Source organism: Nevskia sp., assembly GCF_051860985.1.
Lineage (GTDB): Bacteria > Pseudomonadota > Gammaproteobacteria > Nevskiales > Nevskiaceae > Nevskia.
Window position 1 is genome coordinate 56,720 of the sequence record NZ_JBIMKV010000004.1, and the last position, 113,363, is coordinate 170,082.

96 protein-coding genes and 2 pseudogenes (2 of these 98 running past the window's edge) are annotated in these 113,363 nt (G+C 68.9%); 56 read left to right on the top strand and 42 right to left on the bottom strand.

Annotated features, from left to right (window positions below; translation table 11 throughout):
• A protein-coding gene (locus ACTIGJ_RS05230; RefSeq protein WP_439639230.1) for an MFS transporter crosses the window boundary here: on the top strand, positions 1 to 155 show its final stretch. 1,126 nt of this gene lie to the left of the window's left edge; 155 of the gene's 1,281 nt are visible here — the last part of the coding sequence; the start codon falls outside the window, past its left edge; the stop codon is at positions 153 to 155.
• Positions 156 to 159: 4 nt separating this feature from the next.
• Here ACTIGJ_RS05230 and ACTIGJ_RS05235 read toward each other — a convergent pair whose 3' ends face one another.
• Both ACTIGJ_RS05235 and ACTIGJ_RS05240 read right to left on the bottom strand, forming a co-directional pair.
• Positions 160 to 1,545 (bottom strand): ATP-binding protein, encoded by a 1,386-nt coding sequence (locus ACTIGJ_RS05235; protein ID WP_439639231.1) that lies wholly within the window; start codon positions 1,543 to 1,545, stop codon positions 160 to 162.
• A gap of 10 nt (positions 1,546 to 1,555) precedes the next feature.
• Positions 1,556 to 2,263, bottom strand: a complete 708-nt coding sequence (locus ACTIGJ_RS05240; RefSeq protein ID WP_439639232.1) for a winged helix-turn-helix domain-containing protein — start codon at positions 2,261 to 2,263, stop codon at positions 1,556 to 1,558.
• A gap of 329 nt (positions 2,264 to 2,592) precedes the next feature.
• Here ACTIGJ_RS05240 and ACTIGJ_RS05245 point away from each other — a divergent pair, with 329 nt between their 5' ends.
• The 5 genes from ACTIGJ_RS05245 (at position 2,593) to ACTIGJ_RS05265 (ending at position 9,857) form a co-directional block, all read left to right on the top strand.
• A complete protein-coding gene (locus ACTIGJ_RS05245; protein ID WP_439639233.1) occupies positions 2,593 to 3,801 on the top strand; it encodes a TolC family protein in 1,209 nt (402 codons plus the stop codon).
• Between the two features lie 29 nt (positions 3,802 to 3,830).
• Positions 3,831 to 4,895 (top strand): efflux RND transporter periplasmic adaptor subunit, encoded by a 1,065-nt coding sequence (locus ACTIGJ_RS05250; protein WP_439639234.1) that lies wholly within the window; start codon positions 3,831 to 3,833, stop codon positions 4,893 to 4,895.
• Entirely contained in the window at positions 4,892 to 7,975 is a 3,084-nt protein-coding gene (locus ACTIGJ_RS05255) for an efflux RND transporter permease subunit (RefSeq protein WP_439639235.1), read from the top strand. The genes ACTIGJ_RS05250 and ACTIGJ_RS05255 overlap by 4 nt, the downstream gene beginning before the upstream one ends.
• Entirely contained in the window at positions 7,972 to 8,277 is a 306-nt protein-coding gene (locus ACTIGJ_RS05260; RefSeq protein WP_439639236.1) for a DUF3240 family protein, read from the top strand. Before ACTIGJ_RS05255 ends, ACTIGJ_RS05260 begins: the two co-directional genes overlap by 4 nt.
• A 98-nt stretch (positions 8,278 to 8,375) precedes the next feature.
• Complete coding sequence (locus ACTIGJ_RS05265; RefSeq protein ID WP_439639237.1) at positions 8,376 to 9,857, top strand: DUF5666 domain-containing protein; 1,482 nt, start codon at positions 8,376 to 8,378, stop codon at positions 9,855 to 9,857.
• A 78-nt stretch (positions 9,858 to 9,935) separates the two neighbouring features.
• Here ACTIGJ_RS05265 and ACTIGJ_RS05270 read toward each other — a convergent pair whose 3' ends face one another.
• A complete protein-coding gene (locus ACTIGJ_RS05270) occupies positions 9,936 to 10,673 on the bottom strand; it encodes a DUF2461 domain-containing protein (protein WP_439639238.1) in 738 nt (245 codons plus the stop codon).
• A 378-nt stretch (positions 10,674 to 11,051) separates the two neighbouring features.
• Here ACTIGJ_RS05270 and ACTIGJ_RS05275 point away from each other — a divergent pair, with 378 nt between their 5' ends.
• The 4 genes from ACTIGJ_RS05275 to ACTIGJ_RS05290 all read left to right on the top strand — a co-directional run bounded on the left by ACTIGJ_RS05275 (position 11,052) and on the right by ACTIGJ_RS05290 (position 14,934).
• Positions 11,052 to 12,182 (top strand): pyridoxal-phosphate-dependent aminotransferase family protein, encoded by a 1,131-nt coding sequence (locus ACTIGJ_RS05275; RefSeq protein WP_439639420.1) that lies wholly within the window; start codon positions 11,052 to 11,054, stop codon positions 12,180 to 12,182.
• Positions 12,183 to 12,321: 139 nt separating this feature from the next.
• Positions 12,322 to 13,110, top strand: coding sequence for a class II aldolase/adducin family protein (locus tag ACTIGJ_RS05280; protein ID WP_439639239.1), 789 nt, complete (start codon positions 12,322 to 12,324; stop codon positions 13,108 to 13,110).
• On the top strand, positions 13,107 to 14,030 hold the full coding sequence (locus tag ACTIGJ_RS05285) for an alpha/beta fold hydrolase (RefSeq protein ID WP_439639240.1): 924 nt from the start codon (positions 13,107 to 13,109) through the stop codon (positions 14,028 to 14,030). Before ACTIGJ_RS05280 ends, ACTIGJ_RS05285 begins: the two co-directional genes overlap by 4 nt.
• 46 nt (positions 14,031 to 14,076) lie before the next feature.
• Positions 14,077 to 14,934 (top strand): 2-keto-4-pentenoate hydratase, encoded by an 858-nt coding sequence (locus tag ACTIGJ_RS05290; protein ID WP_439639241.1) that lies wholly within the window; start codon positions 14,077 to 14,079, stop codon positions 14,932 to 14,934.
• A gap of 34 nt (positions 14,935 to 14,968) precedes the next feature.
• Here ACTIGJ_RS05290 and ACTIGJ_RS05295 read toward each other — a convergent pair whose 3' ends face one another.
• Positions 14,969 to 16,030 (bottom strand): alcohol dehydrogenase, encoded by a 1,062-nt coding sequence (locus tag ACTIGJ_RS05295; RefSeq protein WP_439639242.1) that lies wholly within the window; start codon positions 16,028 to 16,030, stop codon positions 14,969 to 14,971.
• A 128-nt stretch (positions 16,031 to 16,158) separates the two neighbouring features.
• Positions 16,159 to 16,587 (bottom strand): organic hydroperoxide resistance protein, encoded by a 429-nt coding sequence (locus ACTIGJ_RS05300; protein ID WP_439639243.1) that lies wholly within the window; start codon positions 16,585 to 16,587, stop codon positions 16,159 to 16,161.
• Between the two features lie 123 nt (positions 16,588 to 16,710).
• Between ACTIGJ_RS05300 and ACTIGJ_RS05305 the strand changes: the two genes are divergently transcribed.
• On the top strand, positions 16,711 to 17,541 hold the full coding sequence (locus tag ACTIGJ_RS05305; RefSeq protein ID WP_439639244.1) for a cupin domain-containing protein: 831 nt from the start codon (positions 16,711 to 16,713) through the stop codon (positions 17,539 to 17,541).
• A 37-nt stretch (positions 17,542 to 17,578) separates the two neighbouring features.
• Here the strand turns inward: ACTIGJ_RS05305 and ACTIGJ_RS05310 are convergent, their stop codons facing one another.
• Together ACTIGJ_RS05310 and ACTIGJ_RS05315 are read right to left on the bottom strand one after the other, a co-directional pair.
• Positions 17,579 to 17,983, bottom strand: a complete 405-nt coding sequence (locus ACTIGJ_RS05310) for a GNAT family N-acetyltransferase (protein WP_439639421.1) — start codon at positions 17,981 to 17,983, stop codon at positions 17,579 to 17,581.
• A gap of 50 nt (positions 17,984 to 18,033) precedes the next feature.
• Positions 18,034 to 18,960, bottom strand: coding sequence for an AraC family transcriptional regulator N-terminal domain-containing protein (locus tag ACTIGJ_RS05315; protein ID WP_439639245.1), 927 nt, complete (start codon positions 18,958 to 18,960; stop codon positions 18,034 to 18,036).
• A gap of 210 nt (positions 18,961 to 19,170) precedes the next feature.
• Between ACTIGJ_RS05315 and ACTIGJ_RS05320 the strand changes: the two genes are divergently transcribed.
• The 5 genes from ACTIGJ_RS05320 to ACTIGJ_RS05340 all read left to right on the top strand — a co-directional run bounded on the left by ACTIGJ_RS05320 (position 19,171) and on the right by ACTIGJ_RS05340 (position 21,940).
• Entirely contained in the window at positions 19,171 to 19,932 is a 762-nt protein-coding gene (locus ACTIGJ_RS05320; RefSeq protein ID WP_439639246.1) for an SDR family NAD(P)-dependent oxidoreductase, read from the top strand.
• Positions 19,933 to 20,037: 105 nt separating this feature from the next.
• On the top strand, positions 20,038 to 20,463 hold the full coding sequence (gene trxC, locus ACTIGJ_RS05325; protein ID WP_439639247.1) for a thioredoxin TrxC: 426 nt from the start codon (positions 20,038 to 20,040) through the stop codon (positions 20,461 to 20,463).
• Between the two features lie 13 nt (positions 20,464 to 20,476).
• Positions 20,477 to 20,716, top strand: coding sequence for a hypothetical protein (locus ACTIGJ_RS05330; RefSeq protein WP_439639248.1), 240 nt, complete (start codon positions 20,477 to 20,479; stop codon positions 20,714 to 20,716).
• 53 nt (positions 20,717 to 20,769) lie between these two features.
• Positions 20,770 to 21,372 (top strand): RrF2 family transcriptional regulator, encoded by a 603-nt coding sequence (locus ACTIGJ_RS05335; RefSeq protein WP_439639249.1) that lies wholly within the window; start codon positions 20,770 to 20,772, stop codon positions 21,370 to 21,372.
• A gap of 94 nt (positions 21,373 to 21,466) precedes the next feature.
• Complete coding sequence (locus tag ACTIGJ_RS05340; RefSeq protein ID WP_439639250.1) at positions 21,467 to 21,940, top strand: hypothetical protein; 474 nt, start codon at positions 21,467 to 21,469, stop codon at positions 21,938 to 21,940.
• A 25-nt stretch (positions 21,941 to 21,965) separates the two neighbouring features.
• On the opposite strand, the gene ACTIGJ_RS05345 is transcribed toward ACTIGJ_RS05340, so the two are convergent.
• From ACTIGJ_RS05345 to ACTIGJ_RS05355, 3 genes are all read right to left on the bottom strand, one after another.
• Positions 21,966 to 23,129: a dihydrolipoamide acetyltransferase family protein gene (locus ACTIGJ_RS05345; RefSeq protein WP_439639251.1), complete on the bottom strand. Its 1,164-nt coding sequence runs from the start codon at positions 23,127 to 23,129 to the stop codon at positions 21,966 to 21,968.
• A gap of 47 nt (positions 23,130 to 23,176) precedes the next feature.
• Complete coding sequence (locus ACTIGJ_RS05350; protein ID WP_439639252.1) at positions 23,177 to 24,163, bottom strand: alpha-ketoacid dehydrogenase subunit beta; 987 nt, start codon at positions 24,161 to 24,163, stop codon at positions 23,177 to 23,179.
• A 63-nt stretch (positions 24,164 to 24,226) separates the two neighbouring features.
• Positions 24,227 to 25,342 (bottom strand): thiamine pyrophosphate-dependent dehydrogenase E1 component subunit alpha, encoded by a 1,116-nt coding sequence (locus ACTIGJ_RS05355; RefSeq protein WP_439639253.1) that lies wholly within the window; start codon positions 25,340 to 25,342, stop codon positions 24,227 to 24,229.
• Positions 25,343 to 25,812: 470 nt separating this feature from the next.
• Between ACTIGJ_RS05355 and ggpS the strand changes: the two are divergent.
• A pseudogene (ggpS, locus tag ACTIGJ_RS05360) lies at positions 25,813 to 27,934 on the top strand (glucosylglycerol-phosphate synthase).
• Between the two features lie 85 nt (positions 27,935 to 28,019).
• Here the strand turns inward: ggpS and gtfA are convergent.
• From gtfA to ACTIGJ_RS05375, 3 genes are all read right to left on the bottom strand, one after another.
• Positions 28,020 to 29,462 carry a sucrose phosphorylase gene (gene gtfA / locus ACTIGJ_RS05365; RefSeq protein WP_439639254.1) on the bottom strand — a complete coding sequence of 481 codons (1,443 nt, stop codon included), beginning with the start codon at positions 29,460 to 29,462 and terminating at the stop codon, positions 28,020 to 28,022.
• A gap of 32 nt (positions 29,463 to 29,494) precedes the next feature.
• A complete protein-coding gene (locus tag ACTIGJ_RS05370) occupies positions 29,495 to 30,445 on the bottom strand; it encodes a mechanosensitive ion channel family protein (RefSeq protein ID WP_439639255.1) in 951 nt (316 codons plus the stop codon).
• Positions 30,446 to 30,634: 189 nt separating this feature from the next.
• On the bottom strand, positions 30,635 to 32,149 hold the full coding sequence (locus ACTIGJ_RS05375) for a glycosyltransferase family 39 protein (protein WP_439639256.1): 1,515 nt from the start codon (positions 32,147 to 32,149) through the stop codon (positions 30,635 to 30,637).
• A 117-nt stretch (positions 32,150 to 32,266) separates the two neighbouring features.
• Here ACTIGJ_RS05375 and ACTIGJ_RS05380 point away from each other — a divergent pair, with 117 nt between their 5' ends.
• The 3 genes from ACTIGJ_RS05380 (at position 32,267) to ACTIGJ_RS05390 (ending at position 36,734) form a co-directional block, all read left to right on the top strand.
• Positions 32,267 to 33,526, top strand: coding sequence for a lipoprotein-releasing ABC transporter permease subunit (locus ACTIGJ_RS05380; protein WP_439639257.1), 1,260 nt, complete (start codon positions 32,267 to 32,269; stop codon positions 33,524 to 33,526).
• Positions 33,527 to 33,631: 105 nt separating this feature from the next.
• Positions 33,632 to 34,360 carry a lipoprotein-releasing ABC transporter ATP-binding protein LolD gene (gene lolD / locus ACTIGJ_RS05385; protein ID WP_439639258.1) on the top strand — a complete coding sequence of 243 codons (729 nt, stop codon included), beginning with the start codon at positions 33,632 to 33,634 and terminating at the stop codon, positions 34,358 to 34,360.
• Positions 34,344 to 36,734, top strand: a complete 2,391-nt coding sequence (locus ACTIGJ_RS05390) for a DNA internalization-related competence protein ComEC/Rec2 (RefSeq protein WP_439639259.1) — start codon at positions 34,344 to 34,346, stop codon at positions 36,732 to 36,734. The genes lolD and ACTIGJ_RS05390 overlap by 17 nt, the downstream gene beginning before the upstream one ends.
• Before the next feature lie 31 nt (positions 36,735 to 36,765).
• Here the strand turns inward: ACTIGJ_RS05390 and hisI are convergent, their stop codons facing one another.
• The 3 genes from hisI to ACTIGJ_RS05405 all read right to left on the bottom strand — a co-directional run bounded on the left by hisI (position 36,766) and on the right by ACTIGJ_RS05405 (position 38,984).
• Positions 36,766 to 37,251, bottom strand: a complete 486-nt coding sequence (gene hisI, locus ACTIGJ_RS05395; RefSeq protein ID WP_439639260.1) for a phosphoribosyl-AMP cyclohydrolase — start codon at positions 37,249 to 37,251, stop codon at positions 36,766 to 36,768.
• 90 nt (positions 37,252 to 37,341) lie between these two features.
• Positions 37,342 to 38,049 (bottom strand): hypothetical protein, encoded by a 708-nt coding sequence (locus tag ACTIGJ_RS05400; RefSeq protein ID WP_439639261.1) that lies wholly within the window; start codon positions 38,047 to 38,049, stop codon positions 37,342 to 37,344.
• 56 nt (positions 38,050 to 38,105) lie between these two features.
• Positions 38,106 to 38,984, bottom strand: a complete 879-nt coding sequence (locus ACTIGJ_RS05405) for a 6-carboxytetrahydropterin synthase (RefSeq protein WP_439639262.1) — start codon at positions 38,982 to 38,984, stop codon at positions 38,106 to 38,108.
• Positions 38,985 to 39,459: 475 nt separating this feature from the next.
• Here ACTIGJ_RS05405 and ACTIGJ_RS05410 point away from each other — a divergent pair, with 475 nt between their 5' ends.
• From ACTIGJ_RS05410 to ACTIGJ_RS05420, 3 genes are all read left to right on the top strand, one after another.
• Complete coding sequence (locus tag ACTIGJ_RS05410) at positions 39,460 to 39,660, top strand: hypothetical protein (protein ID WP_439639263.1); 201 nt, start codon at positions 39,460 to 39,462, stop codon at positions 39,658 to 39,660.
• A gap of 55 nt (positions 39,661 to 39,715) precedes the next feature.
• Positions 39,716 to 41,125 carry a glutamate--tRNA ligase gene (gene gltX / locus ACTIGJ_RS05415; protein ID WP_439639264.1) on the top strand — a complete coding sequence of 470 codons (1,410 nt, stop codon included), beginning with the start codon at positions 39,716 to 39,718 and terminating at the stop codon, positions 41,123 to 41,125.
• A 156-nt stretch (positions 41,126 to 41,281) separates the two neighbouring features.
• Entirely contained in the window at positions 41,282 to 45,490 is a 4,209-nt protein-coding gene (locus ACTIGJ_RS05420) for a hypothetical protein (RefSeq protein ID WP_439639265.1), read from the top strand.
• 57 nt (positions 45,491 to 45,547) lie between these two features.
• Here the strand turns inward: ACTIGJ_RS05420 and ACTIGJ_RS05425 are convergent, their stop codons facing one another.
• From ACTIGJ_RS05425 to ACTIGJ_RS05465, 9 genes are all read right to left on the bottom strand, one after another.
• Positions 45,548 to 45,967: a VOC family protein gene (locus ACTIGJ_RS05425; protein WP_439639266.1), complete on the bottom strand. Its 420-nt coding sequence runs from the start codon at positions 45,965 to 45,967 to the stop codon at positions 45,548 to 45,550.
• Entirely contained in the window at positions 45,964 to 46,638 is a 675-nt protein-coding gene (locus tag ACTIGJ_RS05430) for a hypothetical protein (RefSeq protein ID WP_439639267.1), read from the bottom strand. Before ACTIGJ_RS05430 ends, ACTIGJ_RS05425 begins: the two co-directional genes overlap by 4 nt.
• Positions 46,639 to 46,655: 17 nt before the next feature.
• Positions 46,656 to 47,840: an ABC transporter permease gene (locus tag ACTIGJ_RS05435; RefSeq protein WP_439639268.1), complete on the bottom strand. Its 1,185-nt coding sequence runs from the start codon at positions 47,838 to 47,840 to the stop codon at positions 46,656 to 46,658.
• A 3-nt stretch (positions 47,841 to 47,843) separates the two neighbouring features.
• Positions 47,844 to 49,001: an ABC transporter permease gene (locus tag ACTIGJ_RS05440; protein ID WP_439639269.1), complete on the bottom strand. Its 1,158-nt coding sequence runs from the start codon at positions 48,999 to 49,001 to the stop codon at positions 47,844 to 47,846.
• 145 nt (positions 49,002 to 49,146) lie between these two features.
• Entirely contained in the window at positions 49,147 to 49,830 is a 684-nt protein-coding gene (locus ACTIGJ_RS05445; RefSeq protein ID WP_439639270.1) for an ABC transporter ATP-binding protein, read from the bottom strand.
• Positions 49,831 to 49,872: 42 nt separating this feature from the next.
• Positions 49,873 to 50,826, bottom strand: a complete 954-nt coding sequence (locus ACTIGJ_RS05450) for a TlpA family protein disulfide reductase (protein WP_439639271.1) — start codon at positions 50,824 to 50,826, stop codon at positions 49,873 to 49,875.
• Between the two features lie 68 nt (positions 50,827 to 50,894).
• Entirely contained in the window at positions 50,895 to 52,142 is a 1,248-nt protein-coding gene (locus ACTIGJ_RS05455) for an efflux RND transporter periplasmic adaptor subunit (protein WP_439639272.1), read from the bottom strand.
• A gap of 65 nt (positions 52,143 to 52,207) precedes the next feature.
• Entirely contained in the window at positions 52,208 to 53,593 is a 1,386-nt protein-coding gene (locus ACTIGJ_RS05460; protein WP_439639422.1) for a cytochrome P450, read from the bottom strand.
• Between the two features lie 53 nt (positions 53,594 to 53,646).
• Positions 53,647 to 53,967 (bottom strand): 2Fe-2S iron-sulfur cluster-binding protein, encoded by a 321-nt coding sequence (locus ACTIGJ_RS05465; protein WP_439639273.1) that lies wholly within the window; start codon positions 53,965 to 53,967, stop codon positions 53,647 to 53,649.
• A 108-nt stretch (positions 53,968 to 54,075) separates the two neighbouring features.
• Between ACTIGJ_RS05465 and ACTIGJ_RS05470 the strand changes: the two genes are divergently transcribed.
• From ACTIGJ_RS05470 to ACTIGJ_RS05480, 3 genes are all read left to right on the top strand, one after another.
• Positions 54,076 to 55,125: a helix-turn-helix domain-containing protein gene (locus ACTIGJ_RS05470; RefSeq protein WP_439639274.1), complete on the top strand. Its 1,050-nt coding sequence runs from the start codon at positions 54,076 to 54,078 to the stop codon at positions 55,123 to 55,125.
• Between the two features lie 61 nt (positions 55,126 to 55,186).
• Positions 55,187 to 56,107, top strand: coding sequence for a UDP-2,3-diacylglucosamine diphosphatase (locus ACTIGJ_RS05475; RefSeq protein ID WP_439639275.1), 921 nt, complete (start codon positions 55,187 to 55,189; stop codon positions 56,105 to 56,107).
• 100 nt (positions 56,108 to 56,207) lie between these two features.
• Positions 56,208 to 56,498 (top strand): DUF1330 domain-containing protein, encoded by a 291-nt coding sequence (locus ACTIGJ_RS05480; protein WP_439639276.1) that lies wholly within the window; start codon positions 56,208 to 56,210, stop codon positions 56,496 to 56,498.
• A 37-nt stretch (positions 56,499 to 56,535) separates the two neighbouring features.
• On the opposite strand, the gene ACTIGJ_RS05485 is transcribed toward ACTIGJ_RS05480, so the two are convergent.
• The gene (locus tag ACTIGJ_RS05485; protein ID WP_439639277.1) at positions 56,536 to 57,453 is read right to left on the bottom strand and encodes a nitroreductase family protein; all 918 of its coding nucleotides are present in this window, start codon (positions 57,451 to 57,453) and stop codon (positions 56,536 to 56,538) included.
• A 168-nt stretch (positions 57,454 to 57,621) separates the two neighbouring features.
• Here ACTIGJ_RS05485 and ACTIGJ_RS05490 point away from each other — a divergent pair, with 168 nt between their 5' ends.
• Entirely contained in the window at positions 57,622 to 58,626 is a 1,005-nt protein-coding gene (locus tag ACTIGJ_RS05490) for a class 1 fructose-bisphosphatase (protein ID WP_439639278.1), read from the top strand.
• 127 nt (positions 58,627 to 58,753) lie between these two features.
• On the opposite strand, the gene ACTIGJ_RS05495 is transcribed toward ACTIGJ_RS05490, so the two are convergent.
• The 5 genes and pseudogenes from ACTIGJ_RS05495 to ACTIGJ_RS05515 form a co-directional block, all read right to left on the bottom strand.
• Positions 58,754 to 60,364, bottom strand: a complete 1,611-nt coding sequence (locus ACTIGJ_RS05495; protein WP_439639279.1) for a DUF2326 domain-containing protein — start codon at positions 60,362 to 60,364, stop codon at positions 58,754 to 58,756.
• On the bottom strand, positions 60,354 to 60,578 hold the full coding sequence (locus ACTIGJ_RS05500) for an ABC-three component system middle component 7 (protein WP_439639280.1): 225 nt from the start codon (positions 60,576 to 60,578) through the stop codon (positions 60,354 to 60,356). Before ACTIGJ_RS05500 ends, ACTIGJ_RS05495 begins: the two co-directional genes overlap by 11 nt.
• A complete protein-coding gene (locus ACTIGJ_RS05505) occupies positions 60,575 to 61,336 on the bottom strand; it encodes an ABC-three component system protein (RefSeq protein ID WP_439639281.1) in 762 nt (253 codons plus the stop codon). The genes ACTIGJ_RS05500 and ACTIGJ_RS05505 overlap by 4 nt, the downstream gene beginning before the upstream one ends.
• A 268-nt stretch (positions 61,337 to 61,604) precedes the next feature.
• Positions 61,605 to 62,696 (bottom strand): SDR family oxidoreductase, encoded by a 1,092-nt coding sequence (locus tag ACTIGJ_RS05510; protein WP_439639282.1) that lies wholly within the window; start codon positions 62,694 to 62,696, stop codon positions 61,605 to 61,607.
• Positions 62,697 to 62,729: 33 nt separating this feature from the next.
• Positions 62,730 to 64,398, bottom strand: a pseudogene (locus tag ACTIGJ_RS05515) (class I adenylate-forming enzyme family protein).
• 203 nt (positions 64,399 to 64,601) lie between these two features.
• Here ACTIGJ_RS05515 and ACTIGJ_RS05520 point away from each other — a divergent pair.
• Complete coding sequence (locus ACTIGJ_RS05520) at positions 64,602 to 64,994, top strand: YidH family protein (protein ID WP_439639283.1); 393 nt, start codon at positions 64,602 to 64,604, stop codon at positions 64,992 to 64,994.
• Positions 64,995 to 65,056: 62 nt separating this feature from the next.
• Here the strand turns inward: ACTIGJ_RS05520 and ACTIGJ_RS05525 are convergent, their stop codons facing one another.
• Together ACTIGJ_RS05525 and ACTIGJ_RS05530 are read right to left on the bottom strand one after the other, a co-directional pair.
• Positions 65,057 to 67,288 (bottom strand): NADP-dependent isocitrate dehydrogenase, encoded by a 2,232-nt coding sequence (locus ACTIGJ_RS05525; protein WP_439639284.1) that lies wholly within the window; start codon positions 67,286 to 67,288, stop codon positions 65,057 to 65,059.
• 240 nt (positions 67,289 to 67,528) lie between these two features.
• The gene (locus tag ACTIGJ_RS05530; protein ID WP_439639285.1) at positions 67,529 to 68,491 is read right to left on the bottom strand and encodes a cyclase family protein; all 963 of its coding nucleotides are present in this window, start codon (positions 68,489 to 68,491) and stop codon (positions 67,529 to 67,531) included.
• Positions 68,492 to 68,677: 186 nt separating this feature from the next.
• Here ACTIGJ_RS05530 and ACTIGJ_RS05535 point away from each other — a divergent pair, with 186 nt between their 5' ends.
• Entirely contained in the window at positions 68,678 to 71,074 is a 2,397-nt protein-coding gene (locus tag ACTIGJ_RS05535) for a protein kinase domain-containing protein (protein WP_439639286.1), read from the top strand.
• Positions 71,075 to 71,155: 81 nt separating this feature from the next.
• On the opposite strand, the gene ACTIGJ_RS05540 is transcribed toward ACTIGJ_RS05535, so the two are convergent.
• On the bottom strand, positions 71,156 to 71,716 hold the full coding sequence (locus ACTIGJ_RS05540; RefSeq protein ID WP_439639287.1) for an ECF-type sigma factor: 561 nt from the start codon (positions 71,714 to 71,716) through the stop codon (positions 71,156 to 71,158).
• A gap of 85 nt (positions 71,717 to 71,801) precedes the next feature.
• Between ACTIGJ_RS05540 and ACTIGJ_RS05545 the strand changes: the two genes are divergently transcribed.
• The 5 genes from ACTIGJ_RS05545 to ACTIGJ_RS05565 are packed head-to-tail and all read left to right on the top strand — an operon-like array spanning position 71,802 to position 77,880.
• Positions 71,802 to 72,731, top strand: a complete 930-nt coding sequence (locus ACTIGJ_RS05545) for a hypothetical protein (protein WP_439639288.1) — start codon at positions 71,802 to 71,804, stop codon at positions 72,729 to 72,731.
• A gap of 34 nt (positions 72,732 to 72,765) precedes the next feature.
• A complete protein-coding gene (locus ACTIGJ_RS05550; RefSeq protein WP_439639289.1) occupies positions 72,766 to 76,377 on the top strand; it encodes a choice-of-anchor U domain-containing protein in 3,612 nt (1,203 codons plus the stop codon).
• Complete coding sequence (locus ACTIGJ_RS05555; protein WP_439639290.1) at positions 76,374 to 76,838, top strand: hypothetical protein; 465 nt, start codon at positions 76,374 to 76,376, stop codon at positions 76,836 to 76,838. Before ACTIGJ_RS05550 ends, ACTIGJ_RS05555 begins: the two co-directional genes overlap by 4 nt.
• Positions 76,839 to 76,867: 29 nt before the next feature.
• Positions 76,868 to 77,344, top strand: a complete 477-nt coding sequence (locus tag ACTIGJ_RS05560) for a hypothetical protein (protein WP_439639291.1) — start codon at positions 76,868 to 76,870, stop codon at positions 77,342 to 77,344.
• Positions 77,341 to 77,880: a hypothetical protein gene (locus ACTIGJ_RS05565; RefSeq protein WP_439639292.1), complete on the top strand. Its 540-nt coding sequence runs from the start codon at positions 77,341 to 77,343 to the stop codon at positions 77,878 to 77,880. Before ACTIGJ_RS05560 ends, ACTIGJ_RS05565 begins: the two co-directional genes overlap by 4 nt.
• On the opposite strand, the gene opgC is transcribed toward ACTIGJ_RS05565, so the two are convergent.
• A complete protein-coding gene (gene opgC, locus ACTIGJ_RS05570; RefSeq protein WP_439639293.1) occupies positions 77,864 to 78,967 on the bottom strand; it encodes an OpgC domain-containing protein in 1,104 nt (367 codons plus the stop codon). The genes ACTIGJ_RS05565 and opgC overlap by 17 nt on opposite strands.
• Before the next feature lie 237 nt (positions 78,968 to 79,204).
• On the opposite strand from opgC, the gene ACTIGJ_RS05575 reads away from it, so the two are divergent.
• Positions 79,205 to 80,920: an AMP-binding protein gene (locus ACTIGJ_RS05575; RefSeq protein WP_439639294.1), complete on the top strand. Its 1,716-nt coding sequence runs from the start codon at positions 79,205 to 79,207 to the stop codon at positions 80,918 to 80,920.
• 55 nt (positions 80,921 to 80,975) lie between these two features.
• Here ACTIGJ_RS05575 and ACTIGJ_RS05580 read toward each other — a convergent pair whose 3' ends face one another.
• Positions 80,976 to 82,226, bottom strand: coding sequence for a hypothetical protein (locus ACTIGJ_RS05580; RefSeq protein WP_439639295.1), 1,251 nt, complete (start codon positions 82,224 to 82,226; stop codon positions 80,976 to 80,978).
• Positions 82,227 to 82,420: 194 nt separating this feature from the next.
• Here ACTIGJ_RS05580 and ACTIGJ_RS05585 point away from each other — a divergent pair, with 194 nt between their 5' ends.
• Positions 82,421 to 83,461 carry an alpha/beta fold hydrolase gene (locus tag ACTIGJ_RS05585; protein WP_439639296.1) on the top strand — a complete coding sequence of 347 codons (1,041 nt, stop codon included), beginning with the start codon at positions 82,421 to 82,423 and terminating at the stop codon, positions 83,459 to 83,461.
• A gap of 66 nt (positions 83,462 to 83,527) precedes the next feature.
• Here the strand turns inward: ACTIGJ_RS05585 and ACTIGJ_RS05590 are convergent, their stop codons facing one another.
• Both ACTIGJ_RS05590 and ACTIGJ_RS05595 read right to left on the bottom strand, forming a co-directional pair.
• Positions 83,528 to 84,979 carry an NAD-dependent succinate-semialdehyde dehydrogenase gene (locus ACTIGJ_RS05590; RefSeq protein ID WP_439639297.1) on the bottom strand — a complete coding sequence of 484 codons (1,452 nt, stop codon included), beginning with the start codon at positions 84,977 to 84,979 and terminating at the stop codon, positions 83,528 to 83,530.
• An 82-nt stretch (positions 84,980 to 85,061) separates the two neighbouring features.
• Positions 85,062 to 86,612, bottom strand: coding sequence for a long-chain-fatty-acid--CoA ligase (locus tag ACTIGJ_RS05595; RefSeq protein ID WP_439639298.1), 1,551 nt, complete (start codon positions 86,610 to 86,612; stop codon positions 85,062 to 85,064).
• Positions 86,613 to 86,835: 223 nt separating this feature from the next.
• Between ACTIGJ_RS05595 and ACTIGJ_RS05600 the strand changes: the two genes are divergently transcribed.
• Complete coding sequence (locus tag ACTIGJ_RS05600) at positions 86,836 to 88,068, top strand: acyl-CoA dehydrogenase family protein (RefSeq protein WP_439639299.1); 1,233 nt, start codon at positions 86,836 to 86,838, stop codon at positions 88,066 to 88,068.
• A 166-nt stretch (positions 88,069 to 88,234) separates the two neighbouring features.
• On the opposite strand, the gene ACTIGJ_RS05605 is transcribed toward ACTIGJ_RS05600, so the two are convergent.
• Positions 88,235 to 89,611 (bottom strand): short-chain fatty acyl-CoA regulator family protein, encoded by a 1,377-nt coding sequence (locus ACTIGJ_RS05605; RefSeq protein WP_439639300.1) that lies wholly within the window; start codon positions 89,609 to 89,611, stop codon positions 88,235 to 88,237.
• Positions 89,612 to 89,774: 163 nt separating this feature from the next.
• On the opposite strand from ACTIGJ_RS05605, the gene ACTIGJ_RS05610 reads away from it, so the two are divergent.
• From ACTIGJ_RS05610 to ACTIGJ_RS05660, 11 genes are all read left to right on the top strand, one after another.
• Positions 89,775 to 91,313, top strand: a complete 1,539-nt coding sequence (locus ACTIGJ_RS05610; protein WP_439639301.1) for a CoA-acylating methylmalonate-semialdehyde dehydrogenase — start codon at positions 89,775 to 89,777, stop codon at positions 91,311 to 91,313.
• Between the two features lie 34 nt (positions 91,314 to 91,347).
• Complete coding sequence (locus ACTIGJ_RS05615; RefSeq protein WP_439639302.1) at positions 91,348 to 92,508, top strand: acyl-CoA dehydrogenase family protein; 1,161 nt, start codon at positions 91,348 to 91,350, stop codon at positions 92,506 to 92,508.
• Positions 92,505 to 93,302 carry an enoyl-CoA hydratase gene (locus ACTIGJ_RS05620; protein ID WP_439639303.1) on the top strand — a complete coding sequence of 266 codons (798 nt, stop codon included), beginning with the start codon at positions 92,505 to 92,507 and terminating at the stop codon, positions 93,300 to 93,302. The genes ACTIGJ_RS05615 and ACTIGJ_RS05620 overlap by 4 nt, the downstream gene beginning before the upstream one ends.
• Positions 93,295 to 94,428 carry an enoyl-CoA hydratase/isomerase family protein gene (locus ACTIGJ_RS05625; protein ID WP_439639304.1) on the top strand — a complete coding sequence of 378 codons (1,134 nt, stop codon included), beginning with the start codon at positions 93,295 to 93,297 and terminating at the stop codon, positions 94,426 to 94,428. The genes ACTIGJ_RS05620 and ACTIGJ_RS05625 overlap by 8 nt, the downstream gene beginning before the upstream one ends.
• 23 nt (positions 94,429 to 94,451) lie before the next feature.
• A complete protein-coding gene (gene mmsB / locus ACTIGJ_RS05630; RefSeq protein ID WP_439639305.1) occupies positions 94,452 to 95,336 on the top strand; it encodes a 3-hydroxyisobutyrate dehydrogenase in 885 nt (294 codons plus the stop codon).
• A 103-nt stretch (positions 95,337 to 95,439) separates the two neighbouring features.
• Positions 95,440 to 98,187 carry a LuxR C-terminal-related transcriptional regulator gene (locus ACTIGJ_RS05635; protein ID WP_439639306.1) on the top strand — a complete coding sequence of 916 codons (2,748 nt, stop codon included), beginning with the start codon at positions 95,440 to 95,442 and terminating at the stop codon, positions 98,185 to 98,187.
• A gap of 91 nt (positions 98,188 to 98,278) precedes the next feature.
• Positions 98,279 to 99,451: a hypothetical protein gene (locus ACTIGJ_RS05640; RefSeq protein WP_439639307.1), complete on the top strand. Its 1,173-nt coding sequence runs from the start codon at positions 98,279 to 98,281 to the stop codon at positions 99,449 to 99,451.
• Between the two features lie 18 nt (positions 99,452 to 99,469).
• Positions 99,470 to 100,546, top strand: coding sequence for a 2Fe-2S iron-sulfur cluster-binding protein (locus ACTIGJ_RS05645; protein WP_439639308.1), 1,077 nt, complete (start codon positions 99,470 to 99,472; stop codon positions 100,544 to 100,546).
• A gap of 84 nt (positions 100,547 to 100,630) precedes the next feature.
• Positions 100,631 to 101,410 (top strand): tyrosine-protein phosphatase, encoded by a 780-nt coding sequence (locus tag ACTIGJ_RS05650; protein WP_439639309.1) that lies wholly within the window; start codon positions 100,631 to 100,633, stop codon positions 101,408 to 101,410.
• A 28-nt stretch (positions 101,411 to 101,438) separates the two neighbouring features.
• A complete protein-coding gene (locus ACTIGJ_RS05655; protein ID WP_439639310.1) occupies positions 101,439 to 102,233 on the top strand; it encodes an enoyl-CoA hydratase/isomerase family protein in 795 nt (264 codons plus the stop codon).
• A gap of 43 nt (positions 102,234 to 102,276) precedes the next feature.
• A complete protein-coding gene (locus ACTIGJ_RS05660; RefSeq protein ID WP_439639311.1) occupies positions 102,277 to 103,407 on the top strand; it encodes an acyl-CoA dehydrogenase family protein in 1,131 nt (376 codons plus the stop codon).
• Positions 103,408 to 103,564: 157 nt separating this feature from the next.
• On the opposite strand, the gene ACTIGJ_RS05665 is transcribed toward ACTIGJ_RS05660, so the two are convergent.
• The 3 genes from ACTIGJ_RS05665 to ACTIGJ_RS05675 form a co-directional block, all read right to left on the bottom strand.
• Positions 103,565 to 103,984 (bottom strand): HU family DNA-binding protein, encoded by a 420-nt coding sequence (locus ACTIGJ_RS05665; protein ID WP_439639312.1) that lies wholly within the window; start codon positions 103,982 to 103,984, stop codon positions 103,565 to 103,567.
• Positions 103,985 to 104,131: 147 nt separating this feature from the next.
• Positions 104,132 to 104,998 (bottom strand): metallophosphoesterase, encoded by an 867-nt coding sequence (locus ACTIGJ_RS05670; RefSeq protein WP_439639313.1) that lies wholly within the window; start codon positions 104,996 to 104,998, stop codon positions 104,132 to 104,134.
• A 193-nt stretch (positions 104,999 to 105,191) separates the two neighbouring features.
• The gene (locus ACTIGJ_RS05675) at positions 105,192 to 105,833 is read right to left on the bottom strand and encodes a TetR/AcrR family transcriptional regulator (protein WP_439639314.1); all 642 of its coding nucleotides are present in this window, start codon (positions 105,831 to 105,833) and stop codon (positions 105,192 to 105,194) included.
• A gap of 198 nt (positions 105,834 to 106,031) precedes the next feature.
• Here ACTIGJ_RS05675 and ACTIGJ_RS05680 point away from each other — a divergent pair, with 198 nt between their 5' ends.
• From ACTIGJ_RS05680 to ACTIGJ_RS05715, 8 genes are all read left to right on the top strand, one after another.
• Positions 106,032 to 107,228: a phosphotransferase family protein gene (locus tag ACTIGJ_RS05680; protein ID WP_439639315.1), complete on the top strand. Its 1,197-nt coding sequence runs from the start codon at positions 106,032 to 106,034 to the stop codon at positions 107,226 to 107,228.
• 1 nt (position 107,229) lies between these two features.
• On the top strand, positions 107,230 to 107,766 hold the full coding sequence (locus tag ACTIGJ_RS05685) for a hypothetical protein (RefSeq protein ID WP_439639316.1): 537 nt from the start codon (positions 107,230 to 107,232) through the stop codon (positions 107,764 to 107,766).
• A 36-nt stretch (positions 107,767 to 107,802) separates the two neighbouring features.
• Positions 107,803 to 108,738, top strand: coding sequence for a DUF7064 domain-containing protein (locus tag ACTIGJ_RS05690; RefSeq protein ID WP_439639317.1), 936 nt, complete (start codon positions 107,803 to 107,805; stop codon positions 108,736 to 108,738).
• Positions 108,739 to 108,859: 121 nt separating this feature from the next.
• Complete coding sequence (locus ACTIGJ_RS05695) at positions 108,860 to 109,828, top strand: DUF7064 domain-containing protein (protein WP_439639318.1); 969 nt, start codon at positions 108,860 to 108,862, stop codon at positions 109,826 to 109,828.
• A 54-nt stretch (positions 109,829 to 109,882) separates the two neighbouring features.
• The gene (locus tag ACTIGJ_RS05700) at positions 109,883 to 111,082 is read left to right on the top strand and encodes a phosphotransferase family protein (RefSeq protein WP_439639319.1); all 1,200 of its coding nucleotides are present in this window, start codon (positions 109,883 to 109,885) and stop codon (positions 111,080 to 111,082) included.
• Entirely contained in the window at positions 111,082 to 111,618 is a 537-nt protein-coding gene (locus ACTIGJ_RS05705; RefSeq protein WP_439639320.1) for a hypothetical protein, read from the top strand. The genes ACTIGJ_RS05700 and ACTIGJ_RS05705 overlap by 1 nt, the downstream gene beginning before the upstream one ends.
• Positions 111,619 to 111,721: 103 nt before the next feature.
• Positions 111,722 to 112,903 (top strand): acyl-CoA dehydrogenase family protein, encoded by a 1,182-nt coding sequence (locus tag ACTIGJ_RS05710; protein ID WP_439639321.1) that lies wholly within the window; start codon positions 111,722 to 111,724, stop codon positions 112,901 to 112,903.
• Positions 112,904 to 113,131: 228 nt separating this feature from the next.
• On the top strand, positions 113,132 to 113,363 hold the beginning of the coding sequence (locus tag ACTIGJ_RS05715) for a hypothetical protein (protein ID WP_439639322.1). It continues 284 nt past the right edge of the window; the window shows 232 of its 516 coding nt (coding positions 1-232); its start codon is at positions 113,132 to 113,134; the stop codon falls past the right edge of the window.

The following is a 113,363-nucleotide window of genomic DNA, read 5'->3' on the forward strand; positions in this document are numbered from 1 at the left end:
GCGCCTTCCAGGCCGGCACCTCGGCCGCCGTGTTCGGCGCCACCCGCTCGGTGCTGATCGGCAGCGGCCTGACCCTGGCGATCGTGGTCTGGGTCTGGCGCCGCTCGGGCGAACTGCTGCGGCTGCGGCTGGACCGCGACGCGCGCGACGGCTGAACGCTCAGGCGGCCGGCGGCAGGGTCAGCACGGCCAGCGTGCCCGGCGCGCCGTCGAACAGCCGGGCGTCGCCGCGATGCAGGCGGGCGATGCCGCGCACCAGGCTCAGGCCCAGGCCGTAGCCGGGGCTGTTGCGGCTGGTGTCGAGCCGTACCAGGCGATCGAACACGCGTTCGCGCTGCTCCGCTGGAACGCCCGGGCCCTGGTCGCGGACGGCGATCTGCAGCTGGCCCTGCACCTGCTCCAGCGTGACCGCGATCGCAGCGCCGTCCGGCGAGAATTTCACGGCGTTGTCGAGCAGATTGCAGACCGCCTGGAACAGCAGATCGCGATCGCCGTCGACGGCGCTGCCGTCGGTGGCCGGCAGGCCGATCGACAGCGACACGCTGATGTCGCGCTCGCTGGCCAGCGCCTCGTAGAGGCTCACCGCGTCATCGACCAGCGGCCGCAGGTCGATGCGCTGGAAGCCGCTGCGCAGCACACCCGATTCGATGGTCGCCAGCCGCAGCAGCGAGGCGAACACGGTCAGCACCCGATCGACTTCGCTGCACAGCTCGTCGAGCAGGTCCTGCTGGGCGGCCGGATCGATGGGCGCCGCCAGCCGCGCCATCTCGATGCGGTTGCGCATCCGCGCCAGCGGTGAGCGCAGGTCGTGGGCGATGCTGTCGGTGGCGTGCTTGACCGAGGCCATCAGCTCGCCGATCCGGTCGAGCATCTCGTTCAGCGTCGCGCTCAGGCGGTCGAACTCGTCGTTGCTGCCGCGCAGCGGCACGCGCTGGCCGAGATCGCCGTCGATGATCCGCACCGCCGTGTGGTTGATGATGTCGAGATTGCCGAGCGTCATCCGGCTCGACAGCGCGCCGGCCAGCAGGCCGAGCAGCACGGTCACCGCGAAGCCCAGGCTGGTCGCGCGCTGCAGCGCGTTCACGAAAGCGATGATCTCGTGGTTGTCGAAGCCGACTGCCAGCCGGCTGCCGTCGATCAGGCGGACGATGCGCAGCCGCAGCGTGGCGTCGGCGGCGCGGTGCAGGGTTGGCAGTTCGTACCAGCCGGCGCGCGAGGCCGCCTGCTTCGGCATGGCCGGCAGATTGCCGGCCAGCCACTGCCCGTCCTCGTTGACCAGCAGGTAGGCCTGGCGGCCGTCGGGGTTCTCGGTCAGCCGGCGGCTGATCAGCATCTGCACGCCACGTCGGCCGTCGACGCCGAACTCCGCTTCCAGGATGCGGATCTCATCGAGCACGGTGTCGTCGAGATGCTCCTGCATGAAGCCTTCGGCGAGCCAGCACAGCACCAGGATCATCAGCCCCGACAGACCGATGGTGATGCCGGTGTTGAGCAGCACCACGCGCGCCGACAGCGAACGCAACCACGACAGCCGGCGAGCGGTCATCCGGTGCGGCTCAGAGGATGTCTGCAACCGCTTCCGGCTCGCGCAGGCAGTAGCCGGCGCCGCGCACGGTGTGGATCAGCGGCTTGGCGTGATCGCGGTCGATCTTGGCACGCAGCCGCGATACGTGGACGTCGATGACATTGGTCTGGGGATCGAAGTGATAGTCCCAGACCGACTCCAGAATCATCGTCCGCGTCACCACCTGGCCGGCGTGGCGCATCAGGAATTCCAGCAGGCGGAACTCCTGCGGCTTCAGGTCGATCAGCTGGCCGGCACGGCGCACCTGGCGCGACAGCGGGTCCAGCTCCAGGTTGCTGACCCGCAACCGCGTCACGGTGACGGCGCCTTGGCTGTTGGGCTGCGCCCGGCGGACGATCGCTTCCAGCCGCGCCAGCAATTCCCGGAACACGAACGGCTTGACCAGGTAGTCGTCGCCGCCGGCGCGCAGGCCGCGGATGCGTTCGTCGACATCGTCGAGCGCCGACAGGATCATCACCGGCGTCTGCCGGCCGGTGGCGCGCAGCACGCCGATCACCGCCAGCCCGTCCATCAGCGGCAGCAGCCGGTCGACGATCAACGCGTCGTAGGTTTCGCTGGACGCCAGGAACAATCCGTCGCGGCCGGTGGCGGCGTGGTCGGCAACATGGCCGGCCTCGGCCAGCGCCTTGACCAGGTAGCCCGCCATCTGCAGGTCATCCTCGATCAGCAGAAAGCGCATGGCAGGGCTCGGTGAAGGCAGGGGGAAGGGATCAAACCGGACATCGCGGTGGACATCGGAATTCTCGGCAGCCTGAAGATTCGGCGCACTCTGCCGCGCGCCGGATGGCAACAAGCTGTCCGGTTCATTAACCGTAATTCATCTTGCGTCAACGCTGGGGTCAGGCGCGAGCCGGCAAGGTGCCGCTCCCTTTCCCAGGTCAAGGCGACATGCGCCCCCCCGGACTTTCCGCCGCAAACCTCACCGCTGCCGATCGGCGCCGCATCGGGCCGCTGTTGTGGTCCGTCATCTTCGCCGGCCTGCTGGCCACCATCACGCTCCCGCTCACGTTGGCCGCAGCCGAAGCCGTGGCCGAGGCCACACCGGCCGCTGCCGAATCCGCCGAGCTGAGCGCGGACGGCGGGCTCGACCTGCCGGCCGTGGTCGATGCGGCATTGGCCCGCGATCCGGCAGCGGCGGTGGTCGACGCGCGGCGCGAGGAAGCGCGGCTGCTGGAAGCCCGCGCCGGCAGCCTGCTGGCCGGCGATGTCGCGCTGGCCCTGCGCTGGCAGGACAGCGGCCCGCTCGGCCGCAGCGGCATCCGCGAAACCGAAGGCGGCGTCGAACTGCCGATCTGGCGCATCGGCCAGCGCGACGCGGCGGCGCGGCTGGCCGCCGGCAGCAAGGCCCAGCGCGATGCCGAGGGCCAGAGCCGCGAACTGCGTGTGGCTGGCGAGGTGCGCGAAGCGCTGTGGGCGGTGGCCATCGCCCGGGTCCGTGTCGCGGTTGCCGATGCGGCGCTGGACGCTGCGCGCCGCCTGGAAGCGGCGGTGCAGCGGCGCATCGCGGTGGGCGATCAGGCGGCCGCCGACGAGATTCCGGCCCGCGACTGGCGGCTGGATCGCGAGGCCCGGCGGCAGGAAGCGGACATCGTCCGCGTCCACGCCGAGCTGAATTACCGGCTGCTGACCGGGCTGGACCGGCTGCCGGCGGCGTTCACCGAAGCGGTCGGCCAGCCGCGCGCCGATGGCGGTCATCCGCTGCTGGCGCCGCTTGCCGCCCAGCTGGCCCGCGCCCGCGCCGAGACCGAGTTCGCGCGCCGCAGCCGGGGCGGAAATCCGCGACTGACGCTCGGCGCCCGCAACGAACTCGGCGGGCCGGACAACGGCAACGTCGCCAGCATCGGCGTCGGCATCAGCATTCCGCTCGGCATCACGGCCGCCTCGCGGGCGCCGGAAGCGGCGGCTGCCGTCGCTGCCGCGCAGGCGGAAAGCGAGCTGGCGCTGGCCGAGCGCCGCTACCAGTACCTGCACCACGAGGCCGAGCACGAATTCGAAGCCGCCACCGAGGCGCGCGACCGCCTGCGCCAGCGGGCGGCGCTGGCCGAGCGCGAGCTGGCCCACGCCGCCAAGGCCTTTGCGGTCGGCGAGATCGGGCTCGCCGAGCGGCTGCTGACCGAAACCCGCGCGCGCGGCGTGCTGGGCGATGCCGCCGCCGCTGAACTTGAACACGGGCGGGCCATCGCCCGCCTGAACCAGATCCTGGGAGTGATGCCGTGAAGTCCTGCCGTAACCGTCGAACACTGTGGTTGTCCCTGGCCTTGCTGCTGCCGCTGGCCGGCCATGCCGGTACGGATGAAGTGACGATCAGCGCTGCCCAGGTGGCCGCGCTCGGCGTGCGGCTGGTGGCGCCGCAGCCGGCGGCAGAGGCCGGTGGCCTGCGCTTTCCGGCCCGCGTCAGCCTGCCGGCGACAGCCGAGCGGGCGGTGGTGGCGCCGCTGGCCGGCACCATCGAGACGCTGCAGGTCGGCATCGGCGATGCGGTGCGTGCCGGCCAGCCGCTGGCGACGCTGTTCAGCGCCGACCTCGGCAGCCTCAAGGCCAGCCACCTGCAGCTGCAGGCGGCCGAGCGGCTGGCCCGCGCCGATCGCGACCGCGACGCCGCGCTGTTCGCCGACGGCATCATCGCCGCGCGGCGCATGGACGAGACCCGCAGCCGGCACGCGGTGGCCGCCGCGCAGCTGGCCGAGTCGTCTCAGCGCCTGAAGCTGGCCGGTGCCGCCGCTGGCGAAGGTGGCGTCGGCAGCGCCTTGACCCTGCGCGCGCCGCAGGACGGCGTGGTGCTGGCGCGCAGTGCCGGCATCGGCGAGCGGGTGGAGGCCGGCGCGCCGCTGTTCCGCATCGCCCGTCTCGACCGCCTGCTGCTCGAGGTGCAGGTGCCGGTCGATGCCGCCGCCGCGCTCGCGGTCGGCGATCGGCTGGCGGTGCAGGGCCGTGGCGCCACGGCGCAGGCCACGGCTCGGGTGATCGCGATCGGCGTCGATGCCGGCGCCGGCACCCAGAGCGTGCAGCTGCGCGCCGAACTGGAGGCCGCCGGCGGCGGGCTGCGGCCGGGCCAGATCGTCGAGGTGGAAGTGCGCCGCGCGGCGGCTGATGGCTGGTCGCTGCCGGCCTCCGCCGTGGTCGGCGAGGCCGGCGGCAGCCGCGTCTATCTGCGCACGGCGACCGGCTTCCGCGCGGTGCCGGTCACGGTCGACGGCCATGGCGACGGCCGTAGCATCGTGCACGGCGCGCTGCGCGCCAGCGACCAGGTGGCGGCCAGCGCAGTGATCGCGATCAAGGGCGCGTTCGCCGGCCACGGAGGCGGCGAATGAACCGGCTGATCGAATTCGCGCTGGTCCGGCCGCTGGCGGTGCTGCTGCTGGCGCTGGCGCTGGCCGCAGCCGGCGTGCTGGCCTGGCTGAGCCTGCCGGTCGATGCTTTCCCGGATGTCTCCAGCCCGCAGGTGAAGATCATCCTGAAGGCGCCGGGCATGACGCCGGAGGAGATCGAGGCGCGGATCACCGCGCCGATCGAGGTCGAGATGCTGGGCCTGCCGAAGCAGTCGATGCTGCGCTCGACCAGCAAGTACGGCCTAGCCGATATCACCGTCGATTTCCTTGAGGGCACCGACATCTACTGGGCGCGCAACCAGGTGGCCGAACGTCTGAACGGCGTGATGGCCGACCTGCCGGCCGGCGTCTCCGGCGGTGTCGCGCCGCTGACCACGCCGCTCGGCGAGATGTTCATGTTCACCATCGAAAGCGACACCGCCAGCCTCGCCGAACGCCGCCGGCTGCTCGACTGGACGATCCGCCCGGCGCTGCGCACGGTGCCCGGTGTGGCCGATGTCAACGCGCTTGGCGGCCACGTCGAAAGCTTCGAGGTGGTGCCATCGCCACAGGCCCTGGCGGCGCGCGGCCTCTCCTTCGAAAAGCTGCAGATGGCGCTGGCCGCGAACAACCGCAACGACGGCGCCGGGCGCATGAGCGAAGGCGAGGAAACGCTGCTGGTGCGCACCGAGGGCAGCCTGCGCACGCTCGATGACCTGCGCGCCGTGGTGCTGCGCAGCGAAGCGGAGGGCGGCGTGGTGCGGCTGGGCGAGGTCGCCGAGGTGCGCATCGGCAGCGTCACCCGCTACGGCGGCGTGACCCGCAACGGCAGCGGCGAGACGGTCGAAGGCCTGGTGCTCGGCCTGCGCGGCGCCAATGCCCGCGAAGTGGTGGCCGGCGTGCGCGCCAAGCTCGACGAACTGCGGCCGACCCTGCCCGAAGGCATCACCGTGCAGACCTTCTACGACCGTGGCGACCTGGTCAGCCGCGCGGTCGACACCGTGTCGAAATCGCTGATCGAGGCGGTGGTGCTGGTGCTGGCGCTGCTGGTGGCCTTCCTCGGCAATGTCCGTGCGGCGGTCGCGGTGGCGCTGATCCTGCCGCTGTCGGCACTTAGCACTTTCCTGCTGATGCGGCTGTTCGGCATCAGCGCCAACCTGATGAGCCTCGGCGGGCTGGCGATTGCCATCGGCATGCTGGTCGACGCGGCGGTGGTGGTGGTCGAGAACATCGTCGCCCGGCTGGCGGTGCCGGACCCGGCCCGGCCGCGCGATTTCCAGATCGCCCGCGCCGTGCGCGAGGTGGCCGGCCCGATCGCGGTCGGCATCGTCATCATCATCCTGGTGTTCCTGCCGCTGCTGACCCTGCAAGGGCTGGAAGGCAAGCTGTTCGCGCCGGTGGCGCTGACCATCGTGTTCGCGCTGGCGTCCTCGCTCTTGCTGTCGCTGACGGTGATTCCGGTGCTGGCCGCGCGGCTGCTGCACGACGGCGCGCACGCCGAGCCGTGGATCGTCCGCAAGCTCGCCGCGCTCTACGCACCGCTGCTGCTGCGGGCGCTGGCCCGGCCGCAAGCCGTGATCGCCACGGCGCTGATCGGCCTGCTGGCGGCGGGCATCGTCTACGCGCGCATCGGCAAGACCTTCCTGCCGACGATGGACGAGGGCAGCCTGATCGTGCAGCTGGAAAAGCTGCCGTCGGTGGGGCTGGATGCGTCGCTGGCGCTCGACAGCCGCTTCCAGCAGGCGCTGCTGGCGCGCGTGCCGGAAGTGGCGATGGTGGTGGCCCGCGCCGGCGCCGACGAGATCGGCCTTGACCCGATGGGCCTGAACCAGACCGACACCTTCCTGGCGCTGAAGCCGAGCAAGGAATGGCGCAACCCGGACAAGGACGTGCTGGCCGACGAGATCCGCAAGGTGCTCGCCGATTTCCCCGGCGTCGCCTACGCCTTCACGCAGCCGATCCAGATGCGGGTTTCGGAAATGATCCTTGGCGTCCGAGGCGATGTCGCAATCCGCCTGTTCGGGCCAGACCTCGGCCAGCTCAATGCCAAGGCCGAGGCAATCGCCGCCGAACTGCGCGGCCTGAACGGCGCCGAAGACGTCTACTACACCGCCAACAGCGGCGTGCAGTACCTGCGAATCGCGGTCGATCTGGCGGCGGCCGGCCGCCTCGGCCTGTCGGTCGATGCGCTGGAAGCGCTGCTGCGCGCGCAGATCGAAGGCACCCGGGTCGGTACCGTGCATCGCGACGGCCGCCGTCTGGCGCTGACGCTCAAAGGCCCGGAGACGCTGCGCGCCACGCCGTCGCTGCTCGACCAGCTGCCGATCGCGCTGGCCGATGGCAGAACCGTGCCGCTGTCGGCGGTCGCCCGGCTGGAGCGCGTCGAGGGCCCGGTGCAGGTCAACCGCGAACTCGGCAACCGCAATGTCGTGGTGATCGCCAACGTGCGAGGCCGCGATCTGGTCGGCTTCGTCGAGGAGGCCAAGGCCAAGGTCGCGGCGGCGGTGAAGCTCGATGCCGGCTACAGCTTGAGCTGGGGTGGGGAGTTCGAGAACCAGCAGCGCGCCGCGCGGCGGCTGTCGATCGTGGTGCCGATCGCCATCGGCCTGATCTTCCTGCTGCTGCTGTCGACCTTCGGCTCGCTGCGTCAGGCCGCGCTGGTGCTGCTGAACATCCCGTTCGCGATGATCGGCGGCGTGTTCGCGCTGGGCCTGTCCGGCGAATACCTGTCGGTGCCGGCCTCGGTCGGCTTCATCGCGCTGCTCGGCATCGCGGTGCTGAACGGCATCGTGCTGGTGACCTGTTTCAACCAGCTGCGCGCCGATGGCCTGAGCCTGCACGAGGCGGTGGTGCAGGGCGCGGCGCGCCGGCTGCGGCCGGTGGTGATGACGGCGGCGATCGCCGCGCTCGGCCTGGTGCCGCTGCTGTTCGCCACCGGGCCGGGCTCGGAGATCCAGCGGCCGCTGGCGATCGTGGTGATCGGCGGGCTGATCAGCTCGACCCTGCTGACCCTGATCCTGCTGCCGATCCTGTACCTGCGCCACGCCTTCGGCCGGGTCGCAACCACTGGAGTGCCGGCATGAACGCCGACGTGATGCTGCTGCTGATGGCCGAGCCGGAAAGCGCCGAGCGGCTGGCCGACCTGCTGGCCGGGCTGGGCCTGGCCGAGGGCTGGTACCAGACGCCGGTCGAACTGGCGGGCGGAACCGCGCCGTACCGCAACCGGCGCGAGCAGGTGCGCGGCCGGCGGCAGCGCCTGCGCTTCGAGCTGTTCGCCAGCCGAACCGACGCGGCGCGCATCGCCGCCGAGGTCGACCGCTGCTTCGCCGCCCATCCGGCGCTGGCGGCACCGCTGCAGCGAATCCTGCTGCTGGCCGGGGAATAAACGCCGGCGGTGGATCGTTCTTCGAGCAGGCCGCTGCGGCAGCCCGCCGCCGCCCACGCCGATAACACCTTCCATTCCGTTGTCACGAGGAGATTGCGATGAACCCGATTCCCCTGCGCCTGCCGTTTGCCAGCCTGGTGGCGATGACCCTGATCAGCGCCTGCGGCGGCGGTGGTGGCAGCACCGCCGAGGCCACGCTGGCGCCGGCTTCGGTGGCCGGCGTGGTGTCCGGCAGCCCCGGCGCCCTGAGCCTCGGCGGCGCGGCGATGACCGTCAGCGGCCCGGTCACCGTCAACGGCAAGAGCGGCTCGATCGCCGATGTCCAGCCCGGTGATGTGATCGTCGCCAGCACCCGCGGCCAGACCGCCGGGCTCAGCGCCTACACGGTCACCGCGACCGACGTCCGCATCGAAGTGGAAAGCGCCGTCAGCAGCATCGACCTGGCCGCCTCGACGCTGGTGGTAGCTGGCCAGACCGTGCAGGTCGACGCGCTGACGCAGCTGTACGACGACAACGCCGATGACAGCTATTCGAGCCTGACGCTCGCCGACTTCGCGGCCGGCGACTACGTCGAGGTGTCCGGCGCCCGGCAGGCATCGGGCGCGATTCTCGCGACCCGCATCGAGCGCAAGCGCCTGCGTGCCGGCCAGCCGGGCTATACCGGCATCGAGCTGTACGGCGACATCGCCGGCCTCGACAGCAGTGCGCGCCGCTTCGGCATCGGCAGTTTGCAGGTCGACTACGCCGGTGCCAGCGTCGAAGGCCTGCTTGCCGATGGCGTTCGCGTCGAGGTCAACGGCACGCTGGACGGCAGCCTGCTGACCGCCAGCCGCGTCGAGGTGAAGCGCGCCGAAGGCCAGCGCAGCGCCGAGGTGGAAGTGGAAGGCCCGGTGTCGGATCTCGATCCCGCTGCCCAGACTTTCCGGGCGCTCGGCTACCGCGTGTCCTACGCCGGTGCCCGGGTGCGCGGCACGCTGGTCGACGGCGCCCGGATCGAAGTCGAAGGCCGCTTCGATGCTGCCGACGCCAGCCTGATCCTTGCCCGCGACGTGAAGGTCAAGCAGCGGCGCGGTGGCGATGGCCGCGCCGACGGCGAAGTGAAGGGCGCGCTGTCGGCGGTTGATGCCGCCGCCGGTACCTTCGAACTGGGCGGCACCGGCTACTTCGTCGACAGCGCCACCGTCTTCGATCGCGACGACAGCGATGCCACGCTGGCTGACCTGCGGGTCGGCGACTACGTCGAAGTGAAGTTCCGCTCGACGCGCGTCGAAGCCGGCCGCCTGTACGCGACCAAGGTCGCCTTCGACGACCGCGCCGACGGCGACGGCCGGATCGGCGAATTCGAGATCGAAGGCGGCGTCAGTGCCTTCGTCGACGCGCCCGGCAGCCGCCAGATGAGCCTCAACGGCTATGTCGTCACCCCGTCCGACAGCGCCCGCTACTACGGCAGCCGCAACGACCACCCGCTTACCGCCGATCAGTTCTGGAACGGCCTGAGCGTCGGCCAGCGGCTGGAAGTGAAGGGCACGCTCGGCGCCGGCAACGCGGTCACCGGTCTGCGCTTCGAGCTTGAGGACTGAAGCCCTGCCTGCAGCAGTCGGCGGCTGGCCGCTGGTCGACCCCGCTTCGGCGGGGTCGTCTGGTCTGGCGCCGCCGGCTCAGTAGTCCAGATCCAGCGCCCCGCACAGCCAGTCGATCAGCGGGCCGACCTGCTCGTAGTGGCGGACGATGCGCTTCAGCAGGTCCGGGGCGAGCAGGGTGTCGTCGTCGAGCGCGACCGAGGCGATGTAGTCCTTGCGCTTGATGTCGTCGATCAGCTCGTGCGCCGGGTCGTAGCCGGCCGGCACCCGCTTGGCGCTGTCGCCGCCGAGGTCGCCGAAGGTCTTGCGGAACGCGGCCGAGCGGGTGGCGGCTTTCCAGCTGGCCGGGTTGTTGACCAGGTAGGTGCGGATGCGCTTCAGGGTTTCCGGCTGCGGATGCCAGATGCCGCCGCCGCAGAAGCTGTCGCCGGGCTTGATGTGCAGGTAGAAGCCGGGCGCGTCGAGCCGGCCCATGGTGCCCTGGTCGGCATCGCCGCCCCGGATCACCGCGCGCGTGGCCTGGTGATAGAAGCTGGCGCCGGCCCAGGGCTTGTACGGCGTCTTGTCGGCGGCAAAGCGGGTGTCGCGATGGATGCGGAACATCGAGCCGCCGACCGGCTTCGGATTGGCCACGTACTGGGCGCTGATCGCCTTCAGCGGCGCATCGAGATCGCCGATCAGGCGCAGGAACGGCAGCTTCACCTGCTGCTCGTAGTCGCGCTTGTGGGCGGTGAACCACTCGCGGCTGTTGTTGGCGGCCAGGTCGCGCAGGAACTGCAGCGTGGCGGGCGTGAAGTACGGCGTGGCTTTCGGCATGACCGGTCCGGGCGGGGAAGTGGATGGACGATGCCGCAATGACCCCGCCATTCCAAGCGGCATCGGCTGCGGAAAGCCGGAACCGCGCGGCTGCGCTGCGCGCACATGGCTTGACGTCGGCGCGCGGCAGGCATGTACTGCGCGGCCGCGACAGGCTCTAGTGGCTTGTTTCGGCTAATAAAAGCCTATTTGAAAGTCTGCCCGGACCGTCGAGTCGAGACGCGCGATGTGCCGGGTGCTGCCGCCGCTGCCTCGACCGCCCGCCACCGACGCTCACCGACAGGTCATCCAATGCCGACGCCCACCGCTCCCGCAACGCCACTTCTCAGCTCCGGTCTGGCCGGCATCGGCGGCTTCAGCGCCCCGAAGCGGGTGCTGATGGGGCCGGGCCCGTCGGATGTCCACCCGCGTGTGCTGGCAGCGGCCTCGCAGGGCACCATCGGCCATCTCGATCCCGAGTTCGTGCGCCTGATGGACGAGATCAAGCTGCTGCTGCGCGCGACCTTCCGTACCGAGAACGACCTGACCTTCGCGATTTCCGCGCCGGGCTCGATCGGCATGGAAACCAGCGTCGTCAATCTGGTCGAGCCAGGCGACACCATCATCGTCGCCGTCAACGGCGTGTTCGGCGGCCGCATCTGCGCGATGGCCGAGCGGGCCGGCGCCAGGGTCGTCAAGGTCGCCACGCCGTGGGGCCGGGCGGTCGATCCGGCTGATGTCGAGGCGGCGCTGAAGGCCAACCCGGGCGCCAAGGTGGTGGCCTTCGTGCAGGCGGAAACCTCCACCGGCGCATTGACCGACGCGAAAGCCATTGCCGCGATCGCCCGCGCCCATGGCGCGCTGTCGCTCTGCGATGCGGTGACGTCGCTGGCCGGCGTGCCGCTGGAAGTCGATGCCTGGGGCATCGACGCGGTGTACTCAGCGACCCAGAAGTGCCTGTCGGCGCCGCCGGGGCTGTCGCCGGTCAGCTATTCGGCGGCCGCCGTGGAACGGGTCAAGTCCCGCAAGGTGCCGGTGGTGTCGTGGTTCCAGGACCTGGCGCTGGTGATGAGCTACTGGGGCAGCGGCGGCAATGCCACGGCGCGCCGCACCTATCACCACACCGCGCCGGTCAACGCGCTGTTCGGCCTGCACGAAGCGCTGCGGATGCTGCACGAGGAAGGCCTGGAAGCCAGCTGGGCGCGCCATGCGCGCATCCATGCACTGCTGGCCGAAGGTCTCGAGGACCTCGGCTTCAAGTACGTGGTGCCGAAGGGCGAGCGGCTGCCGCAGCTGAACTCGGTGTGGATTCCGGACGGGGTCGACGACGCCGCCGGTCGTGGCCAGCTGCTCAACGACCATGGTGTGGAGATCGGCGCCGGCCTCGGCGATTTCGCTGGCAAGGTCTGGCGCATCGGCCTGATGGGCCAGAGCTGCACCGAACGCCATGTCGATCTGCTGCTGAACGCGCTGGCCAAGGTCAGCGGCCGCACGCGCTCGACGGTGCGGAAGGCCGAAGCGGCGGTCTGAGCGATCGCGCCGGGCGGCGGCAAGGCCCCGTGCGCAGACATCCGACGGGCAGTCCGGGGATGACCCGGCTGCCCGTTTCTCATGGGCTGTGGCATCGTCCCGGCCACGACGACACCGACACCGGACGCAGGAGACCGCCATGACCGCCCTCGAAAAGCTTGTGATTCCAGAAGTGCGCAGCAAGGTGTCGGCCGAGGAATGGCAGCTCAGGGTCGATCTCGCCGCCGCCTACCGGCTGGTCGCGATGTTCGGCTGGTCGGATCTCGTGTTCACCCACATCTCCGCCCGCGTGCCGGGGCCGGAGCACCATTTCCTGATCAACCCCTACGGCTTCCTGTTCGACGAGATCACCGCGTCGAGCCTGGTCAAGGTCGATCTCGAAGGCCGGCAGGTGCTGGAGTCGCCGTATCCGATCAATCCGGCCGGCTTCGTGATCCATTCGGCGGTGCACGCCGCGCGCGAGGATGCGAAGTGCGTGCTGCACGTGCATTCCGCCAATGGCGTGGCGGTGTCGGCGCGCAAGGAAGGCCTGCTGCCGATCAGCCAGCAGTCGATCTTCGTGATGTCGAACCTCGGCTATCACGACTACGAAGGCGTGGCGCTGCTGGAAGACGAAAAGCCGCGTCTGGTCCGCGATCTCGGCAGCAACAGCTACCTGATGCTGAAGAATCACGGCCTGCTGACGGTCGGCAGCTCGGTCGCCGAAGCCTGGGTGGCGATGTACATCTTCGAAAGCGCCTGCAACATCCAGGTGCGGGCCATGGGCGCCGGCGGCGCCAATGTCGACAACCTGCTGATGATTCCGCAGGACATCCTCGACGGCGGCATGCGCCAGTTGAAGGAAGCGACGCGCGGACAGGGCGCGAGCCTCGTCTGGCCCGGCCTGCTGCGCAAGCTCGACCGCGTCGACCCCAGTTACCGCACGTGAGCGGCATCGCCGCGCTGAGCCTCGCGGCGCTGGCGCAGTGGCGGGCGGCCGGCCAGCGCTTCGACCATCGCGGCCACGCCATCTTCGTCCGCGAAGCCGGGGCGGCGATCGACCAGTCCAGCTCGCTGCTGTGCCTGCACGGCTTCCCGACGGCCTCGTTCGACTGGTACCCGATCTGGGCCGGACTGACCCAGCGCTTCGGTCATCTGCTGGCCTTCGACATGCTCGGCTACGGCTTTTCGGCCAAGCCGGCCGGGCAGGATTACCCGATCAGCACCCAGGCCGACATCGCCGAAGCGCTGCTGCGCGATCGCGGCGTGCGCCGCGTGCACCTGCTGGCCCACGACGTCGGCGATACCGTCGCCCAGGAACTGCTGGCCCGCGACGCCGAACGTCGCGCGCTCGGCGATCGCTCGCTGGAAATCGTCTCCTGCGTGCTGCTCAACGGCGGGCTGTTTCCCGAGACCCACCGCGCCTCGCGCGCCCAGAAGCTGCTGCTGTCGCGGCTCGGGCCGCTGGTGGCGGCCACCATCAGCGAAAAGCGCTTCATGCCGAGCTTTTCGCTGGTATTCGGCCCGCGGACCAAGCCGTCGGCCGAGGAACTGACGGTGTTCTGGTCGCTGCTTGCGCACGACCACGGCCACCGGCGCCTGCACCGGCTGATCCGATACATCCTCGAACGGCGCGCCCACCGCGACCGCTGGGTCGGCGCGCTGCAGACCACTGCAGTGCCGCTGCACCTGATCGATGGCGCGCTCGATCCGATCTCGGGCGCCCACATGGTCGAGCGCTATCGGCAGCTGATCCCGAACCCGGACGTGACCCTGCTGCCCGATGTCGGCCACTACCCGCAGACCGAGGCGCCGGAGGCAGTGCTGGATGCGCTGCTGGCGTTCCACCAGCGGCTGTCGCGCGAGTAGCGCGCCTTCACGCCCGGGTTGTTCCGTGGCCGGATATCGAACCGTATTGCCGTCAGACCTGTCGATCGCCAAGACCGCGACCAGCCACGCCATGCCCCAGAACCCGGATGTGCCCGCCGATGATCCGCGTCGTGATGCGCTGCTGCAGCGGCTGGCGCACGAACTGGCGACGGCCGAGCGCGAGGGTCGGCGTATCCGCCTGCTGACCGAGCAGGTGCCGGATCTGAGCATCGCCGAGGCCTACACCATCACCCGGCTGCGCTTTGCTCATCTGGGTCGCGCCCGGGTCGGCTACAAGCTGGGCTACACCAGTCGGGCGATGCGTGAGCAGATGGGAATTGCCGAACCGAACTACGGCCTGCTGGGCGAAGGCATGGTGCTGGGACCCTCGCCGGTCACTATCGAGGCCGGGCAGCTGGTGCATCCGCGGGTGGAACCGGAGCTGACGCTGGAACTCGGCGCGCCGCTGCAGGGACCCGGTTGCACGGAAGCGGCGGCTTCAGCGGCGATCGCCAAGGTCTATCCGAGTCTGGAAGTGGTCGATACCCGATACCACGCCTACCAGTTCACGCTGCGCGACAACATCGCCGACAACAGCTCGTCGGCGCGTTGCGTGCTCGGCGCGCCGGTGGCGTTCACGCCGCAGCTCGACCTGAAGACCTGTGTCGTCGAGCTGCGCGGCAGCGATGGCGTGCTGGCGTTCGGCGTTGGCGCCGATGCGCTCGGCGATCCGGTGCGGGCCCTGGCCTGGCTCGCCAATGCGCTGGCGGTGCACGGCGAATCCCTGCGGCCCTGCGATCGGGTGATGACGGGCGGGCTGACGCGCGCCTTCCCGATCGCCGCCGGCGAACGGTTGACGGCATCGTTCGCCGGCATCGGCAGCGTCGAACTCCGGCTGCGCTGATCGGCAACGCGGCCGGCGCAGGCTCTGGGCCGGGTCAGGGCCGGATCAGCATCTTCATCGCACCGTCCTGCTTGTCGTGGAAGGTCCGGAACGCTTCGTCGATGCGGGACAGCGGGAAGCGGTGCGTGAAGTAGCTTTCCGGCTCGACGACGCCGGAGGCGATCAGCCGCAGCGCATCGGCCATGAACGGCTGCACCGAGGCGAAGCCGTTCATGTGCAGGCTGATGTTGCGCAGGAACACGTTGGCGAGATCGAGATTGAAGGTGGAATCGCAGAACACGCCGATCGCGGCCACGGTGCCGCCGGCGCGCACCAGGTCGAGACTCATCTGCAGCGATTCCGGCGAGCCGACCACTTCGATCACCTTGTCGAAGCCGCGCCCGCCGGTTTCCGCCAGCGCCCGGGTCTTCCAGTCCTCGTCGCCGATGTTGATGGCGATCGCGCCGCGCCGACGGGCGATGTCGAGCCGGTAATCCAGCCGGTCGAGCACCACCAGCCGGCCCGGACCGCGCTGCAGCGCGATGTCGAGGGTCATCAGGCCGGTCGGCCCGCAGCCGATCAGGGCCACGGTTTCGCCGACCTCGATCGCGGCGAGGCGGTTGGCGATGATCGCCGACGGCAGGTTGCAGGACAGGGTGACCGCCGCCTCGTCGGAAATGCCGTCCGGAATGCGCAGCGCGTGGCCTTCGGCATGCGGCAGCACCAGCGCCTCGGCGTGGGTGCCATTGATGTTGCCGAACGGCACGCCGAATCCGTAGACGGCGCTGTGGCTGGTTTCGCAATGCGCGGTCTGGCCCGCCGCACACATGAAGCAGTGCCCGCAGGACACCGAATAACCCATGCTGATCCGGTCCTTCGGCTTGAAGCGGGTGACCGAGCGGCCGACCTCCAGCACTTCGCCGATCAGCTCATGGCCGGTCTGCGACTTGCCCTTTTCCATGATCGCGTCGAGCGCGCCACGGTACAGGTGCAGATCCGAGCCGCAGATCGAGGTGCCGGTGACCCGGACCAGAAGCTCGTGATCCGCCTGCAGGCGGGCATCGTCGATGTCGGTGCAGCGGATGTCGCCCGCGCCGAAGTAAACCGCTGCCTTCATGTCTCGCTCTCCCCGTGGCCGGTGTTCTGTTGTGCTGGCATCGGCGGTGAACGCTAGACACTTCCCGGCAGCGCCGGAACCCGGCTTGGTGAATATTCCAATGCGGGCCGGCTTGGGGGCGGCGGCGCTCAGTCGACGATCACCAGCCGCACGTCGATGTTGCCGCGCGTCGCGTTCGAGTACGGGCAGACGATGTGCGCCTGGTCGACCAGCGTCTGCACCTGCTCGCGCGCCAGGCCGGGCACGTGGATGCGCAGTTCCGCCTCGATGCCGAAGCCGGTCGGGATCTGGCCGATGCCGACGCGGCCGGTGATCGTGGTGTCGGCCGGCAGCGCCACCTTGGCCTTGCCGGCGACGAACTTCAGCGCGCCGAGGAAGCACGCCGAGTAGCCGGCCGCGAACAACTGCTCCGGGTTGGTGCCGGGGCCGCCGGCGCCGCCGAGTTCGCGCGGCGTCGACAGCTGCACGTTCAGCACCTGGTCGGACGACACGGCGTGGCCTTCGCGGCCTCCGGTGGCGGTGGCTTCGGCGGTGTAGAGGACTTTGGCGATGGACATGGTGGATCTCCTTTCGTTGTGCCGGTGGGCTCGGGGTGAGTCCGGCGGGGCAGGGGTACTGTGCACCGGGTCCAAGTACGATAAGTTGCAATTCGTCTTCAATACTTGATCAATCGTCCTTCAATGACCGATCGCCTGGCCGCTTTGCTCGAACAGTTCCCGGTCAGCGCCCGCGTCTTCCAGACCGGCGTGCTGTGCGGCGTCACCGATCTGGACGGCAGCGGCAGCGCTGGCCAGCTGCACCTGATTCGCCGGGGACGGGTCGACGTACAGCACGGCGAAGGCCGTGCGCCGATCGCCATCCGCGAGCCGAGCCTGCTGCTCTATCCGCGGCCGCTGGCGCATCGCTTCGTCACCGATCCGGACAGCGGCGCCGACTTCACCTGCGCGGCACTGCAGTTCAGCGGTGGGGCCGGCAATCCGATGGCCCGCGCGCTGCCGGCCGTCAGCTGCCTGCCGCTGGCGGCGCTGCACGGCGGCGAGACCGTGCTGGCGCTGCTGTTCGACGAAGCCGCCCAGCAGCACTGCGGCCGCCAGGCCGTGCTCGATCGGCTGTTCGAGGTGCTGCTGATCCAGGTGCTGCGGCAGCTGATGGAACAGGGCCGGACCGAGGTCGGGATGATGGCTGGGCTGGCCCATCCCCGGCTGCGGCTGGCGCTGGTGGCGATGCACGAATCGCCGGCCCGGTCGTGGACGCTGGACACGCTGGCGGCAAGGGCCGGGATGTCGCGCAGCGCGTTCGCGCGCGCCTTTCACGAGGCGGTCGGCAGCACGCCGGGCGCCTACCTGCAGCAGTGGCGGCTGCGGCTGGCGCAGCAGGCGCTGCTGCGCGGCCGGCCGCTGAAGCAGGTGGCCGACGAGGTCGGCTACGGCAGCGAAGCGGCGCTGTCGCGGGTGTTCAAGACGCACGCCGGGCTGTCGCCCCGCCAGTGGCGGCAGCAACAGCAGGGCTGACGCCGCGATCCTCGACGCGGCCGCCGGACAGCTGCGTTCAGACGGCCCGGCCGAAGCGGCGGTGCACGATCAGCCGCTCCTCGCGGTCCGACGCGAACGCGCTGCAGCCGCGCTCGCGCGCCCAGCGTTCGCCGGCGCGCAGCAGCATCACCACCAGGCCCCGGTGCCGATGGGCCGGCTCGATGTACAGGCCCTCGACATAGCCGGTATTCCGGCCCGGCAGGCGGCGCAGGTTGCGGCGTACCGACAGCTCGATATGACCGACCGCCCTGCCATCCGGCGTACGCGCGATCAGTACCTCGTTCGGCTCGATCAACTTGCCGAGGAAGTAGCGCTCGATCTCGTACTCGTGGCCGTCTTCCTCGTCGTCCCAGAGCAGGTTGCGCAGCCGCTGCCAGTCCTCGCTGTCGACCGGCCGCACCGGGTGGATCCGGTACGGCAGGCTGCTGTTGCTGGCCTCGCGCGGCAGCCGCAGTTCGTCGCTGGCGGCCATCAGGCGGCCACGCTGCTGCGCATCGACTGGCGCATCGAATCGGCATCCCGCCCTGGTGGCAGCCCGAACAGGCGGCGGTACTCGCGGGTGAACTGCGGCACGCTTTCGTAGCCGACGGCGAACGCCGCGCGGCTGGCCGGAATGCCCTGCGCGATCATCAGCCGGCGGGCCTCGATCAGCCGCAGCTGCTTCTGGAACTGCAGCGGCGACAGCGAAGTGATGGCCCGGAAATGGGCATGGAACGACGACGGGCTCATGCCGGCGATCGCCGCCAGCCGCTCGACCGGCAGCGGCCGGCCGTAGTCCTGGCGCAGCAGGGCTACCGCCCGGGCCACGCGGTGCGCCTGGCTGTCCGGCGCGCCGATCCGGCGGATCGCCGCGCCATGCCGGCCGGCCAGCAGCCAGTAATGCAGCTCGCGCATCAGCGCCGCCCGCAGCACCGGAATCGACTGCGGACGATCAAGCAAGTGCAGCAGGCGCAGCGCGGCATCGGCGGTTTCGGCGTCCGTGGGTTCGACGCAGACCGCCGTCGCCAGCGCCGATTCTCGATCCGCCACCGCCGTCGGATCACCGGCATCGGCGCTGCGCATGTCCTCGACCAGTTCGGCGATCAGCGCGAAATCGAGATCGATGACCAGCGACAGATACGGGGCGCCGGTGATCTGGCTGCTGGTCGGCATGTCGGCGCTGATCAGCAGCGAATCGCCGGCGCCGAAGGCCAGGGTCCGTGCGCCGGTGGTGACCTGCTTGCGGCCCTGCAGCACCAGGCAGGCCAGTGGCCGGGCGATGGCGTGCTCGATGCCGCCGGGTGCTGCCGCGCGGATCAGCATCAGGCCATCGATCGGCGACAGCACCGCCGTGCCCGTGGCCGGCACGGGCACGGTGGCGAACTGGCGCAGCACGGTCTGGCGCAGGGCATCGGACATGGCCGGATGGTAGCGGCCTGCTGATGACGTTGCAGTCAATTTCGGAGGATCAGGCAAGTCATGCCGAGTTTCCGGTAACGACGCCTGCCGCCGCGCTGGCCAAGCTGTGGCCACGGTAACGGCTGGCCAGCAAGGCCGCCGCCGCCGCACCCCCCGCACCCCCATCCAAGCGGCCGGCAGACCTGCCGGCCGCGCGACCGGAGAACCCCGATGTCCCAACCGACCCTCACCCTGATCACCGGTGGCAGCCGTGGCCTTGGCCGCAACACCGCCTTGCACGTTGCCCGCAGTGGCGGCGATGTCGTCATCACCTACCAGCAGCGCCGCGCCGAGGCCGAAGCGGTGGTTGCCGAGATCCACGCGATGGGCCGCAAGGCGGTGGCGCTGCCGCTCGATACCGGCCGCGTCGCCAGCTTTCCGGCCTTCGTCGAGCAATTGCGCAGCGCGCTGCGCGATACCTGGCAGCGCGATCGTTTCGACCACCTGGTCAACAACGCCGGCCATGGCGAAGTGGCGCTGGTGACCGACACCACCGAGGCCCAGTTCGACGCCTTGGTGAACGTGCATTTCAAGGGCGTGTTCTTCCTGACCCAGGCGCTGCTGCCGCTGCTGGCCGACGGCGGCCGGATCGTCAACCTGTCGTCCGGGCTGACCCGCGTGTCGGCGCCCGGCTGGTCGGTCTACGCGGCGGCCAAGGGCGCGGTCGAAGTGCTGACCGTCTATCTGGCCAAGGAACTCGGCAGCCGCGGAATCACCGTCAACACCGTGGCGCCAGGCGCGATCGAGACCGATTTCTTCGGCGGCGCGGTGCGCGACACGCCGGCCTTCAACCAGTTCTTTGCCGGCATGACGGCGCTGGGCCGCGTCGGCCTGCCGGATGACATCGGCCCGATGATCGCCAGCCTGCTCGGCCCGGCCAACGGCTGGGTCAATGCCCAGCGCATCGAGGTGTCCGGCGGCCAGGGCATCTGAAGCCGGCGGCCGGTCGGTCGGCTGCCGGCGGGACGATGCGCGCGGGGGCTTTAATCCGGCGCGAATCGTCCCAGCTTTCCGGCAAGCCCCACACCCGCTCCACCGATGCTGATCGCCTGTCCGAGCTGCAATGCCGTCAACCGCGTTCCCGAGCCGCGTCTCGCAGACGCGCCGACCTGCGGCCGCTGCAAGTCGCCGCTGTTCAGCGCCCGGCCGCTGTTGCTGACGGCGGCCAATTTCGATGCCCAGCTGACGCGCGGCGAACTGCCGCTGATCGTCGATTTCTGGGCGCCCTGGTGCGGTCCCTGCCTGTCGATGGCGCCGAGCTTCGAGCGCGCCGCCGCCGAGATCGAGCCGCAGGCGCGGCTGGCCAAGCTCGATACCGAAGCCGAAGCGGCGCTTGCCGCCCGCTTCAACATCCGCAGCATCCCGACCCTGATCGCCTTCCGCAGCGGCCGCGAGATCGCCCGCCAGTCCGGCGCGCTGCCGCTGCCGGCGCTGCTGCAGTGGATGCGTCGCGCGATCGCCTGACGGCCGCAGCGTCATGACGCGCCGCAATTCGCCCGCCGACATCGCCACCCTCGATGACCTGAGCGGGCTGGCCGATCTGGTCGTCGACAAGCGCCAGGACAAGCGCGCCAATGCCAAGCGCAGCCACCGCAACCGTCATTACGAGCGCCAGTTCCTGCGCAATGCCGCCGGCCTGCCCATTGCCGACGATTGGGCCGACGATCGGGCCGTCGACCCGCCCGATGAGCTGGCGGGAAACAGGACTGGCGACTGAAGTGACGTCCTGCGGGCTTGCGGTCTTGAACGCGGACTAATACTGTCCGCGTTATGGCTCACCTCGGAACCAGCGTCGAATACGGTCTGCACTGCCTGCTGTGGCTGGCGGAGCCGGGCGCCGCCGCGGCCAGCAGCCGCGATCTGGCCGAGCTGCAGGGGGTGTCGCCGTCGTTCGTCGCCAAGATCTTTCCGCGCCTGGAGAAGGCCGGGATCGTCAGCGCCACGCCGGGCATCCACGGCGGCTACCGGCTGGCCCGGCCGGCGGCGCAGATCAGCGTGCTCGCGGTCGTCGACGCCATCGAGGGCCGCAAGCCGCTGTTCGAGTGCCAGGAAATCCGCAGCCGCTGTGCGCTGTTCAAGGGTCGGGCGCCGGCCTGGTCGACGCAGGGCGTCTGCTCCATCCACGCGGTGATGCTGCGCGCCGAACAGCGCATGCGCGACGAGCTGGCCGGCAGCTCGCTGGCCGATCTGGCCGGCACCGTGGCGCGCAAGGCCCCGGCCGGCCTCGATGGCGAGGTCCGCGTGTGGCTCGGTGACCGGCTGCAGGCGCGGCTCAAGGCCCGTGCCGGCGATGGCCTGGCACGCGGCACCGGCAAGCGCGCCACCGAAACGGACGCGCGGGCCGCGCGGCCACGGCGGCGCGGCACACCGTGAGGCGCTTCGGCCGCTTCATTTTCCAGACATCACCCCGGCAAGACGCCGTGCCAGGGGCGAACACCGACGATCGGCGAACCGGGGAGCGATCACGATGAGCAGCATCGACCAGTACGGCAGCAACGGGCAGCGGAGCGGGAATGCCGATGGCGGCGGCGCAATGGTTGTCGGCGAACGCCGGCGGGCGGTCGTTCTCAGTGTCGTCGCCGTGCTCCACTGCGCCATCGCGCTCTGGCACGGCAGTGCCCACCTCGCGGTGCCGGTGCCGCTGAGCCCTTTGCAGACCGCCTTCGTCGGGCTCGTCATCGTCACCTTGCCCTTGCTGGCCACGGCGCTGCTCTGGACCCGGGCCCGGCCCGGCGCCGCCATCCTCTACACCGGCGCGATGCTGGCCTCGCTGCTGTTCGGCGTGATCAACCACTACCTCCTGGTGTCGCCCGACAACGTCATGTGCGTGCCGCCCGGCGCCTTCCGTCTGCGCTTCGTGCTGTCGTCGGCGCTGGTGGCCGGCAGCGAGTTGATCGGCACGGTCCTCGGCGTGCTGGCGGTTCGGCGCTGGCGTCGCTGAGCGCGCGGCCGCCGGTCACCTGATCTCAGGTGGCCCGCTGCAGATCGGCCACCATCGCCGCCAGGAACTGCGTCGCTTCGCCGCCGGTGACGCAGCGGTGATCGAAGGTCACCGACAGCGGCAGCACCCGGGCGATCACGATCTGGCCGTCGACCGGCACGACAGCGTCGCGAATGGCGCCGGCGGCGACGATGGCGACGGTCGGCGGCAGGATCACCGGTGTCGCGTACTTGCCGCCGAAGCGGCCGAAGTTCGACAGCGTGATCGTGTAGCCGCGCAGTTCCTCGGCCGGCACGTTCCGGGAGCGCACGGCGTCCTTCATGTTCTGCAGGCCGCTGCGCAGCGACTCGGCACTGCGGCTGGCGACGTCCTGCAGCACCGCGACGAACAGGCCGTCCGGCGTGTCGACGGCGACGCCGAGGTGGATCTTGTCGAGCACGCGGCGGCCCATCTCGCTGGCTTCGTACCAGGCGTTCAGCGCCGGCTGCGCCTGCACGCCGGCGACCAGCGCACGGATCAGCCGCACGGTGAGGTCCTGCGGCGTGGTCCAGGCGTGCAGCACCGCGTCGTCGGTGACGGTGGTCGGCATCACCTCATCGCGGGCCTGGCTCATCGCCCGCGACATCGCCTTGCGCGGGCCCTTCAGCTTTTCCAGCGGGCCGACATCGGTCAGCACCCGGTGCACGCGCTGCACGTCGGCGGCGGTGATCATGCCGTCCGGGCCGCTGGGTGTGACGATGCTGAGATCGACGTTGAGCCGGTGGGCCAGCGCCCGCACCGCAGGAATCACCTTCAGGCCAGTGCCGTTGCCGCCGACCTGGGTGGCCTTTTCGGCGACCACGTCGCTGCCGGCGCGCATCGCGCCGACCACGGTGCCGGTGTCGGTGATCGCGCCGCTGCGGGCACCGCCGTGGTCGGCAGCCGGCCCGTCGCCAGGTGCGGCTGCGGCGGCGGCATTTCCTTCGAATTCCACCAGCGGTTTGCCGACTTCGATGGTGTCGCCGGCCGCGCCGTGCAGCCGCGCGATGACGCCGGCCTGCGGGCTCGGCACTTCGACGACCGCCTTGGCGGTCTCGACGGCGACCAGCGGCTGGTCGATGGCGACCCGGTCGCCGACCTTGACGTGCCACTCGCGGATATCGGCTTCCTGCAGGCCTTCGCCGAGGTCGGGGAGCTTGAAGATGGACATGTTCGCGGTCTCGAAAAAGAGGGATTGCGCAAGGCGCGGTGACGGGATCAGCGCGGCGCCATCTCGAACACCTTGCGCACCTCGTGGAGGATGCGGCTGACATCCGGGATGTAGACGCGTTCCTGTCGGGCCAGTGGCATCGGCGTGTCGTAGCCGGCCACCCGCATGACCGGCGCGAACAGGCTGAGCAGGCCGTGTTCGGCCAGGCCGGCGGCGATCTCGGATGCCCAGCCGCCGGCGCGGGCGGATTCCGAGACGATCACGCAGCGGCCGGTCTTGGCCACGCTGTCGAGGATGGTGTCGAGATCCAGCGGCTTCAGCGTCGCCACGTCGACGATCTCGGCGCTGATGCCGTCCTCGGCCAGCCGGTCGGCCGCCAGGCGGGTGTCGTGCATCATCGCGCCCCAGCTGACCAGGGTGATGTCGGTGCCCGAGCGGTCGATGAAGCAGGTGTCGAGCGGCAGCGCCTCGCCGCTGTCCTCGACCGGCTGCTTGAACAGCCGGTACAGCCGCGTCGGCTCCAGGAAGATCACCGGGTCCGGATCGCGGATCGCCGCCAGCAGCAAGCCGTAGGCGCGCGCCGGGCTGCTCGGCGCGACGACTCTCAGGCCGGGCAGATGCGCGAAGGTCGCTTCCAGCGATTCCGAGTGATGCTCCGGCGCGTGGATGCCGCCGCCGTTCGGCGCGCGGATCACCAGCGGGCAGCTGAGCCGGCCGCGCGTGCGGTTGCGGTAGCGCGTGGCGTGGTTCACCACCTGGTCGAGGCAGGGATACAGGAAGCCGGAGAACTGGATTTCGGCCACGGCGCGGATGCCCTGCGTGCTCAGGCCGATCGCCATCGCGGCGACCAGCATTTCGGCCAGCGGCGTGTCGATGACGCGCTCCGGGCCGTAGCGGTCGAGCAGGCCCAGCGTGGCGCGGAACACGCCGCCGTTGCGGCCGATGTCCTCGCCCAGCACGACGACGCGCGCGTCGCGCTGCATTTCCGACGCCAGCGCCAGGTTCACCGCTTCGATCAGCGCGAGGTCAGCCACGGCAGCGCTCCGGCATCGTCGGGAAGTCCGCGCCGGCGACGGCGCGGCGCGTGATCAGGATGTTCATCCATGTCCTCCGTCGACCGGGCCACGCGCCCGGACCTCGTCCCGCTGCCAGCGCATCGACAATGGCAGCTCGGCATACAGGTGATCGAAGATCGCTTCCGGCGCCTGCGGCGGCAGGTTCAGGAAGGTCTGCGCCGCCGCTTCGGCAGCGGCCGTGCCGTCGGCGATCAGCGCCGCCTCGTCGTCGGCCGACCAGAAGCCGGCCGCTTCCAGATAGGCCTTGTAGCGCTTCACCGGGCAGCGCTCCCAGGCTGCCGCGACCTCGGCTTCGGCGCGGTAGCGGCGGGCGTCGTCGGCGGTGGTGTGGTCGTGCAGCCGGTAGGTCAGCGCTTCGATCAGGCTCGGGCCACCGCCGTCGCGGGCCCGTTCGATGGCGGCCGACAGCACGGCGCGGGTGGCGATCACGTCGTTGCCGTCCACCTGTTCGCTCGGCAGGCCGCCGGCCAGGCCTTTCTGGGCGAAGGTCGCGGCGCCGGTCTGGCGGTGGCTCGGCATCGAGATCGCCCAGCCGTTGTTGCTGACCAGGAACACGATCGGCAGGTTCCAGATGCGCGCCGCGCTGATCGCTTCGTACCAGTCGCCCTTGGAGGTTGCGCCATCGCCGCAGGAGGCCAGCACCACGCGCCGCTCCTGCTTCAGCTTGATCGCGTAGGCCACGCCGATGGCATGCGGCACATGGGTCGCGATCGGCACCGACAGCGGGAAGTCGTGGTGGCTCGGCGTGCCTTCCGGATAGGCCATGCCGCGCTCGTCGCCGCCCCAGTACTGCAGGATCGCGTGCATCGGCACGCCACGCGCGAACTGGGCGGCGTACTCGCGATAGGCGGGAATAAAGATGTCCTCGGCGGCCAGCGCATGGCCGATCGCCGTGCCGATCGCCTCCTGGCCGAGCACGGCCGCGTACGTGCCGAGCAGGCCGGTGCGCTGCAGCGCCACCGCCTTCTTGTCGAACAGCCGGGTGCGCACCATCAGCGCGTACATCGCCCGGGCCTGCGCGCGGTCGCGGGCGAAGGCGGGTGGATCGGCGGTCAGGCTGCCGTCCGGGTTCAGGTAGCGGGTCAGGAAGACCTCGAAGGCGGCCACGCGGGTGGTGGCCGGGGACGGTTCGATCATCGTGCGCTCCGGGCGGGGGCATGGCCCGCATGACGCGGGTTCGCGATCTGCCGGCCGACGGTAGCACGCGGGATTTGCCGCTTGAAATGGCGGCCGACCGGGCTTCCGGCGCTGCAGGACAAGCGTGCCTCGGCAGCCGGCGAGCGGCCATCGCGGCGGCAGGTCGGGTACCCTGTCGGCCTGGCTCGCACCCTTGGCACTCCTGCCCCCGACGCCAGGCCTTAGGGCCGATCTCCTGATTTCGGCCCATCGCGCGCCGCCCGCCTTGCCGGCCGGCGCATTCCGCGGCCCGCAAGCGGGTCAACCCGGTCTCGATGCGCGCAGCGGCTGCGCGCCGACCCCGATGGTCATGGCGTGATCCCGTTGCCGGCCCGGCTGGCGGTAGGGATTGCGCCCGGCGGCTGGCGTCCAGAACGACGCCGTCCGGCCCGCCGCGCGTCGACCGGACGCACGAAGGAGCACTGCACCCCATGTTGTTGGCAACCGATCTCGATGGCACCTTCCTCGGCGGCAGCGCCGCCGACCGTCAGCAGCTGTACCGGCTGGTGGCCGGTCATCCCGACATCCGACTCGCCTATGTCACCGGCCGCGGCCTGGAAACCGTGCTGCCGCTGCTGGCCGATCCATCGCTGCCGCAGCCCGATTACATCGTCTGCGATGTCGGCGCGACCGTCGTCGACGGTCTGAGCCTGCAGCCGATCCAGCCGCTGCAGCACGAGATCGCGCTGCGCCGCCGAGGTGATCACGCCGGCGATGCACGACCGGGCGGCCGAGCTGCACTGCGAGCTGCTGTTCTCGGCCGAGCGCTACCTCGACGTGCTGCCGCGCGGCGTCAACAAGGGCTCGACGCTGAGCGCGCTGGTCGCCCAGCTCGGCATCGATCCGGAAACGGTACTGGTGGCCGGCGACACGCTGAACGACCTGTCGATGTACGAGCAGGGCTTCAAGGGCGTCTGCGTCGGCGAATCCGAGGCCGGCCTGCTGGCGGGCACGCAGCGAATGGCGCGGGTGCTGCACGCCACGCGGCCCGGCTGCGGCGGCATCCTGCAGGCGCTGAGCCATTTCGGCTTCCTCGGCGAACGCGGGCTCGACAGCCTGCGCACGGCCGTGCAGGAGCCGGGCGAATCGGAGCTGGTGGTAGTCTACCACCGGCTGCCGTACGAGGAGGCGATCGTCGATGGCCGCGTGCTGCGCCGCCGGCACGGCTCGCCGAACGGCATCATCCCGACCCTGCTGAGCCTGTTCAGCGGCGGCCAGCGCGGCGCCTGGGTGGCGTGGTCGACGATCGACCCCGACACCGGCGCGTTCGAGGCGCGCACGGCGGTCGATGTCGAGCGCTATCCGAACCTGGTCGCCGCCCGGGTGGCGCTGACCGCCGACGATGTCGAGGTGTTCTACAAGCGCTTCTCGAAGGAAGCCTTCTGGCCGACCCTGCACACGTTCTGGGAGCGGGCGACGTTCCGCGACGACCACTGGCAGATCTTCGTCGAGGTGAACCGCAAGTTCGCCATCGCCGCCGCCCGCGAGGCAGCGCATGGCGCCACCGTCTGGATTCACGACTACAACCTGTGGCTGGTGCCGGCCTTCCTGCGCGAGCTGCGCAGCGATGTCCGCATCGCCTTTTTTCACCACACCTATTTCCCGTCGGCGGACGTCTTCAACGTGCTGCCTTGGCGGCGCACGATCGTCGGCAGCCTGTTGCAGTGCGACTACATCGGCTTCCACATTCCACGGCAGGTCGAGAACTTCATCGACGTCGCCCGAGGCGTGATGCCGATCAAGCCGCTGGCCTGGGAAAGCTGCGCACCGCGTTATCTGACCTACGGCTGCGCCGTCGGCCTGGACCGCATGACCTCGATGATCGAGGTGCACGGCCGCCGCGTGCGGCTGGGCGCGCACCCGGTCGGCCTGGATGTCGAACGCATCGAAGCGCTGCTGGCCACCGAGCGCGTGCAGGCGCAGATCGAGACGCTGCGCGGGCAGCTCGGCGCGATGCGGCTGATCCTGTCGATCGAGCGGCTCGACTACACCAAGGGCACGCTGGAAAAGCTGCTGGCCTACGAGGCGCTGCTGGCCGCGCGCCCGGAGCTGCACGGGCAGATCACCCTGCATGCGGTCTGCGTGCCGGCCGCCAAGGAGATGATGGTCTACGCCGAACTGCAGACGCAGATCGAGCAGGTGGTCGGCCGCATCAACGGCCGCTATGGCCGGCTCGACTGGACGCCGCTGCGCTACTTCTTCCGCGCGGTGCCGTTCGAGGACCTGCTGGCCAGCTACGCGAACGCTGCGGTCATGTGGATCACGCCGCTGCGTGACGGCCTGAACCTGGTCTGCAAGGAGTTCATCGCCGTACAGGGCGCGCGCCAGGGCCACGGCGTGCTGGTGCTGTCGGAGTTCGCCGGCGCCGCTGCCGAGCTGAAGGAGGCGCTGCTGACCAATCCGCACGACCCGGCCGACCTGCTGGCGGTGATCGGCACGGCCATCGACATGCCGCCCGACGAAGCCACGCAGCGGCTGCGCGGGCTGCACGATGCCGTGCGCCACAACGACGTGCAGCGCTGGCGCAGCGAGTTCCTGGCCGCCGTCGGCTGAAGCACCAGCGGCGGCGCAGGGCGTCGGTGGCCCGCCCCGCGTCGCCGCCCCGCGTCGCCGCCCCGCGTTGTCGCTGCGCGAGAGCTCAGGCGCGCAGGCTGAGCCAGCGTTTCGACTTCACGTCGACGTAGCGGAGGGTGGTCTTCTTGAAGTTCAGGTCGACGAACAGCTCGGCCTGCATCTCGCCGTTGCGCCAGCACATCGCGACGCTGGAGTCGTTCGAGTACATCAGGTGGAACACGCCGTCGAAGGCCGGATGGCTGCAGCGGAATTCCATCAGCGCGATCAGTCTCCGCACAACCGGCTGCTGCACGGCAGTGTCGATCTCCGCCAGCGTGTAGTGATGGCGGTTGATGTCGCGCAGCTCGCCGCTGGCTTCCATCAGCTCCGGATCGTTCTGGCCGGCCAGCAGGCCGACGTAGTAGACCTGCGGGATGCCGGGCGCGAAGAACTGGATCGCGCGGGCGGCGATGTAGGCGTCGTCGTTGCGCTTGAGCGCGTCGTAGTAGGTGCAGGTGAGCTGGTAGATGGCGCCGACGGTATGCACGTTGGCCGCCGAACGACGCAGGATCGGATCGGCCGAGCGCGAGCCGACGTTGTCGATCACCGCCTGGATCTCCGCCTTCGGCAGCACGCCCTCGACATCGGGGATGCAGATGCCGTCGTGTGTGTCGAGCACGGTGATCTGGTTGCGCGGGCACATGCGCAGCCACTGCTTGAGGTAGGTGCTGTTGTTGTCGAGCAGCGTGTACAGCAGCAGCGGCGGCAGCGCGAAGCCGTACGGGTGCATGCCGTGCAGCGCGATCGCGTACTGGAAGCTGGCGTGGTCGTGCACTTCCGGTAGCGTTTCCACGCCGTGCTCCTGGGCGACGCCGTTGATCCACTTGAGGATGTCGTAGACATCCGGCTCGACCAGGAAGCAGGAGGTGCCGATCTTCTTGGTCGTGTAGCCGAAGGCGTCGAGGCGCAGCAGCCGCACGCCGCGCGCGGCGAGGAAGGCGATGGTGTCCTCCATCAGCGCATAGGTCTTCGGCGAGGAATAGTTCAGGTCGATCTGGTGCTCGGTGAACGTGCACCAGACCTGGCCGGTGCTGCCGTCGGCAAAGCGCACGTCGCGGAACGGCTCCTTCTCCTTGCGGATGTGGATGCGGGCGAGATCGTCCGGCGAGATCGGCCCCAGCTGGTCGACATGGACAAACAGCTCGGCGTGTTCGGATTGGTGACCCCGGGCAATGAAGTCCTGGAATTCGGCCGACTGATCGCTGATGTGGTTGAGCGTCAGGTCGAGGCAGACGTCGTAGCGCGCCGCCAGCGCCTCGATGTCGGCCCAGCTGCCGTGGCGCGGGTCGATTTCCTTGTGGGTCAGCGGCGAGAACCCGCCATCGGCGTTCGACGGATACGGCGGCAGGATGTGGATGCCGCCGATCGCCCGGGCGAAATGGCGGTCGATCACCGCGCGCAGATCGGCCAGATTGGCGCCCATGCGGTCGGGGTAGGCGATCAGCTGGATCTTGTTGGTCAGCGGCAAGGGCGTTCTCCTGAGGGCGTGGATCGGGTGTCTCAGCCGGCGTCTTCGCGCGCCTGCGCAGCCGCCACGGCGCTCGGCTGCGCAAGCCCGGCGAGGGCGGCCAGGTGTGGATCCGCCAGCGCGTCGCGGCTCAAGTGCAGCTGGCGCTGCGGAAACGGGATCTCGATGCCGTGCGCCGCGAACTGGCGATGCACGCGGCGCAGCAGTTCGCGGCCGACTTCCCATTGCATGATCGGGTGGGTCTTGATGCGGCCGCGGATCACCAGCGCCGAGTCCTCGATGCGCTCGACGCCGAAGATCTCCGCCGCCGCGAGAATCTTTGGGCCGTAGACCGGATCGGCCTGCAGCGCGTTGCCGATCTCGCGCAGCACGGCGATTGCCCGGTCCGGGTCGGCGCGCAGGCTGATGCGGATGTCGAACAGGGAGGCCGACCAGCCGCGCGTGGCGTTGCTGACCGTGTTGATGCTGCCGTTCGGGAAGATGTGCACGACGCCGCCGAGATCGCGCAGCACCACGGTGCGCAGCGTCATCATCTCGACCAGGCCGCCGGTGCCGTTGATGGTCACCACGTCGCCGACCCGCATCTGGTTCTCCATCACCATGAAGAAGCCGGTGATGACGTCCTTGACCAGCGACTGAGCACCGAAGCCGACCGCCAGGCCGATGATCCCGGCCGACGCGATCAGCGGCCCGACCTGCACGCCGAGCTGCATCAGCAGCACCAGCGCCAATGTCACGAACAGCACGATGCGGATCATCTGGGTCAGCAGGTGCACCAGCGTCTCGATCCGCTTGCGCGCCTCCACCGGGTTCTCGTCGGCGCTTTCGGCGCGCGCCAGCAGCCGGGTGCCGAGCCGGCCGAGAAACACCTTCAGCGCCCGGGTCAGCAGCCACCAGAGCAGCAGCACCACGGCGACCCGCAGGCTGGCCTGCAGCAGGTCGGTGACATTGACGAGTTCCAGCAGCGTTTCGCGGTCGATCATCGGCAGACGGCAGGGCGGACGGAATCAGCCGCGCCGGTCCCCGCAGGGCCGGCGCGTTGCCCGCGCAGCGCGCGGGTCTTCAGGTCCGACCCCGATGAATTCGCCGAAGTTCAATGCAATTGATGCATCAGCTGCGAATGCGTCGTCAAAGTGCCGTCAACGGTCGGCATTTGAGTAAACCGCTGCCGTTCAATCGCCCGGCTGCAGGCCGCTCAGCAGCCAGACGTGGAAATCCAGCGCATAGTCGCGGTGGATCGCGATGTGGATCGGCTCCAGCTCGGCGGTGACGTCGAAGCGGCCGGCCATGCTGGCCGGCAGCGCGGCTTCGCGCGACACGAACACGAAGCTGCGGCCATCGAGACCATCGAGCGTGGTCGACATCGCGTAGTAGTCGTCGGCCTTGTGCCCGGGGTTCCACTTCAGCATCGTCCGGCCGGCGGTGCCCGCGTAGTAGCGCGCCTCGGCGATCAGATCGCGGGCGTCGCCGAGCAGGATCGCCTCCGGATGTGCCGCCTGCCGTGCAGCAAGCTGCTCGCCGTACTGGCGCCAGCCGCGCACCCGCTTGTTCAGCACGTCGTTCTTGCGGTTCAGCTCGATGCCAGCGGCAGCGGCCAGCGCATCGAAGTGGTAGGCGACCGCGGTGACCGCCAGATTCAGCGCCAGGGCCGCCATCAGCAGCGATCGCCGGCCCGTTTCCAGCAGCCGGGCGACGACGAACAGGGTGCCGCCGACATAGGCCATCGCTGCCCAGTTGGCGTTGGCGCGGCCGATCAGCGACTGCGCGGTGATCGCGCCCAGGAAGGGCAGCGCAAAGCAGGCCAGCAGCCGGTAGCGCTCGTCGCGCAGCCATTGCTTCGCGGCCGCCAGCTGCACCAGCCAGGCGATGAACAGCACCGGGCCGAGGATGCCGAGCTGGCCGGCGATGAAGTCGCCGAAGGATTTCCAGTTCAGGCCGTGTTGCCCGCCGTTCAAACCGCCTTCCAGACCGGAAATCTGCGCGGTATGGCCCAGGGTCGGCCAGCCATTGGCGGCGTTCCAGATCAGGTTCGGCGCGAAGATCAGCGCGGCGAGCGCGGCGGTGACATACAGCTTCGGGCTGCGGAAGTGCGCGCGCAGGCCCGGCGTGATCGCCAGATGCAGCAGCACCGACACCGCGAAGATCGCCATCGTGTACTTGGTCAGCAGCCCCAGGCCGCTGGCGATACCGGCCGCCAGCCACCAGCGCCAGGTGTCGTGGTCGAGCGCCTTCAGGTAGGCGTACAGCGCTGCCGACCAGCACAGGAACAGCGGCACGTCGGTGGAGATGATCACGCTCGACAGCGCCACGCCCGGCAGGGTGATGAACACCACGGCGGTCCAGAACGCGGTGCGGGCGTCGAACAGGCGGCGGCTGATCGCCCAGATCAGCAGCGTGGTCAGCGGGTACAGCAGCAGCGCGCCGGATTTCACGCACAGCGGGCTGTCGCCGCAGACCGAGGTGGTGGCCGCGATCACCGCCGCGATCATCGGCGGCTTCGAGAAATAGCCCCAGTCGAGCGCCTGTGACCAGGTCCAGTACTGGGCCTCGTCGACGTACAGGTCGAGCCCGCTGGCAGCGATCGCCAGCGCCCGCCAGGCGGTCAGCAGCACGATGATGACCAGCAGCAGCGGCAGGCCGCGGCGATCGTCCGGGCGGGTCGGCAGGGGCAGCGGGGAAGAGCGCAAGGTGCGGGTTTCGAGCGGTGGGGTCGACGGATTCTAGCGATGCCCTGTGTTCTAATCTTTCGATGACCTGGACCCCTCTTTTTCGACAGCCGGCCGCGCCTCGCCTGTCTTCGCCGGATGCACGCCGTGCTCGGTGAACGCTACGAACTGCTGCTCGGCCTGCGCTACACCCGCGCCAAGCGCCGCAACCACTTCATTTCCTTCATTTCGCTGGCCTCGATGCTGGGCATCGGCCTCGGCGTCGCGACCCTGATCGTGGTGCTGTCGGTGATGAACGGCTTCGAGAGCGAGTTGCGCCAGCGCATTCTCGGCATGGCCTCGCACGCAACCATTTCCGGCAATACCGAAGGGCTGCCGGAATGGCGTGAAGTGGCCCGCATGGCCGGCCAGAATCCGGATGTGGCCGGCACCGCGCCGTACATCGAAGGCGAGGCGCTGGTGAAGGTCGGCGGCGAGATTTCCGGCACGGTGATTCGCGGCGTGCTGCCGGCGGAAGAAGCCAAGGTGTCGGACATCGGCGCCCACATGACCAGCGGCACGCTGGCCGATCTGGCCGGCGGCGCGTTCAACATCGTGCTCGGCTACGAGCTGGCCCAGCAGCTCGGCGTGACGCGCGGCGACAAGGTCGACCTGATGATTCCGCAGCTCAGCGTCACGCCGGCCGGCGTGCTGCCGCGCTTCCGGCGCTTCAACGTGGTCGGCGTGTTCCGCATCGGCATGTACGAGTTCGATCGCGGCCTGGTGCTGGTGCATCTCGACGATGCCGCCGCGCTGTACCGGATGGGCGACAACGTCACCGGCGTGCGGCTCAAGCTGAATGACCTGTTCCAGGCGCCGCGCGTGGCGCGCGAGATCGCGCTGGCGACCCCCGGCGCCTACTTCGTGTCCGACTGGACCCGCAGCCACGCGAACTTCTTCCGCGCCGTGGCCACCGAAAAAACCGTGATGTTCCTGATCCTGTCGCTGCTGGTCGGCATCGCCGCGTTCAACATCGTCTCCACGCTGGTGATGGTGGTGCAGGACAAGCAGGCCGACATCGCGATCCTGCGCACGCTGGGTGCCACGCCGCGCTCGATCATGGCGGTGTTCATGGTGCAGGGTTCGGTGATCGGCGTGATCGGCACGGTGCTGGGGGTGAGCCTCGGCGTGCTGCTGGCGGTCAACGTGCAGACCCTGGTGCCGCTACTGGAAGCAGCGACCGGCCGGCAGTTCCTGTCGCCGGACATCTACTACATCAGCGACCTGCCATCGGACCTGAAGATCGCCGACGTGATCCAGATCAGCCTGCTGTCGCTGGCGCTCGGTCTGGTGTCGACGCTGTACCCGGCCTGGCGCGCCTCGCGGGTGCAGCCGGCGGAGGCGCTGAGGTATGAGTGAATCCGCGAGCCACCGAGCAGGGGCCCCGCGGTTTCATCGCGGGGATGTGAGCAAGGCGAGACGGAGCGCCAAGGCGCGCGAACTCGCCGTACAGGAAAATCCAGCGTGACCGCGAACGCTTCTGACATCGTCATCGCCTGCCACGGCCTCGCCAAGACCTTCGACGACGGCCGCCTGAACCTGACCGTGTTCTCCGGCATCGACCTCGAACTCAAGCGCGGTGACCGCATGGCCATCGTCGGCTCCTCCGGCGCCGGCAAGAGCACCTTGCTGCACATCCTCGGCGGGCTCGATTCCCCGAGTGCGGGCACGGTGTCGGTGGCCGGGCGGGAGATGAGCGCACTCAGCGACGCCGAACGCTCGCGGGTGCGCAATGCCAGCCTCGGCTTCGTCTACCAGTTCCACCATCTGCTGCCGGAATTCACCGCGCAGGAGAACGTCGCGATGCCGCTGCTGATCCGGCGCACGCCGCGCCGCGAGGCGATGGCCACGGCGGCGCAGCTGCTGGATCGCGTCGGGCTGGGTGCGCGGCTCGACCACAAGCCGGGCGAGCTGTCCGGCGGCGAGCGCCAGCGGGCGGCCGTGGCGCGGGCGCTGGTCACCAAGCCGGCCTGCGTGCTGGCCGATGAGCCGACCGGCAATCTCGACACCCGCACCGCTGAAACGGTGTTCGAGCTGATGCTGGAACTGAACCGGGAGATGGGCACCAGCCTGATCGTGGTCACCCACGACATGAAGCTGGCCGCGCGCATGGATCGCATCGGAGCCTTGCAGTCGGGCGGCCTCGTGCCGATGACGCCCGAACTGCTGTTGCAGGGTGTCCGGCCCGGCTGAAGCCGTCGTTGCGGGCGCCTCCCGCGCAGCGGGATGGCTGTGGTCGCGCCAGCGCGGCGGCGCCGGCTTTGGCGCCGGGCCGGTGGTGCTGGTGCTCGCCTTCACGATTGGTGCGCTGGCGCTGCTGCAGCTGGCGGCGCTGCCGCCGTTGGGGTGTTACGCCGCGCTGCTGATCGGCGCCCTGCTGGTCCGGCGCTGGCGAGACCTGCTGCTGGCCTTCACGGCAGGCGCGGCGATCACGGCGCTGGCGGCCGGCGAGGTCATCGACAGCCGCTGGCCGGCCACGCGTTTCGGCGAGGTGAGGGTCGTCGAAGGCGTGATCGCCTCGCTGCCGCAGGCGCAACGCGGCGAGGGCGGCTTCGACGGCGAATCGCGCAGCGAGCCCGCCACCATCACCTGGCGTTTCCGCTTCGATCCAGCCGATCGCGCGCTGCCGCCAAGAGTCCGCGTGGCCTGGTACCGCAGCCAGGAAAACCTGCGCGCCGGCGACTGCTGGCGGCTGCAGCTGGTGTTGCGCACGCCGCATGGCAGCGTCAATCCCGGTGGCTTCGACTACGAAGCCTGGCTGTTCCGGCAGGGCATCGGCGCGACCGCGACGGTGCGCAGCGGCGAACGCTGCGCAGCCGGTGGCAGCCACCGCCTGCTGCGCCTGCGGCAGGCGTTCGCCGATCGGCTGCAGGCCTGGCTGCCTGGCCATCCGGCGCTGCCGATGGTGGCGGCGCTGACGCTCGGCGATACCTCCGGGCTCGACGAGGACGACTGGCAGGCGTTCCGGCTGACTGGCACCACGCACCTGGTGGCGATCTCCGGCTTCAATGTCGCGATTGTCGCCGGCGTGGTCTTCTGGCTGGTCCGCGCGCTGTGGCGGCTGTTCCCGGGCTTCTGCCTGCGGCTGCCGGCGCCCAGCGCGGCGCTGGCCGCCTCGGTGCTGGCGGCCTTCCTCTACGCGCTGCTGGCTGGCTTCGAGCCGCCGGTGCAGCGCGCCGCGCTGATGCCCGGCCTGCTGGCGCTGGCCGGCGCCTGGGGTGGGCTCGGTCAGCCGGGGCGGGCGCTGGCGCTGGCCTGGGGGCTGATCGTCGCGCTCGATCCGCTGACCCTGCTGGCGCCGGGGCTGTGGCTGAGCTTCGCGGCGGTCGCCGCGATCTTCTACGTCTCGGCCGGGCGGCGGTCGCCGCCGCCGGCCTGGCGCGCGGCGATCACCGTGCAGCTGATGCTCAGCGTGATGCTCGCGCCGCTGACCCTGTACTGGTTCCAGGGCACCAGCCTGACCGGGCCGCTGGTCAATCTCGTCGCGGTGCCGCTAGCGGCGCTGCTGACCCCGCTGCTGATCGGCGCGCTGCTGCTGGCGGCGCTGCTGCCGGCCATTGGCCTGCCGCTGCTGCAGCGGGTGGCCGATCTGCTGGCACTGGCGCAGGACGGCCTGCTGGCGCTGGCCGCTGCCACGCCGCAGGCCTGGGCGGCGGCCAGCCCGGAGCCGGCGGCGCTGCTGCTGGCCCTGCTCGGCGCACTGGCGCTGTTCGCGCCGGCTGGCGTGCCGCTGCGCCTGTTCGGCCTGCTGGCGCTGTCGGCACTGGCCTTGCCGCCGCCCCGGCCGGTCGACGAAAGCGGCTTCCGCGTCACCGTGCTCGATGTTGGCCAGGGGCTGGCCGTGGTCGTCCATACCGCCGGCCACACGCTGCTCTACGACGCCGGTCCGGCCTATCCCGGCGGCTTCGACGCCGGCCGTTCGGTGGTGGTGCCCTACCTGCTGCGCAGCGGCGTGCGACGGCTCGACCGGCTGATCGTTTCGCACGGCGATCTCGATCATCGCGGTGGCGTGCCGGCGGTGGCGGCGGCGCTGCCGATCGCGTTGCGCAGCGGCGCCGGCAGCGATCGGCCCTGCGTGAGCGGCGAGCGCTGGCGCTGGGACGGCGTCGATTTCGAGTTGCTGGCCGGGCCGGAAGCCGGCGGATCGGACAACAACGGCTCCTGCGTGCTGCGCATCCGCTTCGGCGATCACGCCGTCCTGCTGGCCGGCGACATCGAGGCGAGGCGCGAGACCGAACTGCGGGCGCAAGCCGCATCGTCATTGCCGGCCACGGTGCTGGTGACCCCTCACCACGGCTCGCGCACCTCGTCGACCGACGCCTTCATCGCCGCCGTCGCGCCGGCGCTGGGCGTGCACAGCGCCGGCTGGCACCACCGTTTCGGGCATCCGTCGCGTGAGGTCGTCGCCCGCTATGCGGCGCGGGGCATCCGGCAGCTGTCGACCGGCGACAGTGGCGCGGTGGCGATCACTGTCATGCCGGACGGCTGGCGCGTTGCCGAGGCGCGGCAAGCGCGCCCGAGGCTGTGGTCAACGCCGCCGGACGAGGCCTGGCGGCGGCTTCCTTGAGCGCCGGCTCGGAGAACCCCCGAGCGCCGACTCAGAGAATCGTCGGATTCGGCGCGTCGCCGTAGACGACCTTCGGGTCGAACATCTTCTCGCTCTCCTCGAACTTCAGGACGCGGGTGAAGTCGCCTTCGCCGGTCGGGATCGAGCGGTAGAAGCAGGAGCGGTAGCCGACGTGGCAGCTGGCGTCGCCGGGGATTTCCACGCGCAGCCAGACGGCATCCTGATCGTCGTCGATGCGCATCTCGACCACTTTCTGCACCAGCCCGGAGGTCGCGCCCTTGTGCCACAGCACCTTGCGGCTGCGGCTGTAGTAGTGGGCCTCGCCGGTGGTGATGGTCTTCTTCAGCGCTTCGGCGTTCATATAGCCGAGCATCAGCACTTCGCCGGTCGCGGCTGCCGTGGTGACGCAGGCAATCAGGCCGTGCTCGTCGAACTTCGGCGCCAGGTCATGGCCTTCCTCGACCTGCTCGATGGTCTGGCGGGATTCGAAGCGGACGTCCTGGGAAGCAGCGGTCATGGCGGTTCAACGAAAAGCAAACGGGCAGCGATTATAGCGGGGCGCCCCGCCGCCCTTCAGCGGCACTGCCGTCGGTGTCTGCCCAGGGGGTCAGTCACGCTGCCGACCCAGGCCGCTGCGGCCAGGAATGCCGTACGGCGTCGGCGGGCTGCGATCGCTGCCCCGGCTGCTGTCCGGTGGATTGGCGCGCGGGCCCGGCGGTGCCGGTGCCGGCTGGGGTTGCGGCTGCGGGTAGACCGACGGGCGTCCCGGCGTCGGCGGTCGCGGGGCCGGCCGGTCTTGCGGGCGATCCACCGGCCGATCGTAGGGTCGGTCCGGCGGACGGTTGCCGGGCGGGTTGCGCGGGCCGTCGTCGCGGTCGTCGTGCGGGCGGCGATCCGGCTCGCGCGGCGGCTTGCGGCCGGGGTTGGGGTCGTAGATCACCGGCGGCTGGCGGCCGCCGCGATCGTGGTTGCGGTCGTCGTCCCGATCCCGATCCCGGTCTCGGTCCCAATCGCGGCCGCGATCGCCGTAGTACGGCCGGCCGGCATAGAAGCCGCCGCTGCTGCCGTAGTACGGCTGGCCGTTGTAGTAGCCGCCCGGGTAGTAGTAGCTGCCGTACCAGCCCGGTTCGTAGAAGCCGGGGCCGTAGTAGCCCGGGCCGTAGTAGGCCTGCGGGTAGTTGTAGGCGTTGTAGCGCTGCGAGTGGCTGTAGTAGTTCGACGATTCCTCGTACGGCGGCGCGTACACGCAGGCCGATGCCAGTGCGGCGACGGCAGTCAGGGTCAGCACGCGAAACACGGTCGAGGATCTGTTCATGGGCGGCGACTCTACGCCGGCGATCTGAACTTCGGCTGAACTGCCGGCAGCCGGACTCAGGCGGCGTGGCGGCGGGCGATCGCACCCTTCATCACGCCTTCGTAGGCGCGCACCGTCACCGTCCGGCCCGGCCGCAGCGCGGCCACCGCATCGGCCAGATGATCGGCAATGCATTCGACCGTGGTGTCGGAGGCCAGCACCTCGCAGCGCGCCGCCGGCAGTTCCAGCATGAACGCGCCCTCGGCGGAGCGGTATTCGTAGCGATGGCGGCCGCCGGCGTCGGATTTCAGGTCTTCCCGGGTGCCGAGGTAGATGTCGGCCCAGCGCGCCGCCTGCACAGCTTCCAGCGCGGCATCGCGCTCGCCGTCGATGCGGATCTCCAGCCGCGAGCGATGGCCGTGGGCGATGCGCTGGCAGTGCCCGGCGTGCTTCTTCAGGCCGTGCGTGTAGTGGTACAGCGGGCCGTCGATGCCCTCGTCGCGCAGGCTCAAGTGCAGTTCGGCGACGCTGTCCGGCACCACCGCCTTCAGCATCGGCGCCAGGTGGGCGGCCAGCGCATCGGCATCGATCCGCGCCGCGTCGACCAGGGTCACCGCGCAGGCCGGGGAGGCGTGGTCGATGCGGCCGGCCGCGCCGTCGTGGCGCAGCGTCACGCGACCGTCGCCATGCGTCACCTGCAGGCCGGGATCGCGCAGCGGCACCAGCAGGGTGTGGTCGGCGCTGTCGTCGAGCGCCCGCTTCAGCCGCTTCTTGACCTCGCCGAAGTCGAGCACCATCGACTGCGCATCCAGCTCGCCGACCAGCTCGATGTCGACGATCCAGCTTTCGCCGACCAGGCCACGCACGGCATCGAGGCGCGCGCAGTCGATCACCGTCAGGTGTTCGACGAACAGGCTGGACAGGCGGGACGGCGAACGGGAAGTCGGCGTGGACAAGGGCGCGGCACGGGGAATCAGGCGGCGCACAGTGTAGCGCCGCGCGCCGCGCCGGCCGGAGAATCCGGCCGTCCACCACGCCTCCGGAGCCGCGCCATGTCGATCCGTCCTGTTGCGGCCGCCGCCGCTGTCATCGCCGTCGCTGCGCTGCTGCCGGCCACCCCGGCGCGGGCCGAGCTGCTGAAGTCGGCGGAAACCGGCTTCACGGCCCGCAACGCGGTCAGCATCGCGGCCAGGCCGGACGCGGTCTGGGCGGCGCTGGTCGAGCCGGCGCGCTGGTGGAATCCGGCGCACAGCTGGTCTGGCAAGGCCGCCAGCTTCAGCCTCGATGCCCGCGCCGGCGGCTGCTTCTGCGAAGCGCTGCCGAATGGCGGCAGCGTCGAGCATCAGCGGGTGCTGTTCGTCAGCCCCGGCAAACTGCTGCGGCTGGCCGGGGGGGCTCGGACCGCTGCAGCCGGAACCGGTCAGCGCGGTGATGAGCTGGGAGCTGAAGGCCGAAGGCGAGGACACCCGGCTGCCCCAGATCTATGCGGTCAGCGGTGCCGTCAGCGGCGGCGGCGAAGGCGGGCTCGGCGCCTGGGCGGCGCCGGTCGATGGCGTGATCCGCGAGCAGCTGGAACGCCTGCAGCGGCTTGTCGAACGCGGCTCGCCGGAGCCGGCCAAGGCCGGAAAGTAGCGCCGGGACGATCGTTTAGAATCGCGCCCTTCCCAAGCCTCACGCCCGCGCGACCATGTCCGTCACCACCCGCTTCGCACCGTCCCCGACCGGCTTCCTGCACATCGGCGGCGCGCGCACCGCGCTGTTCTCCTACCTGTACGCGAAGCGTTTCAACGGCCAGTTTCTGCTGCGCATCGAGGACACCGACCGCGAGCGCTCGACCCAGGAAGCGGTCGACGCGATCTTCGAAGGCATGGCCTGGCTGGGCCTGCACGGCGATAACAAGGCGCCGATCTACCAGACCCAGCGTTTCGATCGCTACAAGGAAGTGATCGCCGACATGCTCAAGGCGGGCACGGCTTATCACTGCTATGCGAGTAAGGAAGAGCTGGACGCGCTGCGGGCCGAGCAGATGGCCAACAAGCAGAAGCCGCGCTACGACGGCCGCTGGCGGCCGGAAGCCGGCAAGCTGCTGCCGACGCCGCCGGCCGGCGTCAATCCGGTGGTGCGCTTCCGCAATCCGACCGAAGGCGAGGTAGTGCTGAACGACCTGATCAAGGGCACGATCACCTTCGCCAGCGACGAGCTGGACGATCTGATCATCGCCCGCGCCGACGGCACGCCGACCTACAACTTCTGCGTCGTCGTCGACGACATGGACATGGGTGTCACCCACGTCATCCGTGGCGACGACCACGTCAACAACACGCCGCGCCAGATCAACATCCTGCGCGCGCTCGGCGCCACGCCGCCGGCCTACGCGCATGTGTCGATGATCCTGGGCAGCGACGGCGCCAAGCTGTCGAAGCGCCACGGCGCGCTCGGCGTCATGGAATACCGCAGCATGGGTTTTCTGCCCGAAGCGCTGCTGAACTACCTGGTGCGCCTCGGCTGGAGCCACGGCGACCAGGAACTGTTCACCCGCGAGGAAATGATTGCCAAGTTCGATTTCGACCATGTCTCGGCCAGCCCGGCGCGCTTCGACATGGAAAAGGCCTGGTGGGTCAACCACCAGTACCTGAAGTCGGTCGACCCGGCGGTCGTGGTGCCGGAATTCCAGTGGCATCTGGAGAAGATCGGCGTCGACATCCACCAGGGTCCGAGCCTGAGCGCCGTCATCGAGCAGCAGCGCGAGCGCTGCCGCAGCCTGGTCGAGATGGCCGAGAAATCGAAGTTCTTCTTTGCCGAGCTGGACGGCTACAACGAGAAGGACGCCGCCAAGCACTTCAATCCGGCGTCGCTTGCGCTGCTCGCCGAACTGCGCGGCCAGCTCGAAGCGCTGCCGGAATGGACCACCGAAGCGCTGCACGCGGCGGTCAACGGCTTCGCCGAGGCGAAGGGCCTCGGGCTCGGCAAGATCGCCCAGCCGATCCGCGTCGCGGTCTGCGGCATGGCGGTGTCGCCGCCGATCGACGCCACGCTGTTCCTGCTCGGCCGCACGCGCACGCTGGCCCGGCTGGCGGCGGCTGCCGGCAGCGCCTGAAGCCGCGCAATGCCCGGCCAGCAGGCCGGGCGATGGCAGGGTCGCGGCGTGACCGGATTCACGGCCGCCAGTTGACCTTTTCCTGACAAGGCCGACACTCCCCGCAGAGCAGCGACCCGGGCCAGGAAGCCCGGGCGACAGGCCCGGGGAAATCCGATGAGCAAGGTTCAGGGAACGGCCAGCGCCGCGCTGGCCGGCGTGGGTGGTCAGGCGATCAACCTGCTGCGGTCGCTGACGCAGTACGCCGTGCTGCTGGCGGTGCCGGTGGCGGCCTATTACTTCGCGGTCGTCCAGCGGCAGGCCGAGGCGCGTTCCGAGCAGGCCTTCCATGCGCTGAAGCGCGTGCAGGGCGAGTTCGACACTCGGCTCGCGGTCATCGATTACCTGCTCGACGCGCCGCCCCAGACCGGCGGCCCGCCAGCGGCGCTGCGCTATGGCGAGGTGGGCCTGACCCGCGAGCCCCTCGATCCGGTCCGGCGGGCCGCCGATTGCTCGCCGATCACTGCGGCCCAAGCGGCCGCCGCCGTCATCGCAACCGACGGCCGTGCGCTGGTCTGCCGCGATCTGCACGAGGACGTCGGCGGCGCCGTGCTGCGGGTATCGCGCGGCGATGCCGTGCTGGCGATGCCGGCCGAGCGCCTGCTCGATGCACCGGCCGCGCTACGCCATTTCGAGCGCGTGCTGCTGGCCGACGAGCAGGGCCAGGTCATCACCTCGGTCACCGCGCCGGTCGAGCATGATCCCGAAAAGGTCAGCCACCGGCCGGTGCCGGACACCGTGCCACCGGTCAATGTCCGGCCGTTCCTGGTGCAGGCCGCTCGCGACCGCCTGCGGCAACTCGCCGGGCGCGGCAATGCGGCGGCGGCCGATGCCACCGAAAAGGCGTTCGGCAGCGAGCTGAAGCTGGGCGAAGCGGCGGAAATCAGCGCCGAGATCGGCGGCCGCCGCTATCGCATCTACCTGCTGCCGTTCGCGCCGGAAAAGCCGGTACAGCGGCGCGGCAAGCCGCTGGCGCCGCTGTACCTGCTGGGCATCGAGCGGCAGTCGGCGATCGACGATGCGACCGCCGCGCTCGGCGTCGAAGGCCTCTGGTACCTGCTGGTGGCGCTGCTGCTGACCATCGCCGCCTGGCCGCTGCTGCGCGTGCTGCTGCTCGGGCCGCAGGAAGCGGCCACCCGTCCGACGCTCGCTGCCACGCTGATCTCGGTGGTGTTCATTCCGGCGCTGCTCACGGTGGTGATCCTGGTGCTGATGGCGCGCGGCGACGAGCACCGGCAGGCCGCCCGCCGCGCCGCGCAGTACGCGCAGGCGGTGGCGGCCGAGCTGTCCGGCGAAGTGCGGCGGATGCTGCAGGCGATCGATGACACCGGACCGCGCTTCGCCGGCCAGCCGGCCACGTCCGAGGCCGGGCTGCGACTGCTGCAATGCGACGGCTTCCAGCTCGGCGGCCGGAAGGCCGGGCCGGACTGCCGCTTCGATGGCCGCAATCCGAATTTCTGCCATGTCGCGCCGCGGGCGCTGGCCGCCGATGGCCTGCGGCCGCGACCGCCGTTCGAAACCCTGTTCGCCACCAACGCGCTGGGCGAAGTGCAGGGCGAGCCTTACCTGACCACCGGCGGCTGCCAGCCGCGCACGGCGCATATCGACCTGTCCGAGCGCGAGTACTTCCGCAGCCTGGCGCGCGGCGGCGGCTGGCCGCTGCCGGCGCAGGGCTCCTGGCGCCAGGACGGCGTGGTCGCCGCTGGCGGCCGCTACGCCGCGCAGCGCATCTACGCCAAGACCGACGGCACCCGCACCCTGGTGGTCGCCGTGCCACGCCGCACGGCGGACGGCCGCTTCGCCGGCGTGTTCGGCGTTGCCGCCGATGTCCGCTCGCTGAGTGCGGCGCTGCGGCCGCCGTATCTCGGCTTCGCGGTGGTCGATCCGCTATCCGGCACGGTGCTGTTCCACAGCGACGACGACACCAGCCTGCACGAGAACTTCCTCGACGAGGTCGACCACGATCCGGCGCTGGCGCAGGCGATCAGCGACGGCCGCCCGGCCCGGCTCGATGGTCACTACCGGGGCCGGCGGCATCACTTCGTCGTCGAGCCGGTTCCCGGCCTGCCGTGGATGGCGGTCAGCTTCTTCGACGCCGGCGTGGTCAGCGCGCCGGCGGTCGGCAGCGGCCTGATCGCGCTGGCCGAGATGATCGGCCTGATCGCCCTGCTGGCCCTGCTGGCGCTGGGCTTCGCGCTGCTGGTGGTGCCGGCCTGCGCGCTGGCCGGCTGGCAGCTGGAGCTGTGGCAATGGCTGTGGCCGCAATGGCGCCTGCGGCGGCGCTACTTCTGGCTCGGCATGGCGCTGCTGCTGCCGGCCTCCGGCAGCCAGATCGCGCTGTGGCTGGCCACCGATGATCTGACGATGAGCGTGGTGATCGCCATCGGCACCGCCTGCCTGACGCTGTGGGCGATGCTTTGGCTGTCCAGCCAGCGGCCGTGGCAGGCGGGCCGGACGCCGGCCGGCGTGCGTCGCCACTGGCAGGGCCAGGATGGTGACGACCTGCGGCCGACGCCGGTCGACACGCTGCGCGAGATGCGCCACCGCTACATCGTCGCGGTGATGGCCGGCGTCATCGCACTGGCTGTGCTGCCGGCGGCCGGCTATTTCCTGAACGCGCTGCCGAGGGTCGAGGAAGCGCAGCTGCGCCAGGCGATGGTCGCCACCGGCCGCAGTCTCGATCACCGGATCGCCGCGCTGACCGGCGACATCCGGCGCACCGCGCTCGACGGCATGGCGATGGTCGGCCGTCCGGCGCCAGCGCTACAGCAGGCCGGGCAGGTGGCTGCGCTCGGCGTCGACTGGACCCTGGACCCGCACGACGACTGCGCGGCGGCACCGGCGGCGTTCCGCGCGCCATCGTGGCTGCTCCGGCAGGTCTGGCCGGTGCTCGGCGCACTGCTGCCGGCGCTGGCCGGGGACGGCCCGCCGCAGGCCGACGACGGCCGCTTCCAGCGCCGCGCGGCCTTGCCGGCGAACCCGGCCTGCGGCGCGCGGCTGGACTACCGGCATCCGCTGCGCTTCGACGGCCCGGCGACGCTGCGGCTGTCCGCGCCGTACCCGGCGCCGCTGCGACTGCGGCGTCTCTACGACGCCGGCAACGGCGCCATCGGCACCGTGGCGATGACGCTGGTGATCGCCGCCGCGCTGCTGCTGGTCTACCTGCTGGTGCGGCTGGTCGCCCGGCGGGTGCTGGGGCTGGACCTGCCGTACCTGCCGCCGCTGCCGACGCTCGGGGCCGATTTCGCTGCCGGCGTCCGCCATCGGCTACCGGGCCGGATTCCGGCGCGCGACGCCTGGTGGTACGTGCTGGCGCCCGATGGCCCGGCCGGCGCACCGCAGCCGCCGGCGGCGGCAGCGCAGGTGATCGGCCCGGAACAGCTGGCCCATGCGCCGCTGGTCGCGTTCGTGGCCGCGCCGCTGGTCATCGTCGGCGTCGCCGATGCGGCGCTGTTCCCGGCCTCGCGGCAGACGCTGCTGGCGCTGATCGAGCGCGAGATCGCCCGTCCGCCGGCGGACGGCGCGGCGCCCGGCGCGCAGCTGCTGCTGACGGCGGCCACGCCGCCGTGGCCGCGCCTGTGCCAGCCCGGCCTGTTCCCGGACGACGACGACGGCCCCGATGCCGACGAGGCGCGGCGCTGGCGCGCGGTGCGCCGCCATTTCGCCTGCCATCACGCCGGCGACGGCAGCGCCGATGCGGTGCTGCCGCTGGTTGCCCGGGTCGACGACCGCCATCTGCGCCGCGCCATCGCCGACGAGCTGGTGGCGCTGGTCGAGCTGACCGGCGAAATCAGCAGCGCGCTTCACGCCGCACTCGACGCCGCGCTGGCCCGCGAACCCGGCGCACCGCCGCCGCTGCGCGACCTGCGCGACCTTGAACAGCTGGTGATGCCGTATGTCGAGGCGAACTTCCGCTGCGAATGGGCGCACTGCTCGATCGCCGAGCGCATCGCGCTGCACCAGCTGGCGCGCGGCCTGCTGCCGAATCCGCTGAACCGCGCCGTGCTCGACGACCTGCTGGCCCGCCGGCTGGCGGTGCTGGCGCCGGAGCCGCGCATCGTCTGCGCGACCTTCCGCAGCTTCGTGCTGCGCGCCGAGCCGGCCAGCCGCTACGCACAGTGGACGCTCGGCTTCGAGGCCGGCACCTGGCGGCGCGTGCGGATGCCGTTCTACCTGCTGCTGGTGCTGCTGATCGCCTGGTTCTCGTACAGCTTCAGCGATGCCTTCACGACGCTGAACACCGTGCTGGCCGGCGCGCTCGGCATGGTGGCCATGTTCGGGCGGGTATCGAGCTTCGTGCGCAGCGGCAAGCAGGGCGAGGAGTAGGCGCCGGCTGCCGCGCGCTGGCCCGGCAGCGATCCGAGCGGATCGCCCGCCGGGGCCTCAGCGGAACTCGCGCAGCTGGAAGATGTTGCCTTCCGGGTCCCAGCCCCGGCACATCACGAAGCCGGTGCCCGGCCAGGCATGTTCCTCGACGCAGCCGCCGAGCCCGGCCGCCAGCGCGCGTGCGGCATCCAGACTCGTCACCGTGAAAAAGAACTTCAGCGCCGTGTCCTCGCGCGGCTCCGGCGGGCTGCGAATCTCGATGGTCGCCGCGATCGCCGGCGGAATCGGATGCACGACCAGCTGCAGATCGGAGTCCGGCAGGCCGAGCACGATCACCTGCGGCGACGCATGCACGCGCCGGAGCCCGAGCAGTGCCTCGTAGAACGCGGCGAGCCGCTCGGCATCGACGGCATAGATGAACAGGCCGTGGCGGGAAGGGCCGCGTCGGGGGCCGGCTTCGTTAGGTATCGGCATCATGTCAATCTGCAAAGAGTATTCAGCAGCTGCAATCGCCGGCTCAAATGTGGTGACTGAATCTCGATGTGCTCGGTCTTGAGCTGTCGCAGGTACAACGAACCGGAGAACACCCAGAGCCGTTGGCCGTCCTTTTTTTCGTAGCAAGACATTGCATCGTTTGCGCTGCGTGCGATCGGGTGCCAGAAGCTCAGCAAGGGCTCGCTGCGTATGGCGCTGAAGTCCGGCAAAGGGGCGCGGCACTTCATCCACACCTTGTCCACTGAGTCGGGAAGTAGCGTGCCGTCGGCGAAGTATTCATGCCAGCGAAGTTGAGCTTCTGCATCTAGTACCGCATAAGCTGCCTCTAGCGGCATGTCTCTTCCGCCTTTTGAATGTGCGGACCAGTTCTTGATCTCGACCTGGAACAGGCGCGTCTTGTTGCGGCATGCGATCCAAGCGTCGAGCTTTCTGGTACCCCCAAGCTCCCTTGGTACGTCATCAAGCACCTCAACGCCGTCTCTGAGACATGTCTCACTCAGGTATTGGCACAGCAGCCCAATCATCAGCGCCTCGCCGATCATGCCGGTGATGCCTGACACATGACCTTTCGGATTCAGCGACTCGAAATGCTTCGTGTTGCGATCGTCGTAGAAGTGAAGCAATGCCTCACGGTTGAATCGGATCGTGCTCATGGCCGGTACCTGAATGCTCAACCCGAACGCAACGCCACCGCGATCGGCATCCGCGCCGCGCGCAGTGCCGGGAAGAAGCCGCCGAGCAGGCCGACCAGCAGGCTCAGGACCATGCCGGTCAGCAGCAGGCTCGGGGTCACGCGGAAGCTGAAGGCGACCTGGGTGAAGCCGGCGCCGAGCGTGGACACCGTGTAGCCGTTGAAGAACGCGTAGGCGCCGATTCCGCCGATCGCGCCGCCGAGCAGGGCCAGGGTCATCGCTTCGGCGATCGTCGCGACCACCACCACGCGGCTGCTGAAGCCAAGCGCGCGCAAGGTGGCGATTTCCACGGTGCGGGCGGCGACGGCCGAATACATGGTGTTGAGCGCGGCGAACACCGCGCCGAGGCCCATGATGATGCCGACCACGGTGACCAGCACGCCGATCACCCGCGTGAAGCTGCGCGACTGGCTGGCGAAGTAGTCGATCTCGTTCAGCACATCGACCTGCAGGCGCGGATCGGCGGTCAGGCTGTCCTTGAACGGTGTGAAGGCCGACGGCGCCGACAGCTGCACCAGCATCGACGAATAGCCGTTGCGGCGGAACGCCGACTGCGCGGTCTCGATGTCGATCCAGATTTCCGATTCGTGGGCATCGCCGTTGGCGCTGAAGGTGCCGACCACGGTCCATTGCGAGCCGCGGATCTGCACCGTCGAGCCGACCTCGAGCCCGGTGAACTGCTCCAGTGCCTTCACGCCGACGATGATTTCCTGCAGGCCAGGCCGGAACGGCCGGCCGTCGACGATCCGCACTTCCGGGCGCATCGCGAAGCCGGCCGGGCCGACGCCGCGCATCGACACGTTGCTGTCGGTCTTGGAGCGGCGCAGCGGCCGCTCGGCGATCAGGATCAGCTCGCCGGAGGCCAGCGGCCGGCCGTCATCGCCCTTGGCCACCGCTTCGGCCTGCTCGATCACCACCGCCTGATCGCGGGTGATGAAGCTCGACAGCTCGGAGTTGGAGCCGCCCTTCAGCACGATGGCGCGGTTCGGGCTGCCGGTGGCGCGCAGGGTGGCGACCATGCCGGCCGACATCGACTGCAGCGCGGTGACCACGCCGACCACGCCGGCCAGGCCGACGACGATCACCAGGGTCGCGCCCCAGCGGCCGGGAATGCTCTTCAGGTTGATCAGGATCAGCTGCCCGGTCTGGCGAAGGAATTTCATCGCTTATCTCCCGGCCAGCGCATCGACGATCTGCAGCCGCCGCGCGCGCAGCGCCGGGAAGATCCCGACGGCAACCGCCAGCAGCACCATGGTCACCAGCGCCTGCAGCCAGACCACCGGCTGCACGACCACCGGCGAGCCGTTGAGCAGGCCGCTGACCACCTTGGCGGCGCCGACGGCCAGCACCATGCCGACCAGCCCGCCGATCAGGCACAGCGCGAAGGCTTCGGCGAGCACCAGCGCGGTGACCCGGGCATCGCTGAAGCCGAGCGTCTTCAGCACCGCGAATTCCGGAATCCGCTCGCGCACGGCCTGGCTCATGGTGTTGCCGGTGACCAGCAGGATGGTGAAGAACACGGCGCCGAGGATGGCGGTGACGATCAGGCCGATGTCGCCGATCTGGCGCGCGAAGCTCAGGTTCCAGTCCTTCTCGGTCTGGGTCTTGGTTTCGTCCGGCGAATTCTCGAACTGCCGGTCGACGGCGTTGGCGATGCGCTCGGAGTCGTTCGGATCGGCGACCCGGATGATGTAGACGCCGGCGCTGCCCTGGCCGAACTGGCGGGCGTCGTCGAAGTGGCCGAAGTTCAGGTACATCAGGTTCGAGCGGCCGGCCCAGTCATCGTCCTGACCGTCGAAGATGCCGACCACCTCCCATTCCCAGGCGCGGCTGCCGTCCTTCTTGGTGAAGATGAAGGACTTCAGCGGGATCTTGTCGCCGATCTTGAAGCCGTACTTCTCGACCAGCTTGCGGCCGACGATGGCGCCGGTCTTGGTGCGGATGAAAGCCGCGCGCTGATCGTCCGGCAGCTTCCATTCCGGGTAGCAGTCGAGCAGCCGTTCCGGGTCCACCGCGAACTGCGGGAAGAAGTTGCGCTCGTCGATGTAGATGCCGCCGAAGAATTGCGACCACGCCACGCGCGCCACGCCGGGAATCGCTTCGATGCGCGGCAGCAGCGCCAGCGGCAGCGGCTGCGTGAAGCTGACCCTAGCTTGGGTGATCAGCCGGTTGGCGCCGACGAAATCGGCACCCGAGCTGAACAGCACAGACACCGCCTGCAGCAGGCCGAACAGCATGAACGCGGCGACGAGGCTCAGCAGCGTCAGCACCAGCCGGGTCTTCTTGTGGAACAGGCTGGCCCAGACCAGCGGCAGGAATTTCATGACCGGGTCCCCGGGCGGACCGGGCACGCCACTCGGGCGCTCGTTGGTGATCGCGTCAAGCCGTCCATGGCGCAGAGGCGTCCTCGTTGATCAGGGCCCTGCCCGCACATCCCTGTGCGGGCCGCGCGGGCCGGAGACGCGCCATTCAAGGCGCCTCTCCGGCCAGCGCGCCCTTGTCCATGTGCAGCTGGTGGCTGGCGTACTCGGCGGCCTTGGCGTCGTGGGTGACCATGATGATGGTCTTGCCGTGGTGGCGGTTGAGGTCCTGCAGCAGGGTCAGGATCTCGTCGGCGGTCTTGCGGTCGAGGTCGCCGGTCGGTTCGTCGCAGACCAGCAGGGTCGGGTCGGCGACCAGCGCGCGGGCGATCGCCACGCGCTGCTGCTGGCCGCCGGACAGCTCGCTCGGCTTGTGGCTGGCGCGCTCGCTCAAGCCGACCACGGCAAGCGCGGCCGCCACTGCCTTCTTGCGCTGCGCCTTCGACAGGTCGGTCAGCAGCAGCGGCAGTTCGACATTGGCTTCGGCGCTCAGCACCGGCAGCAGGTTGTAGAACTGGAAGATGAAGCCGACATGGCGCGCCCGCCATTTCGCCAGCGCGTTCGACGACAGCTGGTCGATGCGCCGGTCATTGACGCGGATCTCGCCGCCGCTGGGCTGGTCGAGCCCGCCGATCAGGTTCAGCAGGGTGGTCTTGCCGGAGCCGCTCGGGCCCATCAGCGCCAGGAAATCGCCGCTGGCGATGTCGAGGTCGAGCTGCTTCAGCACCTCCACCGTCTGCTTGCCACGCGTGTAGCGCTTGGACACACCGCGCATCGAAACCAGGGCTGTCATCGGAACTCCGGGATGGGGGAACGTGAGGCGCTGCGCCGGTGATCAGGATGCCTGCGGCGGCGCCCGCGAGGCCAGCCGGGCGCGCAGCTGCGCCAGCTGCAGCGGGGCGCTGCGACGGTCGCGGGCTGCGCCGCCGGCGATGCGCTGCTCGCAGTGCGTGATCGCCCGCGCCAGCAGCTGGCGTTCGGCCTCGGGCTCGCCGAGCGCGGCCAGCAGATCGGCAGTGGCGAGCACCAGCGGCAGGCCGTCGACGCAGCCGGGCGGTTCGGCGAAGGCATCGCGGGCCAGCGCGGCTTCGGCATCGGCGCGGAAGGCTTGCAGCGAGGCGCGCCGCCGGGCCGGGTCCAGCGAGCGGGTGCTGTCGAGATAGCGGGCCAGCTCGATGCCGCGATCACAGCCGACGCGCGGGTCTTCCAGCACCTTGTGGGCACCGGCGTCGGCCTGCAGCGGGTTGTGGCGCTGGGCCGCCTGCAGGAATTCGATGCGGTTGCGCCAGTGCAGCACCTCCGGCGACGCGCTGCTCTGCTGGCCGCGCACCGCGATCGGCAGCCGCAGCCACCAGGCGAAGCCGCCATCGCCGTCGTTCGAGGCGTGATATCGGGCCAGGGTCTCGGCCAGCGCGGCCGCGCCTTCGCGGGTGATCTCGACCGCCCGCGCACTGCGCGACCGTGCGGTGCTGCGCGTGCGTCGCCAGCCGTTCAGCGCAGCCGTGAAGGTGGCCGGCGTCTGGGCGCCGGCGACGCGGCCCAGCTCCTCGCCGTCGGCGTTGACCAGCAGCGAGGTCGGCAGCCGGCCGATGCGGTAGCGCGCCGCAAGCTCACGACCGTCGCCGTCGACATCGAGCGCACGCGTCGGCAAGCGCTGCACCGCCTGCTGCCAGCCGGCATCGGCGGCCAGTGCATCGGCGGTGGCCTCGCAGGCCAGGCAATCGGCGCTGCCGAAGACCAGCAGCTGCAGTGCCGGCGCCGGGTCGGTGGCGGCGCCGGTCGGTTGCATGGCCAGCAGTATCAGCAGCAGGCCCGTCGCAAAGGTGCGGCGGCGTGCCCGGAGCGTGGGCATGGCGCTCAGCCGCCGCCGGGCGCGGTGATCCGCACCGGATCGCCATCCTTGAGCTTCGGCAGATCGCCGATCACCACGCGGTCGCCGGCGTTGAGGCCGGCGATCACCGTCTGGTCGCTGCCGGTTCTGGCACCGAGCTTCACGGCGCGGCGCTCGACCTTGTCGCCCTTGAGCAGGAACACCGCGCCGGTCTCGCCGCTGCCGAGCACCGCCGCCACCGGCACGATCACGCCGACCGGCGCCGGTGCGCCGGCTTCGGGCGCATCGCCAAGGAAAGACACCCGCGCGCCCATTTCCGGCAGCACGCGGTCATCGCGTTCCTTGAAGGCGACGCGCACCTTGACCGTCGCCTTGGTCCGGTCGGCGGTCGGGATCACCGCGATCACTGAGGCCGGAATGCTCCAGTCCGGATAGGCGTTGAGCTTGATGATCGCCGGCTGGCCGGCCCTGACCCGGTTGATGAAGTTCTCGTTGACGTCGACCTCGACTTCCAGCGAGTCCATGTCGACCACGGTGCCGATACCGGTGCGGGTGAAGCCGCCGCCGGCCGACAAGGGCGAGACGATCTCGCCGACCTGCGCGGCCTTGACGGTGATCACGCCGGCAAACGGCGCCCGCACCGTGGTGTCGTCGAACGAGCGCTGGGCGACATCGACGGCCCGCGCCGCCACCGCCACGTTGCGTTCGGCGGTGACCAGGCTGGCGCGCAAGCTGTCGAGCGTGGTGGTCGCGGTATCCAGTTCGGCCACCGAGATGAACTTCTGCTCGACCAGCCCCTTGCGGCGGGAGACATCGCGCTCGGCATTGGCGACATTGACCCGCACCTGCGCGGCCTGCGCCTTCGCCGAGTCCAGCTGCGCGCGGCTCTGTTCGAGCGTGGCGCGGATGTTGGTGTCATCGAGCCGGGCGACGACCTGGTTGGCTTCGACCCGGCTGCCTTCCTCGATCAGCACCTCGGTGACCAGGCCGGTGACCTTCGACGACACGGTTGCCGCCCGGCGGGCAACGACATAGCCGGCGGCATCGAGCAGCGAACCACCGGCTGCCCCACCGCTGGCTGCCGGCCGCGCCGTGGCCACCGTCACCGGGGCTCCGGGCGGCGGCCTCAGCATGGCGTAGGCGCCAGCGCAGAGCAGCGCCAGCACGATCACCGCGATCAGCCCCTTCAGCCAGGGCCGGCTTTCGTCATCGTCGGGATCATCGGGGCGGCGGTCGATCTTCAGCTGGTTCAGCAGCGCGGCGCGGTCGTCCATCGGGTGCGGGAGGGAAGGGTGAAAGGGCTTGCCGCCGAGCATAGCGGCAAGCCCCGGCCCATCGATCAGGCCGCCGCGACTTTCCGCTTCACCCGCACCTGCAGATCCGAATAGCCGCGCACGAAGTTCGACTGCACGCGTTCCGGTTCGCCGACCACTTCGATGCTCTCGAAGCGGGCCAGCAGCTCTTCCCAGAGGATCTTCAGCTGCAGCTCGGCCAGCCGGTTGCCCATGCAGCGGTGCACGCCGTAGCCGAAGGACATGTGCTGGCGGGCGTTCGGGCGATCGATGATGAAGTCATCGGCGCGCTCGAATTTCCGCTCGTCGCGGTTGCCGGAGGCATACCACATCACCAGCTTGTCGCCCTTGCGGATGAACTGGCCGCCGAACATCAGGTCGCGGGTCGCGACCCGGCGCATGTAGGCCAGCGGCGTCTGCCAGCGGATGATCTCCGAGACCATGTTTGGGATCAGCCCCGGGTTGGCGCGCAGCTTGGCGAACTCCGCCGGGTACTGGTTCAGCGCCAGCACGCCGGCGCTCATCGAATTGCGCGTGGTGTCGTTGCCGCCGACGATCAAGAGCGCCAGGTTGCCGAGGAATTCCATCGGCCGGCGGATCAGGTCGGCGGTGTCCGGATTGCCCTGCATCAGGCTGATCAGATCGAAGCCGGGCTTCTCGCCAGCCGCCGTGCGCGCCGCCTTGTCGTGCCAGAGCTTCGCGAAATGGCGGGCCATGTCGGTGACCGCCTCGAAGGTCTCGTCGGTGGCCGCCGTACCGCCGGTGGCTTCCGCACTTCCCGCCGCGAGATCGGACCAGTAGACGAGCTTGTGGCGATCGTCATACGGGAAGTCGAGCAGGGTGGCGAGCATCCGCGCGGTCAGCTCGATCGATACCGTCGGCACCCAGTTGAACGGCTGGTTCTCCGGCAGGTTGTCGAGCACGTCCTGCACGCGGGTGCGGATCAGGCCTTCCATCTCCTGCAGGTTCTTCGGCGCCACCACTTCCTGCACGGCCTTGCGCTGCGCGTCATGGCGCGGCGGGTCCATGGCGATGAACATCTCGATGTCGAGACCTTCCGGCGGCCGGCCGAGAATGATGAAGGGCTCGGCCGAGAAGTCCTCGTGGTTCTTGTCGACGGCCAGGATGTCGTCGTAGCGGGTGATCGACCAGAACGCGCCGAACGGGCTGTGCGGCCGGTAGTGCACCGGCGCTTCCTCGCGCAGCCGCGCGAAGTATTCGAGCCAGCGGCCCTGCCGGTACAGGAACGGGTTGCTGACGTCGATCTCGTCGAGCGCCACGTCGGCGGCCGGCGGAATCGGCGTTTCCGCCGGCAACGAGAACTGCGGCTGCTTGAGCAGGCGCTGCTTGGCTTTCAGCAGCAGGTGCAGGCTCTTGATCTGCAGCGGAATCGGCACCCGCGACTGGGCGCCGGCCAGCGCGCGGTCGAGCAGGTGGCGGGCCGGGGTTTCGAGAACGCGGGGCAGCGGCAGCGGGATCGAGGTCTTCACATCTGGTACTCCGGAACGCGGACTTCGAGGCCGTCGAGCGCGGCCGAGGCGGTGATCTGGCAGCACAGCCGCGAGCCGGGCTGCACGTCGGGCGTCATCGCCATCATCTGCTGCTCTTCCGAGGTGCGCGGGCCGGCCGCCTTGATCCAGGCGTCGCCGACCACCACGTGGCAGGTGCCGCAGGCGCAGGCGCCGCCGCAGTCGCCGTCGATGCCGGGCACGCCGTGGTCGCGCGCCAACTGCATCAGCGAGGTGCCGTCGATCAGCGGGACTTCCCGGCTGCTGCCGTCGTGCAGCAAGAATTTCATGGTGGCCATCGTGCGTCGCTCCTGGATTCACCCGGCTCGGGCCGGTGGCGAATCTTGTGCCCGTGTGGCGGTGTCGACTATGGTCCGCCGGTTCATAGATTTGTGAGAACGGCTCAAATGCGGCTGCCTGCCGAAGTGCCCGATGCCGATCTGCCGGCCGCGATGCTGGCGCAGATCGTCGAGTCGAAGCTGGTCGATGCCGACGCGGCCGCGCGCCTGCAGCAGCTGCTGGCGCGCCTGGGCCGCGACCTGCCGGGCATGGTCGCCGCCGGCGAGCGGGTGCCGCTGCACTGGTTCCGCACCATGTACCCGGGGCTGGATGCCGACCGGGCCGCCTGGCTCGGCCATGCCGCCGGCGAGCAGACGCGGCTGACCTCGTTCGCGGCCTTGAGCCTGCCGCTGGTCAGCGCCGGCTCGGTCGGCGAGGTGCTGCGGCTGCTGGAGTTCATGCCGCTGATTTCCAGCAGCGTCACCGCCCGCTTCCTGGCCCGCGCCGACGACGTGGTGGTGATGATCCAGGCCCGTTCCGGCGATCCGGTGCTGGACCGCTTCCCGGTGCATTACTGCGCCGCCGCGATCCAGCGGCTGCTGGCCATCCTGGTGGCCGGCACGCCGAGCCTGGAGGTGCATATCGCCTGGCCGCAGCCGGCCTGCTTCGCCGACCACCCGGACCTGCGCGCCGGCCGGCTGCACTTCGATGCGCCGTTCCACCATCTGGTGGTGCCGAACGCGACGATGGCCGAGGTCTGCCGCTTTTCCGATCCGGTGGCCTACCAGGGCGCGCTGGCCGGGCTCATCGCCCAGCGGCAGGCGGCGGCTTCGGACGAAACGGTGGGCCGGTTGAAGGCGCTGCTCGATGGCCCGGACCATCGGGTCGGCATCGACGAGGCGGCGCGCGCGCTGCATCTGTCGGTCAGCACCCTGAAGCGGCGGCTGGCCGAGGCCGGTACCAGCTTCCGGGCGCTGCGCGACGACGCCCTGCAGCAGCGCGCGCTGCTGCTGCTGGCCGAACCGTCGGCGACCCTGGCCTCGGTCGGCGCCGCGCTCGGCTATGGCGATCTCGCCAACTTCGCGCATGCCTTCAAGCGCTGGACCGGCCAGTCGCCCGGCGCGTTCCGGCGGCGGCGGGCGCGGCCGGCGGCAGCGTCGTTGCCACCGGGACTGTAGCCGCACTGCAACAATCGGCCCGGACAATGCGCGCGAACCCAAGAGAGAACGGAGCGCGCACATGGCACGCAACAGCAGCACCGGCCCGAAGGCGGGCCGCAAGGCAGTCAGCAAGACCGAATCGTCCGGCACCGGCAGCAAGCCGCCGAAGGCCGACAAGCCGCAATTCCACTACCGCACCCTCTGGCTGTCCGACATCCACCTCGGCACGGCCGGCTGCAAGGCGGAATTCCTGACCGATTTCCTGAAGCGCAACCACTGCGAAACGCTGTATCTGGTCGGCGACATCATCGACGGCTGGAAGCTGAAGAAGTCCGGCTGGTACTGGCCGCAGGAACACACCAACGTGATCCGCCGGGTGCTGACCAAGGCCAAGCGCGACACCCAGGTGATCTACGTGACCGGCAATCACGACGAGTTCCTGCGCAAGTTCGTCGACTACCGGCTGGAGATCGGCAACATCAAACTGGTCAACGAGGCGATCCACGAAACCGCCGATGGCCGGCGCCTGCTGGTGCTGCACGGCGACTACTTCGACGTTATCACCCGCTACCACCGCTGGGTGGCGCTGGCCGGCGACATGGCCTACGAAACGATGATGAGCGCCAACTACTGGTTCAACCGCGTGCGGGCGATGGCCGGCATGCGCTACTGGTCGCTGTCCGCGTTCGCTAAGCAGAAGGTCAAGAACGCGGTGTCGATCGTCTCCAGCTTCGAGGAAGCGGTGTCGCGCGAGTGCAAGCGCCGCGAGCTGGATGGCGTGGTCTGCGGCCACATCCACCATGCCGAGATCCGCGACATCAACGGCGTCAGCTACCACAACTGCGGCGACTGGGTGGAGTCCTGCACGGCGCTGGCCGAGGACTTCAACGGCAAGATTTCGGTGATCCGCTGGGTCGACATCGACCACCTGAACGAGCGGCCGAACGTGACGCCGCTGCAGTTGCCGAAGGTGGCACGGCGGACCGCCAAGGCGGCCTGAAGCCCGGCTGCCGGCTGCGCGATGGAGTGGTCGCCCGGATGACCGGCCGGGCCGGGGCATCCGTAAGCTGCGGGTCCGTCCCGCAGCCCGGAGTGCCCCGATGTCCGCCTTGATGATCGCGCTGGTGCAGGTCAAAGACCCCGCCAAGCTGCAAGCCTATTCGGCCGCTGCCGGCCCCACGATCGCCGCCGCCGGTGGTCAGGTGCTGGGCCGCGGCAAGCGCGTGGCCACGCTGTGCGGCGCGGTGTCGCCGGATGCCACGCTGATCGCCCGCTTCCCGTCGGCCGACGCCGCCCGCAGCTGGTACGACAGCGCCGCCTACCAGGCGCTGATTCCGCTGCGCGACGAAGCGATGGTGGCCAGCTTCTACGTGGTCGAAGAGCCGGCCTGATCGGTCAGCCAGGCCGGCGCCGCGCGGCGTCGGCCGTTCAGACCTCGTGCACGAACAGGCTGCGCTCGAAGCGCACTTGCGGCCAGAAGACGCCGTCTTCGGCACGTTCGCCGGCACCGACCACCATGATCGGAAAGGCCCCGGCCGGAAGCGCGAGCAGCTTCGACACCCGCACCTCGTCGAAGCCTTCCATCATGCAGCTGTCGTAGCCGTGCGCCCGCAGCGCCAGCACCAGGTTTTCGCAGGCCAGCGCCGTGCTCTTGGCCGCCCACAGATCGACCTCTGCCTTGGTGTACGGCCCGCGCGGCACCGGGGCGACGACGCCGCCCGCAGCGATCGCCGCCTTCTTGACCATCGCGAAGGAGTTCAGCGGCCCTGGCGTGTACATGTACGGAATCAGCTGGTAGTAGCGCTTCACCAGCGGCGGCACGTCCGGCATCGGCCACTCCTTGAGCATCTTGCGGGCGAAGTCGTGAACGCGATCGGTATGCGCCACGCAGACGATCAGCTCGGCCGCCGTCTTCGCCGCCAGCTGGCTCATGCAGGCCTTGACCAGCCGCGCCTTCTTGTCCGCCGAGCGCACCACGTAGAACGACCACGGCTGCAGGCCGGACGAGCAGGGCGCGAGCATCGCCAGGTCCAGACAGTCGTCCAGCACCTCGCGCGGGATCGGCTTGGCGGTGAACTTGCGCACCGAACGGCGGCCGGCAACCACCCGCCGGAACGCCTCGATGTCGATCTCCTTCGGCGCCGGCTCGTGATAGCGCGGCTTGCCGTCGATGAGGATCGTGGCCGGGCCCGGTGCCGAGCCCGACTTCCGTGCGGCGGCGGCTTTCGGGCCGGCTGCATTGCCGGTCTTCGGCGCTTTCTGGATCTTCTGGGCGGGCGTGCTGGTAGCGCGGCGGGGCTTGGCCTTGCCGGCGGCAGGGCTGACGGGGCGGGTCGGTTCGGTCATCGGAGCATGGGGCAGGGGATTCGGTGCACAACTGTAACGGAAGCCGCGCCATGGTCATTGCCGGCCACGGCCGGCATGGCCCTTGCCGCAGGTAAAATGCCGATCGCGTGCCTGCCGCGTCTGCCGCAGGTTGCCGCGCCCCCTCCCGTTCCCGAAGATCCCAGACAGATGAATGGCATTTCCCTGACCCGCTACCTCATCGAGGAGCAGCGCTCCAAGGCCCAGATCGGCGCCGACCTGCGGCTGCTGATCGAAGTCGTTGCCCGCGCCTGCAAGACCATCGCGATCGCCGTCGGCAAGGGCGGCCTGGGCGACGCGCTCGGCGACGCCGGCACCGGCAACATCCAGGGCGAGGCGCAGAAGAAGCTCGACGTGCTATCGAACGAAATCCTGCTCGAAGCCAACGAATGGGGCGGCCATCTGGCCGGTCTGGCGTCGGAGGAAATGGACCACCCGCACCCGATTCCCGGCCAGTACCCGAAGGGTGGCTACCTGCTGCTGTTCGATCCGCTCGACGGCTCGTCGAACATCGACGTCAACGTCTCGGTCGGCACCATCTTTTCAGTGCTGCGCTGCCCCGAAGGCATGACCGGCGCGGAAGACGAAGCCTTCCTGCAGCCGGGCACCACGCAGGTCGCCGCTGGCTACTGCGTCTACGGCCCGTCGACGATCCTGGTGCTGACCCTTGGCAACGGCACGCATGCGTTCACGCTGGACCGCGAACTCGGCAGCTTCCGGATGACCGGCCGCGACCTGCAGATTCCGGCCGACACCAAGGAATTCTCGATCAACGCCTCCAACGCCCGCTTCTGGGAAGCGCCGGTCAAGCGCTATGTCAACGAAATGCTGGACGGCAAGGAAGGCCCTCGCGGAAAGGACTTCAACATGCGCTGGGTCGCCTCGATGGTGGCCGACGTGCACCGCATCGTTACCCGCGGCGGCGTGTTCCTCTACCCGATGGACAGCAAGCTCAAGGACAAGGGCGGCAAGCTGCGCCTGATGTACGAAGCCAACCCGATGGCCTTCATCATCGAACAAGCCGGCGGCGCTGCCACCACCGGCCGCGAACGGATCATGGACATCCGCCCGACCAAGCTCCACCAGCGTGTGCCGGTGATCCTTGGCTCCAAGAATGAAGTGGAGCGGGTGACGGAATATCACGCGGAGGGGTGAGATGTTTGGCGGCGGATCAGCCGGGAGACGGCTGATCCGGTCGCTTTTTGAAGGGCTGCTTAGTGCCAAAAGCAGACGGTCGAGCCACAATTGGTCGAAGGCCAATGACTTCGATTGACAGTTCCAGCTATCGTCGGCGCCAGTCTTTGATAAAGAGAACTTCTTTGTCACTCAGTTGAATCACAGCTCGCTGGCGAAGAAAGTCGGCCGCCTTAGAGCCGTACTTATCGACCTCATCAATTGCGATGAATACCTGCTTGCCGATTTCACCGTAGATTCGGACGATCTGCGCCACGGCGGCGTTCTCAACATTCTTGAATAAGATCGAATCGTGAATCAGGAACGGGAGCTCTGTAAGCTTGAATACAGCCAGGTCGAGCACAATAAGGCTGCTGTACGCCGTACCGGTGCCAGTGTCTTCGAAGACCTGAAAGTTGTAGTTATTCTCCGAGAGTGTCAGGTGCGGACTTTTGCGGCTCGCGCCGAAGATCTCGCTCACGAGCTCTCGCATTGAGCGATTCAATTGGTCCTCAATCCTCTTCACCGTTCCAAGCTTCTTCTCCGAAAGCTGGTCACCTTTCTCCTTACTTTTCCCCGTCAATACTTCGTTCTTCTCGAAGAACGTATTCTCCTGCTGAGCAGTCCGGAGTTTATTGGAGATCCCAAAGACGCGATCGACAACTACACCAGGGCTATCTAGTGATCCCAGGCGCTCTATCAGCTGCTCATCAATCTGGGATAACCGCTCGTTCAATCCCGAGGCTTGAGCAGTTAGTGCCTGCACAGACGAATTCAGCTCATCCTTGAGGATCTTGGCAATTGAGCTGTGGAATTCCTCAATATTCGCAAGACGAGTCGTATTTACCTCTGGAAAGAATGCCTTGAGGCCTTCGAAACTTGAGCTGCGGACGAACTTGTTCTCAAAGAGGCTACCGCGAACCCTCCGCAACTTGCTTTCGACCTCTAGCTTGAGAGCCAATAGCTCATCCTTCTCTGTCTTTAGCTCCAATATCTCTTTATTCACGATCGACTTAATCGTCAAAGCGTAGGCCGCTAGATTGGCCTTGATGTCGCTTAACTCCGCCTGCATCTCTTCGATTAGGTCAGAGTTCTCCGCGTACTTTCTCTTTCCAATATTGGGGACGATACGCCTTTTGAAGGCGCGTCGGAGGTCGCTCTGTTCGCTCTCAACTTCTTTCAGTTCACGAACGAGCTCGGCAATCGGCTTATAGAGATTGAAAATCTTGATTAGTGTATCGACACATTCGCGGGCCGGTTGAGCGGGGACGCTATGCAAGGGGTGGTGAACATCGAGATTTGGCTTCCCCCAAATCCTACTGAATAGACTGACGAGGCTACGAAACGTTGCATCATGTTCTTTCAGCTTTAGCTCAATTGTGAGCCAAGCCTTGTATTCATTAACTGAGATTGGATCAACGAGGGAGCCATCCTCGGCGCACGGATAGACCAGCTCTGGACGAGAAGTTCCTCGGCAGAATCGGGTCTTAGAGGCATCAATAAGAAAGGTAATATAGTAGTCGTGATGGCCCAACTCAGACACGATGTCCTTGTTGTGCTGCATCAGCGAATCGCCGCCATAGGCGAAATCAACGATCATGAGCAAACTGGACTTTCCAATGGAATTGGTCGCGTTGTCATCACCCAGAACGACATTAAGTCCTTCGTGAAACGTGATTGATTTTCGGCGGAATTTCTCGCATGCGATTTCAAATAGCACGTGAGATTTCTCCAGTTGTCGGATTGACGTTGAGGCGATTCAAAAGGTGCAACACGTCAACTGCGAGCAGAAAATCGACTATCGAATCGAAGTGCGTTTCGGTCTTCTGGTATAGCGCCGGCAGATCTGCGGAGTCGTCTAGGGCGGAAAGGATGATTGGAAGCCTTGACAGCACTGAACGGTCGAGCGAAATGAACTTGTTTGGCGTTATCACTCGAACACCTCGCAATTCTGAACGAAGAACGACGCAACGATCTCTGCCGGCTCAATTGAGGAGGGCTTTGTGACGCCGACGATCCAGTCGACAACACCAGCGAATATCTGCGGCTTGGTGAGGCCCTGCATACGCAGCTCAAGGTAGAACGCCCTGACTTGACTAGAAATGAGTTCGGCGACACCTGGCTGCTCGCCCTCTAGGGTTTGAAATTGCTGGCGAACGAACACAAAATAATCACTGACGTTGAAGTGAATCTTTCGTCGCAAGGTCGATGGAACAGACTGATCAAGCTTGTCGTCTAGCGTCTTTGCGATCAGCGTTGGATCAGCAAGTGGCATGGAGGCTGTCGTCGAATCGAGCGACCGCACGACCGCCGAAATTTCATCGCGGAGTGCATACTCAAACTGGAGGCGATTTCGCTCCTCAGCGGCCACGGCTTCCCGCTTTGTCTGTACAAGGCGCCGGTAGTCTTCCACTGTTCGGGGCTTATCGAATTTGCCATGACAACCCACGCAAAGGGGAATGAGGTTATCTAGGTCGTTCGGGTCCGTGGCTAGGCGCTCTTCATGCCTTAGCAGCTCTTCTTCCGCTTTCGTTGGATTCAGAGGATAGATGTGGGCAAGCTCGTAGCCCTTGTAGGTTCGCTTTCCCTTCGTGTAGAAGAGCGGCTCTCCTCCCTCGGGGCATCGGGAGTTGACCTGACAGAGGAGGCGAAGCTCTTCAGCCTGATTCAGGGCTCGGCGTGGCTCGGTCATGGCCTACAAGACGCCAAGGTCCGCCGGCGATGCGAAAATTGTGATTCCGTCCATGTCATGGCCACGCTCCCTCCCCACCCCAGGGTCACTTTAACCACTTTGGCCTGTACGCAACCAGCCTCGGTCGGCTGCGTTCAGCCGAAGTTCGAGAAGCGGGTCTGGCCTCACTGACTGCTTCGGGCTGGGAGCAGCCACTCGCTGATGCTGCAGTCACCGTCGAGAAGACGAGCGTTACTGCATAGGCCAATAGCAACCTCATTCCCCAGCCTCAACGCCCCGGCAAAACCCCACGCCGCTGAAAATCGCGAATCCAGTGGACGAACGTGTCCTCGGTATCGCAAACCTCGGCAAACCCTGCGCGGCGCAGCTTGATGGCGCTGACGAAGGCCGGTGGCGGCGGCGTGGTGGCGCCGTAGGCGAAGCAGAAATCGGCGTAGTGGTGGGATTCGCCGAGCAGCGCGTCGATGCTGACGCGGCGCAGGCCGTGTCGGGCGACGATGCGGTCCCAGACCGCTGCTTGTGCTGGCAGGAATTCGGCCATCGGCAGCGGCGCGTCCGGGCCGGGTTCGACGCCCAGCGCGTCGGCGATGGCGGGCCACAGGTTGCGCCATTCGAAGACGTCGCCATTGGTCACGTTGTAGTGCTGGCCGTGGGCGGCTTCGGTGTTCGAGGCCCAGACGAAGACGTTGGCGAGCAGGCGGGCGTCGACGGCTTCCCAGACGTAGCTGATGCCGCCGGGGAAGCCGAACGGCTGGCCGGTTTCGCGGCAGATCGCGGCGTAGGCGCCGAGCACTGGAATCAGGTTCATCGCCACGCCGTGGGCGCGGCCGAGGATCAGTTGCGGGCGCAGGATGGTCCAGCCGAAGCCGTGGCGGTTGGCGGCTTCTCGCAGCCAGTCTTCCTGCAGCCAGTAGAAGTTCGGATGCGGGTCGCGCGGCGCGCGCTCGCGGGCTGGAATCGGCATCGGATGCAGGTGGATGCCATAGGCCTTGGTGCCCTGCAGCAGGCTGACGTGGGCGATGCAGTTGGCCGGGTTCGCCAAGAGCGGCGTCAGGCAGTGGTCGAGCATCGCCAGGTTGGTGCGCATCTGCTCGGCGTCCTGCCAGCCGGCGATCAGGCCGGGCTGTTCGAACAGCGCGGCGTAGACGACGTGAGTGACGCCGGCCAGCGCCGCCAGCGCGGCTTTCGACGAAGCGGCATCACGCAGGTCGCAGGGCAGGTGCTGGAATGGCCGGGTCGAGTCCACTTCCGGCGCGCGGCGCGACAGCGCCACCACGTCCCAGCCGGCGGCCAGATAAGCCTCCACCGCGCTGGCGCCCACCACGCCGCTGGCGCCGGCGATCAGTACCTTGTTGGTCATGGTGTCGCTCCTTGCTGAAGGAAGGGGGCTGCGTCAGCCGCGCAGTTCGCGGCGCAGGATCTTGCCGGTGACGGTCTTCGGCAGTTCGGCAATGAACTCCACGACTCTCGGCACCTTGTAGGCGGCCATGCGCTCGCGGCAGTGGGCGATTATTTCGGCGCTGCTGGCCTCGGCGCCGGCTTTCAGGCTCAGCACGGCTTTCACCGTTTCGCCGCGATAGGTGTCCGGCACGCCGACCACGGCGGCTTCGCGCACGGCCGGGTGGCTGTACAGCACGTCTTCCACTTCGCGCGGCCAGACCTTGTAGCCGGCGGCGTTGATCATGTCCTTCTTGCGGTCGACGAGGTACAGCCAGCCCTGGGCGTCCATCACGCCGATGTCGCCGGTATGCAGCCAGCCGTCGCGGATCGCGTCACGCGTTGCGTCCGGCTTGTTCCAGTAGCCGGGCACCACCTGCGGGCCGCGGATGACGATCTCGCCGGCCTCGCCAGCCGGCATCGGCGCGCCGGTTTCGGTGTCGACGATGCGGATGTCGGTGGCATAGGTCGGCAGGCCGATGCTCAGCGCGCCGAACAGCGGGTCGACCGGCGCCCGCTTGTCGACCGGGCAGACGGTGGCCGGCGAGGTCGATTCGGTCATGCCGTAGGCGTTGCGGATGTAGTGGCCGAACTTCGCTTCGAACTGCTCGACCACGCTCGGGGCGATCGGTGCGCCGCCGGAGTAGATCGCCCGCAGGCTGGCCAGGCTGTCGCGGCGCGCGTCCGGGTGGTTCATCAGCGCCAGCAGCGCGGTGATCGCGCCGATGGTGAAGGCCGGCCGCCGCTCGCGCAGCGCGTCCAGCATCACGCCCGGCTCGAAGCGGTAGGCCAGCGTCAGCGGCCCGGCGATCAGCAGGCTCAGCGCGACATGACCGATCAGCCCGGTGATGTGGAACAGCGGCGCGATACCGAGGATGCCGTCGCCTTCCTGCAGGCCGATCCAGTCGCGGTAGACCTGCGCGGTGAAGGCGACGTTGCCGTGCGTGTTCATCGCGCCTTTCGGCAGGCCGGTGGTGCCGGAGGTGTAGACCAGCAGCGCGATGTCGCTGCTGGCGAGCCACACCGGTGGTGGCCGCTGGCCGTCGTGGGCGGCGATCAGGCTTGCGAAATCCGGCACGCCATCGGCGCGATGGCGTTCGATGCCGGCCAGCAGGCGCGTGTCGTGGCGCGTCTGGTAGTCCAGCTCCGAGGTGGTGATGACGGTTGCCACCGGGTGGCTTTCAAGCACCCGCGCCAGCGTGTCGCGATAGGCCGTCTCGTGGGCGATCACGGCCGCCGGCGCGCAGTCGGCGAACAGCAGCGCCAGTTCCCGTTCGCGGTTCATCGGGTTGATCGACACCGCGATGGCGCCACACTTCCACGCGGCCAGCAGCGCGATCACGAACGGCGGCACGTTCTGCAGCACCAGCGCGATGCGATCGCCACGGCCCACGCCGCGCGCCCGCAAGCGCGCAGGCCAGCGCATCGCTGTGGCGATCCAGCTCGGCGAAGCTCAGCGTGCTGTCGAAGTAGTGAAGGGCCGGCGCGTCGGCGGCGCGGGCGACGGCGGCGCGGAACATCGACAGCCCGTCGCCATGCTCGGTGGCCGGGGCCGTCGGGCGGCCGGGCGTGTACTGGGCCAGCCAGGGGCGCATCGGCGCGGCTGACGGGGATTCGGTGCCCATGGATGAAACCTCGGGTCAGGCGAGCCCGCAGCGTAGCGAGCCGCCCGCCGGGTCGATACCGCGTGCGAGCCCGGTGCTGATTCCCCGGTCAGCCCGAGCCGGCCCAGATCGGCCTCCATCGGCCCCAATCGGCCGCAGCCGGCCGTGGTCGGCGATGATGACGGCCTGCCGCACCGCCATCCCTTGCCTAAGAGCCTGCCGCCATGTCCGCCGATCCGCGCATCTACTTCGCCGCCGAACGCACGCTGCTGGCCTGGGTGCGCACCGGCATCGCGGTGGTCGGGCTGGGCTTTCTCGTCGCCCGTTTCGGCCTGTTCCTGCGGCTGTTCGCGGCCGAACGCGGTGTGCCGGCCAGCCCGGTGCTGCAGGCCGAAACGCAGGTTTCGGCGCTGCTCGGCATCGGCTTCGTGCTGGTTGGCGCGCTGTCGATCGCGATGGCGGCGGTGCAGCATCGCCGTCACCTCGCGAGCCTGCCGGCCGAAGACCGGCCGGGCGGCTATTCGCTGTCGGCCGCGCTGTGGATGGCCGGACTGGTGGCAGCCGCCAGCGGCCTGCTGGCGGTGCATCTGGCGGTCACGCTGGTGGCGGCCGGATAGCCGCCGGCCTGCTGCGGCAGCAGGCCGGGGCGCCCGCTGCCGCAGCCGCGATCAGGCCGAGATCAGACGGCGGCCAGCAGGGCGTTGAAGGTGGCGCTCGGGCGCATCACGGCGGCCAGTTTGGCGAGATCCGGCTGGTAGTAGCCGCCGATGTCGACCGGCTTGCCCTGCACTGCGGCCAGCTCGGCGACGATGGTCTTCTCGTTGTCGGCCAGCTGCTGTGCCAGCGGTGCGAACTTCGCGGCCAGCTCGGCATCGTCGGTCTGCGCGGCCAGCGCCTGCGCCCAGTACAGCGACAGGTAGAACTGGCTGCCGCGGTTGTCCAGCTCGCCGGTCTTCGGGCTCGGCGACTTGCGGTTGTCGAGCAGCTTGCCGGTTGCGGTATCCAGCGTCTTGGCCAGCAGCTTGGCGCGCGTGTTGCCGGTCTTGATGCCCAGGTCTTCCAGGCTGACCGCCAGCGCCAGGAATTCGCCGAGCGAATCCCAGCGCAGGTGGTTTTCCTCGACCAGCTGCTGCACATGCTTCGGCGCCGAACCGCCGGCGCCGGTTTCGTACATGCCGCCGCCGGCCATCAGCGGCACGATCGACAGCATCTTGGCGCTGGTGCCCAGTTCCATGATCGGGAACAGGTCGGTCAGGTAGTCGCGCAGGATGTTGCCGGTGGCGCTGATGGTGTCCATGCCGCGCACCACGCGTTCCAGCGTGTACCGCATCGCGCGCACCTGACTCATGATCTGGATGTCGAGCCCGGTGGTGTCGTGCTCGTGCAGGTACATCTTCACCTTGCGGATCAGCTGTGCCTCGTGCGGGCGGTAGCTGTCGAGCCAGAACACCACCGGCATGCCGGAGTTGCGGGCGCGGTTGACGGCCAGCTTCACCCAGTCGCGGATCGCGGCGTCCTTGACCTGGCACATCCGCCAGATATCGCCCTGTTCGACTTCCAGGCTCAGCAGCACTTCGCCGGTCTCGACGTCGGTGATGTTGGCGGTGCCGTCTTCGGTGATCTCGAAGGTCTTGTCGTGGCTGCCGTATTCCTCGGCCTGCTGGGCCATCAGGCCGACGTTCGGCACCGTGCCCATGGTCTTCGGATCGAAGGCGCCGTGCCATTTGCAGAAGTTGATCATCTCCTGGTAAATGCGGGCGAAGGTCGATTCCGGCATCACCGCCTTGACGTCCTTGAGCCTGCCGTCGGCGCCGTACATCTTGCCGCCGTTGCGGATCATCGCCGGCATCGAGGCATCGACGATCACGTCGTTCGGCGAGTGGAAGTTGGTGATGCCCTTCGACGAGTCGACCATCGCCAGTTCCGGGCGGTGCTCGTGGCAGCGGTGCAGGTCGCGCTTGATCTCGTCCTGCTGGCTCTGCGGCAGCTTGGCGATCTTGTTGTAGAGATCGACCATGCCGTTGTTGACGTTGACGCCCAGCTCCTCGAACAGCTTGCCGTGCTTCTCGAAGGCCTCCTGGTAGAAGATCTTCACGCAGTGGCCGAAGACGATCGGGTGGCTGACCTTCATCATCGTCGCCTTGACGTGCAGCGAGAACATCACGCCGGTCTTGTGGGCGTCCTCGATCTGCTCTTCATAGAACGCGCACAGCGCCTTCTTGCTCATGAACATGCTGTCGACCACTTCACGGTCGAGCAGCGGCACCTTGTCCTTCAGCACCAGCGTCTTGCCGCTGCGGGTGAGCAGCTCCATGCGCACGGTGCGGGCGCGGTCGAGCGTCAGCGACTTTTCGCCGTGGTAGAAATCGCCGTGGTGCATGTGCGAGACATGGCTGCGCGAGGCCTGGCTCCAGTCGGCCATCGAATGCGGGTTCTTGCGGGCGTACTCCTTGACCGCCTTCGGCGCGCGGCGGTCGGAATTGCCTTCGCGCAGCACCGGGTTCACCGCCGAGCCGGTGACCTTGGCGTAGCGGGCGCGGATCGCCTTTTCCTCGTCGGTCTTTGGCGCTTCCGGGTAGTCCGGCACCGCGTAGCCCTTGGCCTGCAGTTCCTTGATCGCGGCGACCAGCTGCGACACCGAGGCGCTGATGTTCGGCAGCTTGATGATGTTGGCGTCTGGACGCAGCGTCAGCTTGCCGAGCCCGCCCAGCTCGTCGGTGACCCGCTGGTCTTCGCGCAGGAATTCCGGGAAGGCGGCCAGGATGCGCGAGGTCACCGAGATGTCGCTGGTCTTCACGCAGACGCCGGCCGGCGCGGTGAACGCTTCGATGATCGGCAGGAACGACGCGGTCGCCAGCAGCGGGGCCTCATCGGTGAGGGTGTAGACGATCGTCGATTTCTGCTCGCTCACGGCTGCTTCTCCTGTTCGTTCGTTCTGTCGTCACGGCGGCGGTTCACGGCCTGCGCAGGGCGGGCTGCCGAACCCGGCCGTGCGGGGGTCGGGGTCGTCATGTTAGCCAAGGTTTACGGCTGCGCATTGCTGGCCGTGCCGATTTCATGATCGCCGAGCTTCGGCCTGCCGCCGGCCCGACCCGGACCCGCCCGGCGACCGAGACGCCGCACCGCAACGGCCGTACGCAGCAGGGTGCGGTCAGCGCACCACCACCGGATTGACCGGGGCGCCGGAGCCGTTGACCACCTTCAGCGGCGCGGCCACGTACAGGAAGCTCCACTGGCCGTCGGCCGCGCAGTCGTCGGCCAGCGGATCGAGCTGGCAGATCTCGGTGAAGGTCACCCCGAGGTTCGACATCAGCGCGATATGCAGCGGCAGCGCGACACCGCTGACCGGGTCCATCGTCACCTCGTTGGCGATGGTGTCGGTCACCAGGTTCGGGATTTCCATCTCGTGGAACCAGCGCACCAGCTCTGGCGAATAGGTCAGGCCCGGCTCGACGAAGTTCTTGTAGAACTCGACTCGGTCGCGCTCGTAGAAGCTGCCGATCCACCCGGTCCGGATGATCAGGATGTCGTGCTTCTCGATCGTCACGCCCTGTTGGGCGGCGGCGTCCAGTAGGTCGAGATGGGTGAAGGTCTCGCCGGGGTCGAGCACTGCTTTACCGCGATGGCGGGCCATGTCGATCAGCACGGCGCGGCCGACGATGCCGCGCTCCGCCAGCGGATAGACGGAGGCCTTGCTCATGCCGCCGATCGTGGTGTTGGCGTCATAGCCGTTGTAGAGCTTGCCGTCGCACCAGACGTGGCCCAGCGCGTCGTACTGTGTCGAGCCCTGCAGGTACATGAACATCACGTCGTCGGCGTAATGCAGCTCGCCAGGGAACTGCGGACCCTTACCGCACAGGTAATGGCCCTCGTCGATGACATTGATGCGCTGCGGCTGGTTGCGGCCCGGCCAGACCGGATCGCCGCCCGGCTTGCCCATCGGAATCTGCAAGGTATAGGTCTTGCCCTGGCGCACCGCCGCGACGCCGCGCAGCACCTCGGCCTGGGTCAGGAAGTTCAGGCCGCCAATTTCATCGTCGGCTCCCCAGCGGCCCCAGTTGCGGGGGGCGTCCTTCAGCAGTTCGGCGGCGGTCGGGACGGTCTTCTCGGTCATGGCGACTCCTCGTGTCGGGCGGTCCGCGTCGTCCGCGCGGTCAGGCCGGATGCTGCCGAGCCGCCCGGGATTGCACAACCGCGTGTCAGCCCTGCCGGCGGCCGCTGACGACGGTCCGCATTGACACCGGGCTCACGCCACCCCGCCGCATACTCCGGGCACCCTTCGCATCCGCCTGATTCGCCGATGGCCGCCGAAACCCCGACAGCGCAGCAGTGGTTGCAGCTCGAGGCCTTGCTCGACCAGGTACTCGACCGGCCGGAGGCCGAGCGCAGTGCCTACATCGACGCCCAGCGCCTGGACCCGGTGCTGCAGGCGGAGCTGCAGCGCTGGCTGGCGGCCGAGGCCGAAAGCCGCGATTTCCTCGGTGCAGCCGGCGGCGCGGCGGCGCTGCTGCCGGCCGGCGAGCGGATCGGCGTCTGGCGGGTGCTTGGCCTGATCGGGCAGGGCGGTTCCGGCGAGGTCTACTGGGTCGAGCGGGCCGATGGCAGCTACGAGCAGCAGGCGGCGCTGAAACTGCTGCGGCGCCCGGAGGAAGACGACGACCTGCGCCGCTTCGCGGCCGAACGGCGGCTGCTGGCGCGGCTCGAACACCCGGACATCGCGCGCCTCTACGACGGCGGTGTTCATGCCGGCCGGCCTTATGCGGTGCTGGAACTGGTCAAGGGGCAGCCGTTCGATGACGCCACGCGCGATCTGCCGCTACGGCAGAAGCTCGACTGCTTCCTGCGCGTCTGCGATGCCGTGGCCCACGCCCATCGCCATCTGATCGTCCATCGCGACCTGAAGCCGGCCAATGTGCTGGTGACCGACGACGGCCAGCCGAAGCTGCTCGATTTCGGCATCGCCAAGCCGGTCGATGTGCCGGGTGTCGAGGTCACGCTGGCGCTGCGGCTGACGCCCGATTTCTGCGCCCCCGAGCAGCTGGCCGGCAGCGCAGTGACCGCCGCCACCGATGTCTATGCGCTCGGCGTGATGCTCTACCAGCTGCTGGCCGGCCGCACGCCGTGGCAGCTGGCCGGCAGCGGCGTCCAGCGGGCGCTGGAGCGGCTGAGCCGCCCGGAGGTCGACGCGCCGAGCCGGCAGCTGGAGGGTGCCGCCGCCCGCGCCGTGCGCGGCGATCTCGACGCCATCGTGCTGAAGGCGCTGCGGCATCGGCCGGCCGATCGCTACAGCAATGCCGAAGCGCTGGCCGAAGACCTGCGCCGCCACCTCGACAGCCGCCCGGTGATCGCCCGCGGCGAAGCGCCGGGCTACCTGATCGGCCGGCTGCTGCGCCGGCACCGGATCGGCTTCGCCGCCGCCGCTGCCGTGCTGCTGGCGCTGCTCGCCGCTGCCGGAGGCATCGCCTACAAGGCGCGGGAAGCGGCGCAGGAGCGCGATCTGGCCCGCGAGGAAGCGGCCCGCAACGCGGCCGTCAAGGATTACCTGCTGACCCTGTTCCGGGTGGCCGGTGAAACGCCGGGGGCCGAGGCCTTCACGCCCAAGCAGCTGCTGGACAAGGGCGCCTCGCGGCTGGCCGCCAATTTCGCGCGTGATCCGAAAGGCGCGGGCGACACCATGCTGGCGCTAGCCCAGCTGTATTTCTCGTTCAACGACTACGCCGGCGCGGTGCCGCTGTTCGAGCAGGTGATCAGCCAGCCGGCAGTGGACCCGGATGTCGCGGCGCAGGCCCGCTACGACCTGTCGCAATGCCTGCTGCGGATGAGCCGCATGGCCGAAGCCGCCACCCAGCTGGCGGCGGCGCAGGCCTACTGGCAGGCCGATCCGGTACGGCACCGCAATCGCCTGCTCGAAAGCCGGCTGACCCAGGCCCAGCTGGAGCGTGCCGACGGCCGCATCGACGCCGGCATCGCTACGCTGGAAGCGACGCTGGCGGAGCGCAGCCGCTGGTTCGGCGATCGCCACCCGGAAACCGGCATCGTGCTGAACAACCTGGCGGTCGCCTATTTCCAGGCCAACCGGCTGGTCGAGGCGCGCACGATGTACGAACGCTCGTGGCAGATCTGGGAGGCGCTCGACGCCACCCAGGGGGTCGATGCGCTGAACACGCTGAATAACTGGGCGGCGCTGGAAGTGCGCGAGCAGCACATCGCCGAGGCCGAGGCGCTGTACCGCAAGGCGCTCGATACCCGGCGCGCCGTGTTCGGGCCGTCCGCTGCGCTGGCGGCGCTGCTGAACAATCTCGGCAAGCTGAACCTGCGGCTGGACCGCCCTGCCGAAGCGCTGCCGCAGCTGACCGAGGCGCTGGCGCTGGCCCGCCAGTACGCGGGCGACAACAGCCTGAACGCGCTGGCCGCGCAGAGCGGGCTTGGCGAAGCCCAGGCCGCGACCGGGGATGGCGAGGCGGCACGGCTCACGCTCGAAGATCTGGAACGGCGGGTGGCAGCGAACTTCCCGCCCGATCACCTGCTGGTGGCGATCGCCCACATGGCGCAGGCGCGGCGGCTGGCGGCTGGCGGTGATCGCGACGCGGCGCTGGCGCGGCTGGATCGCGCCGATGCCGTGCTGGCGGTGGTCGGGCCGTCGGCCGGGATCTACCAGCAGCAGGTCGCCAGCCTGCGGGCGCAGCTGAAATCCTGACGATGACGATCGCGGCCCGAGCGGCCTGCACGGCGCTGCGCTCATCCGGGCCGGGATGAGTCGATAGGACCGGTGGCGGCGTCAGCCCGCTTTCAGGCGCTGGTACAGCCAGGCGCGCGCCTTGGTCCAGTCGCGCTGCACGGTGGCGATGCTGACGCCCAGCGCCTCGGCGGTCTCGCTCTCGGTGTAGCCGGCGTAGTACCGGCACTCGATGGTCTGCGCCAGCCTCGGGCTGAATGCCGATAGCTCGGCCAGCGCCTCGTCGACCGCCACCAGGCGCTCGTCCGGCGCTTCGGCAGCAACTTCCGCAGCCGCTTCGATCGGCAGCGGCCGGACGCCGTGATTGCGGATCGCGGCCAGCCGGGCCCGGGCGTCGTCCACCAGCACCTGGCGCATCGCCAGCGCCGCCGCGCGCAGGAAATGCTGGCGGTTCTGCCACTGCGGCGTGGCGTGCAGCTTCAGCCAGGCTTCGTGGATCAGCGCCGTGGTCTGGAAGGTATCGGCCGACGGCGCGCCATTGCGCACCCGCCGCGACAGCCGCTTGAGGTCGGCATAGAACAGCGGCACCAGCTCGGCCGCCTGGACGGTGACGGGCGTCGCGCCGGCGTCGCCTATTTCGGTATGCGTCGCGTTTTCATCCATGACCGTGATGGGAAAAGTCCCCCGTTCTCGTAATTGAAGACAAGCGGATCGTAAGCCCGCTTCCTCACTTTCCCTGGAGATCGCCATGGCTCATTCCCTTCGCCGCCGCTTGCTGTCGCTTGCGGTGCTGGTTCCGCTGCTGTCCAGCCCGCGCCTGCTGGCGGGGGGCAGCGTTGATTTCGAAGCCAACAGTGGCGCGGATGCCCAGCGCGTGCAGTTCGAGTTCGACGGCAATCAGCTTCGCATGACCCCGCTGGTGAAGAAAGGCGGCGATCAGCCGGAAGCGTATTCGATCTTCCGCGACGGGAAGATGTACAGCGTCGTCAACAGCGGCGGCAAGTACACGGTGATGGACATGGGCTCGATGATGAAGATGCTCGGTGGCGCGATGGCCAATGCCGCCAAGCTCGACACCGGGCTTGACGACATCGCCGAGTACCACGGCCTGAACGCCACCGGGAAGAGCGAGACCCATGCCGGCATCACCGGCGAGGTCTATACCGTCGACTACACGACGCGCGCCGGCAAGCGTGAAAAGATCGAGATGGTGCTGGCCCGCAACGCGACCCTGGTCGAGATGAGTACCTCGATGGCGGCGTTCTCGGAAATGATGGCCAAGGCCATGGGCCAGCCGTCCGACACGCCGGGCGCCAAGGCGCTGGAAGCGGAGTTCAAGCGCAAGAACCTCGGCATCCTGCGTGTCGATGACGGCTTGCGCGTGGTCCGGGTCGGCGGCAGCGCGCCAGCCGCCGATCGCTTCAAGCTTCCGGCCGCGCCGATGGCGATGCCGGCCATGCCGGCCGGCTTCGAAGGCCTGCTGGGTGGTGCGATGGGAGGCGGCGCCGCTGCGGCGGCTGCCGACGCTGCCGAAGCCGAAAGTGGCGTGGTCAACGACAAGGTCGAGCGGCAGAAGGAACGGGTGAAGTCCCGCGCCGACCGGGAAGTCGATGAAGCCACCGATCGCAGCGTCGACAAGGTGCTCGACAAGGCCTTCGACAAGCTGTTCGGTCGCTGACCCGCCATCGCCGCTGATCTGGAGCACGCTGACCATGCGCTTCCCCTTGCCACGGCTGGCCGCCCTGCTGCTGGCCGCCACGGCCCCGCTTGCCCACGCGATTCCCGGCCCGGAACTGCTGCCATCGCCGCAGCCGTTTGCCAGCCCAGATGGCCGCCAGCCGGATGACATTCGCGTCGGCCAGGCGGCGGACGGCCGCAGCGTCGTCGCCTTCGTCAGCGATGACCGCCTGTACCTGCAGCGGCTGGCTGCCGACGGCAGCGCCACCGAGGCACCGACGGCGATCTTGCAGACCAGCGGCAGCCCGCTGACCGGCCTGTCGCTGGCTGTCGGCGCCAATGGTCATTACACGGTGGGCGCGCAGATCGCCGGCGACAACGGCCTAGGGCAGGTGTTCATCCGCCGCTACCAGCCGGATGGCACGCGCCTGCTGGTGCCCGGAGAGCCGGAGCAGGGCCCGTTGCCGGTGATCATCAGCGGCCCGGCGGTCTGCGGCGGCGCGTCCGATGTCTCCGGAATGACCGCCCCCGCTGTGGCCGTCGATGCAGCCGGCAACACGGCCTACACCTACTCCCGGACCGACTACTGCAACAGCGGCCCAGGCGGGGCGCTGCAGCCGCGCCGCACCCGGCTGTTCTATCGCTACGCGCCGGTCGCCGCGCCGGCCAGCGATCCGGTGCCCGTGTTCGTCCAAGCAACCGAGAACGCCGCCGGCTTCCCGGTGGACGTGGTCAACAGCGCCGTCGCTGTGCAGGACGATGGCAGCGGCCTGGTGACCTGGGTCGGCCATCCGGAATCCAACCAGACGCCGGCGACCTATGTCCGCCCGGTGCAGCTCGGCCTGGCCAGCGGCCCGACGCAGCGCATCGAGGCCACCAACAGCTTCAACCGCGATGCGCCGGTGATCGGCGCCAAGAGCGGCGGCTACGTGCTGAACTGGCGCGGCGATTTCAACGACCCCGAGACCGGCGGCCGGCGTCTGCGCTGCTACGTACAGGCGCGTGCCCTCGACGGCAGCGCCCAGTTCGACGTGCAGACCGTGCCGGGCTGCGGGCGCAACCAGATCGTGCTGCCGGATGGCCGCTTCGAGCTGATCGCCTCGCTTGGCGTGAATCTGGTCGGCCGCCGTTACAGCGCCGATGGCATCGAGACCGGCAGCTACGGCGGCGGCAGCCGGCCGAACCGCTTCATCGACCGCATCGCCAGCGCCTGGTCGCCCCGGCTGGTCGAGGGCAACTATCTGGCGATCTACAACGTCGAGCAGGCGGATGGCAGCCGCGCGCGGCTGGAACCGGTGCGCTACGGCGGACCCGAGGGCACGCGACAGCTGAACCTGGAGCTGAACCCGACGGGCCCGCTGACCACGAGCGACGGCCGCACCGTGACGCTGTTCTGGACCTCGAACGCGCCGGCCGGCAGCTGCTTCGGCTTCGGCAATCTCGGCGGACCGCTGCCGTCCAGCGGCAGCCGGGTGCTGGGCAGTTTCACTACCGCCGGCACCCGCAGCTACGGCATCGCCTGCGGGCCGGGCGCGCTGTCGAAATCGGTGACCCTGGAGATCGTCGATCCCGATGCCGTCACGGTGACCGTGAGCTGGAATCCGCCGAGCATCGTGTCGCGCAGCCGCGCGACGGTGTCGTGGAATGCAAGCAACGCCGATCGCTGCGCCTACGAATTGAGCGGCGCGCTGGCCGATACCGGCAGCGCGGCCGCCAGCGGCGCCATCGAGTACGCGTTCCCCAATCCGGGCGAAGCGCGCTTCGATCTGAACTGCACCGGCCCCGGCGGACGCAGCGGCACGGCCAGCGCCGCCATCACCATCGGCACGCCGAGGCCGCTGACCGTCACGGCGGCCTGGTCGCCGGCCAGCATCGATGCGGCCGGCACCTCGACGCTGAACTGGAGCAGCGAGAACGCCGTCGCCTGCACCGGCACCTCGGCCGGCATCCTGAACAGCAGCGAATCGGTCGATCCCGCCGGCTCGTTCGTGTTTCAGCCCGGCAACGCGGCCGGCACCCAGACGTTCACGCTGGAATGCATCGGCGTGGACGGCGAGCGCGAATCGACCACCGCGACCTTGACCGTCAATCCCGTCGTCCCGACCGTCACCGCGAGCTGGGTGTCACCGACGATCCGGGTCGGCGAGACGCCGTTCGTGATGTGGAGTTCGACCCGCGCCATCGCCTGCGAAGCGAGCTTCGATGGGCTGATCCGCAACGCGCCGTTCGCGGTTGATGCCGGCGGCATGAGTGCCGTCACGCTGCCGCCGAACGAGGCCGGCGTCGTCGATTTCACGCTGAGCTGCGTCGGTGCTGGCGGCGGCCGGGCCTCGACCACGGCGCGGCTGACGGTCAACGCCATCACGCCGACCGTCTCGGCGAGCTGGACATCGCCGACCATCCGCGTCGGCGAAACGCCGTTCGTGATGTGGAGTTCGACCGATGCCACTGCCTGCCAGGCCAGCTTTGCCGGTCTGATCGTCGAGGGACCGTTCGCCGTCGCGGCCAGCGGGCTGAATGCCGTCTCGCTGCCGAGCAACCGGGCGGGCACCGTCGATTTCACGCTGGATTGCGTCGGCCCCGGCGGGGGGCGGGCGGTGACCTCGGCGCAACTGACCGTCAACGCCATCACGCCGACCGTCACGGCAAGCTGGGTGGCGCCGAGCATCCGCGTCGGCGAAACCCCGTTCGTGACCTGGAGTTCGGCTGATGCGCTGGCCTGCGAGGCGAGCTTTGCCGGGCTGGTCGACAACGCCCCGTTTCCGGTCGATGCCAGCGGCATGACGGCGGTGTCGTTGCCGTTCGATACGGCCGGCGTTGTCGATTTCACGCTGAGCTGCGTCGGGCCGGGCGGGGCGCTTGCCTCGACGACGGCCCGGCTGACCGTGAACGCGATCGTCCCGGAGGTGTCCGCGAGCTGGGTCGATCCAAGCATCCAGCTCGACGAGACGCCGCTGCTGATGTGGAGTTCCAGCGATGCGATCGCCTGCCAGGGCAGCTTTGCCGGCCTCATCGTCGACGGTCCGTTCGCCATTGCCGCCAGCGGCATGAACGCGGTGCCATTGCCTGGCGGCCTGATCGGCACGCTCGATTTCACGCTGGACTGCGTCGGTCCGGGCGGTGGTCGGGCGGTGACGACGGCACGGCTGACCGTCAACACCTTGCCGCCTCCGCCGCCGCTCAATCTCGGCAGCGTCGTGCTGAGTGACGGCCGTACCGTGCAGCTCGTGTCGTCGGCCGGTGCCATCGTCAACACCCGCGTGACGGCCCGCCCCGCCGTGCTGCCGGCAGGCTTCTCACCGGTGACGGATTTCCTCGCTTTCGACATCACCAACCTTCCGGTGGGCGGCAGTGTCGAAGTCACGCTGACCCTCCCGGCCGGGGTCACGCCGAATGGCTACGTGAAGTGCACGCCTGACTGCGCGCTGTTCGACCGCGCTGTCATCAACGGCAACCAGGTTCGGCTGGCGCTGACCGATGGCGGAGCGGGTGACGCTGACGGCGTCGCTGACGGCGTGATCCGTGATCCCGGCGCCCCGGGAACTGTTCCGTCGGGCGGCGGTGGGGGCGGCGCAGCCGGCGGCCTGCTGCCGCTGCTCGGTCTGCTGCTGATGATCCGGCGTCGTGCACGGCAGGCCGGACGATGAGCCGGCTGCGCGTTGCGTCGTCTGCCGGTAGCGGGCTGCTGGCGATCGCGCTCGCGCCGGCCGGCCTCGCTGCAGCTGCCGAAACGGCCTGGCTGGGCGACTGGACCGTGACCCGTGACGATCCGCGCCTGCGCAGCCGCGCGGGTGCGGAATTGCTGAGGCTGCATGTCGAGGCCGGACCGGATGCGGCGCTGGTGCTGGACTGGGCGGCCGGCCGGGCGATCTGCCCGGAACCGCTCGAAGCGCCCTGCGAATGGGTCGGCGCGGACGGCCGCAACGCGGTGGTGATGCTGAGCGGCGACAGCCTGCTGGCGGTGCTGCCGGTATCCGCCGACGAAGCCGACCCGCTGCTGCTGCTCCTGCGTCGGCCGCCGGGTGCGGTGCTGGCCGACGGCGTACTGCTCGGCGCCCGCGGCGAGCTGCGCTACCGCGTGCAGGCCCAGGCCGAGCCGCGGCCATGACGCCTGTCCATCGCGTCGGGAGCCCCCGAATGAAGCTGCCTGTCGAGATCGCCGCTGCACGACTGCTGCTGGTGATGGCGGCGGCCGGTATCGGTCTGCTGCCGGTCACGCCTGCTGCTGCGGACGGCAGCATCGACATCGTCGCCATCGGTGTGCCGTCGACCGAGGCGGAAGACGCCAACGGCCAGCCGGAGGACGGCTGCCAGCTGCGCTTCGAGGTCAGCAATCGCGGACCGGTGGAGCTGACCACCTTCATGTCCAGCTTCGCGGTGATCAAGGCTTCGACCGGCGCGCCGCTGCAGGCGCATTTTCCGATCGCTCTGACCAAGCTCGGGCCGGGCCAGCAGCAACGTACGCCGCCGGATCTGATCCACGGCGCGACCTGTGCCGATCTCAAGGTGCAGATCAAGGGCCAGACCTGCATGTCCGGCCCGCTCATCGAATGTCCATCGCTCGGCCTTTCGGCACGCGGGCTGGCCGGCATCGAACGGAGGAAGCGCAAGTGAGCCGGGGACAGCGGCGCTGGGGGCTGTGCGGCCTGGCACTGTGGATGTTGGTCGTCGGTGGCATGCCGCCGGCGGTTGCCGAGCCGGCCGCTTCCTGCGCCTGCGACTGCCCGGAGTTCTTTTCATCGAAGCGCGAAGCCTGCCGCAGCTCGTGCGCGAACTACGGTCCGCTCAGCAGCAGCTGCGTGATCCAGCGCGAGCGCAGCCGGGGCCGAAGTGACGCAGAGATCGAGGCCGCGATCAAGGATTGCTCGACCGATTGCGCCGTGCTGCGCCGCGAAACCCGGGCGATCTGTCTGGATGCCACCTATGCGCTGGCCATCGCCTGCAAGGCCAGTGGCCCGCAGGGGGCTACCGACCGGCAGGTCGACTGCTATCTGGACTATCTGGTGCGCGAGATGGAAGAGCCGATGAAGTCGCAGTTCCGCCGGCAGAACGCCGATCAGCTGGCGGCGATGGATCAGCAGGGCCGCGACCTGTTCGTCGGCAGCATGCTTGACGGCCTGAAGGCCGAGGGTCTCAGCTGCCGCCCCTGAGTTCGCGCCAGCGGCGATGCGCGATGGCGGCCGAGAACAGCGCCAGGTAGCCGGCCAGCAGCACGGCGATGCCGGTGGCGCCTTCGGCCGGGGCGTCGCCGTCGACCGCCAGCAGGATCAGCAGGATCGACAGCAGGTGGGCGAAGAACACCCAGAGCGAGGAACTGCCCAGCAGCGCGAACAGCCGCGTCGGCAGCCGCTGGACGATTTCCCGGCGCAGGCTGACCAGCAGGCACAGCAGGGCGCCTAGGTTCAGCAGCCGCACCGGCGACAGCGTCCACTTGTCGATCCAGAACAGGCTGGCGGCCGGATCGCTGAAACCCGGCCGGCCGCCGACGTGGCGCCAGATCAGCAAGCCGAGCGACAGCGCCAGTGCCACGTTGAGCACCGCGCCGCCGTTGTTGACCGCCGCCCGCGTGCGGTGCACGCCGACCAGCCCGAACCACAGGCCGAGCACCCACAGCAGCTGCCAGGCCAGCAGGTCGAACGAGCCGAGCGCGCTGTAGGGGAAATTCCAGCCGAACCAGCCATCGACGGTTTCGAAGACGAAGCGGCGCAGGCCGAACTGCGCCATCGTCCAGATCGCCACGCTGATGCCGAGCACGCGTGACCAGCCGTGACGTTCGACCGCTTTCATCAGCGGAATGGTCAGCAGCAGGAACAGCACGTACATCGGCAGGATGTCGAGCAGCGGCGGCTGGTAGATCAGCGCGGCGGCGCTGAGCGCGGCGCGGTTCGGCTGTTCGAAGTAGAAGCCGAGCAGGTTCAGCACGGTTGGCCGGTTCAGCCGCACGGCCGCCCAGGCCACCACCGTGAACGCCACCACCAGCAGCACCGCGTGCAGCAGGTAGATGTGGAGCGCCCGCTTGAGCAGCCAGCGCACCGCCGTTGAATGGCCGCCGGCCTCGCGCTGGCTCACATAGATGGTGCCGGCCAGGAAGGCCGACAGGAACACGAAACCCTCGGCCGCCGAGATGAAGCCGAACGGCTGATCCAGCACACCGGCCCACTTGGTCGGCAGGTGGGTCATGGTCATCAGGATCAGCAGCGCGCCGCGCAGGATGTCGAGCGTGGGATTTCGGGACATGACGGAAGGCGGGCCGGGCAGCGGGCGGCTGCGGAAAGACTCGGGCAGGGATAGCGAAACGCGAAGGGTCCGCATTGTGCCGCCGGCCGGCGTCGACGCGATGTGAAAGGCGCGGCCCCTCCTTTCCCAGCGCCGGCGTTCCCGCTACAAGTTGGTGACCCGCGCGGTGCGCCCGGCCGGCGCCCGCGAAGAAGGCAAACACGACCCCAGTTGGCGAATCGAGGAGAACCCGCGGCAATGAGCCCTGCATCCACTTCCGCGCCGTCGAGCTACGTCCACGGCGCATCCGCCGTGCCGCTGATCGGCGCCACCATCGGCCGTCATTTCGATGCGATCTGCGCCGAGCACGCCGATCGCGAGGCGCTGATCGACCTCGGCCAGGGCCGGCGTCTGCGCTATGCCGAGCTGCGCGAGCAGGTCGACCGGCTGGCCTGCGGCCTGATCCGGCTGGGCCTGGCACCCGGCGACCGGATCGGCATCTGGAGCCCGAACCGGGTCGAGTGGACCCTGATGCAGTTCGCGACCGCCAAGGCCGGCCTGGTGCTGGTCAACATCAACCCGGCCTACCGTGTCGCGGAGCTGGAATACGCGCTGAACAAGGTCGGCTGCCGGGCCATCGTCAGCGCCAGCCGCTTCAAGAGCAGCGACTACCTGGCGATGCTCGCCGAGCTGGCGCCGGAACTCGGCAGCTGCCCGCCGGGTGCACTGGCCGCAGCACGGCTGCCGTCACTGCAGGTGGTGATCCGCCTCGACCGCGACAGCAGCCCCGGCATGCTCAATTTCGATGCGCTGATGACCGCGCCATCGCCTGCGGAACTGCAGGCGCTGCAGGCGATCGGCGAGCAGCTGCAGTTCGATGATCCGGTCAACATCCAGTTCACCTCCGGCACCACCGGCAATCCGAAGGGCGCCACGCTGTCGCATCACAACATCCTCAACAACGGCTATTTCACTGGCGAAGGCATCCGGCTGCAGCCGGGCGACAAGGTCTGCATCCCGGTGCCGCTGTACCACTGCTTCGGCATGGTGATGGGCAACCTCGGCGCGCTGACCCACGGCGCGGCGATGGTCTACCCCGGCGAGGCCTTCGACCCGCTGGCGACGCTGCAGGCGGTGGCCGCCGAACGCTGCACCGCGCTGTACGGCGTGCCGACCATGTTCATCGCCCAGCTCGATCATCCGAGCTTCGCCAGCCACGACCTGTCGAGCCTGCGCACCGGGATCATGGCCGGCAGTCCCTGTCCGGTGGAGGTGATGCGGGCGGTGATGAGCCGGATGAATGTCGCTGAGGTGACCATCGCCTACGGCATGACCGAGACCTCGCCGGTGTCGTTCCAGACGGCGGTCGACGACCCGATCGAATGCCGGGTCGGCACCGTCGGCCGCATCCATCCGCATGTCGAGGTCAAGATCGTCGACGGCCAGGGCCGCATCGTGCCGCGCGGGGAGACCGGCGAGCTGTGCACGCGCGGCTATCCGGTGATGCTCGGCTACTGGGGCGACGAGGCAAAGACGCGCGAGTCGATCGACAGCGCCGGCTGGATGCACACCGGCGACCTCGCCACGCTCGACGAGGCCGGTTACTGCCGGATCGTCGGCCGCATCAAGGATATGGTCATTCGCGGCGGCGAGAACGTGTACCCGCGCGAGGTCGAGGAATACCTCTACCGCCATCCGGCGATCGCCGATGTGCAGGTGGTCGGCGTGCCGGACGCGCGCTTCGGCGAAGAGCTATGCGCCTGGATCATCCTGCGGCCGGGCATGAGTGCCAGCGAGGAGGACATCCGCGCCTTCTGTCGCGGCCAGATCGCCCACTACAAGGTGCCGCGCTACCTGCGCTTCGTCGACGGCTTCCCGATGACGGTGACCGGCAAGATCCAGAAGTTCCTGATCCGCGAGGCGATGACCCAGGAACTGGCGGCGCTGGCGGCCGCCGCCTCGCCGGGGCTCTGATCCGCCCGTCCGGCCGCCGGCTGCGCCGCAGCGCAGCCGGCGGCCGGATCGCCGCTCAGGGCAGCACGCGGCCGCTGATGTCGGTCGGGAACTGCGCCGGGCCGACGCTGGAGCGCCAGACCGCGAAGCTGGTGATGCTGCCGCTGGCCACCGCCGGGAAGCGGGCACGGGCCAGCGGGAACGGCGCCTGGTCGATGCGCCGGCGGCCGGTGATGGCCACACCGTCGTTGCTGAAGCGTTGGCCCTGGATCTGGAACTCGAATTCGTCCGGATCCTCGCTATCCCCCGACAACACCCGATACCGCCCCCAGACCACGTCGTAGCCGCCGCCCGGCAGGCTGGCGATGTCCGGACCCGAGCCGTTGGCGCCGCGAGGCGTCGTGGTGTCGCTGAGCAGCTGCGGCTCACCGAGGACCACGCCGGCATTGCTCAGCCGCTGGACGTACACCGACGCCAGCTCGGCGATGCTCTCCGAGAGATCCGAATAGGCGACCGCGTAGCTGCCGTCGGTCAGGCAGGCCAGGCTCAGTTCGGCGGCTTCCGCCACTCCGCCGGTGAGGAACGCGGTGCTGCCGATCGGCTCGCCCGCCGCGTTGAAGCGCAGCAAGGTCGCGCGGTAGGCGAAATCGGGCTGGAGCGGACTCAGGTAGACCATCGCCAGGCTGCCATCGGCATGGAAGCAGGCATCGGTGCTGCGGTCGCCGTAATCGGCGCCGATGGCCACCGTGGTTTCCGCGCCGCTCGTCCGGTTGGAATCGAAGCTGAACCGGCGCATGCGGATCGGCTCGCCATCCTCGTTCGGTGTGCTGGCCCCGTACCCGATGAACGCCGCCGTGCCGTCCGGCGCCATGCTCAGCGTCGGACCGATGAAGCTGATCGGCAGGCGGACTGGCTGCGCGTCGATCGGTCCGGCCGCGTCGTAGCGGCGGACCCACTGCTGCGGCGCGCTGCCGCCGAGGCTGGCGGTGTAGCTGATCGCGTAGCGGCCGCTGGCATCGGCGGCCACGCGTGGCCAGTACTGCGCGCCGGTGGCGTCAGGGTGGACGCGGAACTCGTCGCCGAGCGGGCTGCCATCGGCGGCAAAGCGGCGCGCGAACACGCCGTTGCCGCTGCTGTCCGGTCCCTGCCAGACCACGACGAAGCCAGCGGCGCCCAGGTTGGCGATATCGGGCGCGATCTGCGAGCCGTCGCGCGTGGTGTTGACGACGAACGTGGGCCCGGCAGTGGCCGCTGGCGCTGCTGTCAGCGCCATCAGGCCCAGGCTCAACGCGGCGAGCGGGGTCGCGTATGGGGATCGGTTATTCATGGTCTGTTCTCCTCGGGTGGTTGGCGAGCGCTTTGGAACGTCGCGGCCGAAGTATGAAATCCCGTTCACGAAAGCTCGCGTGGCACGATTGGCCTACAGAGGGCGCACCCTCGTCCGGCCGCCTTTCTGGCGGGGCCTGCGCGCGGTGGCGAGCGGCTCGGCGACACTGCCGTTCCCTGTCCACGAGCCCCGCCATGTCCCAGCGCCAGCACCATCTGCTCTCCGTCAACGGAGCCCGCATCCATGCCGTCGAGCAGGGGCAGGGGCCGCTGGTGCTGCTGGTGCATGGTTTCCCGGAGTCCTGGTACTCGTGGCGGCATCAGCTCGACGCGCTGGCCGCCGCCGGCTACCGCGCGGTGGCGATCGACCAGCGCGGCTACGGTCGTTCGTCGAAGTTCGCCCGGCTCGAGGACTACCGCATCCACCGGCTGGTTGATGACGTGGTCGGCGTCGTCCAGGCGCTCGGCGAACGCCGGGCCGTGATCGTCGGCCACGACTGGGGCGCGCCGGTGGCCTGGACCGCCGCCTGGCTACGCCCGGACGTGTTTCGCGGCGTCGTCGGCCTGTCGGTGCCGTTCTCCGGACGCGGGCTGGTGGCGCTGCCGGGCAGCCCGTTCGGCGAGCGCCATCCGGGCGAGCTGCATGCCGAACTGGCCGGCCCCGGCCAGACCTTCTACCAGGACCATTTCGGCGCGATGGACGGGGCCATTGCCGAGATCGAAGCCGATGTACGCGGCTGGCTGGCCGGCGCCGTCTGGTCGCTGTCCGGGGCGCCGCTGCAGGCGCTGCTGCCGGACTTCGCGACGATGGATCAGCTGACCCTGATTCGCGGCAGCGCGATGACCATCGCCGACGGCGGCCGCATGTGCGACCGCTTCCTGCCGCTGCCGCCGCGCCTGCCGGACTGGTTCGACGCGGCCGATCTCGATTTCTTCGCCAACGAGTTCGAGCGCTCCGGCTTCTTCGGCCCGCTGGCCTACTACCGCAACATGAGCGACAGCTGGGCCGATCTCGAAGCCCAGGCCGACCAGCCGCTGAGCGTGCCGGCGATGTTCATCGGCGGCGAGTTCGATGTCGCCACCGGCTGGGGCCAGGAAGCGATCGCCCGGATCGGCGAACGCGCCACCGACTGGCGCGGCACGGTGATCTTCCCGGGCTGCGGCCACTGGATCCAGCAGGAGCGGCCAGCCGCCACCAACGCCGAGCTGCTGCGCTTCCTGCGCGGCCTCGGCTGAACCTGCCGGGTGCTGCCGGCGGGGATGCCCGTCACGCCCGCTGCCGGGTCGTGACGGGCGCGGCGATCAGATGCCGGCCATGCAGGTGTACTTGACGACCAGGTAGTCGTCGATGCCGAGCCGCGAGCCCTCGCGCCCGATGCCGGACTGCTTGACGCCGCCGAACGGCGAGACCTCGTTGGAGATCAGCCCGGTGTTGACGCCGACCATGCCGTATTCCAGCGCGCCGGAGACGCGCCAGACGCGGCCGATGTCGCGCGAGTAGAAATAGCTGGCCAGGCCGAACTCGGTGTCGTTGGCCAGCTGGATCACTTCGGCTTCGGTGTCGAAGCGGAACAGCGGCGCCAGCGGGCCGAAGGTTTCCTCGCGCGCCACCAGCATGTCCGGCGTGGCGTTGGCGACCACCGTCGGCTGGAAGAAATAGCCACCCAGGCTGTGGCGCTGGCCGCCGGTCAGCAGGGTGCCGCCCTTGGCGAGCGCGTCGTGGATGTGTTCCTCGACCTTGGCCACCGCCTTGCCGTCGATCAGCGGGCCGACCCGGACGCCGTCGGCGGTGCCGTTGCCGACCGTGAGCTTTTCCACCGCCGCCACGAACTTGGCGGCGAAGGCCTCATAGACGCTGGCCTGCACGTAGATGCGGTTGGAGCAAACGCAGGTCTGGCCGGCGTTGCGGTACTTGGAGATCAGCGCGCCTTCGACGGCGGCATCGAGATCGGCGTCGTCGAAGACGATGAACGGCGCGTTGCCGCCGAGTTCCATCGACACCTTCTTGATCGTCGCGGCCGACTGGCTCATCAGCACGCGGCCGACTTCGGTGGAGCCGGTGAAGGTCAGCTTGCGGACCCGTGCGTCGGTGGCCAGTTCGGTGCCGACGTCGCCGGCCGCGCCGGTGACCACGCTGAACACGCCGGCCGGGATGCCGGCGCGTTCCGCCAGCACGGCCAGCGCCAGCGCCGACAGCGGCGTCTGCGAGGCCGGCTTGAGCACCATCGTACAGCCGGCGGCCAGTGCCGGGCCGGCCTTGCGGGTGATCATCGCGGCCGGGAAGTTCCACGGCGTGATCGCCGCGCAGACGCCGATCGGCTCGCGGGTGACGATCAGCCGCTGGCTGGCCATCGGCGCCGGGATCACGTCACCGGCAATCCGCTTGGCTTCCTCGGCGAACCATTCGATGAACGAGGCCGCGTAGGCGATCTCGCCGCGCGATTCGGTCAGCGGCTTGCCCTGTTCGGCCGTCATGATCTGCGCCAGGTCTTCCTGGTGGGCGAGGATCAGCGCGCACCAGGCGCGCAGCAGGGCGGCGCGCTCCTTGGCGGTCTTCGCCCGCCAGGCCGGCCAGGCCAGGTGGGCGGCTTCGATCGCGGCGCGGGTTTCGACGGCGCCGAGCTTCGGTACCGTGCCGACCCGCTCGCCGGTAGCCGGGTTGCGAACCTCGATCGTCGAGGCGCCGTCCAGCCACTGACCGCCGATGTAGCACTGGCTGCGCAGCAGGGTCGGATCTTGCAGGGTCAGGGGCATGGCGGAATCCGGGCGGTGGAGACAGGGCCCGAATCCTAGCAACCCATCGCCCGGCCTGCGGCCCGGCGGCCGCGAGGGCGGCTCAGCCGACGGCGCGGTCGCGGCCTTCCCAGAACGGCTTGCGCAGCTCGGTCTTCAGCACCTTGCCGGCGCCGGACACCGGCAGCGATTCGCGGATCTCCAGGCTGCGCGGGCACTTGTAGCCGGCGATGTGCTGCTTGCAGTAAGCGTACAGCTCGTCCTGAGAGAGGCTCATGCCGGGCTTCAGCACCACGGCGGCATGCACCGTTTCGCCCATCGCGGCGTCCGGGATGCCGATCACCGCGACGGCGGCCACCGCCGGGTGCTTGGAAGCGGCGTTCTCCACTTCCACCGAATAGATGTTCTCGCCGCCGGAAATGATCATGTCCTTCAGGCGATCGACGATGAACACGTAGCCGCCGTCGTCCATGTAGCCCATGTCGCCGGTGTGCATCCAGCCGTTCTTCAGCGCTTCGGCGGTGGCTTCCGGCTTGTTCAGGTAGCCGACCATCACGTTCGGCCCGCGGGCTATGATCTCGCCGACTTCGCCGCGCGGCTTCTCGACATCCTGCTCGTCAACGATCTTGACCCGCACGTGGTAGCTGGCGCGGCCGCCGGAGCGCAGGCGGTTGGCGGCGCGGCTGACGTGGTCGGCCGGCGGCAGCACGGTCATCACCGCGCTCATTTCGGTCATGCCGTAGACCTGCAGCAGGCTCACCTGCGGCAGCAGCGCCTGGGTGCGATCGAGCAGGGCTTCGGAGGCCGGCGAAGCGCCGTACATGATCCGCTGCACGCTGCCGAGATTGCGGGTCTTGGCGGCCGGGAAATCGACGAAGGCCTGCAGCATCGCCGGCACCAGCAGCAGATCGGTGATCTGTTCCGCCTCGATGACATCGAGCAGCAGGTCCGGCCGGAACACCGGCAGCACGATGTGGCGGCCGCCCCGGAGCAGCAGGCCGATGGTCAGCATCATGTCGGCCAGATGGAACATCGGCGCGGCATGCAGGCCGACGACGCCTTCCGGCAGCGCGCCCTCGGCCAGCACGTCGAGCCCGGAACTGAGCACGTTGCGGTGCGACAGCATCACGCCCTTCGGCTTGCCGGTGGTGCCGCCGGTGTAGAAGACGCCGAACAGCTCGTCGCCGCCGGCTTCGACATCGGCCACCGGCGCGCTGGCGGCGATCAGCGCTTCGTAGCCGACGGTGCCGGCCGGCTGCGGGCCATCGCCGGTGAAGATCACCTGCTTGAGGCCCGGCGTACCGGCCTTGATCGGTTCGATCATCGGCGCGAACTGGTCGTCGACGATGAGCAGCACCGAGTCGGAATCGTTCAGCGAATAAATCACTTCCGGCGCGCTCCAGCGGAAGTTCGCCGGATTGACCACGGCGCCGAGCCAGGCGATCGCCAGATAGCTTTCCAGGTAGCGGTCGGAGTTCAGCGACAGGATGCAGACCCGCGTGCCCCGGCCGATGCCCAGGCCCTGCAGGCCGCCGGCCAGGCGGGCCACGCGGTCGTGCAGCTCGCGGAACGTGCGGCGACGGTCCTTGCAGACCACGGCAATGGCGTCCGGCTTCTGTTGCACGGCCCGGTGCAGGCCCTGGGTGAATTGCATGTGAAATCCTCCGTGGATGGCTGTCGTTATCGAGGTCCCCGCCGGCGCGCAGCCCGACGCCCGGTGGCAGGGTCCGAGGACCGTCACCTTAGGCGGCCCCCGGTTGATCGTGCCCGACCAAAGTCGTGCCGTCGCCGGCCGTCGTTCCGAACCAAAGTGGGGCCTGCCGGCGGCCCCGGTCGTGGAGCATGCCGGCTCGCCTATTCTCCGGAACCTCTTGCCCATGACCGCCACTGCCCGCCCGCCCCGCAAGGCCGACACCCTGTACAGCGACCTCTTCTTTCCGGACGAGACCAAGGCGATCCGCAAGGAAGTGCGGGCCTTCTGCGACGAGGTGCTGGCGCCGGTTGCCCATCGCCTGAACACCACGCCGGAGTCCAAGGAGAACTTCGCCCGCGCCGAGTTCGAGGCGATGGCGAAAGCCGGCCTGTACGAGATTCCGTACGCCAAGGATGTCGGCGGCCGCGGTCTGGAATATCCGACCCTGGCGACGCTGACCGTGCTCGAGGAACTGGCCTACTACTCGCCGAGCCTCGCTTCGGCGCTTTACGACGGCCAGGCGATCCTGGTCGGCAAGACGCTGGAACGCGCGCCGGCGCACATCCGCAATCACTATCTGCCCAAACTCATCAAGGGCGAGTTCGTCGGCTGCTTTGCGACCTCCGAACCGAACGCCAGCACCGATCTGTCGGTGGCGTCGATGGAAACCGTTGCCACCAAGGTGCCGGGTGGTTACAAGGTCAACGGCGTGAAGCGCTGGATCACCAATTCGCCGGTCGGCGACCTGATCCTGGTGCTGTGCAAGACCGGCGAGACGCTGACCATGCTGCTGGCGGACATGCACCAGCCCGGCGTCACGGTGTCAGCCCCGGACCTGAAGATGGGCAACCACGTGCAGCTGACCGCCGACATCACGTTCAAGGACGTGTTCGTTGCCGATGACCACGTCGTTGGCCCGAAGGAAGGCAGCGGCCTGCGCACCGCGATCAGCGCGCTGGTGCTCGGCCGCATGGGCATCGGCGCGGTCGGCGTGGCGATGGGGCAGGCGGCGTTCGACTTCGCGACCCACTACATGACCCAGCGCAAGGTGTTCGGCCGCGAACTGGCCCGCATGCAGCACTGGCAGTACAAGTTCGCCGAGCACGCCACCCAGATCGAGATGGCGCGCAGCCTGTACCAGAAGGCCGCGATCCGCTTCGACAAGGAAGGCGGTGCCGACATCGAGGCGGCGATGGCCAAGGTGGTCGGCTCGCGTCTGGCCTGCGATCTGGCCCGCGACGCCATCCAGGTCTGCGGCGCCTATGGCTTTGTCAAAACACTGTCCGGCCCGGGCCAGAACTTCCCGCTGGAATCGATCTACCGCGACGCCAAGATCGGCGAGATCTACGAAGGGGCCAACGAGATCCAGAGCTGGGTGATTGCCCGCCACATCTTCGGTCGCGAGTACACCGGCTGAGCGCCTGAAAGCGCTCTCTGCGCGAGGCGGCCGCGACAGGACTTGGGGAATCTCTGCACAGATTCAGATCGTCATTCCGGCGAAGGCCCCGCGCAGTTTCGGGGCCAGCGCTTTCAAGGCCCTGGACCCCGGCTTTCGCCGGGGTGACGACCGATGCTGAGTGTCCTCAGTGATCCAGCAGCGACGGCGCCGCCCGCTGCGGGCAGCGGTTGCGCTCGCAGACCTTGCAGCCGGTGCCGATCGGCGTGGCGGCGTCCGGATCGGACAGATCGAGGCCGCGTGAGTAGATCAGCCGGTGGGCGTGGCGCAGGTCGCAGCCGAGGCCGACCGCAAAGGTCTTCTGCGGCCGGCCGTAGCCGACCGGGCCGCTGACCACCTGGCGGGCGATCCACAGATAGCTGCGGCCATCGGGCATCACCGCCGTCTGGGTCAGCACTCTTTCCGGCTGGCTGAACGCTTCGTAGACGATCCACAGCGGACAGGTGCCGCCGACTCTGGAGAAGTGGAAGTCGGCCGCCGAATGGCGTTTGGAGACGTTGCCGGCGCGATCGACGCGCACGAAGAAGAACGGCAGCCCCGGCATGCCTGGCCGCTGCAAGGTCGACAGCCGGTGGCAGACCGCTTCGAAGCCGACGCCGAAGCGGTTGGCCAGCCGCTCAATGTCGTAGGCCAGGCCTTCCGCCGACTGCAGGAACGCCGCGTACGGCATCACCAGCGCACCGGCGAAGTAGTTGGCCAGGCCGATCCGCGCCAGCCGCCGTGATTCCTCGCTGGTGAACTGGGCCTCGGCGATCAGGCGATCGAGCAGCGGCGCGATTTCCAGCAGCGCCAGCTGCACCGCCATCTGGAAGGCCTGCTGGCCGGGCCGCAGGTGGTCGGGCAGGCGCAGGGTGCCGGTGTCGGCCAGGTAGCTGCGCTTGGCCAGCGCCGCATCGCCGCCATCGGTACCGGAGACGATCTGCAGACGCACGCCGTGGCGGCTGCTCAGCCGCTGCGCGAGCCTGGATGCGACATCGCCGATCGCCATCGCGCTGTCGGCAAAGATCGCTTCGGCGGCCTCGTCCAGTTCGGCGACGTGGTTGTGGCGGCGGTTGAAGTAGTCGCGCACCTCGTCATGGGTGGCCGGCAGCGCGAACGAAGCTAGCTTGTGGCCGTCGCCGAGCCGTGCGGCCAGGCCGTCGGCGCGCTCGGTCAGGCCGCGATTGCGGCGATGCAGCTCGACGATCGCCCGCGCCACCGCCGGCATGTTCGAGGCCAGCGCGCGCAGCTCGGCCATCGACACCGTTTCCGCACCGGCATCGGCCAGCACGTCGCGGACGTCGGCGATCAGCCCGGCTTCCTGGTCATCGGAGAACAGCTGCACGTCGATGCCGAACTCGGCGTTGATGCGCAGCAGGATCGGCACCGTCAGCGGCCGCTGGTTGTGCTCGATCTGATTCAGGTAGCTCGGCGAAATGCCGAGCGCCTTGGCCAGCGCCACCTGGCTGATGCCGCGCTCCTCGCGCAGCCGCTGCAGCCGTACCCCCATGTAGGCCTTGGCCATCTCAGGATGCTTCGCAAGATTCGCAAAATCGGCTGCGGGTCTTCACATCAATTCGCCTTTTCAGTGCTGGTTTCACGGTTTCGGATGCGAATAATGCGAAACATCGCTGCGCTTGAACAGGGCGTTCCTGGCCCGGCCCGGCGACCCATTCCGAGGACCTTCGATGACCGTTGCCGCCCCTTCCGCGCCGTCTGCCGTTTCGACGCCCGTCGCCACCGTGCCCTTGCTGATCGGCGGCCAGTTCGTCGAATCGCGGGCCACCCAGTGGCGCGACGTGATCAACCCGGCCACCCAGCAGGTGCTGGCACGGGTGCCGTTCGCGACGCCGCAGGAGCTGGACGCGGCGGTCGAGGCGGCGAAGCAGGCTTTCGTCACCTGGCGCAAGACGCCGATCGGCGTGCGTGCGCGAATCTTCCTGAAGTACCAGCAGCTGATCCGCGAGCACATGAAGGAACTGGCGGCGCTGCTGACCGCCGAGCAGGGCAAGACGCTGCCGGACGCCGAGGGCGACATCTTCCGCGGCCTGGAAGTGGTGGAGCACGCAGCCAACATCGGCACCCTGCAGATGGGCGAGCTGGCCAACAACGTCGCCACCGGCGTTGACACCTACACACTGCTGCAGCCGCTCGGCGTCTGCGCCGGCATCACGCCGTTCAACTTCCCGGCGATGATCCCGCTGTGGATGTTCCCGATGGCGATCGCCACCGGCAACACCTTCATCCTCAAGCCGTCCGAGCAGGACCCGCTGGTGACCATGCGGCTGGTGGAACTGGCGCTGGAAGCCGGCATTCCGAAGGGCGTGCTGAACGTCGTCCACGGTGGCGAAGCGGTGGTCAACGGCCTCTGCGACCACCCGGACATCAAGGCGATCAGCTTCGTCGGCAGCACCCGGGTCGGCACCCACGTCTATCGCCGCGCCACGCTGGCCGGCAAGCGCGCCCAATGCATGATGGGCGCGAAGAATCACGCCGTGGTGCTTCCGGACGCCCACAAGGAGCAGACGCTGAACAACCTGGTCGGCGCCGCTTTCGGTGCCGCTGGCCAGCGCTGCATGGCGGCGTCGACGGTGGTCTTCGTCGGCGAATCGAAGCAGTGGATCGGCGATCTGGTCGAGCGCGCCAAGACCCTGAAGCTCAACGCCGGCCACGAGGCCGGCACCGATGTCGGCCCGGTGATGTCCTGCGCCGCCGCCGAGCGCATCCACGGCCTGATCGAGCGCGGCATCGCCGAAGGCGCGGTGCTGGAACTGGACGGCCGCCGGCCGCAGGTGCCGGGCTACGAGCAGGGCAACTTCGTCGGCCCGACGATCTTTTCCGGCGTGAAGCCGGGCATGGCGATCTACGACGAGGAGATCTTCGGGCCGGTGCTGGTGATCCTCGAAGCGGCCTCGCTCGACGAGGCGATCGAGCGCATCAACCGCAATCCGAACGGCAACGGCACGGCGCTGTTCACCCAGTCCGGTGCCGCCGCGCGCCGCTTCCAGGAGGACATCGACATTGGCCAGGTCGGCATCAACGTGCCGATCCCGGTGCCGGTGCCGCTGTTCTCGTTCACCGGCTCGCGGGCCTCGAAGCTCGGTGACCTGGGCCCGTACGGCAAGCAAGTGATCCTGTTCTACACGCAGACCAAGACCGTGACCCAGCGCTGGTTCGACGACGAGACCCTCCATGTTGGCGTCAACACGACCATCAGCCTGCGCTGAAGCCCAGGCGCCCGAAGCCCGGCCGGCGAACACCATGAACTTCGCGCTCTCCGATGATCAGCGGGCCTACCAGGACGCCGCGCGCAGCTTTGCCCGCGGCGAACTGGAACCCCACGCCGCGCGCTGGGATGCCGACGGCGAATTCCCGCTGGCGACCATCGCCCGCGCGGGCGAACTGGGCTTCTGCGGCATCTACACGCCGGAAGCGCTCGGCGGCCTGGGCTTAAGCCGGCTCGATGCCTCGATCATCCTCGAGGAACTGGCCGCCGGCTGCACCAGCACGGCGGCCTACATCACGATCCACAACATGGTCTGCTGGATGGTGGCGCGCTGGGCGCAGCCGGGCATCCGTGATCTCTGGGTGCCCAAGCTGGCACGCGGCGAGCGGCTCGGCAGCTACTGCCTGACCGAGCCTGATGCCGGCTCCGATGCCGCCTCGCTGAAGACCCGCGCAGAGAAGCACGGCGATGGCTACGTCCTCAACGGCGCCAAGGTGTTCATCTCCGGCGCCGGCTCCACCGACCTGCTGGTGGTGTTCGCCCGCACCGGCGGCGCCGGGCCGAAGGGCATCTCGACCTTCGCGGTGCCGGCCGACACGCCGGGCATCCGCTACGGCAAGAAGGAACACAAGATGGGCTGGAACAGCCAGCCGACGCGGGCGATCAGCTTCGACAACGTGGTGGTGCCGGAAGGCAACCGCCTCGGCGCCGAAGGCGAGGGCTTCACGATCGCGATGAAGGCGCTCGACGGCGGCCGCATCAACATCGCCACCTGTTCGGTCGGCACCGCTCAGGCGGCGATCGAACGCGCGCAGGCGCATCTGAACACCCGCAAGCAGTTCGGCCAGCCGCTGGCCGACTTTCAGGGCCTGCAGTTCCGGCTCGCCGACATGCTGATCGAGCTGGTGTCGGCGCGGCAGATGGTGCGGCTGGCGGCCTGGATGCTCGACAGCGACAGCCCGCAGGCCAGCACCTATTGCGCGATGGCCAAGCGCCACGCCACCGACATCGGCTTCAACGTCGCCAACCAGGCGCTGCAGCTGCACGGCGGCTACGGCTACAGCCGCGAGTACCCGCTGGAACGGCATGTCCGCGACAGCCGCGTGCACCAGATCCTGGAAGGGACCAACGACATCATGCGGGTCATCGTGGCCCGTGCCTTTTTGCGCGAAGGCGCACCGGAGATATTGAGATGAGCGTCAGCAGCAGCCCCTCGTACGCAAACCTGAAACTGGAAAAGCGCGGCCACACCGCGATCATCACGCTGGACAATCCGCCGGCCCACACCTGGACCGCCGACAGCCTTGCCGCGCTGAAGGCGCTGGTGCTGGACCTGAACGCCGACCGCGACATCTACGCGCTGGTGATCACCGGCGACGGGCCGAAGTTCTTTTCCGCCGGTGCCGATCTCAAGTTGTTCGCCGACGGCGACAAGGCCCGCGCCCGCGACATGGCGCGGCGCTTCGGCGAGGCCTTTGAAGGCTTGAGCGCGTTCCGTGGCGTCAGCATCGCGGCGATAAACGGCTTCGCGATGGGCGGCGGTCTGGAATGCGCGCTGGCCTGCGATATCCGCATCGCCGAAACGCAGGCGCAGATGGCGCTGCCGGAAGCCACGGTGGGCCTGTTGCCCTGCGCCGGCGGTACCCAGAACCTCGCCGCACTGGTCGGCGAAGGCTGGGCCAAGCGCCTGATTCTCTGTGGCGAGCGCATCGACGCGGCAACTGCGGAGAAGATCGGCCTCGTCGAGCAGGTGGTGCCGACCGGCACCGCGCTGGACGCCGCGCTGAAGCTCGCCGAAGCGACCGCCAGGCAGAGCCCGACCAGTGTCGCGATCTGCAAGACCCTGATCCAGAGCGCGCGCCAGATGCCGCTGAAGCAGGTGCTGCCGGTGGAGCGCGAAGCCTTCGTCGACCTGTTCGACACCCGCGACCAGAAGGAAGGCGTCAATGCCTTTCTCGGCAAGCGCAAGCCGGAGTGGTGCAATGGCTGATTCCGCAAGCCTCGCCGCGCCGGCCCCGGTGCTGTTCCGCGAGGTCACGGCCGCCAATGGCAGGAAGATTGGCTACGCGCTGCTGAACAGCGAGAAATCGCTGAATGCGCTGAACCTGGCGATGATCCGCCTGCTCGACGGCCAGCTGCGCGCCTGGGCCGGCGACCCGACCATCGCCTGCGTGGTGCTGAGCGGTGCTGGCGAAAAGGCCTTCTGCGCCGGCGGCGACGTGCGCGGCCTGTACGAGGCCATGCGTCGTCATCCGGGCAGCCTGCCGAACCCGGACGCGTGTCCGTTCTTCGCTGAGGAATACCGGCTCGATCACTTCATCCACCAGTACCCCAAGCCGCTGCTGGTCTGGGGCAGCGGCATCGTCATGGGCGGCGGTCTTGGTCTGTTCGCGGGTGCCAGCCATCGCGTGGTCACCGAGACCTCGCGGGTGGCGATGCCGGAAATCACCATCGGCCTGCTTCCGGATGTCGGCGGTAGCTGGTTCCTGCCGAGGCTGCCAGGCAAGGCCGGCCTGTTCCTGGCGCTGACCGGCGCCTCGGTCAACGGCCACGATCTGCTGCACGCACAGTTGGCCGATCACTTCCTGCGCGCGGCCGACCGCGATGCCGTGTTCGAGGCGCTGGCGCAGCTCGACTGGCGCGGTGACGCGACGCTTGACCGCACGCGCCTGGGTCAGCTGCTCGATGGCTACGCAGCGCAGGCCGCCGCGCTGCTGCCGGCCTCGAAGCTGGCGCAGCACGCGGCACTGATCGAATCACTGTGCAGCGGTGCATCGCTGGCCGAGGTGGTGGCCGCGATCACCGGCCTGCGCAGCGATGACAGCTGGCTGACCAAGGCGGCGGCCGCGCTCGCGGCCGGCTCGCCGACCACTGCGGCGCTCGTCTGGACGCTGTACCGGCGCGACGCGGCGCTGTCGCTGGCGGAGGTGTTCCGGCTGGAACTGGTCGTCGCGCTGCAGTGTTGCGCGCACGGCGATTTCGAGGAAGGCGTGCGGGCACTGCTGATCGACAAGGACCAGTCGCCGCGCTGGGCGGCGGCGACGCCGGCCCGCATCGACGCGCATTTCCAGCCGCCGGCCTGGCCCGGCGGCGTCCATCCGCTGGCCGACCTCTGAACCTGTTCCTGGAGATGTCCCCGATGCACAAGATCGCTTTCATCGGCCTCGGCAACATGGGTGCGCCGATGGCGCTGAACCTGCTCAAGGCCGGCTTCGCGCTGCGCGTGTTCGACTTGAGTGCCGGGCCGCTGCAGCGGCTGGCCGAAGCCGGCGCCGAGATCGCCGAGCACCCGGCCGATGCCGTCGCCGACGCCGACGCCGTCATCTCGATGCTGCCGGCCAGCGCGCACGTGCAGCGGCTGTACCTCGGCGCCGATGGTGTGCTCGCCGCCGTCCCGGCCGGCGCGCTGCTGATTGACTGCAGCACCATCGCCGCCGCCACCGCGCGGGAGGTGGCCGCAGCGGCGGCCGCGCGCGGCCTGACCATGATCGATGCGCCGGTGTCCGGCGGCACGGCGGGGGCGGCGGCCGGCACGCTGACCTTCATCGTCGGCGGCACGGCGGACGCCTTCGAGCGCGCCCGGCCGCTGCTCGGCGCGATGGGTCGCAATCTGTTCCACGCCGGCGGCAACGGCGCCGGCCAGGTCGCCAAGATCTGCAACAACATGCTGCTCGGCATCCAGATGATCGGCACCATCGAGGCGCTCCAGCTCGGCGTTGCCAGCGGTGTGGACGCCGCCGTGCTGTCGGACATCATGGCCCGCAGCTCCGGCCGCAACTGGACGCTGGAGGTCTACAACCCCTGGCCCGGCGTGATGGATGGCGTGCCTGCCGCGCGCGGCTACAGCGGCGGCTTCGGCAGCGATCTGATGCTCAAGGATCTCGGCCTCGCCGCCGAAGCCGCCGCCGCCGTGCAGGCGCCGATCGCGCTCGGCGCGCTGGCCCGTGAGCTGTACCGCCAGCACAGCGCCGCCGGCCACGGCGCGCTGGACTTCTCCAGCCTGCGCGAGGTGCCGGCCGGCTGAAACCGGTTGCGGATCGCGCGCGGTTCCCGCCGACCGGCCCGGCCCCGGTACACTCGCGCTCCGTCACAACAAAAGGGCAGGTCAGATGGCAAACGACCTCAAGATGCCCGCCCGCAAGGTGCGTGGAGGCAGAACTGCGCAGCTGGAGCCGCCGAACCTCGCGTTCGCGCTCGTGCAGACGCGCCTGCTCGCCGAGATGCGGCGCAGCGTGACGCCGGCGATCAAGCTGATTTCGGTGGTGGCGCCGACCGGCTATGGCAAGACCACCTTCGCCACCGCGCTGCACAAGCATTTCTCGACGGCCGGGCTGAACAGCTTCTGGATCGCGCTGGACGATCGCGACACCAGCACCGAGCGGGTCATCGACCTGCTCGAGGACGCGCTGATCGGCCGCCATTCCGATCCGCACCCGACGCAAACCCTGCTGCGCGGTGACGAGCCGCTGCAGAACCGCATCGATGCGCTGATCGACGCGATGGCGCAGCTGCCGGCGCCGTCGCTGGTGTTCCTCGACAACCTCGGCTACTGCACCGACGAGACGCTGGGCCTGCTGCTCGACCCGCTGCTGTTCCGCTCGCCGTCGTCGGTGCACTTCCTGTTTTCCAGCACCGAGCAGCTGCCGTTCAACCTGACCCGCGCCCGCCTCGAAGGCCGGGTGCGCGAGATCGGCTTTGCCGACCTGAGCCTGCGCCCGGACGAGATCCGCACGCTGTTCGGGCCTGAGCTGTGTGCGCAGCTCGGCGATGCGGCGATCGACAGCATCGCCCGCCAGACCGAGGGCTGGCAGGCGGCGGTGCGACTCGCGCAGATCATCCTGTCGACCGCCGACAAGCCGCTGGAAGCGCTGGAACGCTTCTCCGGCGCCGATGAGGATCTGTCGAACCTGCTGAACCGGCAGGTGCTGGCCGGATTTTCGCCGGAGGCGCGCCGCTTCCTGCTGGAAATCTCGCCGCTGCGCAGCTTCTGCGCCGAGCTGTGCCGGCAGGTCACCGGCGATGACGACGCCGACCGTCATCTGGCGCTGCTGCTGCGCCGCAACGTGTTCGTGATCCCGCTCGATCGCAACCGCAGCTGGTACCGGCTGCACGGCCTGTTCCGCGAATTCCTGGCCGAGGAGGCGCAGCGCGCGGTGCCAGCCGAGCGGCGCACGCAGATCCTGATCCGCGCGGCCGAATGGAACGAGCGCAACGGTCGCTGGCTCGACGCCGTCGACTACGCGTTGGCGGCCGGTTCGGCGCCGCTGGCCTGCGCGATTCTCGAACGGGTGGCGGCGACCTTCGTCCGTGATCGCGGCGATCTGCGCCAGTACATCGAATGGATCGAACGCCTGCACGGCGATGGCCACGAAGTCGGCTGGGAAGCCGATTTCTGGTACGTCTTCGCACTGGTCTTCCACCGCCGCTACGAAACCGCGCGCCAGCACAACGAGCGGCTGGCGCTGCGCGTCGAGCGCGAACAGGACAGCAGCGGCAAGCCCGGCCCGCTGGCCGAACTGAAGCGGCGCATCGAAGTGCTGCGCGTCTGCGTCGACATCTACACCGATCGCCTGGCCGACGCCCGCGTGCATCTGACCCGCTGGCTGGCCGAGCGCGGCGCCGATGATCCCTTCGACGTGGCGACCGTCTCCGCCGCCGCCAGCATCTCGCTGAGCAGCGCGTTCCGCTTCGTCGAATCGCGGCAGATGATGCGCGTCGCCCAGGCGGCGATCGCCCAGAGCGGCAGCGCCTACGGCGTCGGCTGGGTGCAGCTGCTGGCGGCGATGATCGACATGTTCGAAGGCGATTACGCTGCCGTCCACGGCGACATCCAGGCGGCGCTGGCGCGTGCGCGCGCGGCGCTCGGCGAGGGCGCTGGCATCACCCGCACCATCGCCTTCGTCGCCGCCCGCTGCGCGGTCGAGATGGGGCTCGACGAGGAAGCGCGCGGCCTGCTGAACCAGGGCCTGCGGGGCGCCCACACCCACGGCGTGGTCGACACCACGGCCGACGGCCTCGATGCGGCGGTGAAGCTGTGGTCCGGCCGGCCGGATGATCCGATCTCGATTCCGCTGCTGCGCGAGATCGCTGCCGGCTACCCGCCGCGCCTGGGCCTGATGCTGTCCTGCATGCTGGTGCAGCGGCTGGTGCGGCTCGGCCGGCTCGACGATGCGCTGGCCGAAGGGGCCCACATCGGCCTGACCGCCTCCGGCGGCGAGCCCCGGCTGGCGGCGCTGGATGGCCTGCAGGTGGCGCGTGCCGCCGATCTCTATGCCGCCGCGCAGATCGAACTGCTGATCGCTGCCGGCCAGCTGCGCCAGGCCGAGGCGCTGATCGCCGCCGAAACGCGGATCGCCCGCCAGGATGGCCGCAACGGCCGGCTGGTGGAACTGGCGCTGGCCGAGATGGCGGTGGCGATCTGCTCGCACAATCCGCAGCCGGCGGCGCGCCACTTCGTGCGTGCCATCGGTCTGGCGGCCCGGCGCCGTATCCTGCGGCCGTTCCGCGACCGGGCCGAGACCATCGCCGGCCTCGTCAACGAGACCAAGCCGCAGTCCTGGGGCTTCGTGCTCGACGAGGAGCGCCGCTTCTTCGTCGAGATCTGCAACGGCCTGCCACTGACCAACTCCTTCCTGGTCGAGCATCTCGACCAGCTGCAGGGCGAAGGCCAGCTGCTGGAAACGCCGACCGCGCGCGAGCTGCAGCTGCTCAGCCTGATCGAGGCAGGCCTTTCGAATCAGCAGCTTGCTGATCGCCTGAGCCTGTCGGTGGCGACCGTCAAGTGGCATCTCTACAACCTCTACACCAAGCTCGGCGTGTCCAGCCGGTCGGCGGCGCTGGCGCGGGCGCGGGCGCTCAACCTGATGTCGCGCTGAGGCGCCGCCCGCCGGCCAAACTATGGAATGGGACGCGGCCCGACCGCGCCGCTGAAGATGCGCTCATCAAAATCGCAACCAGGAGCAAGCGATGAGCGCAGCGATCCAGAACGCGGGCCCGGCCCGGGCCGAGAACCCACTCGACTACTTCAAGTACCTGCTGTCGCCGGTGATCCTGTCCGCCCACGCCTACGGGCTGTGGATGGGCGGCAACTACACGTGGATCGGCCTGGCGCTGCTGCTCGGCGTGCTGTTCTTCGATGCGTTCCTGAAGCCGGACTACTCGATCCGCTCGCAGCGTCACGCCTGGATCTATGACGTGATCGTGTCGATCACCGTGCTGGCGAGCTTCGTCAACATCCTGTTCTATTCGTGGCTGGTGGGGCACGAGCACTTCGCCACCACCGCGTCGGCGGTCGGCGCGTTCATCAGTACGCTGTTCATCGGCTTTGTCATCGGCGCGCCGCCGGTGCACGAGCTGTTCCACCGCGAAGGCCTGTTCCTGCGCTGGCTCGGCCGCATCGGCCAGTGCCTGGTGTTCGACCCGTGGCGCGAGATCACCCACGTGGTGACCCACCACATGCGCGTCGCCACGCCGGACGACCCGGACTACGCGCGCCGCGGCGATACCGTCTATGGCCACTTCCTGCGCACCTTCCCGGCCCAGTGGAAGGAGAGCTACCACCTCGAAAAGATGATGTGGACCAAGCGCGGCCGGAAGTGGTACGACCCGCGCAACGCCTGGGTCTTCAAGGCGACCTATTTCGGAACCTTCCTCGCCGTGCTCTACGCGCTCGGCGGCTGGAAGGGTCTGGGCCTGGCCTCGGCAACGCTGTTCTTCGGCCCGCGCATGCTGCTGGAAGTGTTCAATTACGTGAACCACTACGGGCTGGTGTCGGCCACGCCGGGGCGCTTCGAGAAGCACCACACCTGGAATCACATCACGCCGCTGACCCGCATCCTGGCGCTGGAGATCACCAACCACGCCGGCCACCACGACGACAGCTACAAGCCGTTCTACGCGCTGGAGCCGGACACCAACGGCCCGCTGCAGCCGCAGTTCCTGCTGGTGGTGCTGCTGGCACTGGTGCCGCCGCTGTTCTTCATGATGATCAAGCCGCTGCTCAAGCACTGGGACGAGCACTACGCGACCCCGGCCGAGCGCGAGATCGCCCGCCGCGAGAACGAGCGCGCCGGCTGGCACGAGCTGAACCGGCCGGACCCGAAGCGGGACCTGCCGGCCGGCCTCTGGAAATACGCCTGAGCGACCGAGGCCTCGACCATGCTGATGGAACCGACCGCACCGGCCGCCACTCGGACCGACCTTTGCCGCATCACCGTGCGCGGCAAGGATGGCAGCGAACAGAGCTTCGACGTGGGCCGCAACGACATGCTGCTGAAGGCAGCGGTCGCCCAGGGCATCGACTACCCGCACAACTGCCGGGTCGGTGTCTGCGGGCAGTGCAAGACCCGGCTGGTCGGCGGGCGCGTCAGCCCGATGGTCGACCTGGCGCTGTCGCCGCTGACCAATGAGCAGATCCAGGCCGGCTTCGTGCTGGCCTGCCAGGCCAAGGTGCGTTCCGACCTGGTGATCGACGTCAAGCTCGGCTCCGGCACCCAGCTGCCGGTGCGCTACGTGTCGGCCCAGGTGACGCGCTACCGCAAGCTGCCGGGCGAGGTCATCGACCTGCGGCTGGCGCTCGACGAGCCGGTGGCGTTCAACGCCGGCCAGTACTGCACGATCGCCGAATCCGGGTCGTTCACCCGGCGCAGCTATTCGTACTACGACGCGCCGCCCGCCGATGGCAGCGGCGCCCGCGAGGTCGGCTTCCTGGTCAAGCGGCTGCCCGGTGGCCGCTTCTCGGAATGGCTGTTCGCCGAGGACCGCAGCGGCGTCAAGTTCTGGGTCGAAGGCCCGTTCGGCGTGATGGGGGTCGACGATCTCGACCGCGACGGCCTGTGCGTGGCCGGCGGCACCGGGTTGGCGCCGATCCTGTCGATCGTCGGCGATCGCCTGCGCCGCTCGAAGACCGCGAAATTCACCATCGTGTTCGGTGTCCGCACGGCGGCCGACGTATTCGCCAACGAGCGCCTGCAGGCGCTGCTCGCCGAAGGCGGCGACCGCGTGCGGCTGGTGACCATCCTGTCGCACGAGCCGGCCGGCTCGGCCTGGACCGGGCCGCGCGGCATGGTGACGGCGGCGCTCGATGAAGCGCTGGGTGTCGACTACGCGCAGACCGCCGCCTTCATCTGCGGCAACCTCGGCATGGTCGAGGCTGTCGAACGGCGGCTGATCGGGCTGGGCGTGCAGGCCGATAGAATCCACGCCGACAAGTTCGTGCCGTCCGGCACGCCCTGAGCTGGCTGCGGCAGACGGCGGTGCGGGAAGGCCGGCGGCAGCGCGCCGCCTGCCGATCCCCTCTTCGCCGACCTTTCCTCGATCATGCCCCTGCTCAAGACCGCGCCGAACTTCCGCGACATCGGTGACCTGCCGGCCCGCGATGGCCGGCGGACCCGCTCCGGCCTCATCTACCGTTCCGACGCGCTCGACGCGCTGGATGCCGACGACCTCGCGCAGCTGGCGCGCATGGCACCCAAGGTCTGCTGCGACCTGCGCAGCGACGGCGAACGGCTGCAGCGGCCGCACCGCTGGCCGGAGGGGGCTGCGCCACGGGTGATGAACCTTGCGGTGGCCACCGACATCCGGGTGCTGATGCCCGAGCTGGTGCAAGGCCTGCGCGCCAACGCCACGGCCGACGGAGCGGCGGCGCTGATGCGCCATCTGTACCGCGATCTGCCGACCGTCTGCGTGCCGGTGCTGAAGCAGGTGTTCGCGCTGCTGCTCGACGAGCAGGCCGAGCATCTGCCGCTGGTGGTCAACTGCACCGCCGGCAAGGACCGCACCGGCTTCGTGGTGGCGATGCTGCTGCATGCCGTCGGCGTCGCCGAAGATGCGGTGCTCGACGACTACCTGCGCTCGAACGACGCGAGCAATCGCGACTCGCTGCAGCTGAAGGTCGCCAAGCTGCTGCAGGAGCTGCTCGGCGCCACTGCGCCGCCGGACATGCTGGCCGCGATCATCGCCGCGCGCGCCGACTACCTCGACGCCGCGCTGGCCGAGATCGGCGCCCGGCACGGCTCGATCGACGGCTACCTGGCGCAGGCGATCGGGCTCGACGACCGTCTGCGCGACCGCCTTGCCGGCCGCCTGCTGACCCACTGACATTCCCCCTGCTTCCGGAGCTGTTCTGATGAGCCTTGCCGAACTGTCGCTCGACGTTGCCACCGGCGTCGCGACGCTCACCCTCAACCGTCCCGACGTGCTCAATGCGCTCAACGTGCAGCTGGCCGAGGCGCTGCGTGCCGCCGTGGTGCCGCTGGCCGGGGATGCGCGCGTGCGCTGCGTGCTGCTGCAGGGCCAGGGCCGGGCCTTCATGGCCGGCGGCGACCTGTCCGGCTTCGCCGCCGATTTCGACACCGCCGACACGGTCATCGATGCGCTGCTCGACGCGCTGCATCCGGTGGTGGAAACGCTGCGCTCGATCGATGCGCCGGTGATTGCCGCCGTGCACGGCGCGGTGGCCGGCGCCGGCCTGTCGCTGATGGCGGCCTGCGATCTGGTGATCGCGGCGCAGGGCACCCGTTTCCTGCTCGCCTATGACCGCATCGGCGCGGCGCCGGACTGCGGCGGCACCTACTTCCTGCCGCGCCTGCTGGGCAGTCGCCGGGCGGCGGCGCTGATGTTCCTCAGCGAACAGCTCGACGCCGAGGCCGCGCTGGCGGCGGGCCTGGTCAACAAGGTGGTGGCCGCCGACCAGCTGGCCGCCGAAAGCGCAGCACTGGCCGCGAAGATCGCCAGCGGCCCGACGCAGGCCTTCGGCAACTACAAGCGGCTGGCGCAATCGACGTTCGGCAGCACGCTGCACGACCAGCTGGAAGCCGAGCGCGCCTCGTTCAAGAGCGCCACCAAGACGGCTGATTTCCGCGAAGGGGTCAGCGCTTTCCTGGCCAAACGGGCGGCTCATTTCCAGGGCCCGCAGGCCTAAGCTGCGGCGCGCCATCGCCCCATTCCTTTTCACGCCTCCGACCATGCTCACTGACGACCAGATCCAGATTCACGACGCCGCCCGCCGCTTCTCGCGCGAGGTGCTGGCTCCCGGCGCCGCCGCGCGCGAGAAAGCCCAGGCCATCGAACCGGCGGTGATCCAGGGCCTCGGCGAGATGGGCCTGCTCGGCATGACCGTGTCGCCGGACTACGACGGCGCCGGCGCCGACTACGTGTCCTACGCGCTGGCGCTGATGGCGGTGGCCGAAGGCGATGGTGCGGTGTCGACGATGATGTCGGTCCACAACGCGCCGTACTGCGCGATCCTCGAACGCTACGGCTCGGCTGCGCAGAAGGACGCGGTGCTGAAGCCGGCCGCGCGTGGCGAGTACATCGGCGCCTTCGCGCTGACTGAAAGCCACGCCGGCTCGGACGCCAGCGCGCTGCGCTCGCGCGCCGTGCTGAAGGGCGATCGCTATGTGATCAACGGCTCCAAGCAGTTCATCACCAGCGGCAGGATCGGCAAGTACGTGATCGTGTTCGCGGTCACCGATCCGGCCAATCCGAAGCGCGGCATCAGCGCCTTCCTGGTGCCGTCGTCCACACCCGGCTTCTCGGTGTCGAAGCTTGAACACAAGCTCGGCCAGAAGGCGTCCGACACCGCATCGCTGAGCTTCGACGACATGGAAGTGCCGGTCGAGCACCGCATCGGCGCCGAAGGCGAGGGCTACAAGATCGCGCTGTCGTCGCTGGAATCCGGGCGCATCGGCATTTCCGCACAGGCGGTCGGCATGGCGCAGTCTGCGCTCGATGCGGCGATCCGCTACGCCGGCGAGCGCAAGTCGTTCGGCACGGCGCTGCTCGGCCACCAGGCGGTCAGCTTCCGGCTGGTCGATGCCAAGACCAAGCTTGAAGCGGCGCGCCAGCTGGTGCTGTCGGCGGCGCGCATGAAGGACGCCGGAGTGCCCTGCCTGGAGCAGGCCTGCATGGCCAAGCTGTTTGCATCGGAAGTGGCCGAGGAAGTCTGCTCGGTGGCGATCCAGACCTTCGGCGGCTACGGCTATGTCGAGGATTTCCCGGTCGAGCGCATCTACCGCGATGTCCGCGTCTGCCAGATCTACGAGGGCACCTCGGACATTCAGAAGATCATCATCGGCCGCAGCCTCGCGGCCTGATCCGGGCTCCGTAACCGCGCGGCAAGATCAAGAACAGCCGGGGCGCAGCGTCCCGGCTTTTGATTTTCCCGAGGTCCGCGTGGTTGACCACCGTAGTCGCGGCACAAAAAAATCGGGCACCAGGCCCGATTTCTTTGTGCTGCCGGTGCCTGAAGCTTCAGGCCACCGCGTCCTTCAGCTTCTTCAGCGGGCGCACGCGGATCTTCAGCGAGGCCGGCTTGGCAGCGAACGTCTGCTCCTGGCCGGTGAAGCGGTTGATGCCCTTGCGCTTCGGCTTGGCCGGCACCTTCACAGCGGTGATCTTCAGGAAGCCCGGGAGCACGAAGCTGCCCGCACCCTTCTTGCTGACCGAGCCGGCGATCGCGCCTTCCAGCGCCTCCAGCACCTTCTTGACGCCCTTGGCGTCGATGCCGCTGCTCTCGACCAGATGGGCCACGAGGCCGGTCTTGTTCAGGGTTTCCTTGATCGGCTTGGCGGCGGCGGGCGCCGCAGCAGCTACCTTCGGCTTCGGCGCTGCCTTGGTGGCCGCTGCCTTCGTCGCTGCTGCTTTCTTGGGTGCCGGGGATGCTTTGGCCATGTTTCTCCTGCTTGTGTTCAGTGGGATGGACGACGCTGTGACCATGCACAGCAGCGGCGAGTATACGGACTGGCTGCAAGATTGCTGAATGAAGCTTGTTGACGCATGTCGGCGCAGTTGCAACGTCTGTCGCAAGGCGTTGCGCGCTCAGGCTACCAACTGCGGCAGCCACGCTGCTGGCGGCGCGGGTTCGCCCTCGTGGCGCAGCAGCTGCGGGCGACCGTCGAAGCCGTAACGAGCCTGCCAGTAATGCTGGCGCAGCGGTTCGAACAAGGTCAGTCGGCCATCGTGCTCGAACACGCCGGTGTCGATGAACAGCAGGTTGCCGCAGGCCAGCGGCCTTCGATCGTGTGCGTAGCTGTGGCCGGCGATGATCTGGTCGATGCCGGGCACCGGCTGCAAGGCGCGCGACAGCCGGGCCTGCAGCGTGTCGGTGAGTGCCTGCGGCGCCAGCAGCCGGTGCAGGCGTTCGCAGGCCGAGATCCGCCGACGGCCCCACAGCAGGCTGTCCTGCAGCGCCTCGGCATCGCCGCCATTCGAGAGGCCGGCGGCGCGCGGCGCGCGGGGCAGGTCGCGGTTCAGCGCTTCGACATCCGACCAGGCGGCGCCGATCGGCACTTCAGCGTGGACCAGGCCGATGCGCCGGCCGTCGCGCAGCGGCAAGGTCATCGCCAGCGGCAGGCCATCGACGCATCGCGCCAGCGCCCGCAGCTCGGCATCGGCCAAGGCCTGGCCCCACTGTCCGCCGTTGCGGTGCCAGAGCAGCGCGGAGGTCACGTCGTGCATCGAGTCCTGCAGCAGGGCTTCGTGGTTGCCGCGCAGCGAGTGGAACCACGGCAGCGTGGCCACGCGCTGCAGCAGTTCGAGGCTGTCCGGCCCGCGGTCGATCAGATCGCCGAGCGCGATCAGGCGATCGCGGCTCGGCTCGAAATGCACCGCCGCCAGCAGCCCGTCGAGCAGCGCGGCATGGCCGTGCACGTCGCCGACCACGAAGTCGCGACCGTCACGGTTCACCGGCAGCAGATGATGGGGCGTGTGGATCAGCACGAATGACGGGCGTGGTGCGGGTCGGCGACAGGGCTGGCGAGAATAACGGCAGCGGCAGCGCACTGACGTTGCAGGCGGGCGACCGTAGCACTGCCGGGCAGCGAAGCATCGGTGTCGGCCATCATCGGCGGCACCGGCGCGACGATCGGTGCGCCGGTGCTCACCTGGGGTCGGCGAAGGCCGTGCTGGCGCTGATGTAGCCCAGCGATTCGGCCAGTCGTTCCAGCTCCGCGCCGTTGCGCTCGCCGACGAAGCGCGCGCAGTACATCACGATCATCCAGCTCAACACTTCGGCAACGTCGTCGGTGGCGCCCGGGCGGCTCAGGCCCTTGCGCTGGATGATGCCGAGCGACACCCGGCTCTGCGCGCAGATGCGGTCGACCATGGTCTTGTAGAGGCTGGCGACGTTGCGATCGTAGGGCGCGGTGTCGTTGACCGCCGCAAGGATCGCCTGGTGCTTCTTGAACGTGGCCACCATGCCGACCAGCGCCTGCTTCAGTTCCTGGTGATCGGCGGCGTCGGCGTCGCTCATCCAGGTGCCGCTGCTGGCGATGATTTCCTCGGTCACCTGGCTCATCAGCCGTGCGACCAGCTCGCCCTTGTCGCGGAAGTGCAGATAGAACGTGCCGCGCGCGATGCCGGCTTCGTCGGTCAGCTGTTCGACGCTCAGCGCGGCGAAGCGATGGCCCTGTTCCAGCAGCCGCTCGGTGGCGGCCAGCAGGCGGTCCTCGATCGACTGCTTCGGCTGGTCCCCCTGCTTGGCGCGGGTGCGGCGGGTCGGGCGGGGCGCGATCTGCGTCATGGCGGCTCGGCGTGGGGAAAGAAGGCGGGCGGATGCGGCCGCCTGACAAGGCGACCGGAAGACAGTTTCGCATGAATTGTCATTATGTCTATTCAAAATTGACATAGTGTCAATTCATCGCAGATGATCTCGCCACGCCTTCCGATCCGCCCACTGCGGCGGCCGAGAAAGGGCGACCCTGCGAACGAGGAGCCACCGATGTATCCCGACAAACGCCAGCCCCCTGCGGACTGGATTGCCGCGCTGCGCCAGCGATTCCCGACCGAACGGGAAATCGATCGCATCCTGACCCGCAAGATGCAGCGCCGTGCCGGCCCCGGCTTCAAGCCGCTGGCGCTGGACACGCTGGTCGACGGCGTCCGCGCGCTGCTCGATGCCGAACTCAGCACCCCGTACGAACTGCGCGATGCGCGCTGGCTGTCCGGCGGCGCGTCGAAGCTGCAGATGGCGTTCACGCTCGAATGGCAGCACCCGCAGGACGGCCTGTCGTGCACGCCGATGGTGCTGCGCATGGAGCCGAGCGAATCGATCGTCGAAACCAGCCGCAAGCGCGAGTTCCAGCTGATCCGCGCGATGGAAGGCGTGGTGCCGGTGCCGCCGGTCTACTGGTGCGATTCGGAGGGCGAGTACCTGCCGTATCCGGCGCTGATCTATGGCTTCGCGCCCGGTGTCACCAAGCCCAGTGCCGCCGCCAGCGGCGTCAGCGGCCTCGGCACGCAGTTGCCGGCCGCCCTGCGCGCACAGTTGGCCCCGCAGTTCGTCGAGCATCTGGCGAAGATTCACACCGCCGATTTCCGCGACAAGGGGCTCGATGCCTTCGACATCCCGGCTGCCGGCACCACGCAATGCGCCGAATGGGGCGTGAACTGGTGGGCGCGGGTCTGGGAAGAGGATTCCGATGAAGACGTGCCGCTGATGCGGCTGGCCGAGGCCTGGCTGCGGGCGAACCTGCCGGTGCTCGATCGTGCGGTGATCGTCCATTCCGACTACCGCCTCGGCAATTTCCTGTTCACCGAGCACGACTGCCGGATCAGCGCCTGGCTGGACTGGGAGCTGGGCCGCATCGGTGATCGCCACCAGGATCTGGCCTGGACCACCAGCCGCGCATTCGGCGCGCTGGCCGAGGATGGCAAGACCTTCCTGACCTCTGGCCTGATGCCGGAAGCGGCATTCCTTGCCGCCTACGAGCAGGCCACGGGCTATGCGGTCGATGCCCGGACCATGCATTGGTACAAGGTCTACAACGCCTACATGATGGCAACGCTGAGTCTGGCTACCGGCTACCGCGCCGCTGCCGGCGGCAAGACCCACCAGGATGTGCTCGTCACCTGGTTGATCGGCATCGGGCCGATGCTGCTCGAGGAAATGCGCAGCCTCATCGAGGAGAGTCGCTGACATGCAGATGAGACCGCAGATCCAGTTGCAGGCGGTGATCAAGGCGCTCAGCGATGTCGTGCTGCCGGCCATTGATCCGGACAACAAGCTGGCGATCGAGCAGGGCAAGCTGTCGATTGGCCTGCTGGCGCTGCTGGCGCAGCAGTTGCCGGTGCAGTTCCAGTTCGACTGCGACGAACTGGCGCGGCTGATCGCCACTGCCGGCACGCTCGCCACCGACGCCCAGGGCGGAGCCGGCACGCAGGCCGCCGTCGCCGCGCTTAACGAGGCGACGCTGGTCGCCGGTCGCTGCCTTGACGCTGCACGGAGTTCGCCTGCCGACGTCGAGGCGCAGGTGCGCGCACTGCGCGTGGCCACCGGCACGCTGATCAGCGAAGTCCACCGCGATGGCGATGCCGCCTGCCAACCGAAGATCCAGCAGACCGTGCTGGCGATGTCGAAGGAACAGCTGCTGCGCGACCGCTCGATGATGCTGATGCAGGGCTGGGAGCCGGACCCGAAGGCGGTGCCGCCGCTCGCCGAACTGCTGGCCCGCTGAATCCCCGACCCACAAACCACGACCGAGGAACTGCCGATGACCCTTCCTGCCCACCCACGCACGCTGCCGGTGCTGGACCCCGTCAATGACGGCCGCCACAAACTGCGCGATCTGCCGCTGGAGCGCGAATCGATTCCCTACGTGATCGCGCTGCCCGAGCACGGCATCGCCGCCTTCGTCTACACCTGGGTGACCAAGGACAATCTCGCCGGCTCCGCACTCGCGGCCTACGGCCCGGGCATCGGCGACACGCCAGTGTTCGAGGCGGTCGACGGCATTCCGATGGGCCCTGAGAAGAACTTCGACGACTGGCAGGTCGGCAATCTGTACTTGTCGCAGGACCTGAAGTTGAAGACCGCGCGCTTCAAGGTGTCGACCGCGCGCGTGGTCATCGACGCGCAGTACGAAGCCGTGCAGCCGGCCTATGCCTACAGCTTCCATCCGGACGGCTGCCCGGCGTTTGCGGCGACCGATCGCCTTGAGCAGGCCGGCCGGGTGCGCGGCACCATCACGGTCGACGGCAAGGCGCTGCCATTCGACACCTTCTGCGCCCGCGACCATTCCTGGGGCACCCGTGACTGGGCGCAGCCGCAGCACTGGAAGTGGCTGCATGCCTACAACGCCGGCACCCAGCTGCATTTCTGGAAGATCGAGATCGGCGGTCGCAGCGTGCTGCGCGGCTATCTGAACCGTGACGGCGTGTTCGCCGAAGTCGCCGGTGTCGAAGTCGCGTTCACCACCGATGGCCGGTACCACCAGAAGACGATCAGCGCGACGGTCACTGACACCGCCGGCCGCAGCGCGAAGGTCGAAGGCGAGTATTTCGCAACCCTGATCATGCCGCCGGTGCCGACCTGCACCCTGGTTGAAGGCGCGATGCGCTGCACGATCGACGGCGAGGCGGCGGTGGGCTGGACCGAGTTCATGTGGCCGACCGATTACCTGGCGACGATGGCCGCGCTGCAGGGCTGAGCTTTTGCGGTCGCGCCGGGCTTCGCATTTCCCCCCACCGCGAAGCCGGGCGCATTTTTGTTCTGGCGGGCGATCCGGCTGGTGAAAGCGGACGCCCGGCACCACGCACTGGAGAGAGACCGTGATCAAGCCGCAGGACGCCGAATTCCATTTCCGGCCCGATTCCCACTGGCAGTGGGTGGAAACCATCGCGCTGTCGTTCCATGTGCCGGGCACCACGGTCAGCGGCATCGTCTACGTGCTGACCCGGCCGATGCTCGGCGTCTGCATGGCTGACATCACCATCCACGACCGGATCACCGATCTCTGGGAAGAGCAGATCTACATCGACAACCAGCAGCATCTGCCCTGCCCGAAGTCGCTGCTCGATTTCAGCCTGCCGAACGGCCTGAGCATCACCGCCACCGATCCGACCCGGCGTTATCACGCCCGCTACGAGGGCATCGACGACACCTCGTTCGATCTCGATTTCCAGGCCATCCACGAACCCTACGATCTCAACGATCCGGCGATGGACCCGCTGGCGGCTGGCCGTCACGGTCCGGCCTGGGACACCTCGTGGTCGGGCCATTACGACGTCACCTACAGAATCCGGGGCCGGCTGACCGTGCGCGGCCGGCAGTACGAGGTCGATTGCGTCGACACCGGCGACCGCAGCTGGGGCCCGCGCCCGGAGCGCGACAATTCCTCGGTGATCTGGTGGCATGCCAGCTTCGGCGAGCGGCTCACCGCGCATCTGTTTGTCGCCCATGATCTGGCCAAGACCAACGACTACGGCAAGCTGGTCAGCGGCTATGTGCTGGAAGACGGCAAGACCTACGGCATCACCGAATGCCGCGGCACCCAGGAGTACCGCAAGGCGGTGCCGATGGGTGGCGAGCTGGAAATCGTCGATGTCCGCGGCAAGCGCTTCCGGATGAGCTATTCGGCGCTGAACAGCTGCTACTGGGCGCCGTATCCGTCGAACACCTACCTGCAGAGCTACATGCGGGTCAGCTGCGAAGGCCAGCTCGGCTACGGCGTGCAGCAGATCGGCCTGAGCCGGGCCTACCTGACCCGCAACCGCGACGCGATCCGCGCGCGCTGCTGAAGCGCGCGGCCACCTACGGCGCCGCGCGACATAACGACACCCGAGGAGAGCGGCATGGCAGCAGTCGTCGACAAGAATCGTCCCAGCCCAGAATGGATCGCCGAGCTGCGCCGGCGCTTCCCCTGCGAAACCGAGATCGACCGGGTGCTGACCCGCAAGCTCGAACGCCGCGCCGGCCCGCCGTACGCGCCGGTGACCCTGGCCCAGCTGCAGGCCGGCACCGAATCCCTGCTGCGGACCCAGCTGGCCACGCCGTTCACGGTGCGCGACTGCCGCTGGCTGTCCGGTGGCGCGTCGAAGCTGCAGATGGCCTTCACGCTGGACTGGACGCCGCCAGGCGGCGCGCCGACGACGACGCCGCTGGTGCTGCGCATGGAGCCGTCGGAAGCGATCACCGAGACCAGCCGGCTGCGCGAGTTCCAGGTCATCAAGGCGCTGGAAGGCGTGGTGCCGGTGCCGCCGACCTACTGGATCGACGCCTACGGCGAGCACCTGCCGTATCCGGCGATCGTCTACGGCTTTGCCGAAGGCGTGACCAAGCCCTCGAAGTCGAGCAGCAACGTGTCCGGCGTCGGTACCTTCATGCCGCCGGAAATCCGTGCATCCCTCGGCCAGCAGTTCGTCGACCATCTGGCGGCCACGCACGCCTTCGACTGGGCCAAGGCCGAGCTGTCGGCCTACGACCGTCCGGCCGCCGGCACCCAGGCGCTGGAATGGGCGCTCAATCACTGGGAGCGGGTCTGGGAAGAGGATTGCAACGAAGACGTGCCGCTGATGCGCCTGACCATGGCCTGGCTGCGCCGCAACATGCCGGCGGTCGACCATGTCTCGGTGGTCCACGGCGACTACCGGCTCGGCAATTTCCTGTACACCGAACACGATCAGAAGATCAGCGCCTGGCTGGACTGGGAGCTGGCCTATCTCGGCGACCGCCACGAGGACCTGTCCTGGTGCGCGAAGAAGCCGTTCGGCCATCTCGCCGAAGACGGCAAGACCTTCCTGGTTGGCGGCTTCCTGCCGATGGAAGATTTCATCGCCCGTTATGAAAAGGCGTCCGGCCTCAAGGTCGATCCGAAGCGCATGCAGTACTACGACATCTTCAACAACTACAAGGCGGTCGCCATCGTGCTTGCTACCGGGTATCGCGCGCCGCGCAACGGCAAGACCCACCAGGACGTGCTGGTCAGCTGGATCACCGGCATTTCCTATTCGCTGCTCGACGAGTTGCGCACCCAGATGGCGGAGGTGGTCTGATGGAACTGCGTCCGAGTTTCCAGATTCCGGCGCTGATCAAGTCGCTGACCGATGTCGTGCTGCCGGCCGTCGATCCGGCCAACAAGCTGGCGCAGGAACAGGGTCAGCTGATCGTCGGCATGCTGCATCTGATCGCCCAGCGCCTGCCGCTGCAGTACCGCTATGACTGCGTCGAGCTGGACAGCTACCTGAAGCTGGCCGGACAGCTGGCGCCGCAGGCGGCCACGATTCCCGAGGCCAGCGCGGCGCTCGCTGCGCTGACTGCTGCCGTCGACGATGGCCGCCGCTTGCTTGCCGGCGCCGGCGTCGAACCGCCGGCACTGGAAGCGGCCAACCAGCGCCTGCGGGCGGCGGTCGGCGCGCTGGTGACGGCTGCTGCGGCAACGTCCGATGATGCGGCGCTGCGGGCCGTCAACACCGCCGTGATGGACCACGCGCAAGCGCAGCTGCTGCGCGAGCGCGCCTGGGTGGCGTTGCAGGGCTGGGAAGGCCCGGCGTCCGGCCTGCCGGCAGTGGAGACCTTGCTGGTGCGCTGAGCGCCGCAACGCGCGCTTTGCGGTGGAGGGCCGCCACGCGGTGTGTGGTGGGTGGCCCGGCCGCGCTGTTATCGTGGCCGCCGCGCCAATCGGACCGCCGACCATGAATTTCCAGCTCTCTCCCGCGCTGCTTGAACTGCAGGCGCGAACCCGCCGCTTCATCGCCGAGCAGGTGATCCCCTACGAGCGCGATCCTCGACAGACCGACCACGGCCCGACCGAGGCGCTGCGCGCCGAGCTGATCGCCCGCGCGCGGGACGCTGGTTTGCTGACCGTGCACGCCTCGAAGGCGCTCGGCGGCTTGCATCTGAGCCATATCGAGAAGGCCGTGGTTTTCGAGGAGGCGGGCTATTCGCCACTCGGTCCGGTGGCGATGAATATCCACGCGCCCGACGAGGGCAACATCCACTTGATGGAGGCGGTCGCCACCGACGCCCAGAAGGCGCGCTGGCTGGCGCCGCTGGTGGCCGGAAGAACGCGATCCTGTTTCGCGATGACCGAGCCGGCGCCGGGTGCCGGTTCCGATCCATCAATGCTGCAGACGACGGCCATTCGCGATGGCGATCACTACCGCATCACGGGCAGCAAATGGCTGATCACCGGTGCCGAAGGCGCGGCCTTCGCGATCATCATGGCGCGCCTGGAGGATGGCCGGGCGACGATGTTCCTTGCCGACATGGCGCAGCCGGCCATCGTCATCGAGCGGCAGATGGATTCCCTGGATCGCTGCTTTGCCGGCGGTCATTGCGTGGTCCACTTCAATGATCTGCGGGTGCCGGCCAGCGACGTGCTTGGCGAAGTCGGCGAAGGCTTCCGCTATGCCCAGGTGCGGCTGGCGCCGGCGCGTCTGACCCATTGCATGCGCTGGCTCGGCGCCGCTCGCCGCGCCCACGATGTGGCGCTCGATTACGCCCGGCGACGCCAGGCTTTCGGCAAGCGGCTTGGCGATCACGAGGGCGTCGGTTTCATGCTGGCCGACAACGATATGGATCTGCATCTGGCGCGGATGGCGATCGGCTATTGCGCCGAAGTGCTTGATCGCGCCGACGCGGGGGAAGCAGGCGGTGCCGCGCGCGCGAACTTCGAATCGTCGCGTACCAAGGTGATCTGCTCGGAGAAGACCTGGGCCGTCGTCGATCGCAGCGTGCAGGTGCTGGGCGGCAGTGGTGTGACCGGCGAGACCATCGTCGAGCGCATCTTCCGTGACATCCGCCCGTTCCGGATCTATGACGGTCCCAGCGAAGTGCATCGCTGGAGTCTCGCCAAGAAATTGCTGAAAGCCTGAAGGTTGCGGTGCAGATGTGCTGTGGGAACTCTGCGTGCGGACGCGAAGCTGGGCGGACGTCGGCTGATGACGGTATGGACGGTTCGCAGTGGACCCCGTGTTGCTCCTCGATGGAGGTGCTGAATGGCGCGCGGCTTGATTCGGGAAATCGTGACAGTGGAATGCCCTGCGATTGGATGAATCGGCGGGGCGTGTAGAATCCAGTCTCCATCCCTGAAGAAGAACTCCATGTCCGACTCCGAAAACACCGAATCGAGCGCTGGAACCCGCGTCACGGGTGTCAGCGCCAAGATCCTGAGCCTGCTGGGCGCAGGCGCGCGATCGACGACCGATCTGATCAATGAAGGCGGGTTTTCGAGTGCGGCCGCATTCCTGAATCTGAAGAAGCTGAAAGACCAGGGCCTGGTCGAGACCGAGCGCGATGGTCGCAACGTGATCTATCGCCTTGCTGACGCCGCGT

Excerpts from the sequence above, each read along its gene's own strand:
- ACTIGJ_RS05235 (WP_439639231.1), bottom strand. The coding sequence starts at position 1,545 with ATGACCGCTCGCCGGCTGTCGTGGTTGCGTTCGCTGTCGGCGCGCGTG.
- ACTIGJ_RS05240 (WP_439639232.1), bottom strand. The coding sequence starts at position 2,263 with ATGCGCTTTCTGCTGATCGAGGATGACCTGCAGATGGCGGGCTACCTG.
- ACTIGJ_RS05255 (WP_439639235.1), top strand. The coding sequence starts at position 4,892 with ATGAACCGGCTGATCGAATTCGCGCTGGTCCGGCCGCTGGCGGTGCTG.
- ACTIGJ_RS05260 (WP_439639236.1), top strand. The coding sequence starts at position 7,972 with ATGAACGCCGACGTGATGCTGCTGCTGATGGCCGAGCCGGAAAGCGCC.
- ACTIGJ_RS05265 (WP_439639237.1), top strand. The coding sequence starts at position 8,376 with ATGAACCCGATTCCCCTGCGCCTGCCGTTTGCCAGCCTGGTGGCGATG.
- ACTIGJ_RS05270 (WP_439639238.1), bottom strand. The coding sequence starts at position 10,673 with ATGCCGAAAGCCACGCCGTACTTCACGCCCGCCACGCTGCAGTTCCTG.
- ACTIGJ_RS05275 (WP_439639420.1), top strand. The coding sequence starts at position 11,052 with ATGGGGCCGGGCCCGTCGGATGTCCACCCGCGTGTGCTGGCAGCGGCC.
- ACTIGJ_RS05280 (WP_439639239.1), top strand. The coding sequence starts at position 12,322 with ATGACCGCCCTCGAAAAGCTTGTGATTCCAGAAGTGCGCAGCAAGGTG.
- ACTIGJ_RS05295 (WP_439639242.1), bottom strand. The coding sequence starts at position 16,030 with ATGAAGGCAGCGGTTTACTTCGGCGCGGGCGACATCCGCTGCACCGAC.
- ACTIGJ_RS05300 (WP_439639243.1), bottom strand. The coding sequence starts at position 16,587 with ATGTCCATCGCCAAAGTCCTCTACACCGCCGAAGCCACCGCCACCGGA.
- ACTIGJ_RS05305 (WP_439639244.1), top strand. The coding sequence starts at position 16,711 with ATGACCGATCGCCTGGCCGCTTTGCTCGAACAGTTCCCGGTCAGCGCC.
- ACTIGJ_RS05315 (WP_439639245.1), bottom strand. The coding sequence starts at position 18,960 with ATGTCCGATGCCCTGCGCCAGACCGTGCTGCGCCAGTTCGCCACCGTG.
- ACTIGJ_RS05320 (WP_439639246.1), top strand. The coding sequence starts at position 19,171 with ATGTCCCAACCGACCCTCACCCTGATCACCGGTGGCAGCCGTGGCCTT.
- trxC (WP_439639247.1), top strand. The coding sequence starts at position 20,038 with ATGCTGATCGCCTGTCCGAGCTGCAATGCCGTCAACCGCGTTCCCGAG.
- ACTIGJ_RS05330 (WP_439639248.1), top strand. The coding sequence starts at position 20,477 with ATGACGCGCCGCAATTCGCCCGCCGACATCGCCACCCTCGATGACCTG.
- ACTIGJ_RS05335 (WP_439639249.1), top strand. The coding sequence starts at position 20,770 with ATGGCTCACCTCGGAACCAGCGTCGAATACGGTCTGCACTGCCTGCTG.
- ACTIGJ_RS05340 (WP_439639250.1), top strand. The coding sequence starts at position 21,467 with ATGAGCAGCATCGACCAGTACGGCAGCAACGGGCAGCGGAGCGGGAAT.
- ACTIGJ_RS05345 (WP_439639251.1), bottom strand. The coding sequence starts at position 23,129 with ATGTCCATCTTCAAGCTCCCCGACCTCGGCGAAGGCCTGCAGGAAGCC.
- ACTIGJ_RS05355 (WP_439639253.1), bottom strand. The coding sequence starts at position 25,342 with ATGATCGAACCGTCCCCGGCCACCACCCGCGTGGCCGCCTTCGAGGTC.
- ACTIGJ_RS05370 (WP_439639255.1), bottom strand. The coding sequence starts at position 30,445 with ATGATCGACCGCGAAACGCTGCTGGAACTCGTCAATGTCACCGACCTG.
- ACTIGJ_RS05380 (WP_439639257.1), top strand. The coding sequence starts at position 32,267 with ATGCACGCCGTGCTCGGTGAACGCTACGAACTGCTGCTCGGCCTGCGC.
- hisI (WP_439639260.1), bottom strand. The coding sequence starts at position 37,251 with ATGACCGCTGCTTCCCAGGACGTCCGCTTCGAATCCCGCCAGACCATC.
- ACTIGJ_RS05400 (WP_439639261.1), bottom strand. The coding sequence starts at position 38,049 with ATGAACAGATCCTCGACCGTGTTTCGCGTGCTGACCCTGACTGCCGTC.
- ACTIGJ_RS05410 (WP_439639263.1), top strand. The coding sequence starts at position 39,460 with ATGAGCTGGGAGCTGAAGGCCGAAGGCGAGGACACCCGGCTGCCCCAG.
- gltX (WP_439639264.1), top strand. The coding sequence starts at position 39,716 with ATGTCCGTCACCACCCGCTTCGCACCGTCCCCGACCGGCTTCCTGCAC.
- ACTIGJ_RS05420 (WP_439639265.1), top strand. The coding sequence starts at position 41,282 with ATGAGCAAGGTTCAGGGAACGGCCAGCGCCGCGCTGGCCGGCGTGGGT.
- ACTIGJ_RS05425 (WP_439639266.1), bottom strand. The coding sequence starts at position 45,967 with ATGATGCCGATACCTAACGAAGCCGGCCCCCGACGCGGCCCTTCCCGC.
- ACTIGJ_RS05430 (WP_439639267.1), bottom strand. The coding sequence starts at position 46,638 with ATGAGCACGATCCGATTCAACCGTGAGGCATTGCTTCACTTCTACGAC.
- ACTIGJ_RS05435 (WP_439639268.1), bottom strand. The coding sequence starts at position 47,840 with ATGAAATTCCTTCGCCAGACCGGGCAGCTGATCCTGATCAACCTGAAG.
- ACTIGJ_RS05440 (WP_439639269.1), bottom strand. The coding sequence starts at position 49,001 with ATGAAATTCCTGCCGCTGGTCTGGGCCAGCCTGTTCCACAAGAAGACC.
- ACTIGJ_RS05445 (WP_439639270.1), bottom strand. The coding sequence starts at position 49,830 with ATGACAGCCCTGGTTTCGATGCGCGGTGTGTCCAAGCGCTACACGCGT.
- ACTIGJ_RS05450 (WP_439639271.1), bottom strand. The coding sequence starts at position 50,826 with ATGCAACCGACCGGCGCCGCCACCGACCCGGCGCCGGCACTGCAGCTG.
- ACTIGJ_RS05455 (WP_439639272.1), bottom strand. The coding sequence starts at position 52,142 with ATGGACGACCGCGCCGCGCTGCTGAACCAGCTGAAGATCGACCGCCGC.
- ACTIGJ_RS05465 (WP_439639273.1), bottom strand. The coding sequence starts at position 53,967 with ATGGCCACCATGAAATTCTTGCTGCACGACGGCAGCAGCCGGGAAGTC.
- ACTIGJ_RS05470 (WP_439639274.1), top strand. The coding sequence starts at position 54,076 with ATGCGGCTGCCTGCCGAAGTGCCCGATGCCGATCTGCCGGCCGCGATG.
- ACTIGJ_RS05475 (WP_439639275.1), top strand. The coding sequence starts at position 55,187 with ATGGCACGCAACAGCAGCACCGGCCCGAAGGCGGGCCGCAAGGCAGTC.
- ACTIGJ_RS05480 (WP_439639276.1), top strand. The coding sequence starts at position 56,208 with ATGTCCGCCTTGATGATCGCGCTGGTGCAGGTCAAAGACCCCGCCAAG.
- ACTIGJ_RS05485 (WP_439639277.1), bottom strand. The coding sequence starts at position 57,453 with ATGACCGAACCGACCCGCCCCGTCAGCCCTGCCGCCGGCAAGGCCAAG.
- ACTIGJ_RS05490 (WP_439639278.1), top strand. The coding sequence starts at position 57,622 with ATGAATGGCATTTCCCTGACCCGCTACCTCATCGAGGAGCAGCGCTCC.
- ACTIGJ_RS05505 (WP_439639281.1), bottom strand. The coding sequence starts at position 61,336 with ATGACCGAGCCACGCCGAGCCCTGAATCAGGCTGAAGAGCTTCGCCTC.
- ACTIGJ_RS05510 (WP_439639282.1), bottom strand. The coding sequence starts at position 62,696 with ATGACCAACAAGGTACTGATCGCCGGCGCCAGCGGCGTGGTGGGCGCC.
- ACTIGJ_RS05520 (WP_439639283.1), top strand. The coding sequence starts at position 64,602 with ATGTCCGCCGATCCGCGCATCTACTTCGCCGCCGAACGCACGCTGCTG.
- ACTIGJ_RS05530 (WP_439639285.1), bottom strand. The coding sequence starts at position 68,491 with ATGACCGAGAAGACCGTCCCGACCGCCGCCGAACTGCTGAAGGACGCC.
- ACTIGJ_RS05535 (WP_439639286.1), top strand. The coding sequence starts at position 68,678 with ATGGCCGCCGAAACCCCGACAGCGCAGCAGTGGTTGCAGCTCGAGGCC.
- ACTIGJ_RS05540 (WP_439639287.1), bottom strand. The coding sequence starts at position 71,716 with ATGGATGAAAACGCGACGCATACCGAAATAGGCGACGCCGGCGCGACG.
- ACTIGJ_RS05545 (WP_439639288.1), top strand. The coding sequence starts at position 71,802 with ATGGCTCATTCCCTTCGCCGCCGCTTGCTGTCGCTTGCGGTGCTGGTT.
- ACTIGJ_RS05550 (WP_439639289.1), top strand. The coding sequence starts at position 72,766 with ATGCGCTTCCCCTTGCCACGGCTGGCCGCCCTGCTGCTGGCCGCCACG.
- ACTIGJ_RS05555 (WP_439639290.1), top strand. The coding sequence starts at position 76,374 with ATGAGCCGGCTGCGCGTTGCGTCGTCTGCCGGTAGCGGGCTGCTGGCG.
- ACTIGJ_RS05560 (WP_439639291.1), top strand. The coding sequence starts at position 76,868 with ATGAAGCTGCCTGTCGAGATCGCCGCTGCACGACTGCTGCTGGTGATG.
- opgC (WP_439639293.1), bottom strand. The coding sequence starts at position 78,967 with ATGTCCCGAAATCCCACGCTCGACATCCTGCGCGGCGCGCTGCTGATC.
- ACTIGJ_RS05575 (WP_439639294.1), top strand. The coding sequence starts at position 79,205 with ATGAGCCCTGCATCCACTTCCGCGCCGTCGAGCTACGTCCACGGCGCA.
- ACTIGJ_RS05580 (WP_439639295.1), bottom strand. The coding sequence starts at position 82,226 with ATGAATAACCGATCCCCATACGCGACCCCGCTCGCCGCGTTGAGCCTG.
- ACTIGJ_RS05585 (WP_439639296.1), top strand. The coding sequence starts at position 82,421 with ATGTCCCAGCGCCAGCACCATCTGCTCTCCGTCAACGGAGCCCGCATC.
- ACTIGJ_RS05590 (WP_439639297.1), bottom strand. The coding sequence starts at position 84,979 with ATGCCCCTGACCCTGCAAGATCCGACCCTGCTGCGCAGCCAGTGCTAC.
- ACTIGJ_RS05595 (WP_439639298.1), bottom strand. The coding sequence starts at position 86,612 with ATGCAATTCACCCAGGGCCTGCACCGGGCCGTGCAACAGAAGCCGGAC.
- ACTIGJ_RS05600 (WP_439639299.1), top strand. The coding sequence starts at position 86,836 with ATGACCGCCACTGCCCGCCCGCCCCGCAAGGCCGACACCCTGTACAGC.
- ACTIGJ_RS05605 (WP_439639300.1), bottom strand. The coding sequence starts at position 89,611 with ATGGCCAAGGCCTACATGGGGGTACGGCTGCAGCGGCTGCGCGAGGAG.
- ACTIGJ_RS05610 (WP_439639301.1), top strand. The coding sequence starts at position 89,775 with ATGACCGTTGCCGCCCCTTCCGCGCCGTCTGCCGTTTCGACGCCCGTC.
- ACTIGJ_RS05615 (WP_439639302.1), top strand. The coding sequence starts at position 91,348 with ATGAACTTCGCGCTCTCCGATGATCAGCGGGCCTACCAGGACGCCGCG.
- ACTIGJ_RS05620 (WP_439639303.1), top strand. The coding sequence starts at position 92,505 with ATGAGCGTCAGCAGCAGCCCCTCGTACGCAAACCTGAAACTGGAAAAG.
- ACTIGJ_RS05625 (WP_439639304.1), top strand. The coding sequence starts at position 93,295 with ATGGCTGATTCCGCAAGCCTCGCCGCGCCGGCCCCGGTGCTGTTCCGC.
- mmsB (WP_439639305.1), top strand. The coding sequence starts at position 94,452 with ATGCACAAGATCGCTTTCATCGGCCTCGGCAACATGGGTGCGCCGATG.
- ACTIGJ_RS05635 (WP_439639306.1), top strand. The coding sequence starts at position 95,440 with ATGCCCGCCCGCAAGGTGCGTGGAGGCAGAACTGCGCAGCTGGAGCCG.
- ACTIGJ_RS05640 (WP_439639307.1), top strand. The coding sequence starts at position 98,279 with ATGAGCGCAGCGATCCAGAACGCGGGCCCGGCCCGGGCCGAGAACCCA.
- ACTIGJ_RS05645 (WP_439639308.1), top strand. The coding sequence starts at position 99,470 with ATGCTGATGGAACCGACCGCACCGGCCGCCACTCGGACCGACCTTTGC.
- ACTIGJ_RS05650 (WP_439639309.1), top strand. The coding sequence starts at position 100,631 with ATGCCCCTGCTCAAGACCGCGCCGAACTTCCGCGACATCGGTGACCTG.
- ACTIGJ_RS05655 (WP_439639310.1), top strand. The coding sequence starts at position 101,439 with ATGAGCCTTGCCGAACTGTCGCTCGACGTTGCCACCGGCGTCGCGACG.
- ACTIGJ_RS05660 (WP_439639311.1), top strand. The coding sequence starts at position 102,277 with ATGCTCACTGACGACCAGATCCAGATTCACGACGCCGCCCGCCGCTTC.
- ACTIGJ_RS05665 (WP_439639312.1), bottom strand. The coding sequence starts at position 103,984 with ATGGCCAAAGCATCCCCGGCACCCAAGAAAGCAGCAGCGACGAAGGCA.
- ACTIGJ_RS05675 (WP_439639314.1), bottom strand. The coding sequence starts at position 105,833 with ATGACGCAGATCGCGCCCCGCCCGACCCGCCGCACCCGCGCCAAGCAG.
- ACTIGJ_RS05680 (WP_439639315.1), top strand. The coding sequence starts at position 106,032 with ATGTATCCCGACAAACGCCAGCCCCCTGCGGACTGGATTGCCGCGCTG.
- ACTIGJ_RS05685 (WP_439639316.1), top strand. The coding sequence starts at position 107,230 with ATGCAGATGAGACCGCAGATCCAGTTGCAGGCGGTGATCAAGGCGCTC.
- ACTIGJ_RS05690 (WP_439639317.1), top strand. The coding sequence starts at position 107,803 with ATGACCCTTCCTGCCCACCCACGCACGCTGCCGGTGCTGGACCCCGTC.
- ACTIGJ_RS05700 (WP_439639319.1), top strand. The coding sequence starts at position 109,883 with ATGGCAGCAGTCGTCGACAAGAATCGTCCCAGCCCAGAATGGATCGCC.
- ACTIGJ_RS05705 (WP_439639320.1), top strand. The coding sequence starts at position 111,082 with ATGGAACTGCGTCCGAGTTTCCAGATTCCGGCGCTGATCAAGTCGCTG.
- ACTIGJ_RS05710 (WP_439639321.1), top strand. The coding sequence starts at position 111,722 with ATGAATTTCCAGCTCTCTCCCGCGCTGCTTGAACTGCAGGCGCGAACC.